General features: G+C 65.5%; 112 protein-coding genes (2 of these 112 cut by a window edge). 33 read left to right on the top strand and 79 right to left on the bottom strand.

From position 1 onward, the window contains the following. From CH276_RS17510 to CH276_RS17540, 7 genes are all read right to left on the bottom strand, one after another. Positions 1 to 932: the 5' portion of an alcohol dehydrogenase catalytic domain-containing protein gene (locus CH276_RS17510; protein ID WP_094631737.1), read on the bottom strand. The gene continues 175 nt to the left of window position 1, outside the view; the window shows 932 of its 1,107 coding nt (coding positions 1-932); the start codon lies at positions 930 to 932; its stop codon lies beyond the left edge, outside the window. An 83-nt stretch (positions 933 to 1,015) separates the two neighbouring features. Continuing rightward, complete coding sequence (locus CH276_RS17515) at positions 1,016 to 3,694, bottom strand: MGH1-like glycoside hydrolase domain-containing protein (RefSeq protein ID WP_254924383.1); 2,679 nt, start codon at positions 3,692 to 3,694, stop codon at positions 1,016 to 1,018. Between the two features lie 24 nt (positions 3,695 to 3,718). After that, complete coding sequence (locus tag CH276_RS17520; protein ID WP_094631738.1) at positions 3,719 to 5,641, bottom strand: putative nucleotidyltransferase substrate binding domain-containing protein; 1,923 nt, start codon at positions 5,639 to 5,641, stop codon at positions 3,719 to 3,721. Further along, complete coding sequence (locus tag CH276_RS17525; protein WP_094631739.1) at positions 5,631 to 7,178, bottom strand: GMC family oxidoreductase; 1,548 nt, start codon at positions 7,176 to 7,178, stop codon at positions 5,631 to 5,633. Before CH276_RS17525 ends, CH276_RS17520 begins: the two co-directional genes overlap by 11 nt. Before the next feature lie 12 nt (positions 7,179 to 7,190). Continuing rightward, positions 7,191 to 8,702, bottom strand: a complete 1,512-nt coding sequence (locus tag CH276_RS17530; protein WP_032397867.1) for an APC family permease — start codon at positions 8,700 to 8,702, stop codon at positions 7,191 to 7,193. A gap of 24 nt (positions 8,703 to 8,726) precedes the next feature. Further along, the gene (locus CH276_RS17535) at positions 8,727 to 10,253 is read right to left on the bottom strand and encodes an aldehyde dehydrogenase family protein (protein WP_045195472.1); all 1,527 of its coding nucleotides are present in this window, start codon (positions 10,251 to 10,253) and stop codon (positions 8,727 to 8,729) included. 50 nt (positions 10,254 to 10,303) lie between these two features. After that, on the bottom strand, positions 10,304 to 10,834 hold the full coding sequence (locus CH276_RS17540) for a DinB family protein (protein ID WP_045199857.1): 531 nt from the start codon (positions 10,832 to 10,834) through the stop codon (positions 10,304 to 10,306). A gap of 58 nt (positions 10,835 to 10,892) precedes the next feature. On the opposite strand from CH276_RS17540, the gene CH276_RS17545 reads away from it, so the two are divergent. Continuing rightward, positions 10,893 to 11,147, top strand: a complete 255-nt coding sequence (locus tag CH276_RS17545; protein WP_032398387.1) for a hypothetical protein — start codon at positions 10,893 to 10,895, stop codon at positions 11,145 to 11,147. Between the two features lie 125 nt (positions 11,148 to 11,272). Continuing rightward, positions 11,273 to 12,193 (top strand): YdcF family protein, encoded by a 921-nt coding sequence (locus CH276_RS17550; RefSeq protein ID WP_094631740.1) that lies wholly within the window; start codon positions 11,273 to 11,275, stop codon positions 12,191 to 12,193. On the opposite strand, the gene CH276_RS17555 is transcribed toward CH276_RS17550, so the two are convergent. Continuing rightward, positions 12,187 to 12,780, bottom strand: a complete 594-nt coding sequence (locus CH276_RS17555) for a TetR/AcrR family transcriptional regulator (RefSeq protein ID WP_094631741.1) — start codon at positions 12,778 to 12,780, stop codon at positions 12,187 to 12,189. The genes CH276_RS17550 and CH276_RS17555 overlap by 7 nt on opposite strands. Before the next feature lie 76 nt (positions 12,781 to 12,856). Between CH276_RS17555 and CH276_RS17560 the strand changes: the two genes are divergently transcribed. Continuing rightward, the gene (locus CH276_RS17560; RefSeq protein WP_094631742.1) at positions 12,857 to 13,336 is read left to right on the top strand and encodes a DUF4188 domain-containing protein; all 480 of its coding nucleotides are present in this window, start codon (positions 12,857 to 12,859) and stop codon (positions 13,334 to 13,336) included. 3 nt (positions 13,337 to 13,339) lie between these two features. On the opposite strand, the gene nuoN is transcribed toward CH276_RS17560, so the two are convergent. The 14 genes from nuoN to CH276_RS17630 all read right to left on the bottom strand — a co-directional run bounded on the left by nuoN (position 13,340) and on the right by CH276_RS17630 (position 28,800). After that, a complete protein-coding gene (gene nuoN, locus CH276_RS17565) occupies positions 13,340 to 14,902 on the bottom strand; it encodes an NADH-quinone oxidoreductase subunit NuoN (protein ID WP_094631743.1) in 1,563 nt (520 codons plus the stop codon). Then, positions 14,899 to 16,398 carry an NADH-quinone oxidoreductase subunit M gene (locus tag CH276_RS17570; protein ID WP_441344243.1) on the bottom strand — a complete coding sequence of 500 codons (1,500 nt, stop codon included), beginning with the start codon at positions 16,396 to 16,398 and terminating at the stop codon, positions 14,899 to 14,901. The genes nuoN and CH276_RS17570 overlap by 4 nt, the downstream gene beginning before the upstream one ends. Before the next feature lie 32 nt (positions 16,399 to 16,430). Then, positions 16,431 to 18,302 carry an NADH-quinone oxidoreductase subunit L gene (gene nuoL, locus CH276_RS17575; protein ID WP_176459296.1) on the bottom strand — a complete coding sequence of 624 codons (1,872 nt, stop codon included), beginning with the start codon at positions 18,300 to 18,302 and terminating at the stop codon, positions 16,431 to 16,433. Positions 18,303 to 18,315: 13 nt separating this feature from the next. Beyond that, positions 18,316 to 18,615 carry an NADH-quinone oxidoreductase subunit NuoK gene (gene nuoK / locus CH276_RS17580; RefSeq protein WP_032397862.1) on the bottom strand — a complete coding sequence of 100 codons (300 nt, stop codon included), beginning with the start codon at positions 18,613 to 18,615 and terminating at the stop codon, positions 18,316 to 18,318. Continuing rightward, positions 18,612 to 19,373 (bottom strand): NADH-quinone oxidoreductase subunit J, encoded by a 762-nt coding sequence (locus CH276_RS17585; RefSeq protein WP_094631745.1) that lies wholly within the window; start codon positions 19,371 to 19,373, stop codon positions 18,612 to 18,614. The genes nuoK and CH276_RS17585 overlap by 4 nt, the downstream gene beginning before the upstream one ends. After that, positions 19,370 to 19,927 carry an NADH-quinone oxidoreductase subunit NuoI gene (nuoI, locus tag CH276_RS17590; protein WP_094631746.1) on the bottom strand — a complete coding sequence of 186 codons (558 nt, stop codon included), beginning with the start codon at positions 19,925 to 19,927 and terminating at the stop codon, positions 19,370 to 19,372. Before nuoI ends, CH276_RS17585 begins: the two co-directional genes overlap by 4 nt. Continuing rightward, positions 19,920 to 21,200 carry an NADH-quinone oxidoreductase subunit NuoH gene (gene nuoH, locus CH276_RS17595; protein WP_094631823.1) on the bottom strand — a complete coding sequence of 427 codons (1,281 nt, stop codon included), beginning with the start codon at positions 21,198 to 21,200 and terminating at the stop codon, positions 19,920 to 19,922. The genes nuoI and nuoH overlap by 8 nt, the downstream gene beginning before the upstream one ends. 26 nt (positions 21,201 to 21,226) lie before the next feature. Continuing rightward, the gene (locus CH276_RS17600; protein WP_094631747.1) at positions 21,227 to 23,668 is read right to left on the bottom strand and encodes an NADH-quinone oxidoreductase subunit G; all 2,442 of its coding nucleotides are present in this window, start codon (positions 23,666 to 23,668) and stop codon (positions 21,227 to 21,229) included. Then, positions 23,665 to 24,966, bottom strand: coding sequence for an NADH-quinone oxidoreductase subunit NuoF (nuoF, locus tag CH276_RS17605; RefSeq protein WP_094631748.1), 1,302 nt, complete (start codon positions 24,964 to 24,966; stop codon positions 23,665 to 23,667). Before nuoF ends, CH276_RS17600 begins: the two co-directional genes overlap by 4 nt. A 1-nt stretch (position 24,967) precedes the next feature. Then, complete coding sequence (nuoE, locus tag CH276_RS17610) at positions 24,968 to 25,861, bottom strand: NADH-quinone oxidoreductase subunit NuoE (protein ID WP_094631749.1); 894 nt, start codon at positions 25,859 to 25,861, stop codon at positions 24,968 to 24,970. Further along, positions 25,858 to 27,156, bottom strand: a complete 1,299-nt coding sequence (gene nuoD / locus CH276_RS17615; RefSeq protein ID WP_032397857.1) for an NADH dehydrogenase (quinone) subunit D — start codon at positions 27,154 to 27,156, stop codon at positions 25,858 to 25,860. Before nuoD ends, nuoE begins: the two co-directional genes overlap by 4 nt. Continuing rightward, the gene (locus tag CH276_RS17620; RefSeq protein ID WP_094631750.1) at positions 27,156 to 27,818 is read right to left on the bottom strand and encodes an NADH-quinone oxidoreductase subunit C; all 663 of its coding nucleotides are present in this window, start codon (positions 27,816 to 27,818) and stop codon (positions 27,156 to 27,158) included. The genes nuoD and CH276_RS17620 overlap by 1 nt, the downstream gene beginning before the upstream one ends. After that, positions 27,815 to 28,369 carry a NuoB/complex I 20 kDa subunit family protein gene (locus CH276_RS17625; RefSeq protein ID WP_032397855.1) on the bottom strand — a complete coding sequence of 185 codons (555 nt, stop codon included), beginning with the start codon at positions 28,367 to 28,369 and terminating at the stop codon, positions 27,815 to 27,817. The genes CH276_RS17620 and CH276_RS17625 overlap by 4 nt, the downstream gene beginning before the upstream one ends. A 71-nt stretch (positions 28,370 to 28,440) precedes the next feature. After that, a complete protein-coding gene (locus CH276_RS17630) occupies positions 28,441 to 28,800 on the bottom strand; it encodes an NADH-quinone oxidoreductase subunit A (protein ID WP_032397854.1) in 360 nt (119 codons plus the stop codon). 274 nt (positions 28,801 to 29,074) lie between these two features. On the opposite strand from CH276_RS17630, the gene CH276_RS17635 reads away from it, so the two are divergent. Further along, complete coding sequence (locus tag CH276_RS17635) at positions 29,075 to 29,788, top strand: aquaporin (RefSeq protein ID WP_094631824.1); 714 nt, start codon at positions 29,075 to 29,077, stop codon at positions 29,786 to 29,788. Between the two features lies 1 nt (position 29,789). Here the strand turns inward: CH276_RS17635 and CH276_RS17640 are convergent, their stop codons facing one another. Together CH276_RS17640 and CH276_RS17645 are read right to left on the bottom strand one after the other, a co-directional pair. Next, on the bottom strand, positions 29,790 to 30,239 hold the full coding sequence (locus CH276_RS17640) for a hypothetical protein (protein WP_094631751.1): 450 nt from the start codon (positions 30,237 to 30,239) through the stop codon (positions 29,790 to 29,792). Between the two features lie 79 nt (positions 30,240 to 30,318). Beyond that, the gene (locus CH276_RS17645) at positions 30,319 to 30,963 is read right to left on the bottom strand and encodes an AMIN-like domain-containing (lipo)protein (protein WP_141214743.1); all 645 of its coding nucleotides are present in this window, start codon (positions 30,961 to 30,963) and stop codon (positions 30,319 to 30,321) included. A gap of 79 nt (positions 30,964 to 31,042) precedes the next feature. Between CH276_RS17645 and CH276_RS17650 the strand changes: the two genes are divergently transcribed. Then, on the top strand, positions 31,043 to 31,339 hold the full coding sequence (locus CH276_RS17650) for a hypothetical protein (RefSeq protein WP_230597004.1): 297 nt from the start codon (positions 31,043 to 31,045) through the stop codon (positions 31,337 to 31,339). A gap of 12 nt (positions 31,340 to 31,351) precedes the next feature. Here the strand turns inward: CH276_RS17650 and CH276_RS17655 are convergent, their stop codons facing one another. Continuing rightward, positions 31,352 to 31,783, bottom strand: coding sequence for a hypothetical protein (locus CH276_RS17655; protein WP_032397852.1), 432 nt, complete (start codon positions 31,781 to 31,783; stop codon positions 31,352 to 31,354). Positions 31,784 to 31,841: 58 nt separating this feature from the next. On the opposite strand from CH276_RS17655, the gene CH276_RS17660 reads away from it, so the two are divergent. Beyond that, positions 31,842 to 32,606, top strand: coding sequence for a 2-phosphosulfolactate phosphatase (locus tag CH276_RS17660; protein WP_094631754.1), 765 nt, complete (start codon positions 31,842 to 31,844; stop codon positions 32,604 to 32,606). A 96-nt stretch (positions 32,607 to 32,702) separates the two neighbouring features. Next, the gene (locus tag CH276_RS17665) at positions 32,703 to 33,446 is read left to right on the top strand and encodes a polyprenol monophosphomannose synthase (RefSeq protein WP_032398379.1); all 744 of its coding nucleotides are present in this window, start codon (positions 32,703 to 32,705) and stop codon (positions 33,444 to 33,446) included. A 9-nt stretch (positions 33,447 to 33,455) separates the two neighbouring features. Here CH276_RS17665 and CH276_RS17670 read toward each other — a convergent pair whose 3' ends face one another. Together CH276_RS17670 and CH276_RS17675 are read right to left on the bottom strand one after the other, a co-directional pair. Then, entirely contained in the window at positions 33,456 to 34,256 is an 801-nt protein-coding gene (locus tag CH276_RS17670; protein ID WP_094631755.1) for an SDR family oxidoreductase, read from the bottom strand. Continuing rightward, positions 34,253 to 34,927, bottom strand: coding sequence for a lysophospholipid acyltransferase family protein (locus CH276_RS17675; protein ID WP_094631756.1), 675 nt, complete (start codon positions 34,925 to 34,927; stop codon positions 34,253 to 34,255). Before CH276_RS17675 ends, CH276_RS17670 begins: the two co-directional genes overlap by 4 nt. A gap of 52 nt (positions 34,928 to 34,979) precedes the next feature. On the opposite strand from CH276_RS17675, the gene CH276_RS17680 reads away from it, so the two are divergent. Then, a complete protein-coding gene (locus CH276_RS17680; RefSeq protein WP_254924386.1) occupies positions 34,980 to 35,552 on the top strand; it encodes a TetR/AcrR family transcriptional regulator in 573 nt (190 codons plus the stop codon). On the opposite strand, the gene CH276_RS17685 is transcribed toward CH276_RS17680, so the two are convergent. The 4 genes from CH276_RS17685 to CH276_RS17700 form a co-directional block, all read right to left on the bottom strand. Then, positions 35,533 to 36,924 (bottom strand): M16 family metallopeptidase, encoded by a 1,392-nt coding sequence (locus CH276_RS17685; RefSeq protein WP_179272755.1) that lies wholly within the window; start codon positions 36,922 to 36,924, stop codon positions 35,533 to 35,535. The genes CH276_RS17680 and CH276_RS17685 overlap by 20 nt on opposite strands. Continuing rightward, the gene (locus CH276_RS17690; protein ID WP_045195505.1) at positions 36,887 to 39,148 is read right to left on the bottom strand and encodes a polyribonucleotide nucleotidyltransferase; all 2,262 of its coding nucleotides are present in this window, start codon (positions 39,146 to 39,148) and stop codon (positions 36,887 to 36,889) included. The genes CH276_RS17685 and CH276_RS17690 overlap by 38 nt, the downstream gene beginning before the upstream one ends. 393 nt (positions 39,149 to 39,541) lie before the next feature. Further along, positions 39,542 to 39,811: a 30S ribosomal protein S15 gene (gene rpsO, locus CH276_RS17695; protein WP_032397847.1), complete on the bottom strand. Its 270-nt coding sequence runs from the start codon at positions 39,809 to 39,811 to the stop codon at positions 39,542 to 39,544. A gap of 134 nt (positions 39,812 to 39,945) precedes the next feature. Further along, a complete protein-coding gene (locus tag CH276_RS17700) occupies positions 39,946 to 40,914 on the bottom strand; it encodes a bifunctional riboflavin kinase/FAD synthetase (protein ID WP_176459297.1) in 969 nt (322 codons plus the stop codon). 103 nt (positions 40,915 to 41,017) lie between these two features. Between CH276_RS17700 and CH276_RS17705 the strand changes: the two genes are divergently transcribed. Genes CH276_RS17705 through CH276_RS17720 form a run of 4 tightly spaced genes read left to right on the top strand, consistent with a single transcriptional unit; the run spans position 41,018 to position 44,434 of the window. Continuing rightward, positions 41,018 to 41,980, top strand: coding sequence for a metal ABC transporter substrate-binding protein (locus CH276_RS17705; protein WP_032397845.1), 963 nt, complete (start codon positions 41,018 to 41,020; stop codon positions 41,978 to 41,980). Further along, on the top strand, positions 41,977 to 42,804 hold the full coding sequence (locus CH276_RS17710) for a metal ABC transporter ATP-binding protein (RefSeq protein WP_045195510.1): 828 nt from the start codon (positions 41,977 to 41,979) through the stop codon (positions 42,802 to 42,804). The genes CH276_RS17705 and CH276_RS17710 overlap by 4 nt, the downstream gene beginning before the upstream one ends. Positions 42,805 to 42,807: 3 nt before the next feature. Next, a complete protein-coding gene (locus tag CH276_RS17715; protein ID WP_094631757.1) occupies positions 42,808 to 43,680 on the top strand; it encodes a metal ABC transporter permease in 873 nt (290 codons plus the stop codon). A 1-nt stretch (position 43,681) separates the two neighbouring features. Next, a complete protein-coding gene (locus tag CH276_RS17720) occupies positions 43,682 to 44,434 on the top strand; it encodes a metal-dependent transcriptional regulator (RefSeq protein ID WP_371828393.1) in 753 nt (250 codons plus the stop codon). A gap of 12 nt (positions 44,435 to 44,446) precedes the next feature. Here the strand turns inward: CH276_RS17720 and truB are convergent, their stop codons facing one another. The 3 genes from truB to CH276_RS17735 are packed head-to-tail and all read right to left on the bottom strand — an operon-like array spanning position 44,447 to position 47,000. Further along, positions 44,447 to 45,379: a tRNA pseudouridine(55) synthase TruB gene (gene truB / locus CH276_RS17725; RefSeq protein ID WP_094631827.1), complete on the bottom strand. Its 933-nt coding sequence runs from the start codon at positions 45,377 to 45,379 to the stop codon at positions 44,447 to 44,449. 35 nt (positions 45,380 to 45,414) lie between these two features. After that, positions 45,415 to 46,080: a 4'-phosphopantetheinyl transferase Npt gene (gene npt, locus CH276_RS17730; protein WP_094631758.1), complete on the bottom strand. Its 666-nt coding sequence runs from the start codon at positions 46,078 to 46,080 to the stop codon at positions 45,415 to 45,417. Further along, entirely contained in the window at positions 46,077 to 47,000 is a 924-nt protein-coding gene (locus CH276_RS17735) for a metallophosphoesterase family protein (RefSeq protein WP_032397841.1), read from the bottom strand. Before CH276_RS17735 ends, npt begins: the two co-directional genes overlap by 4 nt. A 242-nt stretch (positions 47,001 to 47,242) precedes the next feature. Here CH276_RS17735 and CH276_RS17740 point away from each other — a divergent pair, with 242 nt between their 5' ends. Genes CH276_RS17740 through CH276_RS17755 form a run of 4 tightly spaced genes read left to right on the top strand, consistent with a single transcriptional unit; the run spans position 47,243 to position 50,367 of the window. Further along, positions 47,243 to 47,641 carry a TOBE domain-containing protein gene (locus CH276_RS17740; RefSeq protein WP_032398374.1) on the top strand — a complete coding sequence of 133 codons (399 nt, stop codon included), beginning with the start codon at positions 47,243 to 47,245 and terminating at the stop codon, positions 47,639 to 47,641. Positions 47,642 to 47,651: 10 nt separating this feature from the next. Next, complete coding sequence (gene modA / locus CH276_RS17745; RefSeq protein ID WP_441344240.1) at positions 47,652 to 48,449, top strand: molybdate ABC transporter substrate-binding protein; 798 nt, start codon at positions 47,652 to 47,654, stop codon at positions 48,447 to 48,449. Next, a complete protein-coding gene (locus CH276_RS17750) occupies positions 48,446 to 49,276 on the top strand; it encodes an ABC transporter permease (protein ID WP_045195519.1) in 831 nt (276 codons plus the stop codon). The genes modA and CH276_RS17750 overlap by 4 nt, the downstream gene beginning before the upstream one ends. Then, positions 49,273 to 50,367: a sulfate/molybdate ABC transporter ATP-binding protein gene (locus CH276_RS17755; protein WP_094631759.1), complete on the top strand. Its 1,095-nt coding sequence runs from the start codon at positions 49,273 to 49,275 to the stop codon at positions 50,365 to 50,367. The genes CH276_RS17750 and CH276_RS17755 overlap by 4 nt, the downstream gene beginning before the upstream one ends. Positions 50,368 to 50,374: 7 nt before the next feature. On the opposite strand, the gene CH276_RS17760 is transcribed toward CH276_RS17755, so the two are convergent. The 8 genes from CH276_RS17760 to rimP form a co-directional block, all read right to left on the bottom strand. Further along, complete coding sequence (locus tag CH276_RS17760) at positions 50,375 to 51,703, bottom strand: MATE family efflux transporter (protein WP_094631760.1); 1,329 nt, start codon at positions 51,701 to 51,703, stop codon at positions 50,375 to 50,377. After that, positions 51,700 to 52,698: a DHH family phosphoesterase gene (locus CH276_RS17765; RefSeq protein WP_094631761.1), complete on the bottom strand. Its 999-nt coding sequence runs from the start codon at positions 52,696 to 52,698 to the stop codon at positions 51,700 to 51,702. The genes CH276_RS17760 and CH276_RS17765 overlap by 4 nt, the downstream gene beginning before the upstream one ends. Before the next feature lies 1 nt (position 52,699). Beyond that, positions 52,700 to 53,164, bottom strand: coding sequence for a 30S ribosome-binding factor RbfA (gene rbfA, locus CH276_RS17770; protein ID WP_032398371.1), 465 nt, complete (start codon positions 53,162 to 53,164; stop codon positions 52,700 to 52,702). Positions 53,165 to 53,265: 101 nt separating this feature from the next. Beyond that, on the bottom strand, positions 53,266 to 53,556 hold the full coding sequence (locus CH276_RS17775) for a DUF503 domain-containing protein (RefSeq protein WP_032397837.1): 291 nt from the start codon (positions 53,554 to 53,556) through the stop codon (positions 53,266 to 53,268). 154 nt (positions 53,557 to 53,710) lie between these two features. Then, complete coding sequence (gene infB / locus CH276_RS17780) at positions 53,711 to 56,617, bottom strand: translation initiation factor IF-2 (protein ID WP_032397836.1); 2,907 nt, start codon at positions 56,615 to 56,617, stop codon at positions 53,711 to 53,713. A gap of 97 nt (positions 56,618 to 56,714) precedes the next feature. Then, positions 56,715 to 57,050: a YlxR family protein gene (locus tag CH276_RS17785; RefSeq protein WP_373557300.1), complete on the bottom strand. Its 336-nt coding sequence runs from the start codon at positions 57,048 to 57,050 to the stop codon at positions 56,715 to 56,717. Positions 57,051 to 57,143: 93 nt separating this feature from the next. Further along, positions 57,144 to 58,151, bottom strand: coding sequence for a transcription termination factor NusA (gene nusA / locus CH276_RS17790; protein WP_032397835.1), 1,008 nt, complete (start codon positions 58,149 to 58,151; stop codon positions 57,144 to 57,146). Continuing rightward, entirely contained in the window at positions 58,148 to 58,723 is a 576-nt protein-coding gene (rimP, locus tag CH276_RS17795) for a ribosome maturation factor RimP (RefSeq protein WP_094631829.1), read from the bottom strand. Before rimP ends, nusA begins: the two co-directional genes overlap by 4 nt. Positions 58,724 to 58,891: 168 nt before the next feature. On the opposite strand from rimP, the gene CH276_RS17800 reads away from it, so the two are divergent. Together CH276_RS17800 and CH276_RS17805 are read left to right on the top strand one after the other, a co-directional pair. Then, positions 58,892 to 59,395: a hypothetical protein gene (locus tag CH276_RS17800; RefSeq protein ID WP_094631762.1), complete on the top strand. Its 504-nt coding sequence runs from the start codon at positions 58,892 to 58,894 to the stop codon at positions 59,393 to 59,395. Then, positions 59,392 to 59,832: a ferritin-like domain-containing protein gene (locus CH276_RS17805; RefSeq protein WP_032397833.1), complete on the top strand. Its 441-nt coding sequence runs from the start codon at positions 59,392 to 59,394 to the stop codon at positions 59,830 to 59,832. The genes CH276_RS17800 and CH276_RS17805 overlap by 4 nt, the downstream gene beginning before the upstream one ends. Here CH276_RS17805 and CH276_RS17810 read toward each other — a convergent pair. Beyond that, a complete protein-coding gene (locus CH276_RS17810) occupies positions 59,795 to 61,249 on the bottom strand; it encodes a DHA2 family efflux MFS transporter permease subunit (RefSeq protein WP_045195531.1) in 1,455 nt (484 codons plus the stop codon). The genes CH276_RS17805 and CH276_RS17810 overlap by 38 nt on opposite strands. Positions 61,250 to 61,332: 83 nt before the next feature. On the opposite strand from CH276_RS17810, the gene CH276_RS17815 reads away from it, so the two are divergent. Then, positions 61,333 to 61,947 carry a TetR/AcrR family transcriptional regulator gene (locus CH276_RS17815; protein ID WP_045195533.1) on the top strand — a complete coding sequence of 205 codons (615 nt, stop codon included), beginning with the start codon at positions 61,333 to 61,335 and terminating at the stop codon, positions 61,945 to 61,947. A 3-nt stretch (positions 61,948 to 61,950) separates the two neighbouring features. Here the strand turns inward: CH276_RS17815 and CH276_RS17820 are convergent, their stop codons facing one another. Both CH276_RS17820 and CH276_RS17825 read right to left on the bottom strand, forming a co-directional pair. After that, positions 61,951 to 63,675: an acyl-CoA dehydrogenase family protein gene (locus tag CH276_RS17820; RefSeq protein ID WP_094631763.1), complete on the bottom strand. Its 1,725-nt coding sequence runs from the start codon at positions 63,673 to 63,675 to the stop codon at positions 61,951 to 61,953. Positions 63,676 to 63,750: 75 nt separating this feature from the next. Next, positions 63,751 to 65,502, bottom strand: a complete 1,752-nt coding sequence (locus tag CH276_RS17825) for a proline--tRNA ligase (RefSeq protein WP_032397830.1) — start codon at positions 65,500 to 65,502, stop codon at positions 63,751 to 63,753. A 69-nt stretch (positions 65,503 to 65,571) separates the two neighbouring features. Here CH276_RS17825 and yaaA point away from each other — a divergent pair, with 69 nt between their 5' ends. Genes yaaA through mgtE form a run of 3 tightly spaced genes read left to right on the top strand, consistent with a single transcriptional unit; the run spans position 65,572 to position 68,912 of the window. Then, on the top strand, positions 65,572 to 66,315 hold the full coding sequence (yaaA, locus tag CH276_RS17830; RefSeq protein ID WP_094631764.1) for a peroxide stress protein YaaA: 744 nt from the start codon (positions 65,572 to 65,574) through the stop codon (positions 66,313 to 66,315). Next, complete coding sequence (locus tag CH276_RS17835; RefSeq protein WP_094631765.1) at positions 66,312 to 67,523, top strand: DUF2786 domain-containing protein; 1,212 nt, start codon at positions 66,312 to 66,314, stop codon at positions 67,521 to 67,523. Before yaaA ends, CH276_RS17835 begins: the two co-directional genes overlap by 4 nt. A gap of 42 nt (positions 67,524 to 67,565) precedes the next feature. Beyond that, positions 67,566 to 68,912, top strand: coding sequence for a magnesium transporter (gene mgtE, locus CH276_RS17840; RefSeq protein WP_094631766.1), 1,347 nt, complete (start codon positions 67,566 to 67,568; stop codon positions 68,910 to 68,912). A 13-nt stretch (positions 68,913 to 68,925) separates the two neighbouring features. On the opposite strand, the gene CH276_RS17845 is transcribed toward mgtE, so the two are convergent. The 11 genes from CH276_RS17845 to mqo form a co-directional block, all read right to left on the bottom strand. Beyond that, a complete protein-coding gene (locus tag CH276_RS17845) occupies positions 68,926 to 70,413 on the bottom strand; it encodes an MFS transporter (RefSeq protein ID WP_045195540.1) in 1,488 nt (495 codons plus the stop codon). 7 nt (positions 70,414 to 70,420) lie between these two features. After that, positions 70,421 to 71,656 (bottom strand): uroporphyrinogen-III C-methyltransferase, encoded by a 1,236-nt coding sequence (gene cobA / locus CH276_RS17850; RefSeq protein WP_441344241.1) that lies wholly within the window; start codon positions 71,654 to 71,656, stop codon positions 70,421 to 70,423. A gap of 11 nt (positions 71,657 to 71,667) precedes the next feature. After that, positions 71,668 to 73,350, bottom strand: a complete 1,683-nt coding sequence (locus CH276_RS17855) for an ATP-binding cassette domain-containing protein (protein ID WP_045195543.1) — start codon at positions 73,348 to 73,350, stop codon at positions 71,668 to 71,670. 53 nt (positions 73,351 to 73,403) lie between these two features. Then, a complete protein-coding gene (locus CH276_RS17860; RefSeq protein WP_176459299.1) occupies positions 73,404 to 75,071 on the bottom strand; it encodes a DUF7800 domain-containing protein in 1,668 nt (555 codons plus the stop codon). A gap of 57 nt (positions 75,072 to 75,128) precedes the next feature. Continuing rightward, a complete protein-coding gene (locus CH276_RS17865) occupies positions 75,129 to 76,145 on the bottom strand; it encodes a zinc-binding alcohol dehydrogenase family protein (RefSeq protein ID WP_094631769.1) in 1,017 nt (338 codons plus the stop codon). 2 nt (positions 76,146 to 76,147) lie between these two features. Beyond that, complete coding sequence (locus tag CH276_RS17870) at positions 76,148 to 76,534, bottom strand: cobalamin biosynthesis protein (protein WP_094631770.1); 387 nt, start codon at positions 76,532 to 76,534, stop codon at positions 76,148 to 76,150. A gap of 13 nt (positions 76,535 to 76,547) precedes the next feature. Then, entirely contained in the window at positions 76,548 to 77,978 is a 1,431-nt protein-coding gene (locus CH276_RS17875; RefSeq protein WP_176459300.1) for a cobyrinate a,c-diamide synthase, read from the bottom strand. Further along, on the bottom strand, positions 77,972 to 78,592 hold the full coding sequence (cobO, locus tag CH276_RS17880; protein WP_032397822.1) for a cob(I)yrinic acid a,c-diamide adenosyltransferase: 621 nt from the start codon (positions 78,590 to 78,592) through the stop codon (positions 77,972 to 77,974). The genes CH276_RS17875 and cobO overlap by 7 nt, the downstream gene beginning before the upstream one ends. Before the next feature lie 9 nt (positions 78,593 to 78,601). Further along, complete coding sequence (locus tag CH276_RS17885; RefSeq protein WP_176459301.1) at positions 78,602 to 80,551, bottom strand: magnesium chelatase subunit D family protein; 1,950 nt, start codon at positions 80,549 to 80,551, stop codon at positions 78,602 to 78,604. 276 nt (positions 80,552 to 80,827) lie between these two features. Continuing rightward, positions 80,828 to 81,304, bottom strand: a complete 477-nt coding sequence (locus tag CH276_RS17890) for a GNAT family N-acetyltransferase (protein ID WP_027496727.1) — start codon at positions 81,302 to 81,304, stop codon at positions 80,828 to 80,830. Positions 81,305 to 81,315: 11 nt separating this feature from the next. After that, the gene (mqo, locus tag CH276_RS17895; protein WP_254924389.1) at positions 81,316 to 82,884 is read right to left on the bottom strand and encodes a malate dehydrogenase (quinone); all 1,569 of its coding nucleotides are present in this window, start codon (positions 82,882 to 82,884) and stop codon (positions 81,316 to 81,318) included. 144 nt (positions 82,885 to 83,028) lie between these two features. On the opposite strand from mqo, the gene CH276_RS17900 reads away from it, so the two are divergent. Continuing rightward, complete coding sequence (locus CH276_RS17900; RefSeq protein WP_176459302.1) at positions 83,029 to 84,069, top strand: alpha/beta hydrolase; 1,041 nt, start codon at positions 83,029 to 83,031, stop codon at positions 84,067 to 84,069. After that, positions 84,066 to 85,451 (top strand): mycothione reductase, encoded by a 1,386-nt coding sequence (mtr, locus tag CH276_RS17905; RefSeq protein ID WP_094631772.1) that lies wholly within the window; start codon positions 84,066 to 84,068, stop codon positions 85,449 to 85,451. The genes CH276_RS17900 and mtr overlap by 4 nt, the downstream gene beginning before the upstream one ends. A 6-nt stretch (positions 85,452 to 85,457) precedes the next feature. On the opposite strand, the gene CH276_RS17910 is transcribed toward mtr, so the two are convergent. Then, the gene (locus CH276_RS17910) at positions 85,458 to 86,024 is read right to left on the bottom strand and encodes an alpha/beta fold hydrolase (RefSeq protein WP_094631834.1); all 567 of its coding nucleotides are present in this window, start codon (positions 86,022 to 86,024) and stop codon (positions 85,458 to 85,460) included. A gap of 106 nt (positions 86,025 to 86,130) precedes the next feature. Here CH276_RS17910 and CH276_RS17915 point away from each other — a divergent pair, with 106 nt between their 5' ends. Genes CH276_RS17915 through CH276_RS17925 form a run of 3 tightly spaced genes read left to right on the top strand, consistent with a single transcriptional unit; the run spans position 86,131 to position 88,105 of the window. Next, a complete protein-coding gene (locus CH276_RS17915; protein WP_045199880.1) occupies positions 86,131 to 86,493 on the top strand; it encodes a GntR family transcriptional regulator in 363 nt (120 codons plus the stop codon). Continuing rightward, a complete protein-coding gene (locus CH276_RS17920) occupies positions 86,490 to 87,413 on the top strand; it encodes an ABC transporter ATP-binding protein (protein ID WP_094631773.1) in 924 nt (307 codons plus the stop codon). The genes CH276_RS17915 and CH276_RS17920 overlap by 4 nt, the downstream gene beginning before the upstream one ends. Then, on the top strand, positions 87,410 to 88,105 hold the full coding sequence (locus tag CH276_RS17925; RefSeq protein ID WP_094631774.1) for an ABC transporter permease: 696 nt from the start codon (positions 87,410 to 87,412) through the stop codon (positions 88,103 to 88,105). Before CH276_RS17920 ends, CH276_RS17925 begins: the two co-directional genes overlap by 4 nt. Here the strand turns inward: CH276_RS17925 and CH276_RS17930 are convergent. Continuing rightward, positions 88,089 to 89,618 carry a cobyric acid synthase gene (locus CH276_RS17930; protein ID WP_094631775.1) on the bottom strand — a complete coding sequence of 510 codons (1,530 nt, stop codon included), beginning with the start codon at positions 89,616 to 89,618 and terminating at the stop codon, positions 88,089 to 88,091. The two genes, CH276_RS17925 and CH276_RS17930, sit on opposite strands and share 17 nt — an antisense overlap. 37 nt (positions 89,619 to 89,655) lie before the next feature. Next, positions 89,656 to 90,531 carry a type I methionyl aminopeptidase gene (gene map, locus CH276_RS17935; protein ID WP_045195561.1) on the bottom strand — a complete coding sequence of 292 codons (876 nt, stop codon included), beginning with the start codon at positions 90,529 to 90,531 and terminating at the stop codon, positions 89,656 to 89,658. 138 nt (positions 90,532 to 90,669) lie between these two features. Here map and CH276_RS17940 point away from each other — a divergent pair, with 138 nt between their 5' ends. Further along, positions 90,670 to 91,542, top strand: a complete 873-nt coding sequence (locus CH276_RS17940; protein ID WP_094631776.1) for a helix-turn-helix transcriptional regulator — start codon at positions 90,670 to 90,672, stop codon at positions 91,540 to 91,542. Positions 91,543 to 91,561: 19 nt separating this feature from the next. Here the strand turns inward: CH276_RS17940 and CH276_RS17945 are convergent, their stop codons facing one another. The 5 genes from CH276_RS17945 to dxr form a co-directional block, all read right to left on the bottom strand. After that, positions 91,562 to 93,325 (bottom strand): penicillin-binding transpeptidase domain-containing protein, encoded by a 1,764-nt coding sequence (locus tag CH276_RS17945; protein WP_094631835.1) that lies wholly within the window; start codon positions 93,323 to 93,325, stop codon positions 91,562 to 91,564. 133 nt (positions 93,326 to 93,458) lie between these two features. Then, positions 93,459 to 94,295 (bottom strand): GNAT family N-acetyltransferase, encoded by an 837-nt coding sequence (locus tag CH276_RS17950; protein ID WP_094631777.1) that lies wholly within the window; start codon positions 94,293 to 94,295, stop codon positions 93,459 to 93,461. Between the two features lie 120 nt (positions 94,296 to 94,415). Beyond that, positions 94,416 to 95,579: a flavodoxin-dependent (E)-4-hydroxy-3-methylbut-2-enyl-diphosphate synthase gene (gene ispG, locus CH276_RS17955; protein WP_176459303.1), complete on the bottom strand. Its 1,164-nt coding sequence runs from the start codon at positions 95,577 to 95,579 to the stop codon at positions 94,416 to 94,418. Between the two features lie 37 nt (positions 95,580 to 95,616). Then, on the bottom strand, positions 95,617 to 96,837 hold the full coding sequence (locus CH276_RS17960) for a M50 family metallopeptidase (protein WP_094631778.1): 1,221 nt from the start codon (positions 96,835 to 96,837) through the stop codon (positions 95,617 to 95,619). A gap of 6 nt (positions 96,838 to 96,843) precedes the next feature. Next, the gene (dxr, locus tag CH276_RS17965) at positions 96,844 to 98,106 is read right to left on the bottom strand and encodes a 1-deoxy-D-xylulose-5-phosphate reductoisomerase (RefSeq protein WP_441344242.1); all 1,263 of its coding nucleotides are present in this window, start codon (positions 98,104 to 98,106) and stop codon (positions 96,844 to 96,846) included. On the opposite strand from dxr, the gene CH276_RS17970 reads away from it, so the two are divergent. Next, on the top strand, positions 98,105 to 98,626 hold the full coding sequence (locus tag CH276_RS17970) for a DUF1990 family protein (protein WP_094631779.1): 522 nt from the start codon (positions 98,105 to 98,107) through the stop codon (positions 98,624 to 98,626). The genes dxr and CH276_RS17970 overlap by 2 nt on opposite strands. A 13-nt stretch (positions 98,627 to 98,639) precedes the next feature. On the opposite strand, the gene puuE is transcribed toward CH276_RS17970, so the two are convergent. Further along, positions 98,640 to 99,539: an allantoinase PuuE gene (puuE, locus tag CH276_RS17975; RefSeq protein WP_176459324.1), complete on the bottom strand. Its 900-nt coding sequence runs from the start codon at positions 99,537 to 99,539 to the stop codon at positions 98,640 to 98,642. A 217-nt stretch (positions 99,540 to 99,756) separates the two neighbouring features. Here puuE and CH276_RS17980 point away from each other — a divergent pair, with 217 nt between their 5' ends. Then, complete coding sequence (locus CH276_RS17980; protein WP_032397812.1) at positions 99,757 to 100,026, top strand: DUF2631 domain-containing protein; 270 nt, start codon at positions 99,757 to 99,759, stop codon at positions 100,024 to 100,026. Positions 100,027 to 100,034: 8 nt separating this feature from the next. Here CH276_RS17980 and rlmN read toward each other — a convergent pair whose 3' ends face one another. Then, positions 100,035 to 101,186: a 23S rRNA (adenine(2503)-C(2))-methyltransferase RlmN gene (gene rlmN / locus CH276_RS17985; RefSeq protein ID WP_045195572.1), complete on the bottom strand. Its 1,152-nt coding sequence runs from the start codon at positions 101,184 to 101,186 to the stop codon at positions 100,035 to 100,037. A gap of 127 nt (positions 101,187 to 101,313) precedes the next feature. Here rlmN and CH276_RS17990 point away from each other — a divergent pair, with 127 nt between their 5' ends. Together CH276_RS17990 and CH276_RS17995 are read left to right on the top strand one after the other, a co-directional pair. Next, positions 101,314 to 101,733, top strand: coding sequence for a LapA family protein (locus tag CH276_RS17990; RefSeq protein WP_032398357.1), 420 nt, complete (start codon positions 101,314 to 101,316; stop codon positions 101,731 to 101,733). Positions 101,734 to 101,839: 106 nt separating this feature from the next. Beyond that, on the top strand, positions 101,840 to 102,682 hold the full coding sequence (locus CH276_RS17995; RefSeq protein ID WP_094631780.1) for an HpcH/HpaI aldolase/citrate lyase family protein: 843 nt from the start codon (positions 101,840 to 101,842) through the stop codon (positions 102,680 to 102,682). A gap of 44 nt (positions 102,683 to 102,726) precedes the next feature. On the opposite strand, the gene CH276_RS18000 is transcribed toward CH276_RS17995, so the two are convergent. The 6 genes from CH276_RS18000 to rpsB all read right to left on the bottom strand — a co-directional run bounded on the left by CH276_RS18000 (position 102,727) and on the right by rpsB (position 107,810). Beyond that, positions 102,727 to 103,425, bottom strand: a complete 699-nt coding sequence (locus CH276_RS18000; RefSeq protein WP_254924407.1) for a class I SAM-dependent methyltransferase — start codon at positions 103,423 to 103,425, stop codon at positions 102,727 to 102,729. 38 nt (positions 103,426 to 103,463) lie between these two features. Continuing rightward, entirely contained in the window at positions 103,464 to 104,378 is a 915-nt protein-coding gene (locus CH276_RS18005) for a phosphatidate cytidylyltransferase (protein ID WP_094631782.1), read from the bottom strand. Between the two features lie 37 nt (positions 104,379 to 104,415). Continuing rightward, positions 104,416 to 104,973: a ribosome recycling factor gene (gene frr / locus CH276_RS18010; RefSeq protein ID WP_032397809.1), complete on the bottom strand. Its 558-nt coding sequence runs from the start codon at positions 104,971 to 104,973 to the stop codon at positions 104,416 to 104,418. Between the two features lie 55 nt (positions 104,974 to 105,028). Continuing rightward, positions 105,029 to 105,757, bottom strand: a complete 729-nt coding sequence (gene pyrH, locus CH276_RS18015) for a UMP kinase (protein ID WP_032397808.1) — start codon at positions 105,755 to 105,757, stop codon at positions 105,029 to 105,031. 177 nt (positions 105,758 to 105,934) lie between these two features. Then, the gene (gene tsf, locus CH276_RS18020) at positions 105,935 to 106,759 is read right to left on the bottom strand and encodes a translation elongation factor Ts (RefSeq protein WP_032397807.1); all 825 of its coding nucleotides are present in this window, start codon (positions 106,757 to 106,759) and stop codon (positions 105,935 to 105,937) included. Between the two features lie 160 nt (positions 106,760 to 106,919). Next, positions 106,920 to 107,810 (bottom strand): 30S ribosomal protein S2, encoded by an 891-nt coding sequence (rpsB, locus tag CH276_RS18025; protein WP_094631783.1) that lies wholly within the window; start codon positions 107,808 to 107,810, stop codon positions 106,920 to 106,922. A gap of 345 nt (positions 107,811 to 108,155) precedes the next feature. On the opposite strand from rpsB, the gene CH276_RS18030 reads away from it, so the two are divergent. Further along, positions 108,156 to 108,662: a M23 family metallopeptidase gene (locus CH276_RS18030; protein ID WP_094631784.1), complete on the top strand. Its 507-nt coding sequence runs from the start codon at positions 108,156 to 108,158 to the stop codon at positions 108,660 to 108,662. A 3-nt stretch (positions 108,663 to 108,665) separates the two neighbouring features. Here CH276_RS18030 and CH276_RS18035 read toward each other — a convergent pair whose 3' ends face one another. From CH276_RS18035 to CH276_RS18065, 7 genes are all read right to left on the bottom strand, one after another. Next, a complete protein-coding gene (locus CH276_RS18035; RefSeq protein WP_306436634.1) occupies positions 108,666 to 109,844 on the bottom strand; it encodes a MinD/ParA family ATP-binding protein in 1,179 nt (392 codons plus the stop codon). Positions 109,845 to 110,052: 208 nt separating this feature from the next. Then, the gene (locus CH276_RS18040; RefSeq protein WP_094631785.1) at positions 110,053 to 110,979 is read right to left on the bottom strand and encodes a tyrosine recombinase XerC; all 927 of its coding nucleotides are present in this window, start codon (positions 110,977 to 110,979) and stop codon (positions 110,053 to 110,055) included. A gap of 69 nt (positions 110,980 to 111,048) precedes the next feature. Beyond that, positions 111,049 to 111,831 carry a siderophore-interacting protein gene (locus CH276_RS18045; protein WP_032397803.1) on the bottom strand — a complete coding sequence of 261 codons (783 nt, stop codon included), beginning with the start codon at positions 111,829 to 111,831 and terminating at the stop codon, positions 111,049 to 111,051. 95 nt (positions 111,832 to 111,926) lie between these two features. Next, positions 111,927 to 113,048 (bottom strand): DNA-processing protein DprA, encoded by a 1,122-nt coding sequence (dprA, locus tag CH276_RS18050; protein ID WP_094631786.1) that lies wholly within the window; start codon positions 113,046 to 113,048, stop codon positions 111,927 to 111,929. Next, complete coding sequence (locus CH276_RS18055) at positions 113,045 to 114,550, bottom strand: YifB family Mg chelatase-like AAA ATPase (RefSeq protein ID WP_045195584.1); 1,506 nt, start codon at positions 114,548 to 114,550, stop codon at positions 113,045 to 113,047. The genes dprA and CH276_RS18055 overlap by 4 nt, the downstream gene beginning before the upstream one ends. Next, a complete protein-coding gene (locus tag CH276_RS18060) occupies positions 114,550 to 114,906 on the bottom strand; it encodes a YraN family protein (RefSeq protein WP_094631838.1) in 357 nt (118 codons plus the stop codon). Before CH276_RS18060 ends, CH276_RS18055 begins: the two co-directional genes overlap by 1 nt. A gap of 334 nt (positions 114,907 to 115,240) precedes the next feature. Further along, positions 115,241 to 115,343: the final stretch of a histone-like nucleoid-structuring protein Lsr2 gene (locus tag CH276_RS18065; protein ID WP_045195586.1), read on the bottom strand. 242 nt of this gene lie beyond the right edge of the window; only the last 103 of its 345 coding nucleotides appear in the window; the start codon falls outside the window, past its right edge; the stop codon is at positions 115,241 to 115,243.

The following is a 115,343-nucleotide window of genomic DNA, read 5'->3' on the forward strand; positions in this document are numbered from 1 at the left end:
TAGCTGCCGATGATCGTGCGCGCCTCGGCCACCAGGCCCAGCGGCGAGATGGACGAGCGGGCGTCGGGCGACGGGAGACCGACGGTGATGGTCTTGCCGCCGGGAGCCGTTGCAGCGACGGCAGTTTCGAAGGCTCGGGCGTTGCCTGCCGCCTCGATCACGATATCGGCCTTGATTCCCTTCTCGGCGAGCTCGGCCGGTGAATAGACCTGCGTTGCGCCCAGATCGGTTGCGGTGGAGAGCTTGTCCGGGACTCCGTCGACTCCGATCACCTCGCCTGCACCCAGCGATACGGCTGTCAGAACGGCGGCCATGCCGACTCCGCCGAGACCCACCACCATCACCGATTGACCGGGCTTCGGAGTTCCGGCGTTGAGCACCGCGCCACCGCCGGTCAGTACCGCACAACCGAGAACTGCGGCGATATCAGCCGGGATGTCGTCCTCGACCGGCACCACGGACTTTCGGCTCACCACCGCATGGGTGGCGAATCCGGAGACTCCGAGGTGGTGTTTGACCTCTTCCCCGTCACGGTGCAACTTGATGCCGCCGCCGAGCAGGGTCCCGGCATTGTTCGACGCGCTACCGGTGATGCACGGCATCTGACCGTCGGTGGCGCACCCGGCACACTCGCCGCAGCGCGGCAGGAACGTCATGACGACGCGGGTACCGATCGCGATGTCGTCGACGCCCGGTCCGACTTCCTCGACTCGGCCTGCGGCCTCGTGGCCGAGCAGCATCGGGACCGGACGAACTCGATTGCCGTCGACCACCGACAGGTCCGAGTGGCACAGCCCCGCGGCTTCGATTCTGATCAGCAGTTCGCCGTCGCCCGGCGAACCGAGCTCAAGGTCCGAGACGGTGATGGGATGCGAGTCCGCGAAGGGACGAGATCGGCCGATTTCTTCGAGTACTGCGCCGCGAATCTTCATCCCGCCAGACTATGCGGCTCCGCCGCATGTGCGTGGAACTTCGTAGCCCACTACGAAGTTCCACTCACATGGGCCGCAGGCCCTCAGAGCGGCAGACGCGGCCTGAGCAGGTGCGCCACCAGCGCTGTCCACCCGGTTTGGTGGGTTGCCCCGAGTCCCTCGCCGGTGTCTCCGTCGAAGTACTCGTTGAAACTGGGATGCTCGGACCACAACGGGTCGGCACTGGACTCGATGCGATCGCCGTCCGCGGGCCGCTTGCCGTCCACCGGCCGGAACAGTCCGGCGAGACCGTTGTCGATCAGATCGGCGGCGTCGGTGAGGGTGCGGTGGTTGCCCGAGCCGGTGGGGATCTCGATGGTGAACGAGTCGCCGTAGTACCGGCCGTACGCGCGCAGCTTGTCGGCAAGCAGTACGTTCACCGGGAACCACACCGGTCCACGCCAATTCGAGTTACCACCGAACATTCCGGTACGCGACTCCCCCGGCTCGTATTCGATGGACAGGCTTCGCCCGTCGACGTCGAAGGTCACCGGCTCGCGATACGAGGCCGACAGCGATCGAATTCCGAACTGCGACAGGAATTCCTCGGAATCGAACATCCGCGAGAGGATGCGCTTGAGACGCTCGGGCTGGACGAGCGTGAGCAGCATCCGCACCTCGCCGCCCTCACGCCGAGCCAGCAGTGGGCTGACCATCTCCGGCCGTCGACGCTGAACCCAACGCAGACGGGCGGTGAGGTCGGGGCATTCCTCCTCGACCCACGGCGGGATCTCGGTGGCCCCGAGGATGGGCAGCAGGCCGACCATCGATCGCACCCGCATCGGAACCGCATCGCCCTGAGGTTGGACGAGAACGTCGTAGAAGAAGCCGTCTTCCTCGTGCCAGAGCGAAATATGCTGCGAACCGAACGAATTGACGGCTTTCGCGATCGAGAGGAAGTGCGAGAAGAACTTGGTCGCGACGTCGTCCCAGGCGCTGTCGTGCCGCGCGAGCTCGAGTGCGATCTTGAACATCTGCTGGCAGTAGAACGCCATCCAACTGGTCGCGTCGGACTGCTCGAGTCGGAAGCCGGGAGGCAGTGGTGCAGATCGGTTGAACAGTCCGATGTTGTCCATGCCGAGGAATCCGCCCTCGAAGATGTTCGAGCCCTCGGAGTCCTTGCGGTTGACCCACCACGCGAAGTTGAGCAGCAGCTTGGTGAACACCCGCACCAGGAATTCGCGATCCCGGTAGCCGTCGATGCGATAGACGTGCCACGCCGCCCACGCGTGCACGGGTGGGTTGACATCACCGAACTCCCATTCGTACGCAGGCAGTTGACCGTTGGGGTGCATCGCCCATTCCCGGCACATGAGCACCAACTGTTCCTTGGCGAAATCGGCGTCCACGTGCGCCAACGGAATCGCGTGGAAGGCCAGGTCCCAGGCCGCGAACCACGGATACTCCCACTCGTCGGGCATCGAGATCACATCGGCCAATGCCAGGTGACGCCAGTGCGCGTTGCGCCCACCCGGGTCCTGCCGCGAGTCCGGTGCCGGAGCTCCGACCTTGTCGCCCTCGATCCACTCCTCGACGTCGTATCGATAGAGCTGCTTGGTCCACAACAGGCCGGCGTACGCGCGCCGTGCCACGTGCCGGTCGACATCGGTGAGATCGGCACCGATCACGGCACCGTAGAACTCGTCCGCCTCGACCTGGCGATCGACGTTGACGGCATCGAATCCGGCCCCGAACGTCTGCTCGTCCGGGCGGTTGGGCGAGAGCCGCAGCCTGACCGATTCCGTTGCACCCGGGGCGATGTCGTCGAAGCGATACCAGAACGCAGCCTTCGTTCCCGTCTGCTCGGGGTTGACCGCATCGAGTTCCCCGGCGACGACTCGGCGGCCGATGCCGTCCTTGGGGTAGGACGAGATGTTCTCCTGCCCCCACAGGGCTTCGGCATTGGTTTCGTTGTCGCAGAACAGAACTGCCGGCGTGCCTTCGGCACTGAGGTAGTACCGACCGAGAAATCCGTGATCGACGGCGATCGCTTCGAGTCCACCGGCCATCAGGTCCGGCGGGCTCAGCTGCGCCAGTGTTCCGCCCCGCTCGTCGCGTCCCCAGGACCAGGTGTTGCGCAACCACAGGTGCGGCAACAGGTCGACCGATGCCGCCTCGGGGCCGTGGTTGGTGATCGAGATGGTGATGCAGATGTCGTCGGGCGAGGCCTTGGCGTACGTGACCTGGACGTCGAAGAATCTGTTCTCGTCGAGGATGCCGGTGTCGGCCAGCTCGTACTCGCGGTCGTCACGTCCGCGTCGAGCGTTCTCTTCTCGCAGGTGGGCGTAGGGGTACTCCGCGTGCGGGTAGCGATAGAGCCACTGCATCCAACTGTGCGTCGGTGTTCCGTCGACGGCCCAGAAGTACTCCTTGACGTCTTCGCCGTGATTTCCTTCTTCGTTGGCCAGGCCGAACAGACGTTCCTTCAGGATCGGGTCCTTGCGGTTCCACAGAGCGAACGAGAAGTTGAGGAATCCGAAGCGGTCGCAGATTCCGCCGATCCCGTCCTCGCCCCAGCGGTAGGCCCGCTTGTGTGCCTGGTCGAACGGGAACGACGCCCAGGCGTTCCCGTCTTCGGAGTAGTCCTCGCGCACTGTGCCCCACTGTCGTCCCGCCAGATACGGACCCCACTGGCGCCACGGTCCGCTGACTCCGGGCGATTCGGCCAACCGATTGTGTTCGACGGTGGACGGGGTGGGAACGCTCACGGGATTGGTGGTCACGGCACACAGTCTGGTCGTTGGCGGTCATCGATGCACGCCGACGTTGGCCGCGAGGTAGCCGACGCGGCGTTGTACCGCGGCGATCTCGCGGATGCCGTCGGTCAGCAGGCTTCGTTCGAGCGGCGACAGATCGGCCATGATCAGCACGTCGCCGGGGCGGTGGCCCGCTGTGATCTGGTCGATCTGATGCGACAGTCGGAGCCGTTGCAGCAGCGCGAACACCTCGGACAGCGCAGTGACATCACGTTCGGAGAGCATGCCGTTACCCGACGCCGCCGCGAGTCGCGCCGGCGTTGAGGCCGAGGCCATGCCGACCGACAGCCCACCCCAGCGAGCGAGGTTGACGATGGGCGTCAGCGCGTGGGCCTTGAGATCGAACGTCCCGCCGCGCCGAGCCAGGACGTCGCGTAGCGATCGCAGCCGGGCGCGGCCGGCGAGCGCATCACGCAGCTGCAACCGCAGTGCGTCGGGGTGATCGACCAGCAGTCGGCGGTAGGCCTCGGGCACGGTGTGCAGTTCTCTCGGGCCCCACACCACTCTGCCGTCGATCATCAGCGAGGACATGATCAGGCCGGAGTCCTCTGCCGGATTGCCACGTTGGCCGAAGGGGTTGCTGAGCCAGTGCGCCGCGGCGCGTTCCCACTGACCGGCCGAGCGTGCGAATCGAGGTGAGCTCGCGACCGCGCCGTTGGTGTCCGACGGTAGCCCGGCACCGTCGAGGCTCTCGTGCACACGGGCGGCCAAGTCCATCAACGCCTCGTCGCGGGTTCTCTGCACCGCGTTCGCTTTCCCTCGGACCTCGGGGTCGGCGGTGGTGTCCGCCCAGCTCAGCGCACTGTCGACGTCCGAGGAGGGCATGGCTTCTCGACGCGCCACGCTGCCGAGAGTGATCCAGGCGAATCGGTCACGCGGCACGTCCGGACGTGCAGTCCATTCGATCTCGACGGCACGGCGGACGATGCTGTCCACCACGACGGAGAGGATCGCGCTGACCGCCATCGCATCGGTTCCGCCCTGGAACAGATCCACCACCAGTCGGGGCACGAGCCTGCCTGCGTCGGCGAGTTCGGCGGAGGTCGACGCCGACGCCACCGCTCGGCGCACCACGAAACTGCGTCGAGTCGAGGCAGCGTGCAGATCGGAATCCTCGACGACACCGAGAACCTCGCCCCGATCGGACACCACGGGCATGTGCCGCAGCCCCAGTTCGAGCATGTCCATCAGCACGGTGCCGGCCAGCCGGTCCGCCGTGACGGTCTCGGCGGGTGCCGTCATCACCTGCTCTATCGGAGTATCGACTCCAATCCCGGCGGCCACCACACGAATTCGGAGGTCTCGGTCGGTGAATATGCCATGGCGCGAGCCACGCAGCGGAACCAGAACGTACGAGCTGCCCTGATCGGTCATGTGCCGGACGGCGTCTCGAACGGTGGTGCCGACGGGTACGAACACCGCTGGGGCGGAAAGCAATTCACCGACGGTGCGGCCGGCGCTACCCTCGACCGGTCCCCCACGGTATGCAGACGACGAATTGACGGCATCGGCCAGGAACGCCAGACCGGTGGGCGTTGCGAACAACGGCCGAACCAGTGCACCGGGCAACTGCAGGACGACACTCGGTTCGAGTGCCCGCGCTCGGAATTCGACAGTTCCACCGGACAGCAGAGCCGAGAATCCGAAGACTCCACCTTCACCGATGGTGTCGATCGGCACCTCGGTGGGAGAGGTCGCGTCGGGGTGCATGATCACCACGCGCCCGGTATGCACCACCCATACGGTGTCGGTATCGGTCGAGACGTCCATCCGGCTAGGGTCCACAACCCATGCGCCACTGCCGTACTCGCGTTCGACGGCCGCCGCGGCCACCTCGGCCAGCACAGCCGGTGGCGCGCCCTGAAACGGTGGATGCGCGCCGAGGAAATCGGCCAGCTCCGATCTATCCGCCACGGATCAGGTCGGCGCATCTCTCCGCCATGGTCATCACCGTGATGTTGGGATTGACGTACGGCAGCTTCGGCATCGCCGACGCGTCGACCACGCGCAGGTGCGAGACTCCCTTGACTCGTAATTCCGGATCCAGCACGGCCATGGTGTCGTCCACCGAGCCCATCCGCGCCGTGCCCGCCGGGTGATAGACCGTGTTGTGGGTCTTGTGCACGTAGTCGAGCAGGTCGTCGTCGGTGACGGCCTCGGGCCCTGGGGCGAGTTCGCGCTCGATCCATTCCGAGAGTGGACCGTGCGCGGCGATGTCGCGCGCCAGCTTCAGTCCGGCCAGCATCACCGCGTCGTCGTGGCCGTCGGCATCGGTGAAGTAGCGCGGGTCCACTTTGGCACGGTCACGAAAATCTCTGCTGCGCAGACGAACAGTGCCGCGCGAGCGCCCCTGCGTCACGTTCGGAGTCAGGCAGAATCCGTTGTCGGTGGTCGGGTAGCCCCAGCGGAGGGTGTTCATGTCGAACGGCACACTGCCGTAATGCATCATCACGTCCGGGTAGTTCAGCGAGTCGTCGGTCTGCGCGAACACCCCGATCTCCCACCACTGCGAGGACGTGGTGACCATCGGCTTGCTCGCCTCCCAGAACACCAGACCTTCGACGTGGTCGTCGAGGTTCTCACCCACACCGGGAGAATCGACTCGCACCGTGATTCCCATCTCGCGCAGTTGGGCTGCCGGTCCGATTCCCGAGAGCATCAACAACTTCGGCGTGTCGATGGCCCCGGCGGTCACGATGACCTCGCGCCGTGCGGAGACGGTGTCGTAGCCCGTCAGGTCGGGGCGCTGGTATCGCACACCCGTCGCGGTCAGCGATTCGTCGATCAGAATCTCGCTGATCCAGCAGTCGGTGCGCACCTCGAGGTTCGGCCGTGAGCCGATGATCGGGTGCAGGTACGCATGCGAGGTCGACATGCGTGAGCCGTCTTCTCCCGCATTGATCTGAAACCAACCGGCACCGTTGAGTACAGGCGTTCCGCGGTTGAATGCGACCGTGGGAAGACCTATCCCGGCGGCCGATTCGAGTACTGCGGCACCGCACGGATCGTTCGGCGGCACGTCGCGGATTCGCACGGGGCCGTCGTGTCCGCGGCCCGTGTCGTTGTTCTCCACGCGCGCGACGTACGGCAGGATGTCCGACGCGCCCCACCCCGTCGCACCGGCCGCCGCCCAATCGTCGAGGGTTTCCGCAGGTGGGTGGAACGCGATGCAGGAGTTGTGCGAGGAGCAGCCACCGAGCACTTTCGCGCGCGCGTGCCGCATGAAGCTGTTGCCGCGCTCCTGCGGCTCGACGGGATAGTCCCAGTCGTAGCCGGAGTCGAGCAGGTGCATCCACTCCACCAGTTCGAGAATCGCCTTGTCGCCGACGTCGGTCGGCCCTGCTTCGACGAGGCAGACACTGACGGAGGGGTCCTCGCTCAGACGTGCCGCGAGGACGCACCCCGCCGTCCCGCCACCTGCGACGACGTAATCGAACTGGGTGTCTGTCACTGCACGCTCCTTCTAGTTGCCCGTGGAGGCATGTGATTTCAGAGTGCCGATGTGCTTGCGTCCCTTGACTGCGTACCACAGCAGGCCAACGCCGAGGATGCCGCCGATGTAGACGAATGCTCCGAACGTGTTGTACCAGGGGGTTCCGTACACGGCCTCGCGCGGCCACGCGAGGTTGATCGCCATTCCAGCGCCCCACACCACTGCCGCGATGTTGACCGGCAGGCCCCACCTGCCCATCGTGAAGTATCCGCCGGGCTTCAGATCTGCCGGCGGCCACTCACCCTTGACTCGTTTGACCAACAGTGGACCGGTGACCATCAGATAGGCGAGGTAGATCATGATGATCGCGATCGAGGTGAGGACCGTGAAGATCTGCGGCTGACCGATATTGACGACGAGAATGACGATGGCCAGCACGCCGATGGTCACCGCGGGCACCACCGGGGTCTGGGTCTTCGGATTCACCTTGGCCAGACTCTCGCCGAAGGGCAACGCGTTGTCTCGGGCCATGGCGAACGTGAGCCGGATCGCCGCGGTGTGCACTGCCAGTGAGCAGACGAAGACCGCGATGACGATGCAGATGAGGAAGACGGTGCCCAGCGGGCCCCACATCACCGATTCGACGATGGACTGCAGGCTGCCGTCGGGACTGCCGAGGGAAGGATCGTTCAGGTCCGGTGCGGCCATGACGGCGAACACCAGGATGGCTCCGCCGATGACGAACGAGGCGAGGATGGCGCGAAAGATCGCCTTGGGGGCCGTGCGCCGAGGTTCGACCGTCTCCTCGCCGAGCGAGCTCGCGGTGTCGAATCCGTACATCACGTAACCCGACGCCAGCGACGCGACCAGGAAGGCACCGAGGTAGCCGCCGCTCTCGCCGGCTCCGTAGCCGTTGGTCGAGAAGAACACCTCCGGCCCGCGAGTGATGTTGGCCGCGAGCAGGATCGCGATGAGAACGGCAGCGATGAGTTCGATGAACACGCCCGCACTGTTGATCATGGCCATCAGCCGGACTCCGAGCGCATTGATCGTGGTGGTGATCGCGATCAGAATCGCACCGAGCAGCACTGCGTTGGCCGCGAAGTCGGTGGCACCCGAGCCGTCACCGATGATCTGGAACCCACTCCAGATACGTGGCAGGTTCAACTGCAGAGCGAGAGCGACGGCAGACAGTGTCACGATCGATGCCGTGAGCATCAACCAGCCCGCCGACCAACCGACGATCCTGCGGCCCAACAGCTTCGCCCAGTTGTACACCGATCCCGCCACCGGATACTTCGCGGCCAACTCCATGAAGCACAGTGCCACGCAGAGTTGGCCGACGAACACTGCAGGCCACGACCACAGGTACGCCGGCCCGGCGGTGCCGAAACCGAAGTAGAAGAGCTGGAACGTGCCGGTGAGAATGGAGATGTAACTGACTCCCGCGGCGAAGCTGGCGAATTTCCCGAGACTTCGATCGAGTGACTCCTTGTAACCGAAGTCGTCCATTCCGCTCGAATTGTCGTTCAGTAGTGCCATGCGCCTGGCCTTTCCGATCTTTCGCTATCGGGTACCGAACCACCCCGCCGCGGTGGGTGAGGTGTTGTGCCAAATATGCTTTGCCTCTTGGTATTCGGACATTCCGGACGGTCCGAGCTCGCGTCCGTTGCCGGACTGTTTGAAGCCGCCCCATTCCGCGGCAGCGGTGTAGACACCGAAGTCGTTGAGCCACACCGTGCCATGGCGAAGCCCACGGACCATCCGTTCGCCTCGCGCGGCGTCCGATGTCCGAACTCCCGCGGCGAGACCGTAATTCGTATCGTTACCCAACAGGAGTGCTTCGGCCTCGGTGCCGAAGCGCTCCACAGTGAGTATGGGCCCGAATGTCTCCTCCTGCACGATATTCATGGACCGATTGCAGTGGTCGAAGATCGTCGGCAGAAAATAGCTACCCTTGTCCAGGGCCGGATCGTCCGGCTTCGTTCCGCCGATGACCAGCGTCGCGCCCTCCTCGACGCCGGTCGCCACGAAGGCTTCGATCTTCTCTCGCTGTGCCTGCGACACCAGTGGACCGGTCTCGCTCGCCGGGTCCATGCCCGGGCCGATGACGATGGTTTTCGCCCGTTCGGCCACCGCAGCGACGAAGCGGTCGGCGACCGATTCCTCGATGATGAGTCGAGTGCCTGCCGAACACACCTGACCCGAGTGCAGAAAAACTCCGGTCAGGACGTTGTCGACCGAGTCGGCGAACGCCTGTTCGTCGGCCACCGCATCGGCGAACACGATGTGTGGATTCTTGCCGCCGAGTTCGACGGCCACCTTGGTGACGTTCTCGGCCGCCGCGGCCAGGATGTGTCTGCCCGTCGCCAGTCCGCCGGTGAACGAGACGAAGTCGACGTCGCGGTTCCTGGTGAGCGCGTCCCCGAGAACCGCGCCGCTGCCCTGCAGCAGGTTGACCACACCGGCCGGTACTCCGGCTTCTTCCACCAGCTTGGTGAACGCGATGGTGGACAGCGGAGTCACCTCACTCGGCTTGAGCACCATGGTGCAGCCGGCTGCCAACGCGGGGGCGATCTTCCACGAGATCTGCAGCAGTGGGTAGTTCCACGGTGCGATCATGACGCAGACACCGATGGGCTCGTGCACCACACGGCTCAGGATTTCGGGTCGGTCGACGTCGATCAGACGATCGGCCTGCACCACAGCGAGATCGGCGTAGAAGCGAAAGACCGACGTCACGTCGTCGATGTCGATCTCGCTCTCGCCGTATGTCTTTCCGGTGTCGAGGGTCTCGATGCGCGCCAACGTCGCTTTGTCGCGTTGGAGCAGATCGGCGATGCGGTTCAGCAGATCGCGGCGCTCGGCCACCGTGACCGAGCGCCACGGTCCGTCGTCGAACGCCGCTCGCGCGGCTGCCACCGCCCGCAGAGCGTCGTCCGGCGTGGCCTCGTCCACCACGGCGACCGTGCTGCCGTCCGCTGGGTTCACGATGTCTCTGGTACCGCCGTCACCGGCCCCCTGCCACTGTCCGTCGATGTACAACGACGGGCGCAGCGAGGTCGGATCGAGTGCTGCATCGGAATCGGTCACCGAAACACCTTCTTTCGTAGGGGGTCGGGTGGTGTGTCTACGCTATGCCCTCAACGGCCGATGACTCCATCGATCTGTTCGCGGATGATGTCCGCGTGTCCGTTGTGCCGGGCATATTCACCGATCATGTGCACGTAGACCATCCGTAGCGACATCGGCCCACCGCGCGAGTCGACCAGATCGTCCAACGAGTGCCGGGCCGCGATCTCGTCCGAGGCACCGCACTCGGCGGAGAATCGCGCGAAGTCGGATTCGGCCCCGGACTCGGTCGCGCCCAGAAAGTCGGAGTCCTTACCGAACGCCGCGTCGTACATCGGAGCGAACGACATCGACTCCAGTCGCTCTCGGAACCAGATGCGTTCGACCTTCGCCAGATGACGCACGAGTCCGAGCAGGGAGAGCGTCGAGTGCGGAAACGGTCGCCGCGCCAACTGTTCGGCGTCGGCACCGGCGCAGATGTTGAGCAGTGTCGCTCGATGCCACTGCAGCATTCCTTCGAGAATCGGCCGCTCGTCGCCGACGAGCGGACCCGTGACCTGTTCGGGTGTGGGCGCTGTCCATGTCTTCCGCCGTTCGGTCATGCAGAGATTGTCGAACATGCGACGGCGCTGTGCAGCGCCGCGCATTACGGTGGGATTCATGACTATCGAAGATGTGGGCGGCAGACGAACGGTGACGGCGGACGAGCTTCTTCTCCTGGTGGGTGATCACCTGCTCATAGAAGAGGGTGTCGCGACCGGGTTCATCGAAAGCGCAGGCCAGGTCGCCGAGAACGTGGCGGTGACCGTGACCGACGGCGTCGACGGCACCACGACGACCGAGCGCGTTTTTCTTCCCGATGCCGAGGTGACCATCGAACCCGCCGATCGCGGACGCGCCCCGGTCACTTTGTGACGGAAGAAGTCCCTGCTCAGAAGTACATTCATGTAACTCGAACAACTCTGCTCACACCAGTCACACCGGCACCGAATTGAGCTAGGGTGGCGGAAACCCGTCACCGCTCGAAGAGGACGTCAGTAGTGCGACAAGGCCGAGTACGACCGACCGTTCGCGTTGCCGTGGTGTCCTGCGCCGCCGCGCTCGCTGTCGGGTTCGGCTCGATCTCGGCGGTTGCCGCGCCCGAGGCCTCGGCCCCGGCAACCGTCGCCGAAACGGTCCGTTCGGCCGACGCGGAGCGCTACAACGACGCGCAGAGTGCATTGGTGAAGGGGCGCTACGACGCCGGTTTCGCGGCACTCGATGCGCTCGCAACCGCTGCCCCGGACGACGCCAACGTGGCAGCTCTGCAGACGTTCTATGCCAACGCGACCGCCGATACCGCTGCTCTGACGGAGCACAGGACCCGCCTGCGCGGCCTGTCTCCAACCCTGGCCGATGCAGTCGATCGCGCCATCGCCATCATCGACGAAGCCGCCACGCAGACAATCGATTTCGCTCCGACCACCGACGGACCGCGTACCGCGATCGTGGTGCTCGGGCTGGGGCTGGAGGGTGACGGCAGCATGACAGACGAGTTGGTGGCACGTCTACGCTCGGCCGTCGCCGCGGCGGAGCGCTCCCCCGAGTCCCCCATCGTCGTCACCGGCGGGAACCCGCAGAGCGGTATCACCGAGGCCGAGGCCATGCACCGATGGCTCGTCGACGAAGGCATCGCGGCCGATCGCATTCACACCGAATCGACCGCGAATTCGACGGTGCAGAACGCACAGCGCACCACCGCACTGGCAGCCGAGATCGGCGTCGAGAATCTGGTGCTGGCAACGACTCCGAGCCACCTACGGCGCGCGATGTCGGACTTCGAGATCGCCGGATCCGACGTGATAGGCGCTGCGACCGTCGATGTCGACGATGTCCCGGACCTGCCCACACTCGCTCCGACGGCGCGGTTGGGTATGACCGTGGATGCGACCAAGATTCTCGGAATACCGCGCACCTACTGACGCGTCCACCCGCGCAGCACGCACTCCGCTCCCGCGTCGAACATCGCCCGACGAGTCTCGTCGTCGGCGGTCGAGGGCATTGCCAATTCGAGCGACACCAATCCGTGCACGATCGCCCAGAACGAGTGGCTGATCAACTCGACCGACGCCCCGGCCATGGTTCCCGCCGCGACGGCGCTCGACACGGCAGCGCGGAGCGGATCCATGGCCGCGTCCGCGCGATGCGCCTCGTCTGCAACATCGATCGAACCGAGCACTCCCCCGAACATCACCGCGTACAGATGCGGATTGGCCAGTGCCCAGGTGCGGTAGGCGACGGCGAGCTCGCGTAGGTCCACTTCGGGATCGCCGGTGACCGGAACCCGGCGCTGGGAGTCACCGAAACTCGCGAACGAGGTGGCGAACAGTGCCACGAGCAGCTCGGTACGTCCGCCGAACAGCGAATAGATCGCCGTTGTGGATGTGCCCTGTGCAGCGGCCAGTTTACGCAGCGACAACGAGTCGACGCCGTGGTGCGCAACGGTTTCCGCCGCGGCCTCCAGTAGCCGGGTCCGCAACTGCTCGTCGTGAATTCTGGGTCTCGCCACTTGCGGAACCTATCACAACGGTGTTTTATAACGGTGTCACATAATGCTTCACCCACCGAACAGACGGGAACACGTCATGCCACCCATCATCGACGGCCGACGGACGGTCGAATTCGAACGAGACACCGTCACGGTCTTCCTCATCGGAATGCGGATCAACAATCCGGTGGCCGTTCGCTCCTGGTTACCCGCGGTGCGCGCGATGCCGCGGATGCTCGGCCATCTCGAGCAGGATCCCGCTTCCGGGCTGCTCGGTTACCACTCGTGGCTGGGGCGCACCACCATGCTGGTCAGCTATTGGCGCACTGCCGAGGATCTGACGCGATTCGCCTCCGATCCCGACGCACCACATGCACCCGCCTGGCGTGCCTTCAATCGATCGGTGGCCGCAACCCGCCACGTCGGCGTGTGGCACGAAACCTATACCGCCACAGCACAGAACAGCGAGGCGATCTACGTCAACATGCCCGCGTTCGGCCTTGCGGGAGCAATCGGCGGACTACCGGTCGGTACCGGCTCGCACACGTGGAAGCAGCGAATGAAGTCCGCGAAGTAAGAGCTACAGGAAGTTCGCGGCACGCGCAGCGAGGTCGAGAACGGGCTGCGGAAAGACTCCGAGAGCGACGGTGACCACCACCGAGACCCCTATCGAGCACGACACCGACGCAGTCGGGCGCACGATCGTGGCGGTCGTCTCTCCCGGATCGGTGAAGAACATCAGCACGATCACCCGCACGTAGAAGAACGCCGCAATCGCGCTGCACACCACACCGACCACGACCAGCGCCGCTCCGCCTGCACCGGAGGCAGCACTGAACACCGCGAACTTGCCGATGAACCCACTGGTGAGTGGAATCCCGGCGAACGAGAGCAGAAACAACCCGAACACCGCCGCCACCAGCGGTGACCGACGGCCGATTCCCGCCCACCGATCGAGATCGCTCACCTCACCGCGTTCGTCGCGCGCCAACCCGATGATCGCGAACCCTCCGAGAGTGCTGAAGGCGTACGCCACCAGGTAGAACATCGTGGCCGACACACCGGCGTCACCCCCATCACCGGAATCACCCAGTGCCGTCACTCCCGTGAGGATGAATCCGGTGTGTGCAACGGACGAGTACGCCAGCATCCGTTTGACATCCGTCTGCGTCACCGCGACAACGGAACCCAGCACCATCGTCGCGATGGCGACCACCCACAGCATCGGTCGCCAACTCGAGTCGAGACCGGGCAGAGCCATTCCGAAGATGCGAAGAATCGCACCGAACGCCGCGACCTTGGTCACCGTGGCCATCAGCGCCGTCACCGGCGTCGGTGCACCCTGGTAGACGTCGGGAATCCACGAATGAAAGGGCACCGCGCCGACCTTGAACAGCAGACCCACTGCGAGCAAGGCGGTTCCGATCAGCGCGAGCGATCTGCCCGGACCGTCCACCGCGATGGCGTCGGCGATGCCGTCCAACCGAACGGTTCCGGCGTATCCGTACAGGAACGCGACTCCGAACAGGAAGAACGCGGACGAGAACGCGCCCAGCAGAAAGTATTTCAGAGCCGCTTCCTGTGAGAGCAGCCGCCGCCGTCGGGCGAGTCCACAGAGCAGATACAGCGGAAGCGACAGCACTTCCAGCGCCACGAACATCGTCAGCAGATCCGTGGACGCCGGGAACAGCAGCATCCCGCCGATCGCGAACATCGCCAGAGGAAATACCTCCGTCTGGGCGACGCCTGCATCGATGGCCTCCCTCTCCGCCACGCTGCCCGGAGTGGTCGATGCCTGTGGAGTGAACGAATCGATCCGGCGCTCGGCACCGACCCCGGTGACTGCAACGGTGCGCTCCGCCAGCAGTGCGACTGCCGGAATCGACACCAGCACAATGGTTCCCTGCAGGAAAAGGGTAGGGCCGTCGATCGCGACCGCCCCGTTCATCGCCGACGCCTCGGTTCCGGCCAGACCGAGGATCGCCGCCAGCGCTACCAGCAGTCCTGCGAGGGCAAGACCCAGATGCATGAGCCGACGGGCCCGCAGCGGCACGAACGCTTCGACGAGAACGCCGAGAACTGCGACCGAGAACACGATCAGCATCGGTGCCAGCAGACCGTACTGCACCTCGGGTGTGGTCATCGCTGACCTCCTGAACCGTCGACGATCGTGGATTGCACTGCCGGAGTGATGACATCGAGCGCCGGTTTCGGGTAGACGCCGAGCACGATCAGCAACGCGATCAACGGCACCACCACGGCCAGCTCGCGTCGGACGAGATCGGGAACCGCCCGGTTGTCTTCACGGACCGGCCCGGTCATGACGCGCTGGTAGAGCCACAGTACGTAGATCGCCGACAGCACGAGGGCTCCGGCGGCCACGATCGCAGCGACTCCGTATCGACCGAACGTGCCGATCAGCACCAGGAACTCGCTCACGAAGGGGGCGAGGCCGGGTAGAGAGAGCGTGGCAAGTCCCGAGATCAAGAACGTGCCGGCGAGCACCGGTGCCACCTTCTGCACACCGCCGTAGTCGGCTATCGCTCGTGACCCTCGACGCGAGACGAGGAAGCCCGCGATCAAGAACAGGGCGGCCGTGGAAATTCCGTGGTTGACCATGTACAGCGTGGCACCGGCCTGACTCTGACCGGTCATGGCGAAGATGCCGAGGATGATGAACCCGAAATGCGAAATAGACGTGTACGCAATCAGTCTCATCATGTCGGTCTGACCGATCGCCAGTATCGCGCCGTAGACTATGCCGATGACCGCAAGAGCGATGATCCACGGCGCGAACGTCTGCGACGAGCCAGGAAAGAGTTCGAGACAGAACCGCAGCATCGCGAACGTGCCGACCTTGTCCACCACCGACATCATCAAAACCGCAGTCGCGGGCGTGGACTGAACGGCGGCGTCGGGTAGCCACGAATGGAACGGCCACAACGGTGCCTTGATCGCGAAAGCGAACATGAAGCCGAGGAACAGCGCGTTCAGGACCATCGGGTCCACTCCGAGTCCGCCCGATGCCGCCGCGTCGGCGATCACGCGCAGATCGAATGTGCCGCCGTCGAACGGCCCGTCGGGTCTCGCGGTCACCACGTAGAGGCCGATGACGGCCGCCAGCATGACCAGACCGCCGAACAGGTTGTACAACAAGAACTTCACCGCGGCGCGCGTACGATGCTTGCCCCCGAAGCCGCCGATGAGGAAGTACATCGGAATCAACATCGCTTCGAAGAAGATGTAGAACAGCAACACGTCCAAGGCAAGGAACGAGACGACGACCATCGACTCGACCACCAGGATCAACGCCATGTACGTGTGCGACACCCGACGGGAGCCGTAGTGCGCGACGCGACTGCCGTCGTACCAGCCTGCGACGAGCAGCAACGGCGTGAGAACGGTGGTGAGCAACACCAGCACGAGGCCGATGCCGTCGAGGCCGAGGGTGTACCGCGCACCGAAAGCCGCTATCCACGAATGGTCCTCGACGAACTGGTACCGATCGCCACCGGAGTCGAACGACACTGCCAAGGCGACCGACACGGCCAAGGTCACGGCAGCGAAACCCACTGCGACACTGCGCGCGACGGTCGGACGAGCGGCGGGCACCAGGGCGACGACGACCGCGCCGAGCATCGGGAGCACCCAGAGAACGGTCAACCAGGGAGTCACAGAGCCACCACCATCAGTACCACGAGAACGGCTCCCGCGAACATCGCCAACGCATACGACCGCACGTATCCCGTCTGCAGCCGCCGGGACCGCGTCGATGCACCACCGATCGAGCTACCCACCCCGTCCACGACGGCGTCGATACCGTTGTCGGCGTGCACCAGTGCGCGCGTGAGGGTCTGTCCCGGACGCATGAATGCCGCCTCGTTGAAGGCGTCTCCGTAGAGATCGGCACGTGCGGCTCGGGTCACGGCCGACACGTCCTCGGGTGGCGTCGACGGAACCTCACCGACGATGTACTTGCGGTAGGCGACGGTCGCGCCGACCACAACGACCACCAGGACGGCGACGGTGACGACCCAAGCCGGAATCGCGTGCTCCTCGTGAGCCGATCCCACCACGGGCTCGAGCCATGTCTCGAGGCGACCGCCCACCGCGAGAATGGCACCCGACGCCACCGAGCCGACGGCCAACACGATCATCGGAGCGGTCATCGTCGCCGACGCCTCGTGCGGGTGTGCCTGCGCGGACCAGCGTTTCGGACCGAAGAACGTCAACAGCATCACCCGAGTCATGTAGAAGGCCGTCAGGCCTGCACCGAGCAACGTCACGCAGCCGAGAATCGGGCCTGCCACTCCCCCGGCGGCGAATGCGACCTCGATGATCGGATCCTTGGCGAAGAAGCCGGAGAACGGCGGCAGTCCGATGATGGCGAGATACCCCAGGCCGAACGTGACGAACGTGATCGGCATCGCGACGCGGAGTCCGCCGAACCGTCGCATGTCGGTCTCGTCGTTCATCGCATGCATCACCGATCCCGCGCCCAGGAACAAGCACGCTTTGAAGAAGCCGTGCGAGATCAACAGCACGATGGCGTAGGTGTACCCGGAGGGGCCGAGCCCGGCCGCGAGCACCATGTACCCGATCTGACTCATCGTCGACGCCGCGAGCGCTTTCTTGATGTCGTCCTTCGCACATCCGATGACGGCACCGAACAGCAAGGTAACCGCCCCCACGGTGACGGTGGCCGCGCGGGCGGCAGGCGACGCCTCGAACACCGGTCCCGAGCGCACGATGAGATACACCCCGGCCGTGACCATCGTGGCCGCGTGAATGAGTGCCGACACCGGTGTCGGACCCTCCATGGCATCACCGAGCCAGGACTGCAACGGCACCTGCGCCGACTTTCCACATGCCGCCAACAGCAGCATCAGCGCCATGGCGGTGGCCACGGATTCGCTCGCCCCGCCGATTCCGGCGAACACGTCGTCGTACTGCACGGAGCCGAAGTTGACGAACATGATCATCAGCGCAACCGCCAGGCCGATGTCGCCGACTCTGTTGACCACGAACGCTTTTCGGGCAGCCGACGCGGCCGACGGCTTGTGCTGCCAGAAGCCGATGAGCAGATACGACGCCAGACCGACACCCTCCCACCCCAGATAGAGACCGAGGAAGTTGTCGGCCAGAACCAGCAGCAGCATGGCTGCCAGAAACAGGTTGAGGTACGCGAAGAAGCGACGCCGCTCGGCGTCGTGACTCATGTAGCCGATGGAGTACACGTGAATGAGCGAACCGACCCCGGTGATCAGCAGGACGAAGCAGATCGACAATTGATCTGCGCGCAAGCCGAACTCGACCTGTAATTCGTCGACCGGAACCCACCGGAACAAGGTCTGGGTGAGGGCGCGGCCCGACTCGGCGCGACCGAGCATCGAGCCGAACACCACCGCGGCCACGACGAACGAGGACACTGCTGCCGCCGTCGCGACGAGGTGCCCCCAGCGGTCGGTACGCCTGCCACCGAGCAGCAGGAACGCCGCACCGAACGCAGGCAGAGCCGGAAGAAGCCACAGCATCGACATCATTTCTGCGCCCCCGTCAATTCTTCATCAGGGAGTTCTCGTCCATCGATATCGACCGACGGGATCGGAAGATGGCCATGATGATGGCCAGGCCCACCACCACCTCGGCGGCGGCGACCACCATGGTGAAGAACGCGAACAACTGGCCGTCGAGGTTGCCGTGCATGCGGGAGAAGGTGACGAACGCGAGATTGACTGCGTTGAGCATCAATTCGATGCACATGAACACGATGATGGCGTTGCGCCTGACGATGACGCCCGCCGCGCCTATCGCGAACAACAGAACGGACAGGTAGAGATAGTTCTCCGGATTCATCGTTCGTCACTCTCGACCCGCGGATCGGCGAACATGGCGTTGACGGAGGACTCGGATTCGGTTCCGTCGGGCAACAAGGCGCGGCGATCGACCCCGTTGTGCCTGGCATACACTCCCGGGCTCGGCAGCGGTGTCACCCTCGAGCCGTCGCGGAAGCGATCCTGCGCCATCTCTCGCTGACCCTTGACCGGCCCCAGAACCTCTCGGTGCGCCAGAATCATCGCTCCGATCGTGGCAGTGATCAGCAGTGCTCCGGTCAACTCGAACGCCCACACGTATTCGACGAAGATCAGCTCTGCCAGGCCCTCGACGTTTCCGGTCGAGTTGGCGGCGTCGAGACCGGCGAAGTCGAGCCGACCGGCACGGGCCGCGTCGCGCAGCAGTATCCCGATGATCAACAGTCCGAAGCCGATTCCGATGACGACGGCAGCGATGCGGTGGCCACGGAGAGTTTCGGTCAGCGACTCCGAGGTGTCGACCCCGACGAGCATCAGAACGAACAGGAACAGCATCATGACCGCGCCGGTGTAGACGACGATCTGCACGACACCGAGGAACAGCGCTCCCTGCGCCATGTAGAAGGTGGCCAGCACCACCATCGTGGCAGCGAGGAACAACGCCGAGTAGACGGCCTTGGTGCTCATCACCACCCCGAGTGCGCCGATGACGGCGACGACACCGAGGGTCCAGAACTGCACGGCCTCACCGGTGGACGTGGCATCGAGGGCGAGCTGCACCGCAGCTTCCGGTGCACTCATCGCACCGAACCACCATCGGGTTCGGCTGCGGACTCGGCTCCTGACTCGTGGCCGGTGACGGCTCCCCGGTAGTAGTCCTCGGACGTAAGGCCCGGCGCCATCGCGTGCGGCGGTGCGGTCATCTGCGGTTGCAGCGGGGCCAGCAGCGCGTCCTTCTCGTAGATCAGATCGGCTCTGTTGTCACCGGCGAGTTCGTACTCGTTGGTCATCGTCAGAGCCCGTGTGGGACAGGCCTCGACACACAGTCCGCACCCGATGCACCGCAGGTAGTTGATCTGATAGACCCCGCCGTAGCGCTCGCCCGGAGAGTACCTTTCGGTCTCGGTGTTGTCGGCTCCTTCGACGTAGATGGCGTCGGCCGGGCAGGCCCACGCGCAGAGCTCGCAGCCGATGCACTTCTCGAGACCGTCGGCGTACCGATTGAGCTGATGCCGCCCGTGGTAGCGAATCTCGGTGGGCTTCTTCTCCTCCGGATACAGCTCCGTCTCGGGCTTCTTGAACATCGTGGCGAAGGTGACCCCGAAACCTGCTATGGGACCGAGAAATTCAGGCATCGGCGTTCTCCTTCGGTGACCTGGCGGCGGATGAGCGCACACCGGCGTGCCGGCTCGGGAAATTCGAGCCCTGCTCGGGAATGGGAGGTATCGGGAATCCGCCTGCCAACGCATCGAACTCGACGACAGATGCAGGAGGCGGCACGTTCCGTTCCCGTGCATGCCTGCGCACCATCAGCAGCAGCGCACCCAGCACGGCCACCGCGAAGATCATCGACACTCCGAACGTGACCAGTGGTACGTCGTAGCGCTCGGCCCCGAGGACCCGAACCGTCGCGATCACCATCACCCAGACGAGGGCAACCGGAATGAGGATCTTCCAGCCGAAGTTCATGAACTGGTCGTAGCGCAGCCTCGGCAGCGTCGAACGCAGCCAGATGAACACGAACAGGAACACCCAGACCTTGAGGGTGAACCACAGCACGGGCCACCACCCCGAGTTGGCACCGCTCCACAGACTCAGCGGAATCGGAGACCGCCAGCCGCCGAGGAACAGCGTGGTCGCCAGTGCCGACACGGTGACCATGTTGATGTACTCGGCGAGCATGAACATGGCGAAACGAAGAGACGAGTACTCGGTGTGAAACCCGCCCACCAACTCACCCTCGGCCTCGGGCAGATCGAACGGAGCGCGGTTGGTTTCGCCGACCATCGCCGTCACGTACACCAGGAACGACGGCAGCAGCAGAAATACGTACCAGGTGTTCTGTTGCGCAGCAACGATTCCGGACGTCGACATGGTGCCCGCGTACAGGAAGACCGCCGCGAACGACAGGCCCATCGCGACCTCGTAGGAAATCACCTGCGCAGTCGAACGGAGCGCACCGAGCAGCGGGTACGTCGAGCCCGACGCCCACCCTGCCAACACGATCCCGTACACACCCACCGACGTGACCGCGAGGATGTACAGAACCCCGACCGGCAGGTCGGTCATCTGCAGTGGCGTCGTGGTACCGAACACCGACACCTCGGGCCCGAACGGAATCACCGCGAAGGCCATGAACGCGGGAACCACCGAAATGATCGGAGCCAGAACGTAAATCGGTTTGTCGACGCCGGTCGGAGTGATCCCCTCCTTCAGCGCCAGCTTGATCCCGTCCATCAACGACTGCAACAGGCCCCACGGCCCCACCCGGTTGGGACCGACCCGCATCTGCATCCACGCCATGATCTTGCGTTCGGCGTAGATCGCCACCAGCGGCGTGAGCACCAGGAACACGAAGACCGCCAAGGCCTTCCCGACAACCAACCACCACGGGTCGTTGCCGAACATCGACAGATCGGTCGGCGCGGCCACGATCACGACTGCTCACCCTCTGGTCGTTCCACAGAACCCCGACCGATGCGAACCACCGCGCCCGACTGCACACCGAGCGACCGGTACACCGCCGAACCGGACGAGTTCAGCGGCAGCCAGACCACGGTGTCGGGCAGGTCGGTGATCGTCAGCGGCAACGTGATCGAGCCCCGGTCCGTCGCGACGCTCACCGGGTCACCGGTCTCCGCTCCGATGGCCGAGGCCCTCGCCGCCGACAACCGAACGGTGGGCGGGCGACCGGTCGCGGCGAGATTGTCCTCACCGTCCTGCATCCGTCCCGCATCGAGGAGCATCCGCCACGTGGCCAGAATCGCCTCCCCGGGCCCGAGGGTCGGAACGTCCGCGCGGGACGCGATCCGGGCCACCGGGATGCGCGGGCCGTTCCACACACCGAGGCGAGTCAACTGAGCGCGTGCCGCCGCCGCGTCGGGCACGGCCAGTTCGACGCCCATCTGTGCGGCGATCGCATCGAGGACGCGTTGGTCCGGCATCAGTGCACCGGCACCGAGCGCAGTGTCGAACGCGCGCGGTCGTCCTTCCCAGTCGACGAAGGTTCCCGGCTTGTCGACCACCGGCGCCACCGGGAACACCACGTCGGCCCGCTCGGTGACCGCACTGCGGCGTAGCTCCAGGCTCACCACGAACGCCGATCGGTCCAGTGCATCGAGTGCACCCGCAGGGTCCGGTAGATCGTCGAGATCGATTCCGGCAGTGACCAGGACACGACTCGGTCCGGCGTCGGCCAGGATCGCCGCGGTGTCGCGGCCCACCTCCGCCGGCAACCCGGACACACCCCACACCGCGGCAACCTCGGCGCGCGCAGCCGCATCGGCCACAGGACGACCGCCGGGCAAGACGTTCGGCAGCGCCCCGGCGTCGAGGGCACCGCGTTCTCCAGCACGTCGCGGAATCCAGGCCAGGCGCGCCCCGGTGTCGTCCGCCAGTTTCGAAGCCGCCGACAGACCGCCGGGCACGCAGCCGAGCCGCTCGCCTACGAGCACGATCGCACCGGGCTCGCGAAGGAGGTGCGCAATGGATTCGGTCCCACGATCGCCGACGTGCAACGCATCGAGCCACGCCGGCTCGTCACCGGGAATCGACTGCAGCAGAACGCCGTCGAGCTTTCGTAGACCTCGGGTGGAGAACGGCGCGATCGACGCCACCACCACTGCGCTCGTGCGGTGCGCCTTGCGAAGCCTCAGGAACACCAGCGGCGATTCTTCCTCGGGCTCGAAGCCGACCAGCAACACCACCGGGGCCTGCTCGAGGTCGGTGTAGGTGACCCCCAACCCGGTCGCTGCAATTCGGCCGGCCAGGAAGTCGGCTTCTTCGGTGCTGTGGCTGCGATTGCGGAAGTCGACGTCGTTGGTGTGCAGCACTGTTCGAGCAAACTTGGCGTACGCGTAGGCGTCTTCGAGGGTCGACCTTCCGCCGATCAACACCGCCGCCCGGCCGACCGATGCGGCCAGCCCCGACGCCGCGGCGGCCAGCGCAGCCGACCACGACGTCTCGATCAACTCCCCTGATCCGTCCCGGATCATCGGCGCGGTGATGCGATCGGGTTCGGTGGCGTACTTGAACGCCCACCGTCCTTTGTCACAGTTCCATTCCTCGTTGACCTGCGGGTCGTCACCTGCCAGCCGGCGAAGGACCTTGCCGCGCCGATGGTCGGTTCGTTGAGCACAGCCGCCTGCGCAGTGCTCGCACACGCTCGGTGACGAGGTGAGATCGTAGGGACGCGCCCGGAACCGATATTCGGTGTTGGTCAGCGCACCCACCGGACAGATCTGGACGGTGTTGCCCGAGAAGTAGGAGTCGAACGGCTCGTTACCGAAGATCCCGACCTGTTGAATCGCACCGCGCTCGAGCAGGTCGATGGACGGGTCGCCGGCCACTTGTGCCGCGAACCGAGTGCAGCGCGCGCACAGGACGCACCGTTCCCGGTCCAGCAGGACCTCCGCCGACAGCGGAATCGGTTTGGGGTACGTGCGTTTGGTCTCGACGAATCTGGACTCTGCTCGACCCGCCGCCATCGCCTGGTTCTGCAGCGGGCACTCGCCGCCCTTGTCGCACACCGGGCAGTCCAGCGGATGATTGATCAGCAGCAGTTCCATGACGCCTCGCTGCGCCTTCTCCGCCGACTCCGATGTCACCTGAGTGCGCACGACCATGCCCTCGGCCACCGTGGTCGTGCAGGACGCCAACGGCTTGCGCTGCCCCTCGACGTCGACCAGACATTGACGGCACGCCCCCACCGGATCGAGCAGCGGGTGATCGCAGAAGCGCGGGATCTGCACACCCATCAGCTCGGCGGCGCGAATCACCAACGTGCCCTTGGGAACGCTGATCTCGTGGTCGTCGATGGTCAGTGTCACCATCTCCACGTGGGTCACCGCGGAACGACCATGTGCAGCTGCGGTCATGACGTCAGCTCCTCTGCCATCAGAGTCGATCGGTGTGGATCGAAGGGACATCCCTGTTCGGTGACATGTCGGATGTATTCCTCGCGGAAGTACTTCAGCGAGGACACGATGGGGCTCGCAGCTCCGTCTCCCAACGCGCAGAACGACTTTCCGGCGATGCCGTCAGCGATGTCGAGCAGTGTCGTCAGGTCCGCTTCGGTGCCGGTTCCACTGTCGAGGCGGCGCAGTATCTGCACCAGCCAATAGGTTCCTTCTCTGCACGGCGTGCATTTGCCGCAGGATTCGTGTGCGTAGAACTCCGTCCAGCGCAGTACCGCTCGCACCACGCACGTCGTGTCGTCGAAGATCTGCAATGCCTTGGTACCCAACATCGATCCGGCGGCGCCGACGCCTTCGTAGTCGAGTGGCACGTCGAGGTGGTCGCCGGTGAACATCGGTGTCGACGAACCTCCCGGTGTCCAGAATTTCAACTCGTGACCTGGCCGGATGCCGCCCGCGTAGTCCAGCAGTTCCCGCAGGGTGATACCCAGCGGAGCCTCGTACTGGCCGGGACGACACACGTGACCGGAGATCGAGTAGAGGGTGAATCCGGGTGACTTCTCGCTGCCCATCGACCGGAACCACTCGATTCCGTTGCGCAGGATCACCGGAACGCTGGCTATCGATTCGACATTGTTGACCACCGTCGGGCGTGCGTACAGGCCTGCGACCGCGGGGAACGGTGGACGCAGCCGGGGTTGTCCGCGCCGACCCTCCAACGAGTCGAGCAGAGCCGTCTCCTCGCCGCAGATGTACGCGCCTGCACCGGCATGGATCACCAGCTCGAGCTCGAATCCCGTTCCGAGAACGTCCTTGCCCAGGTAGCCGGCCGCGTATGCCTCGGCGACCGCGGCATGCAGTCTGCGCAACACCGGTACCACTTCGCCGCGGACGTACACGAATGCATGCGATGCCCGAATGGCGTACGCCGCGATGATGATTCCTTCGATCAGCGTGTGCGGGCTCGCCATCAGCAGCGGCATGTCCTTGCAGGTGCCCGGCTCCGATTCGTCGGCGTTGACCACGAGGTAGTGAACTTTCCCGTCACCCTGTGGAATGAAGCTCCACTTCGTTCCGGTCGGGAATCCCGCACCGCCACGGCCGCGCAGACCGGATTCCTTGACCAAGGCGATGAGATCGTCGGGGTCCATGGACAGGGCTTTCTCCAGCCCTCGATATCCGTCGTGACTGCGGTAGGTGTCGAGGGTCCACGAGTTCTTCTCGTCCCAGAATTCGCTCAGCACCGGCGTCAGGGCCATGTCACTTCCCCTTCGTCGACAAATCGGTTTCGGTGGTGTTCGGCTGCGGTGGAACGGTCGCCGACGGAGCCGGAGCGGGTTTCTCGCGCACGGTCTCCGCCACGGCTTCGGCACCGAGATCGGGATGATCGTCCGGCGAGCCGGCGGCCGCCCGGGGAGCCGACATCGAGTGCTCTCGGGCGTACCGGAGGCCGGCGAGGGTGGCTTCGCCTGCGCTGCCGGAGGATTCGAGTGCCCCGGGCCGGTCGTCGGCGAACCCGGCGAGAATTCGCTCGGTCTCGCGGAACGTGCACAGCGGCGCGCCGCGAGTCGGGGTCACCTGCTCACCGGAGCGAAGCGCGTCGACCAGTTCCCGCGCCGACGCCGGAGTTCTGTTGTCGAAGAATTCCCAGTTGACCATCATCACCGGCGCGAAGTCGCACGCGGCATTGCACTCGATGTGCTCGAGGGTGATGGCACCGTCGGCCGTGGTCCCGCCGTGATCGATGTCGAGGTGGTCCCGCAGGGCGTCCATGATGGCGTCGCCGCCCATGACGGCACACAGGGTGTTGGTGCACACTCCGACGCGATAGTTGCCGGTGGGCTCGCGGCGATACATCGAGTAGAACGTCGCGACCGCGGTCACCTCTGCTCCGGTGAGATCGAGTACGTCCGAGCAGAATTCGATTCCGGCCGGCGTGAGGTATCCGTCCTCGGATTGCACCAGGTGCAGCAACGGCAGCAACGCGGATCGGGTCTGAGGATAGCGGGCGAGGACGATGTCGGCGTCGGCGCGCAGGCGGGCCAGGACGTCGTCGGGATAGGATTCGCGTGCGTCGGGGCCGACCAGTTGTACGGCTTCCTCGGGGCGGGCTCCGAGTTGGACGAGTACCGGCTCCGAGCGTGGCGTGGTCATCGGTCCACCCCGCCCATCACCGGGTCGATACTGGCCACGGCAGCGATGACGTCGGAGATCATGCCGCCCTCGCACATCGCGGCAACCGCCTGCAGGTTGGTGAACGAGGGGTCTCTGAAATGCACTCGGTACGGCCGAGTGCCGCCGTCGCTGACGATGTGCACGCCCAGTTCGCCTCGCGGCGATTCCACGGTGGACAGCACTTGGCCCGCCGGCACTCGCATTCCCTCGGTCACCAGTTTGAAGTGGTGGATCAACGACTCCATCGAGGTGTCCATGATGGTGCGCACGTGGTCCTGAGAATTGCCGAGACCGTCGGGTCCGGAGACCAGTTCTGCCGGCCAGGCGATCTTCTTGTCGTCGATGACCACCGGTCCGGGTCGCAGCCGATCGAGAGTCTGCTCGACGATCTTGAGCGATTCCTTCATCTCTTCCACGCGAATCAGATAGCGCCCGTAGCAGTCGCATCCGGTGTCGGTGACGACATCGAACTCGTAGTTCTCGTACCCGCAGTAGGGATCGGACCGGCGCAGATCGTAGGGAAGCCCGGTCGAGCGAAGCACCGGACCGGTGACGCCGAGGGCCATGCACCCCGTCAGGTCCAGGTAGCCGACGTTCTCGGTTCTGGCCTTCCAGATCGGGTTGTCGTTGAGCATGAGTTCGAGGTCGCGTAGACGGCCGGGAAGAACCCGCAGTAGCTCGCGGACCTTGGCGATCGCATCGGCGGGCAGATCCTGAGACAAGCCCCCGGGACGGATGTAGGCGTGGTTCATCCGAAGTCCGGTGATGGCCTCGAAGACGTCGAGTATCAGTTCGCGTTCCCGGAAGCCGAACAGCATCGCCGTCACGGCACCCAATTCCATTCCGCCCGTGGCCAACGCCACGAGGTGCGAGGAAATCCGATTGAGCTCCATCAGCATCACCCGGACCACCGTCGCGCGCTCGGGAATGTCGTCGGTGATGTCGAGTAGCTTCTCCACCCCGAGGCAGTACGCGGTCTCGTTGAAGAAGGGCGAGAGATAGTCCATCCGAGTGACGAACGTGACGCCCTGGGTCCAGTTACGATACTCGAGGTTCTTCTCGATACCGGTGTGCAGGTAGCCGATTCCGCACCGGGCCTCGGTGACGGTCTCGCCTTCGATCTCGAGTATCAACCGCAGCACACCATGGGTGGACGGGTGTTGCGGACCCATGTTGACCACGATGCGTTCCGTGGTCGACCCGCGGGCCAGCTCGACCACGTCGTCCCAGTCCTGACCCGACACCGCATAGATGGTTTCGTCCGTTGCGCTCATCAGTTGTACGACCTGCGCTCGTTGGGAGGCGCAACCCGAGCGCCCTTGTACTCGATGGGAATTCCGCCCAGGGGATAGTCCTTGCGTTGGGGGTGGCCGACCCAATCGTCGGGCATCTCGATCCGCGTCAGGGCGGGATGACCGTCGAAGACGATGCCGAAGAAGTCGTAGACCTCGCGTTCGTGCCAATCGTTGGTCGGATACACCGCGCAGAGCGAGGGCGTGTGCGGATCTGCATCGGGCACAGCCACTTCGAGTCGCACACGGCGTCCGTGGGTGATGGAGACCAGATGGTAGACCACGCGCAATTCCCGGCCGACATGATCCGGGTAGTGCACGCCCGATGCCCCCGTGCACAATTCGAATCTCAGTTCCCCGTCGTCACGGAGAGCACGGGCGACAGCGGGTACGTGCTCCCGCGAGAGATGCAGCGTCAGTTCGTCGCGGAAGATCACCACACGTTCGACGGCGTCCTCGAACGGTACGGCTGCGTTCCCGGCGTCGAGAACAGCGGCCAAGCGATCGACCAGGGCGTCGAAGTAGCTGCCGTAGGGTCGGAGCGCGGTATCGACCGACGCCACCGGCGGCTGCAACCGGCCGTAGCCGGACGTGTCGCCGCTCCCCCGGACACCGAACATCCCGCGGGCTCCGTGCGTCGTCATCGCAGCAGCCCCTTCAAGTCGATGGTCGGGGTGGACGCCAACGCTGCAGCCTCGGCGGCCGCGCGCACCTGCTCACGATTGACACCGAGCGGCATCTCCTGAATCTTCTTGTGCAGCTCCAGGATTGCGTTGAGCAGCATCTCGGGCCGGGGCGGGCAACCGGGCAGGTAGATGTCGACGGGGACGATATGATCGACACCCTGAACCACCGCGTAGTTGTTGAACATTCCGCCCGAGGACGCGCAGACACCCATGGCGAGGACCCATTTCGGCTCCGCCATCTGGTCGTACACCTGCCGCAGTACGGGCCCCATCTTCTGGCTGACACGCCCCGCCACGATCATCAGGTCCGCTTGACGCGGAGACGCACGGAACGCTTCCATGCCGAATCGCGCGAGATCGAACCGACCGGAGGTGGTGGCCATCATCTCGATCGCACAGCACGCGAGACCGAAGGTCGCGGGCCACAACGAACCCTTACGGGCGTAGCCCGCCAACCCCTCGACGGTGGTCAGCAGAAATCCGCTGGGTAGCTTCTCTTCGAGTCCCATCGATCACGCTCTTTCGCATCCGCTTGAGGTGAGAACAGTGCATCGTGCCGCCGCCGATCAGCGTTCGGTCGTCAGTCCCATCCGAGTCCGCCTCGCCGCCACTCGTAGACGTAGGCCACCGACACGTTGACGACGAACAGTGCCATGGCAACCAGTCCGAAAGCACCCAGGACGTCGAGGTGCACGGCCCACGGATAGAGGAAGACGATCTCGATGTCGAAAATGATGAACAGCATCGCGGTCAGGTAGAACTTCACCGGAAATCGTTGGCCCGTAGGCGCATGCATCGTGGGCTCGATGCCGCACTCGTACGCGTCGAACTTCGCTCGGTTGTACCGCGCCGGACCCACCATGGTTCCGACCATCACCGAGAACACCGCGAACACGACCGCAATGGCACCGAGAACGAGGATCGGAACGTAGGCGTTCATCCCGGCATCTGCTCCCTCGATCGACTACCGCGCCGGCGCGGAGTAAATGCGACGGCCGTACCAATGTGACCTGAAACACACGATATGGGTTCGGTGTCGATCTCGCGGGATTTCGAGGACTCCAGTTTCGTAATCCGTTGACACGCATGGGGCACCCGATCTCGACAGTGTGACTCAGATCACTACCCGGCCCCATGCGATCCGGTCGGACGTCAACGACAAACCTCCCGACGATCCCGGCCGAACGAGGCCGCGGCATGAAACAGGAGGAATGATGAAATCGATTTCCGTCTCGGCACTCGCCGCCGAGGGATTGGGAACTGCCCTGCTCGTGATCTTCGGAGTCGGCACCGCCGTCATCGCGGGCGACACTGTCGGCACCCCGGGCATCGCCCTGGCGTTCGGGCTCACACTGCTCGCCCTCGTCTACGCGATCGGGCCTGTCTCGGGATGCCACATCAACCCGGCCGTGACGATCGGAGCCCTGATAGCTCGCGCCATCACCCCGGTCAAAGCTGCGTTCTACATCGCTGCGCAGGCCGTGGGTGCAGTGATCGGCGCGCTGATCGTACTGTTCGTGGCGTCCGGCCGCCCCGGATACGACATGTCGTCGGACGGTCTGGGCACCAACGGTTTCGGCAGCTCGTCACCCGGAGGATACGGGCTGGCGTCGGTGGCGGTGTTCGAGACGATCGCGACCGGCCTGCTCGTCCTGGTCGTACTGGCCACGACCGCTCCCACCGTTCACCCCGTCGTGGCGGCCGGCATCCCGATCGGCCTCACCCTGACCGTGGTTCACCTGCTGGGCATCGGCATCGACTCGACCTCGGTCAACCCTGCTCGGTCCCTCGGCCCGGCCCTCGTCTCCGGCGGACCGGCCCTGTCACAGCTGTGGGTGTTCGTGGTGTTCCCGTTGCTCGGAGCAGTCATCGCCGGTTCGATCCACCGGTTCGTGCTGACGGTCCCCGCATCGGAGAAGACGGTCTGATCTACCGCGGTCGAGAGACCCGGGCACCGACGCGTGCCGAGCGTTGCCCCAGCAGATCGACCACCGCACGCCCGAGCCGAATCGGATCCAACGGGTGCGGTACTGCAGCCTCGGCGCGCGACCATTCGGCCAACCACGCGTCGTCCGGACGTCCGATGAGCACCAACACCGGTGGGCAATCGACGATCTCGTCCTTCAGCTGCTTCGCCAGACCCAGACCGCCGACGGGTGAGGACTCGCCGTCGAGAATCGCCAACGCGACACCGCCTGCATCCATGTGCTCGATGACTACGGCAGCCGTGGCGATGTCGACGTACTCGATGTCACCGAGTGCGGGATCCGGTCGAGTTCCCACCGCAGACCGCACCTGGGCACGGGTAGCGGCATTGCTGCTGTACACGAGCACGCGCAGACGACCGGATGAACTCTCTTCCACTGTGGCGTCGGACACACCGCGATGCTACCGCGCTGTCCCCGCGAATCAGCCCGAAACCGCTACGGCCGACATGCATTCGACGCTGCGAGTCCGGTCAGGACTCGACGGTGACGATCACCCCGGCAGGTTCTTCGGTGGTCGTCACCGTGAACTCGGGTCGATCGGCCGCAACACCGACGAAGGCCTGCGAGATTCCACCGGGATCGGCCAGAAAATCGACCGAGACAACAGCGGAACCCTCACGTCCTCGGACACGTTCGGGCCCGGTATACGGAGAGAACGTGCCGTCGGAGTCCGTCGATGTACCGGACAGATCCACCTGCAACACCGATCTTCCCGGCACTGCCAGCGGTTCACTCGTGGCGTAGCGGACGGCTTCGTCGACATACCGCACCGTGTAGGAGACAGGGCCGTTGCCCGCCAACCGGAATTCGACAGTCGACGACCCCTCGAACACCACGTCGGTGACACCGACCGGCGACGCGCTCGGGAACCGCGCGCCATCGAGGCTCGGGGGTAGCTCTATCACCACGGGCGGCGGCGCTTCGACGGTCGGCGCGGGATCGGTCACGGGATCACCGACCACCAACGATCCCGTGACCGTCACGTAGTTCGTGCCGGCCGAGACCTCGTCGACCGGGCCGCTGCCGTCCTCGCCGGCACAGCCCGCGAGAAGACCGAGCGCCAGCGATCCGACGACCCAGAGCGCGAGTGGAGACCTGCGGTGGCCGTCGTACATCGCCATACCGTACTGAAGAAACCGATCGGTTCGGTAGTGCTGTCCCGACGCAAATCGGTCACGATTGCACCGTCCTGCGATGCTGCTAGCGTCGGAGGGTATGGAGCCCAAGAGCTATTCGTCCGGTGAGCGTGTGTTCGGTCCGCCCAACGGGACTTTCGACGCGGACTGGGCTGCCACCGCACTGCGCTCGAACCGCCCCGAGTTGGACCATCCCACATCGGTGCGCTTGGTGGAACGGGCCTGGGAGCTACTCCGAACGCAGGGCCTGCGCGGAGAACCGCTGGCAGCTGCACTGGACCTCGAGCCCGGTCTCGCAACTGCGGTGTCCGCCGTCGCCACCGAGACCGCCGAGCTGTACCTGGACCCTCGGTAGTTTCCGAGTCTCTCAGCGCGCACCGAACTGCTCGACGGCGAAGCCGGCCACGAGCACCGCTGTTCCTCCGATTTCGCCGACGATCAACGACACCATGAACAGATGCGTCCCCGGGACGGGATCGACGAACTGGTTCTCGGTGTCCCGACGAAACCCGTGCACGGTGTAGCTCACGACGGCAGCGACAAAGAACAACAGCACCACCGATGCGGCGATCAGATCCACCGGCACCGACCACGCGCTGAACTGCGCCAGCACAGCGAGTACCAGAGCGGCGAACGAGTACATCAACGCTGCCCGATGGGCGATGTCGACGTACCGGTGGGCAGTGCCGTCCGGAGACGTCGACATCTGGTGGTACTTGACGACACCCAACCCCAGTGCCCACAGCAGCAGCAGACCGGCCACGAGGACGATCACCTTGGTGTCCAGTTCCAACTGCATGTTTCTCCCCCACTACATCCCGCGCCGAAGGTATCACCGGACTTGCTACCTTTCGGCAATGCCGGCCGACCCCGAACTGTCCCAGAACGCGTACGGACTCCGCTTCGACTGGGGTCTGCGCGGTGCCGATGCCTGTGTCGACGGCGCCGACATCGCCGTCGTCGTGGATGTCCTGTCGTTCACGACCACTCTCACGGTCGCTGTGGACGCGGGTATCGACGTCATCCCCAGTCGGTGGCGCGACGACCGGGCCACCGAGTTGGCCGAGCAGTTCGACGCGGCCCTCGCCGTGGGGCGGTCGGCCGCCTCACCGGGCCGGATCAGCTTGTGCCCGGCCACCGTACGGGCCGCGCCGGCACCGGCTCGGCTGGTGTTGCCGTCACCGAACGGGTCCACCATTGCCCACGATCTCGCGAGCACGGCCCCGCTGTGTGTTGGAGCGTCGCTGAGAAACGCGTCCGCAGTGGGGCAGTGGATACGGGCCGGAAACAGCAGTGCGGTGACAGCGGTCATAGCGGCCGGAGAACGATGGCCGGACGGATCGCTCCGCCCCGCCGTCGAGGACCTGTGGGGGGCCGGTGCAGTCATCGCCGCCCTGCTCGACGCCGGAGCACCCGATGCCTCCCCCGAGGCGAGAACAGCCGCTGCCGCGTGGCGAGCCGTCATGCACGACGTAGGCTCCGAGCTGCGGCAATGCGCCTCGGGTCGCGAATTGGCCGGGATGAGACACCCGGAAGACGTCGACATCGCAGCCGAGGTCGATTCGAGTTCCTGCGTTCCGATTCTGCGCGACGGAGTATTCGTCGACGCGGCTCGGTCGTGAGTCGACGGGCGATCGACACGACCCACGATGCCGACCCGACACGGCCGATCGTGTCCGATATTTGGATCGGACACCCGAATCACGGATCATACGGTGGTGAGTACGGAACGAGTCGCCCCCAAGACCACCGTCGTTGTACCGACGTACAACGAACGTGAGAACCTCCCCAAGCTCGTCGAGCTGCTGGCCGGGTTACAGGTGGAAGGGCTCGGTGTGTTGGTGGTCGACGACAATTCGCCGGACGGCACCGGCGAGGTCGCCGACAAATTGGCCATCGACGGACCCATCGACGTCAGCGTTCTGCACCGCACCGAGAAGAACGGGCTCGGCCGCGCATACGTCGCAGGCATGACGAGAGCGCTCGACGAAGGTGCGGACATCGTCATTCAGATGGACGCCGATCTCTCGCACCCCACCGAGGTGATTCCGGCGATGATCGACAAACTCAACACCAGCGACGCGGCCGTGGTGCTCGGATCGCGATACGTACCGGGCGGAGCGGTCGCTGCCGATTGGCCCTGGCATCGCAAGGCCCTGTCCGCATGGGCGAATTTCTACGTGAACACGATCCTGCGCCTCGGAGTCAAGGATGCGACCGCGGGATTCAAGGCGTGGCACGCGCGCACCCTGCGCACCATCGATGTCGCCTCGGTCGAGAGCAACGGGTACGCGTTCCAGGTGGAGATGAACTATCGAACCGTCAAACACGGCCTCACTCTCGCCGAAGTGCCGATCACGTTCGAGGAGCGCAGCGAGGGCGAATCCAAGATGAGCCTGTCGGTGCAGCTCGAGTCGGCATTGGTGCCCTGGAAGTTGTTGCTGGGCAAGAAGAAACTCTGACCCCACACGTCAAGGCGTGAAGCGTCGGAATCCGCCTTCGGCCCCGATCACCTGACCGGTGATCGAGCCCGAATCGGGCGAGAGCAGCATCGCCACGACGGCCGCGGCCTCGTCGGGAGAGTTCCACCGACCGCGCGGCATGTGGCGTGAAACGAACTCGTCCAGATCCGCACTGGCCCAGCCGGTATCGGTCGGACCCGGATTGATCGTGTTGACGGTGATGCCTCGCTCGATCACCGAATCGGCCAGCGTAGAGGTGATCGACGCAATGGCACCCTTGCTCACTGCGTAGGGAATTTCGGTCGGCATGGGCCCTTCGTTCTGCCCGGAGGTGAACAGTACGACGCGACCACCGTCGGGATGATCCACGTAGCGCCGCACGAATTCCTGAACCAGGAGCAAAGACGCTCGCACGTTCACCGCCCAGGTCAGGTCGAGCGACTCCGCCGTCATCGAATCCAGATCACCCACCTGCGACCGCGCATGGTTGACCACCAGAGAATCGATCGCACCGAGCCTGGATTCGGCCGCGTCGAACAGGGCTGCCGGTGCCGCGGGATCGACGAAATCGATGTCGAGGTGGCCGAGCCTGTCGTCGGCGATCGACAACTCGGCCAACACCTTCCTCGCTCCCGGTGTGCCTGCTCCCCACGGCTCGGTGGCGTCGTAGCCGTCGCACGAGTGCGCGAAGACGCGGGTGGTCTCGTCCTGCAGCAGACGGTGGGTGACAGCGAAGCCGATTCCCTGCCGCCGGCCTACGCCGGTGACGAGGACTGTTCTGCCTCGTGCCGACACGTCCGAGTTTCTCATGCCGCTTCCTTGACCGACGCGGCGTACACATCGACGTATTCTTGCCCCGACAGGTTCGCCAGCGCCGCCATCACCTCATCGGTGACCGCTCGCAGAATGGCCTTGCTGTTCTCTCCCCCTGCGTATCTCGTGAAATCCAATGGTTCGCCGACGACCATGCGCACCTTTCCCGGACGCCACATTCTCGAGCCGACCGGATTGACGGCGAGCGTTCCGTGCATCACCAACGGTACGACGGGGGCACCTGTTTCGATCGCGACGCGCGCCAGGCCGGTCTTGCCCGTGTACAGCCGTCCGTCGGGCGATCGAGTTCCCTCCGGGTACACCGCCCATACCTTCCCTTGTCGCAGAATACTTTTCGCCGCCGCGAGCGCCGGTGCCGACGCGTCGGCACCGCGTCGATCGACCGGAACCTGACCCGTCGCGCTGTAGAACCACCGAAGCGCCGCCCCCTTGATTCCCCGGCCCGTGAAGTACTCGCTCTTGGCGATGAAGGTGACGCGGCGACGCACCAGGAGGACGAGGAAGAAGGAGTCGACGACCGTGAGGTGGTTGCCCGCGATGATCACCGGACCCGAGGTCGGTAGATTCTGCGTCCCGGACACTCTCGGTCGACCGAGAATGCGCAGAATCGGCCCGATCAACACGTATTCGAACAGCAGGTACCACACGTCGGATCCTCTCGGCTGGACAGCGTCGACACCGAGAGTAGACAATGTCTACGTGCCGGACAACCTCAGGACTCGACTGGTGAACGCGGGTGTTCGCCTGCTCGAAAGCGAGGGACAGGGCGCGCTGACCATCAGAGCGGTCACCCGCGAAGCGGGCGTATCGCACGGCGCACCGAGACGGTACTTTCCGACGTTGAGCGCACTTGCCGCGGCGGTGGCTCGAGTCGGTCTGGTCGACCTGGGGCTGGCGCTGAACTCGGCGGCCCAACAAGCCGTTTCACCCCGCGAGTCACTGGATGCGATGGCACATACCTACGTGCAGTTCGCTGCGCAGCGCCCGGCGATGTTCGCACTCATCTTCAGGCACGACCTGCTCGAGGGCTCGGGCGAGAACCTGCGGCTGGCGTCGCGGCCGGTGTTCGACGCGTTGATCGACGCGGTCGAAGCCGTTGCGCCGGAGAATCCACAGTTCACAGCCCTGCGACTGTGGACCTCCGTGCACGGAATAGCGGCGCTCCACTCCACCCGTGCGCTGGAGCCGATCACCGACGTTTCGGCGGTGACGGAGTTGACCCGCCGCGCAGTGCGCGACGTGATCGCCGACGCTACCGAACGAGGGACCTGACCGACGCAGGCAGCTGGCGAACGTTCTTGTAGGGGCCGACCACCGCGGCACCGAAAGGACGCTCGAGCAACACGGCTGCAACCTCGCGCACCTCGTCGTTGCCGACGCTGTCGATCCGCGCCAACGTGTCGGTGATGTCGCGGTGATTACCGTAGTTCAGTTCACTACGACCGATCCGGTTCATCCGAGAGCCCGAATCTTCGAGGCCCAGAACCAATCCGCCTCTCAACGAACCCTTGGCCCGCGCGCACTCCGCGTCGGTGATGCCCTCGGAGGCGACCTTGGCCAGCACTTCCCTGATCACCGTCGTCACTTCGCCCAAGTTCTCCGGCTGGCAACCCGCATAGACGGAGAAGGCGCCACTGTCGGCGAACGTGTCCACCGACGAGTACACCGAATACGCCAGACCGCGCTCTTCTCTGATCTCCTGAAAGAGACGAGAACTGAGCCCGCCGCCCACGGCCGAGTTCAGCACGGACAACGCCCAGCGGTGCCCCTCGTGTCGACCGAACGCCCGTACACCCAGGCACAGGTGGGCCTGTTCACTGTCACGAGTGGTCAGGCTCAACGTGGGTGCGCTACGCAATCGCGCTGTACCGGAACGTCTTTCGGCCGGCCTCAGGCCCTTGTCCAGATGACCGGAGAACGCTCGGCGCACGAGCGAGACGATCTGCTTGTGATCGACGTTGCCCGCAACCGCAACGACCATGCGCTGCGGGGTGTATCGACGAACGTGGAACGAGTGCAGTTGCGCACGCGTCATCGACTCGATGGATTCGACGGAGCCGATGATCGGGCGTCCGATCGGATGATCGCCGAACATGGCTTCCAGGAAGGCATCTCCCAGCAGATCCTCCGGATCGTCGTCGCGCATGGAGATCTCTTCGAGGACCACCTGACGCTCGACGTCCACATCGGCCGATCGGCACCGACCACGCAGCACCACATCGCTGACGAGATCGATGGCGAGCGCCACGTCCTCGTCGAGCACGTGCGCATAGAAGCAAGTGCTCTCCTTCGAGGTGAACGCGTTCAGCTCGCCCCCGACGCCGTCCATCACCTGGGCGATTTCGAGCGCACTACGCGTAGGAGTCGACTTGAACAGCAAGTGTTCGAGGAAATGTGCCGCACCGGCAACACTGGGCTGTTCGTCTCGTGAGCCGACCCCGACCCACACACCGACCGAAGCCGAGCGAACGCCGGGCACGAACTCGGTGACGACCCGAAGACCACCGGGCAGAGTCGTCCGTTGCACACCCGTATCGATGGTGATGCTCTCTGGAACGGCCGAACGGTACGTCCCGAGGGGACGTACCGTTCGACTCGATTGCTTCTTACTCAGCGCTGACCTCGGCGGGTGCCTCGGAAGCATCGGCGGGAGCAGCCGCGTTGTCGTCCTCGACGGGAACGAGGCTGATCTTGCCGCGGTTGTCGATGTCGGCGATCTCGACGCGCAACTTGGATCCGACGCTGACGACGTCCTCGACCTTGTTGATGCGCTTGCCGTTGCCGAGCTTGGAGATGTGCACCAGTCCGTCGCGGCCCGGGAGCAGCGAGACGAATGCGCCGAAAGCCGTTGTCTTGACAACGGTTCCGAGGAATCGCTCGCCGACCTTCGGCAGCTGCGGGTTGGCGATGGCGTTGATCATGTCGATCGCGGCCTGTGCGGACGGGCCGTCCGCTGCACCGACGTAGACAGTGCCGTCATCTTCGATGGAGATGTTGGCACCGGTCTGCTCGGTGATGGAGTTGATCATCTTGCCCTTGGGCCCGATGACCTCACCGATCTTGTCGACGGGCACCTTGATCGCGGTGACGCGAGGTGCGTACGGGCTCATCTCGTCCGGGGTGTCGATGGCCTCTGCCATGACCTCGAGGATCGTCGTGCGAGCATCCTTGGCCTGCGACAGCGCGCCGGCGAGCACCTTGGAGGGGATGCCGTCGAGCTTGGTGTCGAGCTGCAGAGCCGTGACGAAGTCCTTTGTTCCGGCGACCTTGAAGTCCATGTCACCGAACGCGTCCTCGGCACCGAGAATGTCGGTGAGTGCGACGTAGCGAGTCTCGCCGTCGACCTCGTCGGACACGAGGCCCATCGCGATACCGGCGACCGGGGCACGCAGCGGCACACCGGCATTGAGCAGCGACAGAGTCGATGCGCAGACCGAGCCCATCGAGGTCGAGCCGTTGGAGCTCAGCGCCTCGGAGACCTGACGGATGGCGTACGGGAACTCCGCCTGGCTGGGCAGCACCGGCAGCAGAGCGCGCTCGGCGAGTGCGCCGTGCCCGATCTCGCGACGCTTCGGCGAACCGACGCGGCCGGTCTCACCGGTGGAGTACGGCGGGAAGTTGTAATGGTGCATGTAGCGCTTGGACGTCTCGGGCCCGAGCGAGTCGACCTGCTGCGCCATCTTGACCATGTCGAGGGTGGTGACGCCCAGGATCTGGGTCTCCCCGCGCTCGAACAGGGCCGATCCGTGGGTACGCGGGATGATCGCGACCTCGGCGGAGAGCGAGCGGATGTCGGTGATGCCGCGACCGTCGATGCGGAAGTGATCGGTGAGGATGCGCTGGCGAACCGACTTCTTGGTCAGTGCGCGGAACGCCGCACCGATTTCCTTCTCGCGACCGGCGAAGCTGTCTCCGACCGACGTCAGGACCTGAGCCTTGACCTCGTCGAGCTTGTTCTCACGCTCGGCCTTGCCGGCAATGGTCAGCGCCTCGTTCAGCGGGATCTTGGCGGCGTTCTCCACGGCCTCGAAGACGTCGGACTGGTACGCCGGGAAGACCGGGTAGTCGCCGGTGGGCTTGGCTGCCTTGGCGGCGAGCTCCTGCTGCGCGGTGCACAGCGCGGCGATGAAGGGCTTCGATGCCTCGAGGCCCTCGGCGACGACGGTCTCGTTGGGGGCGGTGGCACCACCCTCGATGAGCTCGATGACGTTCTCGGTGGCCTCGGCTTCGACCATCATGATCGCGACGTCTGCGTCGGCACCGGAGCCGGAGACGATGCGGCCGGCGACGACCATGTTGAACACGGCCTTCTCGAGCTGCTCGTTGGTGGGGAACGCAACCCACTGCTTGTCGATCAGTGCGACGCGAACGCCGCCGATCGGGCCGGAGAACGGCAGTCCGGCGATCTGTGTCGAGGCCGATGCCGCGTTGATCGCGACGACGTCGTACAGATCGGCCGGGTTGAGGCTCATGACCGTGATGACGACCTGGATCTCGTTGCGCAGTCCGTCGACGAACGTCGGACGCAGCGGCCGGTCGATCAGGCGGCAGGTGAGGATGGCATCGGTGGACGGACGTCCCTCGCGGCGGAAGAACGATCCGGGGATGCGGCCCGCGGCGTACATGCGCTCTTCGACGTCGACCGTCAGCGGGAAGAAATCGAATCCCTCACGGGGGTGCTTACCTGCAGTCGTTGCCGACAGCAGCATGGTGTCCTCGTCGAGGTACGCGGCGACTGCGCCTGCGGCCTGCTGTGCGAGGCGGCCGGTCTCGAAGCGGATGGTCCGCTTGCCGAACGTGCCGTTGTCGATGATCGCAGTTGCTTCGTAGACGCCTTCTTCGACGTCCAATGTTGTGGTTTCCGACATGTGTTCTGTTCTCGTCCTCTCGTCTTTGCCGTGCCCGCGTGGACACACCACGAGCCCTCCTGGCTGCGGCGGCATACCTGTGCCGTCCATCTCCGAGCTTCTCTCGGGACGCGGCTACGCGGAGGCGGCCATCGATCGAAGCCCACCGGATCTCGTATCCGAAAGGCCACTACCGAAGACCGTCACCACGGCGTGACAGGCATACACGGCGGTGTGCGGATGCCGTGCATCCGCTTTCTCGTGCTGGTCGAACTGTTTCTTGCGGTACAAACACAGATAGCCAACGAGGAACAGTCTAAGCACTGCCTCGTTGGCTACTGCACTATTGCTGCGAGTCGGGTGCGCACCGGCGCGTCGAACGGTGCATCGGTGACATCCTCGCGTCTCCGAAGACTATCGACGCAGACCCAGACGCTCGATGAGCGAACGGTAGCGGGTGACGTCGACCTTCGCGATGTACTTGAGCAGACGACGACGACGTCCGACCAGCAGCAGCAGGCCGCGGCGGGAGTGGTGGTCGTGCTTGTGCGTCTTGAGGTGCTCGGTCAAGTCGACGATGCGCTTGGTGAGCATTGCAACCTGCGCCTCGGGCGAGCCCGTGTCGGTGGGGTGCAAGCCGTACTCGCCGAGAACGGCCTTCTTCTGTTCGGTGGTCAATGCCACTGGTACTACTCCTGATCAATGACGTCCGCGTGAAAGGAAGCAACGCGCCCCGATCGAACGACCGAGGTCGACACGACGGGATCGAAGCCGGTACAGCCGCCACGGACCGCAGCGTGCACCGAGGGGACAGCCTATCAGGCCGTGCTAGCCGCCAGGATCGAGCGGGCACGCTCGGCGTCGCGGCCCATTTCCTCCACGAGAGCTTCCATCGAGTCGAACTTCTCCATGCCCCGCAGTCGGTCGACGAAGTCGACTGCCACATGTTGCCCGTACAGGTCGGCCTCGCCGTCGAGTACGAATGCCTCGACGGTTCTGGTGCGCCCCGAGAACGTGGGATTGGTGCCCACGGACACCGCCGCAGGGTGCCGCTCCCCCGGAGTGACCGTCCCCATGATCGGGCCGGGCCCGAGCACGGTGAACCACGCCGCGTAGACGCCGTCCGCGGGGATGGCCGAGTACATGGGTGGCGCGACATTGGCTGTGGGATAACCCATCTGACGACCCCGGCCGTCGCCGTGCACGACGACACCCTCCACGCGATGCGGCCGTCCGAGCGCGGCGGCGGCTGCGGCGACGTCTCCGGCATCCACGCACGATCTGATGTACGTGGAGGAGAACGTCACGGCATGCTCGGCGAGCAGGTTGACTCCGTCGACCGCGAATCCCGATCGTTCGCCGATCTTCCGGAGCATCGGCACCGTGCCGAGCGCCTTCTTGCCGTAGGTGAAGTTCTCGCCGACGACGACCTCGGCAACGTGGAGTCGTTCGATCAGAATCTCGTGCACGTACCGCTCGGGGGTGAGTTTCATCAGCTCGGGCGTGAACGGCATCACACAGAACACGTCGATTCCCAGTTCCTCGGCGAGTTCGGCTCGTCTCGTCAGGGTCGTCAACTGCGCGGGATGACTTCCCGGCCGCACGACCTCCATCGGGTGCGGATCGAATGTCATGAGCACGCTGGGAACGCCGCGCTTCTTCGCAGCGCCCACCGCTCGCTCGATCAGCTGTGCGTGCCCGCGGTGAACGCCGTCGAAGACGCCGATCGTGAGCACGCATCTGCCCCAGTCGGCAGGTACATCGTCGAGACCTCGCCATCTCTGCACACCGCGAAGCCTACGGCCCGACGGCCGCTCGGTCACTCTCGGACAGGCGTGTCGCGCGCGGTTGCTATGGACAAAAAGGTATTCCCACGGTAAATATTTCGGGGTGCCTAACTTATTTCTTCGCCAGCGTGGATTTCACGCCGGACGGATTCTTGCGAGCTGGGCCGTGGTTGGACTACTGGTAGCAGCGTCGACGGGCTGCGCCCGCGCCGTCGGAGAGGACGATCCGACTGTGCTCGACGACGACAGACCCTTGGTTCTGACGACCTTCACCGTCCTCGCCGACATGGCCGCCAATGTGGCCGGCGACCACCTTCGAGTGGAATCGATCACAAAAGCCGGTGCCGAGATCCACGGCTACGAGCCGACACCGGGAGACCTACGCACCGCGGAGCAGGCCGAGTTGATCCTGGACAACGGACTCGGGCTGGAGGCCTGGTTCGAGAAATTCGTCGAGCGCATCCCCGCACCGCATGCCGTGGTGAGTGCGAACGTGGATCCGATCTACATCCGCGACGACGCGTACGCGGGCAAAGCGAACCCCCACGCGTGGATGTCCCCCGTCGTGGCCGAGACGTACGTCGAGAACATCGCCGACGCGTTCGTTGCGCTCGACCCCGCCAACACCGACGACTACCGCGCGAACGCAGCGGCGTACGTCGAGCAACTCCGCCGGGTCGGTGCCGAGCTGGACGCCGATCTCTCCGGACTGCCCGCTCGTCAACGTGCGCTGGTCACCTGTGAGGGCGCATTCGGGTATCTGGCTCGTGACTTCGATCTGCAGGAGGCGTACCTGTGGCCGGTCAACGCCGAGCAGGAAGGCACACCGAAACAGGTGGTCCGCACCATCGATTTCGTTCGCGACAACGACGTACCCGCCGTGTTCTGCGAGTCGACCGTCTCGGACAAGGCGCAGCTGCAGGTCGCCGAGGACACCGGCGCTCGGTTCGGCGGACAGCTCTACGTCGATTCACTGAGCGATGCGGCCGGCCCCGTCCCCACGTACCTGGACCTACTGCGCTACGACGCACGGTTGATCGCCGACGCACTGGTGGGAGAACGATGAGCGAGCACACTGGGGCCCCGAATCTCAGGGCCCCGCACGAGAACGAGGCAGCGCTGGCGGTGGACACCGTCAATGTCCGATACCGCGACGTCGTGGCGCTCACCGATGCCAGTCTGACGCTCGCACCGGGCCGGGTGTGCGGGTTGGTCGGCATGAACGGATCGGGCAAGTCGACGCTGTTCAAGGCCGTCATGGGAGTGGTCAAGCCGAACTCCGGATCGATCACCGTGTTCGGCGGCGACCCGGCTCGGGCGCGCAAGGCAGGAACGGTGAGCTACGTACCCCAGGCCGAATCCGTCGACTGGACGTTCCCGATCAGCGTGCGCGACGTGGTGATGATGGGCCGATACGGGAAGCAGAATTTTCTTCGCACTCCCCGAGCAGCCGATCGACGGGCGGTCGACGAGGCTCTCGAGCGCGTCGATCTGGCCGAACTCGCGAGCCGACAGATCGGTCAGCTCTCCGGCGGTCAACGCAAGCGTGCGTTCGTCGCCCGCGCCATCGCCCAGGAGGCGTCGTTGCTGTTGCTCGACGAGCCCTTCGCCGGCGTGGACAAGAAGACCGAAGCCACCATCACCCGGCTGCTCCGCGAACTCGCCGCACACGGCGCCTCGGTTCTCGTGTCGACACACGATCTCCATGCTCTGCCGGATCTGTGCGACGAGGCGATTCTGCTGCAGCAACGGGTGCTGATGCACGGCAGTCCCGCCGAGGTACTGCGTCCGGAGAACCTGGCGCTGGCCTTCGGCATCGACCCGTCGAAGGTCGACCAACTCGGTGCAGGCAATCGAACCCAGGCCACCCCGACCACGGAAGCGAGCTGAACCGTGTATCTCGTCGATTTTCTCGTCGAACCACTCGAATACACCTTCATGCAGCGGGCCCTCCTGGTGACCGTGACCGCCTCGATCGTGTGCGCGGTGCTGAGCTGCTGGCTCGTTCTCATCGGGTGGTCGCTGATGGGCGACGCCGTCTCGCACGCCGTGCTGCCCGGCGTCGCATTGTCGTATCTGCTCGGTGCACCGTTCGCGATCGGCGCTCTTCTGTTCGCCCTCATCGCGGTCGGTGCCATCGGGGTCGTGCGCAACACCACCATCGTCAAGGAGGACGCCGCCATCGGCGTCGTCTTCACCACCTTGTTCGCGCTCGGTGTCGTCCTGATCTCCAAGTTTCCGAGCCAGATCGACCTCAACCACATCCTGTTCGGCAATCTGCTCGGCGTCTCGCAGGCGGACATGATCCAGGTGTTCGTACTCGGCGGCATCGCGTTGGCCGTCATGATCGTCAAGCGTCGGGACTTCACTCTCTTCGCCTTCGACCGCACCCAGGCCCGCGCCGTCGGCATCAATCCGACGGTGATCTCGGCTGTGATGCTGACCCTGCTGGCTTTGACGACGGTGGTGGCACTTCAGGCCGTCGGCGTGATTCTCGTGGTGGCGATGCTCATCACCCCAGGTGCGTCGGCGTATCTGCTCACGCACAGCTTCGGCCGCATGCTGGTATTGGCACCGCTTGTTTCGGTGGGTTGCGCGCTGGTGGGGATCTACGCCAGCTTCTATCTCGACGTGTCCTCCGGTGGCAGCGTCGTGCTCACTCAGGGGTTGGTCTTCGTCCTTGCCTACCTCTTCAGCCCCTCACAGGGCATCGTCGTCCGCGCCGTGCGCCGACGCGGACAGGTACCGGTGGCTCCGGCCGGGTGAGATGTCTTTTTCCATTGGATTGCCTAAGCTCGGCGACGTGGCGCAACGAAAAGACGATCCCGCACCGGCCGACGAGGGCGTCCAGCTGTCCGCGGTTGCGCAGGATTACCTCAAGGTCATCTGGACGGCCAGTGAGTGGAGCGAGGACTCCGTCAGCACCAAGATGCTCTCCGAGCGCATCGGCGTTTCCGCATCGACGGTGTCCGAGGCGATTCGCAAGCTCGCCGACCAGGGCATGGTCGACCACGCCCGCTACGGAGCCATCTCGTTGACGGAGAAGGGCCGCCTGGCTGCCATCGGCATGGTGCGTCGGCACCGTCTGATCGAGACCTATCTGGTCCGCGAACTGGGGTACGGCTGGGACGAAGTGCACGACGAGGCAGAGATTCTCGAACATGCAGTCTCGGATCTGATGATGGATCGAATCGACGCCAAACTGGGTCACCCCGAACGGGACCCGCACGGTGACCCGATTCCGTCGGTGGACGGTGCGATCGAGACTCCGTCCGCGACTCGCCTGAGCGAGTACCTCGACGGACAATCCGGCCGAGTCGCCAGAATTTCCGACTCCGACCCGGCCATGCTCCGCTACTTCGATTCCGTCGGCATCACGCTGGACCTGCCGATCACGGTGGTCGAACGACGTGACTACGCCGGCACCGTCGCCATCGAGCTCGCCCGCACCGACGCCACCGATTCGATCGACCTCGGCCACCGCGCCGCCGAAGCGATCTGGATGGTTCCGGCGAACTGACGTCGGTTCGCTTCAGTGTCCGCGCAAGGTCGCGGGCCGGACCACCATGACCGAACTGGCGCGCTTGCCCTTCTCCTGAAGCAGAGCGATGGTGTGACCCGTGGGATCGACCGCCGCGTACACCCCGTCGATTCCGACCGGATCCAGCCACCTTCCCTGGCTCAACGACTCCGCCTCACCCGCGTCGATCTGCCGGTGCGGAAAGGCCGTTCGCGCCGCCTGGTCGATGTCCAGGCTCACGGCCGGGTTCTCGGCCAGCTCTTCGAGCGTCCGCGCATGGTCGAGGGTGAAGGGTCCGACGCGAGTGCGACGCAGCACGGTCAGGTGGCCGCCGACGCCGAGTGCAGCGCCGAGATCGCGCGCCAGGGCACGCACATAGGTCCCGGACGTGCAGTCCACCTCGACATCGAGGTCGACGAATGCCGATTCGTTGTCCACGACATCGCGCCTAAAGGTCACGTCGAATCGGGTGACGCTGACCTTGCGGGCGGCGAGGGTGAACTCCTCACCTGCGCGGGACAGTTTGTGGGCGCGTTGCCCGTCGACCTTGATGGCGCTGACGCTCGCAGGCACCTGCTCGATGTCGCCCGTCAGGGCGGCGATCGCGGCCTGGATCTCGGAGTCGGAGACGTGCACGGCCGAGACATCGGCCAGCAGGTCGCCCTCGGCGTCGTCGGTCGTCGTGCTCCGGCCGAGCCGGATGGTCGCGGTGTAGGACTTGGTGGTCAGCGAGAGCAATCCCAGCATCTTGGTCGCACGCTCCACGCCGAGCACCAGCACGCCCGTCGCCATGGGGTCCAGAGTCCCCGCGTGGCCGACCTTCCTGGTGCGCAACAGTTTTCGACACGACGCCACCACGTCGTGGCTCGTCACACCCGGCCCCTTGTCGACCACCAAGAGGCCGGCACCGACGAGACCGGACGAAATCTTTTCACGGGCACTCACGAGAGAGCATTGTGCCAGGCCCGCGAATCCGGCCGTCACATCACCGAGATCGCCGTCATCACCAGACCGCCGGCCACCATCCAGCGACCGTCGAACGCCGACAGAGGCGGGCCGGAGACGGTGTCGCCCGGCACCAACAACTCGGAATGGAACGTTCCCGAGAGGTCGTCGCCGGAGCCGGTTCGCTCGAAGGTGATGTGCGCGTCCTCGAAACCGAGCCACCGTCCGGTCAACGGCTCCCAGGCCTTGTACGTCGCTTCCTTGGCACAGAACAACACTCGGTCCCAGTGGATGTCCTCACGACCGGCCGCCTCCAGCCACTCCCGCTCGGCCGGCAGGCTCACCGCCTCGAGCACGCCGTCGGGCAAGGGGCCGTGCGGCTCGGCGTCGATCCCCACCGACCGCACCTGCATCGAATAGGCCAGCACCGCGCCGCGATAACCGTCGCAGTGGGTCAAGGATCCGACCACACCCTTCGGCCACTGCGGTGCACCGGACTTGCCGCGCATGATCGGCGCGGGCTCCACGCCCAACTTCTCCATCGCCACCCGAGCACAGTGTCGAGCCGAGGTGAACTCACGCTTGCGCTTGTCCACCGCCTTGGCCACCAGCGGAGCTTCGAGCGGATGCGGCGTCAAACCCGGTGGGTCCGCGAACAATTCGGCCGAGACGACGCCGTTGGGAAGTATCGATTCGATCACTTGCCTGCCCTCATCTTTTCTACCTCTGCCTCCATCTCGGGCGTCACCGTGAAGTGTCCGCCCCACTTGTTCAACGCACCCGGCGGATACTCGGGGACCGGAAGAATCTGGCGCAGAACGTTCTTCGGCAGGCCGCGGCGCTGCCATTCGCGCGGGTAACCCACCGACACCTCCTCGAAGCGAACGCCGTCGTAGTAGGTCGTCCGCGGGATGTGCAGGTGTCCGTACACCGAGCAGATCGCGTTGTACCGCGTGTGCCAATCCGCCGTCAGAGTGGACCCGCACCACAGCGCGAACTCCGGGTAGAACAGCACCTCGGTGGGCTGCCGGACCATCGGGAAGTGGTTGATCAACACGGTCGGAACGGATGTGTCCAACGCATCGAGACGCTCCCGGGTGGCGTCGATCCGCGCGTGGCACCAGGCATCTCGCGTCGCGTACGGCTGCGAGGACAGCAGGAATTCGTCGGTGGCGACCACGTTCTTCTCTCGCGCGATCGCCAGGCCGTGCTCCTTGTCGCGCGCTCCCTGGGGCAAGAACGTGTAGTCGTAGAGCAGGAACATCGGCACGATCGTCGCCGGGCCGCCTTCACCCTCCCAACGCAGGTACGGATCCTCCGGGGTGACGACGTCGATCTCGCGGCACAGGTTGACCAGGTACTCGTAGCGGGCGGCGCCGTGGATCTGGACAGGATCTTTCACCGTCGTCCACAGCTCGTGATTTCCGGGAACCCAGATGACCTTCGCGAAACGGCTACGGAGCAGCTCGAGCGCCCACTTGATGTCGTCGGTCTTCTCCGACACGTCGCCGGCAACGATCAGCCAGTCGTCGGGAGATTCGGGAAAGATGTCTTCGGTCACGGGTCGGTTACCCCGATGTCCGACGTGAATGTCGCTCACTGCCCACAGCTTCGCTGCCACTGAAAATTCCTTCCGATGCGCTCGGCCGCCGGCGTCGAATCGCCAGAACCGTCCGAGAACGTACCAACGTCCAATACTCCATGCAGATTCCGCGCAGTGTCCGGGCGGGGTGACGCGGCGATTCGGTCGACGACCGAACGGTGTTGCTCACCGACACCGAGATCGAGTCGAAAGACCCGCAGATTCGGGTATATGGTGCCTCTCATGACTTGTTTGCGGACGTTTTCTGGGATTGCACCCCGATGACAGTGCCCCCGGTCCGCGTTCGTGACGCCGCAGCCCTCCTCGGTGTCAGTGACGACACCGTGCGCAGATGGATCGACAGCGGAGCGCTGCCCGCGCTCGAGGACGAGACCGGACGCAAGGTCATCGCCGGTCGCGACCTCGCGGACTACGCACGCGAACATGCCGTTCCTCCGCCCGAGATCTCGTCGGGTGGCAGCTCCGCCCGCAACCGGCTCGTGGGTTTGGTCACCGAGGTCGTCTCGGACGCGGTGATGAGCGAGGTGAGCATGCAGTGCGGGCCGTTCACGATCGTGTCGCTGATGAGCACCCGATCGGTTCGCGAACTGGGGCTCGAGCCCGGCAAGGTCACCGTCGCTGTCGTCAAGGCGACCACCGTCATCGTCGAGACACCGTAGAACGCAGGAGATGTTCGTGAAGACAATGCGCCAGGTATCCGCCCTCGTGGTTACAGCCACCCTGATGCTCGTCGGATGCAGCTCGCAGTCCGATTCGACAACGCCCGATGCGGCCTTGGACGCCCACGCAGTCGGAGGCGAGATCACGGTCTTCGCCGCAGCATCGCTTCGCGCGACGTTCACCGATCTCGGTACCCGCTTCGAGGCCGAACACCCCGGAACCTCGGTGGAGTTCAGTTTCGCGGGTTCGTCCGATCTGGCCGCACAGCTGATCTCCGGCGCGCCCGCCGACGTCTTCGCCTCCGCGGATACGAAGAACATGACCGCGACGGTCGACGAGAATCTGGTGGCCGGCAGTCCCGTCGACTTCGCGTCCAACACTCTGACCATCGTGACCGCCCCCGGAAACCCGAACCGCATAGCCTCGTTCGCCGATCTGGCGAACCCCGATGTTCTGACCGTGATCTGCGCGCCCCAGGTGCCCTGCGGTGCGGCGACGGCCGCGGTCGAGACCGCAACCGGCACGCTCGTCCCGGCCGTAAGCGAGGAATCCTCGGTCACCGACGTACTGGGCAAGGTTACCTCGGGGCAGGCCGATGCCGGACTGGTCTACGTCACCGACGCCGCCGGAGCAGGCGCAGCCGTGACCACGGTGCCCTTCGAGGAGTCGAGCGAGGCCGTCAACACCTACCCGATCGCGACACTGCGGGGTTGCGGCAACCCCGACACAGCGCGCGCATTCACCGAGTTCGTCACCGGACCCGTCGGCCGAGACGTGCTCGGTCGAGCCGGTTTCGCGGCGCCGTGACCGCCAGAGCCGTCGACGGCGGGCAACCATCGGCAGGACGCCGTCCGACCGTCGGGGTACCGCCGTGGATATTCGCACCGGCCGCCGTGGGCGCCCTGCTCGTCGTGTTGCCGTTGGCCGCGATGTTCACCCGAATCGACTGGTCGAATTTTCTCGGTCTCGTCACCTCCGAATCCGCCGTCGCAGCACTGGTTCTGAGCCTGAAGACAGCGACGGCCAGCACCGCAGTGTGCGTGCTTCTGGGCGTGCCGATGGCAATCGTGCTCTCGCGCAGCTCGATTCGAGGGCTGTCGATCCTTCGCTCTCTCGTCGTCCTGCCCTTGGTTCTTCCCCCGGTGGTCGGCGGCATCGCGCTGCTCTACACCTTCGGACGCCAAGGCCTGTTGGGCGAGCACCTCGAAGCCTTCGGTATTCGAATAGCGTTCACCACCTCGGCCGTCGTGTTGGCGCAGGTGTTCGTGTCGCTCCCCTTCCTCGTCGTCGGCGTCGAGGGTGCCCTCCGTACGGCCGGCGACCGATACGACGTGGTGGCTGCCACCCTCGGTGCCACCCCCACGACCGTCCTACGGCGGGTCACCGTTCCACTGATTCTTCCCGGACTGATGTCCGGAACAGTCCTCGCCTTCGCCCGCGCACTCGGAGAATTCGGCGCGACGTTGACCTTCGCCGGTTCTCTCGAAGGCGTGACCAGGACGCTGCCGCTGGAAATCTACCTGCAGCGCGAGAGCGACCCCGATGCCGCGGTGGCGCTGTCGCTGGTGCTGATTCTCGTCGCGGCACTCGTTGTCGTCACCGCACGCGGCACCCGATCGTCGGGAACGCTGTGAGTTCACTACACCTGAGGGCCACCCTCGGTATCCGCGGCATCGATCTCGAACTCGATGCCCGCGAGGGCGAGACGGTGGCTGTTCTGGGGCCGAACGGGGCGGGCAAATCGACACTGCTGCAACTCGTCTCGGGCGTGGTGGCACCCGACCACGGAATCGTCCGACTGGGCGAGGACGTGTTGACCGACACCGCCTCGAACACCGCCGTGCCGATTCATGCGCGAGGCGTTGCGACCCTCGCTCAGGAAGCTCTGCTGTTTCCTCACATGGACGCTCGCACGAACGTGGCCTTCGCACCACGCAGCGCCGGCGCGGACCGCGCCACCGCGCGAACCGTCGCCGATACCTGGCTCGACGCCGTCGGAGCCTCCCACCTGGCCGATCGCCGCCCTGCGCAGTTGTCCGGCGGCCAGGCCCAACGTATCGCCATCGCGCGCGCTCTCGCGGCCGATCCACACCTGCTGCTGCTCGACGAACCCCTGGCGGCACTGGATGTCGACACGGCACCGGGCATTCGGCGCGTGCTGCGCACGGTGTTGCGCGAGAGCGGCCGCACGGCCTTGATCGTGACCCACGACCTGCTCGACGTCGTTGCACTCGCCGATTCCGTCGCAGTCGTCGACGGCGGGCGCGTCGTCGAGAGAGGCTCGGTCACCGAGGTCCTCACTGCCCCTCGCAGCGAATTCGGTGCCCGCATCGCCGGGGTGAACCTGATCTCGGGACGGGCCGTCGACGCCGACGACTCGACGTCCCTGACCACCGACTGGGGAGTGACGGTGCACGGCTCCGGGCGGCACGCCACCGACACTCCACTGGTAGCGGTGTTCTCCCCCGCCGCTGTGTCGGTACACCCGACACCACCGCATGCAAGCCCCCGCAACGTGTTCGAGGTGGTGATCGAGGAGATGGAGGTGCAGGGCTCCGGCATTCGTGTTCGGTCACGTCCGCAACCCGACGGTTCCCCCGGCATGGCCGCCGACATCACCCCGGCTGCGGTATCGGATCTCGGGCTCGAGCCCGGCCGCAGCGTGTTCTTCGTCGTCAAGAGCCACGAGGTGGCGTTACACCCCGCGTTGCCGTCGCAGCCCTGACCGACGGTCAGTGGCGTAGTTGGCGGTCGCTGCCGACGACCAACCACTTACCGGACAGCGCCCGTCCCGCGACGGCGAGCATGCGTAGCCCGACGAAGACGCCGAGCCCGGTCCAGATCCCGACCAACCCCCAGTCGAACACCAGAGCCGACCAGATGAACGGTAGAAAGCCCACGACGGCGCACGCCATGGTCGCGTTCCGCAGAAACGCAGCATCGCCACTGCCGAGCAGCACTCCGTCCAGCGCGAACACCACGCCCGCAACGGGAATGATCGCCACGAAGATCCACCAGATCGCATGCATCTCGTCGATGACCGATGCGTCGGTGGTGAACAACTCCGGGACGAACGAGCGTCCGACCGCGAACACGCCTGCGAGGACGACCGCGAAGACCGTCGACCATGCGGTCAGCCGCCACGCGAGTGCGCGCGCGTCGTCGGTCCTGCTCGCGCCGAGGGCTGCACCCACCAGGGTCTGAGCGGCGATCGCCAAGGAATCGAGCATCAGCGACACCAGGTTCCACATGTGCAGGACCACCTGATTGGCGGCGACCGACGCCGCACCGAAGCGCGACGCGACCGCAGCGGCAGACAGGAAGCAGGCTTGGAACGCCAGGCTGCGCACGATCAGGTCGCGTCCCAACACCAGCTGCGCGCGCATCACCGACCAGCGCGGGCGCAACTCGGTGCTCGCTCGCACGACTGCGAACACGAACAGCGCACCGGCGAGGCCCTGCCCGATCACGTTGGCCACGGCCGATCCCACCAGCTCCAGACGCGGGAATCCGAGCAGCCCATGAACCAGCAGTGGGCACAGAACTGCCGACACACCGAAGCCGAACACGACGAAACGCAGTGGGGTCACCGTGTTCTGGACTCCGCGCATCCATCCGTTTCCGGCCAGAGACACCAGGATGAACGGCACACCCAGCAGAGCCACCCGTAGCCACGCGAGAGCCTCGGCGGCGATGTCGCCACCTCCGGTGAGTACCGACACCACGGGCTCTGCCGCGAGTTGCATCACCGCGACGATGGCGATACCGATCGCGAAGGCCAACCAGGTTGCCTGCACACCCTCGCCGACAGCATCACGTTCGCGACCGGCACCGTGCATACGAGCCGCGCGCGCGGTCGTGCCGTAGGACAGAAAGGTCAGCTGGGTGCTGACCTGGGCCAGCACGAGCCCGCCGATCGCCAGGCCCGCGAGGGCCAAGGCACCCAGCCTGCCGATCACGGCTGCGTCGAACAACAGGTAGAGAGGTTCGGCGGCGAGGACGCCGAGGGAGGGCAGCGACAGGCCGAGAATCTTTCGAGCGGTGACCGGAGTGGAGCTCACGACGTGGACAAGGCTCCGCGCAGCGCTTCGATCACGTCGGACAATTCGCCGGTCGCGGTGTAGCCGGCTGCATTCCGGTGCCCGCCGCCGCCGAGTTCGCACGCCACAGCCGAGACGTCGACCTCGGTCTTCGAGCGCAGGGAAACCACCCAGATCGAGCCGAAGTCCTGCTGCTTGAGCACGGCGGCCACCTCGGCTTCGGAGGTGGTGCGCACGATGTCGATCACGCTCTCGATCTCCTCGGAGCGCAACCCGGCCGAATCCTCGCTGCGAATCACGGCGTACACCAGCCCGCGTCCGTCGACGGCATCGGGAATCAGCGAGGCCGAACCCAGGACCGAACCGAGCATCGGGAGCCACTCGAACGGATGGGTGTCGAGCAGTTTGCGAGCGATGTGGGCGCCGTCGATGCCCGTCGCCAGCAGTCGTTCGGCCAGCAGGTGCGACCCGGGACGAACCCACCGGAACGAACCGGTGTCGGTGACCAGGCCCGCGAACAGCAGGTGAGCCAGATCTGCGTCGATCTCCACACCCCACTGGTCCAACATCCGCGCGATCACAGCGGTGGTCGACTCCGCGGAGGCATCCACCACGTTGACCGTTCCGAATCGGGTGTTGCTGCGGTGATGATCGATCACGAGGCTCGCCGACGCGGAATCGAGCCGAGCGCCCAGCGAACCCAGCCGGCCACGACTTCCGGCGTCGACGGTGATTACCAGGTCGACGGTGTCCGTGACCTTGTCGGCGTCGACGAGAAGGTGCCTTCCCGGCAGCTCGTCCATCGACTCGGGCAGAGACGACGGAGCTGCGAACGCCACCTGGACCCTCGCACCGCGACGTTCGAGTACCGAACCGAGCGCGAGCCCACTGCCGATCGTGTCTGCATCGGGCTGAACGTGACACAGCACGGTCACCGAGGATGCACGTTCGAGCATCTCGATCGCCCGGGTCAGATCCTCGTCGGTCTCCGACACCGACCCCGAACCATCGGCCATGTCAGTCGGCTTCGGCGGGCTCGACGTCTGCAGGCTCGCGCGGGGCTTTGTATGGGTCGGGGTCGCCTGCGGGCTTGGCGTTCGCACGGGCGCGGGCCAGTTCCTCGTCGGCCACTCGGGCGCGTTCGAGAAGGTCTTCCATGTGGCGTGCGGTGTCGGGCACCGTGTCGGTCACGAACGTCAACGTCGGCGTGTACCGCACACCCGTTCCTGCCCCGACCTTCGAGCGCAGGACGCCCTTGGCCTTCTCGAGTCCTGCTGCGGCAGCCTGCAGGTCGGGCGGAGTATCGAGGTCTTCACCCATGACGGTGTAGTACACCGTTGCGTCGTGCAGGTCGGCGGTCACCTTGGTATCGGTGATGGTCACGAACGCCAGCCGGGGATCCTTGATCTCGTGATCGATCGCCGTCGCAACGATGGCGGCGATTCGCTTGGACAACTTTCGAGCCCTGGCCTGATCCACCACGACAATCACACTCCTCTTTCATGGCCGGACGTCGATTCTCGCGACGTACCGACGGTTGTGCACTCCACCTCTGCCGGACAGTGCTCGGCACAGGCACCGGATCAATCCTCGGGTCCGAAGATTCTCCGGCGTACCGCCAACAGTTCCAGATCGTTGCGTTCGGCGACATGCCGTTCGCACTCGTCCAGTTTGTCGTGCAGTAGATCTACATCGGTACCGGCTGCAGCGACCCCCAGCAGGGACCGCCGAATACGTTCTCGCTCACCGGTTTCGGCCGCCGACACTCCCAGCCGTTGGAGATCACCGAGGACCGGTTCCACCATCGACCTTTTCTCGGCGAGCGAACGCACGTCCCCCAACAACACGTCCAACTCCAAAGCACCCAGATACACGCTGACGTCCTTCGATCAGCTTCGACGACAAAGCCGGTGGTGGTACAGCTGTCGTACCACCACCGGCTCGAAAGTCGGAGCGCAGTGTCACTCCCCTGGCTTCACCACCGAGCCGACGCGACCGGATGCGGAGCCGAACGGCTCCGCATCGGTTCTAGTCGCGCGGCTTTTCACGGAGTTCGTACGCCTCGATGACATCGCCCACCTTGATGTCGGAGTACGTCACCGTCAAACCACACTCGTATCCCTCACGAACCTCCGTCGCGTCGTCCTTCTCGCGGCGGAGCGAGGAGATCGTGACGGTTTCCGCGACAACTGCACTGTCTCGGATGAGCCGCGCCTTTGCGTTGCGACGGATCGTACCGGAGGTGACGAGGCAACCGGCGATGTTTCCGACCTTGGAGGAACGGAACAGCGCGCGAATCTCGGCCTGCCCGAGGGCGACCTCCTCGTACACCGGCTTGAGCATGCCCTTGAGGGCCTTCTCGATCTCGTCGATGGCCTGGTAGATCACCGAGTAGTACCGGATGTCGACGCCTTCGCGGTTGGCCAGCTCGGTGGCCTTGCCCTCCGCTCGAACGTTGAAGCCGATGATGATCGCGTTGGATGCCGACGCCAGGTTGACGTTGGTCTCCGTGACGCCACCGACACCGCGGTCGATGACGCGCAGCTCCACCTCGTCGTCGATCTCGATACCGAGCAGCGCCTCTTCGAGTGCTTCCACGGTTCCCGAGTTGTCGCCCTTGAGGATCAAGTTCAGCTGCGAGGTCTCCTTCAGAGCTGCATCGAGATCGTCGAGGCTGATGCGCTTGCGGCTCTTGGCAGCCAACGCATTGCGCTTGCGCGCATTTCGACGGTCGGCGATCTGACGGGCGATCCGATCCTCGTCGACGACCAACAGGTTGTCGCCTGCACCGGGCACCGACGTGAAGCCGATGACCTGCACCGGACGGGACGGCATCGCTTCGGTGACGTCCTCGCCGTGCTCGTCGACCATTCGACGAACGCGTCCGTACGCGTCGCCTGCGACGATCGAGTCACCGACCCGGAGCGTTCCGCGAGCGATGAGCACGGTCGCGACGGGGCCACGACCACGGTCGAGGTGCGCCTCGATGGCGACACCCTGCGCGTCCATGTCCGGGTTGGCACGCAGATCGAGCGACGCGTCGGCCGTCAGCAGCACCGCTTCGAGGAGGGCATCGATGTTGGTGCCCTGCTTGGCGGAGATGTCGACGAACATCGTCTCGCCGCCGTATTCCTCGGCGACCAGACCGTATTCGGTGAGCTGCTGCCGGATCTTGTCCGGGTTCGCGCCTTCCTTGTCGATCTTGTTCACCGCGACCACGATCGGCACGTCGGCCGCCTGGGCGTGGTTGATGGCCTCCACCGTCTGCGGCATGACGCCGTCGTCGGCTGCGACCACGAGGATCGCGAGGTCGGTGGCCTTGGCACCACGGGCACGCATGGCCGTGAAGGCCTCGTGACCGGGGGTGTCGATGAACGTCACGAGACGCTCGTTGCCCTCGAGCTCGGTCAGCACCTGGTACGCACCGATGTGCTGCGTGATTCCGCCTGCCTCGCCTTCGCGCACCGTGGTGTTACGAATCGAGTCGAGCAGTCGCGTCTTACCGTGATCGACGTGGCCCATGACGGTGACGACCGGGGGACGCTGTTCCAGGTCTTCCTCGCCGCCGGCATCCTCGCCGTAGGTGAGGTCGAACGAGTCGAGCAGCTCACGATCCTCGTCCTCCGGGCTGACGACCTGAACGACGTAGTTCATCTCGCCGCCGAGAAGCTCCAGCGTCTCGTCGTTGACGGACTGCGTCGCGGTGACCATCTCGCCGAGGTTGAACAGGGCCTGCACGAGTGCGGCCGGGTTCGCGTCGATCTTGTCCGCGAAGTCCGACAGCGATGCGCCGCGGGCGAGACGGATGGTCTCACCGTTGCCGCGGGGCAGCCTGACGCCGCCGACTGCGGGAGCCTGCATGCTCTCGTACTCGGCGCGTTTCGCCCGCTTCGACTTGCGGCCACGACGAACTGCTCCGCCGGGACGACCGAATGCACCTGCTGCTGCGCCGCGCTGACCGGGGCGTCCACCGCCGCCGGGACGACCGCGGAAACCACCTGCGGGAGCGCCGCCTGCGGGGGCACCACCGGGAGCACCGGGAGCGCCGCCGCCGCGGTAACCACCGCCACCACCGCCGCCGCCGGGACGTCCGCCCGGAGCGCCACCGGGACGACCGGGACGACCTGCTGCGGGACCGGGACGTGCCGAACGGGTCGGCATGGCACCGGGGTTGGGGCGAGGAGGCATCGAGCCCGGGCTCGGGCGAGGTCCGGCCTGGCCCGGTGCGGGACGGGGCCCACCCTGGCCGGGAGCCGGACGAGTGCCACCGGACGGTGTTGCGGGACGGGGTCCACCCTGTCCGGGAGCCGGCCGTCCGCCACCGGGGCGCGGAGCACCGGGTGCGGGACGGGGAGCCGGTCGCTCCACGGGAGCCGAGGAGTACGGGTTGTTACCGACACGCGGAGCCTTGGGGCCGGGCTTGGGGCCGGGACCTGCTGGCTTGGGAGCTGCCGGGGCCGGTGCAGCGTCGCTGGTCGCAGCCGACGCGGCCGGAGCCTGCTCGACCGGAGCGGCGGGCGCTGCGGGCGAAGGGGTCGGCGCTGCCGGGGCCGGAGCCGGTGCGGCTGCCGGAGTTGCGGGCGCAGCGGGAGCTGCCTCCGCCGGAGCTTGCGCTGCGGGTGCTTCCGGCTCTGCCGGACGGGGTGCCGGCTTGGGGCCGGGACGGGGTCCGCCCGGTTTCGCTGCGCCCGGCTTCGCGGTGCTGCCTGCAGCGCGATCGGCCGCTGCGCGACCGTTCGGTGCAGCTGCGGCGGGTGCGGACGCGTCTGCACCGTCGGACGGGAAGGATTCACGAAGTCGACGTGCCACTGGGGCTTCGACTGTGGATGATGCGGACTTGACGAACTCGCCCTGCTCTTTGAGCCGTGCGAGTAGTTCCTTACTGGTGACACCGAGTTCTTTTGCCAACTCGTGCACGCGGGCCTTGCCTGCCACTGCTCTCCTCACTGAGAGGCCGAGCGAGGCTTGGTGCCCGCACGACCTCGGGTTATCTCCGATGGACGTTCATCGTTGGTGCTTCACGGTGTGCTCATCAGTGCTGTTGCCTGTTCTTGTCGACGGGTGTTGCTCTTGTCGTGTTCTCGGCCTGCAGCTGCTCGTACTCGTCGAGCACGACTGTCACTGCGGACGAGTCCACATTTCCCGATATCCGAAACGCACGTCCGAAGACTCGGCGTCGTTCCGCATTGTGCAGGCATTCTCGGCTGTAGTGCAACCACGCACCACGGCCGGACATCGAATGCCGGACGTCGGGGACGAGAGCGAATTCGTGCGAACCAGCTTCTCGAACCACGATCCTCAACAGATCGGCGGCCGGCAGTCGCTCCCTGCACCCGATGCATGTACGAATCGGCCGGCTTGTCACCACCGGATACTCGCGTTCATGCCTCTGGGACGAGAGGTCGTTACCGAACCATCGACCACTCTACCGCTGTATTGCCCCGAACTCCGCATTCCGGCCCTATGCGCTGGTCGTCTCGGGTGCCGCCGCATCGCTGCGGATGTCGATGCGCCAGCCGGTCAGTCGAGCGGCCAGTCGAGCGTTCTGCCCTTCCTTGCCGATGGCCAGAGAAAGCTGATACTCGGGCACCACGACCCGGGCCGCGCGAGCAACCGCGTCGACGACGGTCACAGAGACAACCTTCGACGGGGACAGTGCATTCCCGACGAACGTGGCCGGATCCTCGTCGAAGTCGATGATGTCGATCTTCTCGCCGGCAAGTTCGCTCATCACGTTGCGCACGCGCTGCCCCATCGGCCCGATGCACGCGCCTTTGGCGTTGAGACCGGACACGGTGGAGGCAACGGCGATCTTCGAGCGGTGCCCCGACTCGCGGGCCACTGCGACGATGTCGACCGAACCGTCGGCGATCTCGGGCACCTCGAGGGCGAACAGCTTGCGCACCAGATTCGGATGGGTGCGCGACAACGTGATCTGCGGACCCCGATTACCTCGGGCGACTCCGACGACGTAGCACTTGATGCGTTCGCCGTGCTCGTAGCTTTCACCCGGCACCTGCTCGGCGGGCGGCAGGAGGCCGTCGGCTCCGTTGGCGTCACTGCCGATGCGGACGATGACGGTGCCCTTGGCGTTGGCGCGCGTGTCGCGCTGGATGACGCCGTTGACGATCTCGCCCTCGTGTGTGGCGTACTCACCGAACGACCGCTCGTGCTCGGCGTCGCGCAGGCGCTGCAGGATGACCTGACGCGCCGTGGTCGCCGCGATGCGTCCGAAGCCTTCCGGGGTGTCGTCCCACTCGGAGATCACATTGCCGTCGGCGTCGATTTCCTTGGCCATCACTCGAACGGAACCGGTCTTGCGATCGACGTCGATCCACGCGTTGGACTGGTGCCCCTCGGTGTGCCGGTAGGCCGTCAGCAACGCGGTCTGAATCGTCGAGATCACCATCTCGATCGGAATTCCCTTGTCCGCCTCGATGGCACGCAATGCGGCAATGTCGATATTCACTTGTCCGACCCTTCTTCCGGTGCTTCCACGTCCACGATCTCATCGGTGTTCGCGGGTGACGGCCGACCTCCGACCACACCACCCGCCAGGTCCATCTCTTCGACACTCGGCCGCGAGAACTCCACCTGTACAACAGCTTTCACTACATCGGACAGTGCAACGGAGCGAGTCGCCAGCACACCCTTCTCCTTGGTCACCACGGTGACCGAATCACCGTCGAGCACGCCGACGCGACCGTCGAACTTGCCGTCGCCGAGCTCGATACGCACCTTGCGTCCGCGGGCCCGACGCCAATGCCGAGCCTCGGTCAGCGGGCGGTCGATTCCAGGGGTGGTGACTTCCAGGGTGTACGGGGCTTCCCCGAAATCGGTCACGGCATCGAAGGCGTCCGAGATCTCGCGGCTCAGTTCCGGGAGCGCGTCGAGGTCGATTCCCTCTTCGCGATCGACCATGATCCGGACTGCACTGTGTTTTCCTGCGGCGACGACGTTCACGTCTTCGAGGTCGTAACCCCGTTCCCGAACGAGGTCGGCGAGCAGTTCGACAACCCTTTCCTTGGACGGAACAGGCATGTCGCGAACTCCTCGTGTGTAGTTGTGGGCGATCCGGCGTGCGGCAGCCGGACTGCGTTTGGTGAACCAACAGCCTACCGCCCCGCAGGCACTGCTCGTGACCACGATCGGTCGACGCGACACACGGGCACGGCGCGTGCCGGCGCTGCGGTCTGGCACGATATCGGAGTGCCATCGCCGACCGTCCCCTTCGCGCTCAGTCGCCGCGGGTTGTTCCGACTCGCCGGTGCCGCCGTACTGTCGGCGACCACCGTTTCCACGATGGTGGCCTGCGGCAGAGAAGAGATCTCCGGTCCTGCCCTCGATACCCTGACCGCGCAGTTACGCGCAGCCCGAGCCGATGCCGCCGATGCGACCGCGGCCGCGGCCGTGATCGCCGACTACGCGGCCGCACTCGGAATCGTTGCGGCGCAGCGGACCGAACACGCCGATGCGCTCGACACCGAGATCGCCCGCGCCACCGGCACCTCGACCGACACGTCGTCGGTCACGGCCACCACCACACCGGCTCCCACGACGCCGCCGCCCGACCTGGCCGCCGTACGGGAGATGTTGACTGCGTCCGCTCGCAGCGCAGCGGATGCGGCTCGCAACGAAAGTGGTTACCGGGCAGGCCTTCTCGGATCGATCAGCGCCTCGTGCACCGTCTCGGCCCTGGTGGTTCTGGCATGAGCGATCTCGGTCCGGAACAGCAAGGCCTGGTCGATGCCCTGCACGCGGAGTACGCGGCGGTGTTCGCCTACGGCGTCGTCGCGGCGTTCTCCAACCCGACGCGCGCCGAACTGGTGGCGTCGAACACTGCCGCTCACCGCGCGCGCCGAGACGCGACCATCGATGCGCTCCAGGCGGCGAGCGTCACTGTGCCACTGCCCGACCCGGCGTACGCGTCCCCGTTCCCGGTGACCGACGCGATCTCGGCTGCGCAGTTGGCCGCGCAGGCGGAGATCGACACGAGCATCGCGTGGCGTTCGTCGATCGAACGCAGCCGGTCGGGAGCGACCCGCGACATGGCAGTGCAGGCACTGACCGACGCCGCGGTTCGCCTCGCGACGTGGCAGCAGATTCTGGGCGTCAGTCCGTCGTCGACGGCATTTCCCGGCCAACCGTGATCGCGCCTGCCGGTCCGGCGGAACGTCCCGGCATGAACAGCGCCGCCACGAGTCCGATCGCCACTGCCCCTGCACCGACCAGCAGTGCCGGTGCCAGGGCGTCGGTGTAACCGGTGGGCGTCAGTGATCCACCCGCTCCGATGAACACCGCAGTCAGCACCGCGATGCCGAGCGCGATACCCACCTCCCGCACGGTGGAGTTCGCGCTGCTCGCGGTGGCGTGATCGTCGTCCTTCATATCGCGCAGCACCGCCGTGGCGGACGGAGCGAACGTCAGTCCCATGCCCACTCCGGCCATCAGCAACGCCGGGACCATCGCCGGGTACTCGGTATCGGGTCCCAGAATCAGCGCCATCCACACGAGCGAGACCGACTGCAGCGCCAGGCCGCCGACCAGTAGTCCGCGCAGCCCGACGCGCTCGGCGAGCAGACCGGCGATCGGCGCGACCACCATCGGTGCGGCAGTCCACGGCAGGGTGCGTAGTCCGGCCTGGAACGGCGTGTAGTTCATGACGATCTGCAGGTACTGCGCGAGGAGGAACACCGCGCCGAACATGCCGAGCGAGAACATGATTCCGATGATGTTGGCGATGGTGAAGCTGCGCGAACGGAACAGGGCAAGGGGCAGCACCGAGTATCGGGTGCGCGAGGCACGCAGGACGAAGGCCACGAGCAGTACCGCCGAGCCGATGAAGCCGGCGAGCACCGTCGCCGACGCCCACCCGTCGTCGTTGCCGTGCACCACCGCCCAGATCAGGAGGAAGACTCCGCCGCCCGAGAGGACCACGCCGAGCAGATCGAGCGGTCGGCTGCGCCCTGCGGTTTCCTTCAGCGCGATGTACGCCAGCGGTATTGCGACGAGTGCCACCGGTACGTTGATCCAGAAGATCGCCTGCCATGAGATCCCGTCGACGACGGCTCCGCCGACCACCGGCCCCAGTGCGACGCCGAGGCCGGAGACTCCTCCCCAGATACCGATTGCCATCGCACGCTTGCCCACCGGCACGACCGCGGCGAGCAGGGCCAGGGACAAGGGCATGATCGCGGCAGCACCGATTCCTTGTACTGCGCGTGCCGCGATGAGCATCGCTGGAGTCGTGGCGAGCGCGCTGGCAACGGAGGCGGCGGTGAAGACGGCGATTCCGCCGAGGAACACCGCGCGTCTGCCCCATCGGTCACCGAGCGTCGCCGCTGTGAGCATGAACGTCGCGAAGCTGAGGGTGTACGCGTTGAGGAACCACTGCAGTTGTCCGACAGAGGCGTTCAGATCCTGCTGGATGACCGGGAGTGCACTGGTCATCACGAGATTGTCGAGCGTTGCCATGAACATCGGCAGGGATGCTGCGACGATGCCGAGCCACACCGGAACGTTCCGAGTGGCCGGTTGCACTGCAGGCGGAGAGGTTGTGGCGGTCATGGTGGACGTCCCGTCTTGGAGCTTGTAAGCATCGAATGATTACTTAATCCAGACCGTAAGTTATCGACTGATAACCTGTCAACATGTCCGACGCCTCGATCGCCAAGCCCAGAGCCACCCGGATGGACGCGGCCGACCGCCGCGAACTCGTCCTCGACGCCGCGACACAGGCGTTCGCACGCGGGGGTTACGCCGGAACGAGTACCGACGCAGTGGCGAAACTGGCCGGCGTATCGCAGCCGTACGTGGTCCGTATGTTCGGAACCAAGGTCGAATTGTTCCGGCTCGTGTTCCAACGCTCCATCGACGGCATCATGACGGCGTTCGACCGAGTCCTGGCTTCGGGCCCCCTCGACCCGGCCGACGACCGGACCTGGGCCGACCTCGGGGGTGCCTACGCCGACCTGGTGGCCGATCGCGACCTGTTGATGGTCATGATGCACGGGTTCGGCGCAGGGGCGGTACCCGAGATCGGCCGGCAGGCCCGAGAAGGAATGGGCGCGATCTACAGCCAGATCCGCAACGGAACGGGCTGTTCGGAAGATCAGGCACGCGCGTTCATCGCGCACGGAATGCTGCTCAACGTCCTGATGTCGATGCAGGCACCGGAGCATCCCGAGGACAGCGCTGGACTGCACGAGATGACGATGTGCGCGTTCGGGACGAAGCTCGTTCCGACCGATCCCGGAGCGCTGTGACGATCAGGGACGCATCTCGTACCGACCGTCGTACGAGACGACCTCGTTCCAGACCGTCTCGAAACGGCCTTCGTCGACCACCGGCTTGCGAATCGCATCCAGAGCCCACTGTTGTTGTGCAGCAGTCGACGACGGCTTCCCGTACAGCGCGACGGCGTAACCGGAGAAGTCCCTGATCTGGAAATCGAAGATCTGGTCCATCATCTCGGTCGAGATCTCGTCGGCCTGCTCGAGCAGAAGGTGACCGTAGACGACGAGCGAGAACAGGTGGCCGACCACGAGCAGGAAGTCGAGGTCCTTCTGCTGCGCTTCGTCGGGCGCGCACTCGGCGAGAAACGCCCTGAACGCCTGCGCCTGCTCGTAGAACCGTCCGACATTGGGGATACCGGAGTGCTTCCGGTACACCGGATTCCAGTCGTGGAACCGCACCGAACTCGCACCCCTTGCCGGGCCCTGAGCGAAGAAGAAGCTGTCGTCCACCGGCTCGGTCCGAGTGCCGACATCGGGGTAGTCGGTGGGCGAGAACATGTAGGCAGGCATGAACTTGAGCATCAGGGCGACGTTGACGTGCACGGTGCCCTCGAGTTTGGGAAGTGTTCCGATCAACTGGGCTGCCTCACGGAAGTAGGTGTTCTTCTCGTACCCCTTGGCCGCGATGACGTCGTGCAACAGACGGACGACCGTTTCGCCCTCCGAGGTGACCTTGGCCTTGGTCATCGGATTGAACAGGAGGTAGCGCCGATCCTCGGCTCCCGCGCCGCGGAAGTAGTCCAGCGCCCGAGCACTGAACAGCTTCATGGCGATCAGACGCGAGTAGCCGTCGACGAATGCGCTGCGCACGTGCGGGAAGTCGGTGACGCGATTGCCGTACAGAATTCGGTTGTTCGCGTGCGTGATCGCCTCGTAGAACGCGTGCTCGCAGATGCCGATGGAGCCGGTGCAGAGGTTGAATTTGCCGACGTTGACCGTGTTCAGCGCGGCCGAGAACGCATCGGAACCGGTGTGCAGGATGTCCTGCTGCCGGACGGGGTAGTTCTCGAGCGCGAACGTGCTGACGTACATCTGCCCGTGGACGACGCTCTCGCGAAGCCGGTAGGCCGGATGCGAGCTGTCGGCCACGAAGAACACGTACGAATCGGGTCCGTCCACGTCGGTGCGTCGGCCGAACACCGAGACCATGCCCGCAACGTTGCCGTTTCCGATGTAGTACTTCTCCCCCGACGCGGTGAACTCGAGCTCGGAATCCTCGGACGCGGGCGTCAACAGCATGTCCGTGGAGTAGACATCGGCTCCGTGTGCGCGCTCGGACAGTCCGAACGCCATCACCCCGCCGCGGTCCAGCTCGCGTGCGGCGCGGCGTTTGGCGTCGTCGTTGGCACTCATCCAGATGGGGCCCAGACCCAGCACGGTGACCTGCCAGGTGTACCAGTAGGCCAGTCCGTAGAACCCGAGAACCTCGCTCAGGGCAGCGTTGCGTGCAGCGTCCCACCGCGTGTTCGGCGATCCCTCCGCGTACGCGGCGGGCGTGGAGAAGGTCGCGAACAGCTTCTTCTCGGCGACGAATTCGAGAAAGTCGGCCGGCCAGACGCTGTCCAGATCGTCGGCCAGGAGTCTGCCCTTGCCGCGACTTTCGAACCACTCGATCAGTGCGCGCAGTTGTCGGCGAGATTCCTCGTCCAGTTCGGCCGGACCGAACGTTGTCGGATCGAACAGCGAATACTGAGCCACGGTGTGACCTCTCCTAGTCGGTGACCCGAAGCTACCAGCGGGTAACCGACCGCGCAGAAAGATCGCGAGACTGTCCTACGGCGTGCGCCGCACGGCCTCGACGATCCCCTCGACCGCCGAGTCGATGTCGAGTTCGCGACTCTCACCGGTGAAGCGATCACGGATCTCGACCTTGCCGTCGGCCCAACCCCGGCCGAGAACGACCACCAGCGGAACACCGATCAGTTCCGAGTCCTTGAACTTCACTCCGGGCGAGGCCTTGCGATCGTCGAACAGCACCTCGATGCCCTGGGAATCGAGTTGGGTCGCAATGGATTCCGCACCCGCTCGCGCAGCGTCGTCCTTGTTCGCGATCACCAGGTGGACATCGGCAGGTGCAACCTCCGACGGCCACCGCAGACCCTTGTCGTCGTGCATCTGCTCGGCGATCACGGCGACCAGACGCGAGACGCCGACGCCGTAGGAACCCTGAGTCAGGCGAACCGGCTTGCCGGTCTCACCGAGGACGTCGACAGAGAACGCATCGGTGTACTTGTAGCCGAGCTGGAAGATGTGTCCGATCTCGATTCCGCGAGCACTGACGAGCGGTCCACGACCGTCGGGAGACATGTCGCCGTCACGCACCTCGGCTGCTTCGATGGTGCCGTCGGGAACGAAATCGCGACCGGCGACGAGGTTGACCACGTGCTTGCCCTTGACGTCCGCGCCGGTGATCCACGACGTGCCGTCGACCACCCGGGGATCGACGAGGTACCGAACTCCGTTGGCCTGCAAGGCACGAGGCCCGATGTACCCCTTGACGAGGAACGGATTGGCCGCGAAGTCCGCGTCGGTGAGCAGAGCGAATTCGGCAGGCTCGAGTGACGCTTCGAGGCGCTTCTCGTCCACCTCGCGGTCACCGGGCAGGCCGATGGCGAGCAGTTCCCACTCCCCTTCGGCGCCCCGCACCTTGAGCAGGATGTTCTTGAGTGTGTCCGCGCCGGTGACGGTGCGTCCGAGATCTGCGGAGTTGGCCCACTCCACCAGGGTCGCGATGGTGGGGGTGTCGCCGGTCTCGTGATCGACGGCAGCGGGCTGCCCTTCGATCGGCAGCGGCGCAGGTGCCGGCGTGGTGACGGCCTCGACATTGGCCGCGTATCCCGACTCGATGCAGCGCACGTAGGTGTCCTCACCGATGTCGCTCTCGGCCAGGAATTCCTCGGAGGCGCTGCCTCCCATGGCACCGGACGTCGCGGCGACGATGACGTAGCTGACCCCGAGGCGGGCGAAGATGCGCTGGTACGCCTCACGGTGGGCGGCGTAGGACTTCTTCAGTCCGTCCTCGTCCATGTCGAAGGAGTACGAGTCCTTCATCACGAACTCGCGGCCACGCAGAATGCCGGCGCGGGGACGCTCTTCGTCGCGGTACTTGGTCTGAATCTGGTAGAGCGTGACCGGCAGGTCCTTGTACGAGTTGTACTCGGCCTTGACCGTCAGCGCGAACAGTTCCTCGTGCGTGGGGCCGAGCAGCATGTCGTTGCCCTTGCGATCCTGCAACCGGAACAGGGCGTCGCCGTATTCGGTCCACCGATTGGTGGTCTCGTACGGCTCGCGCGGCAGCAGTGCGGGCAGGGATATCTCCTGCGCACCGATGGCGTTCATCTCCTCGCGCACGACACGCTCGACCTGCCGAAGCACCCGCAGACCCAGCGGCAACCAGGAGTAGACGCCCGGCGCGATACGGCGGACGTAACCGGCGCGGACCAACAACTTGTGACTGTCGACCTCGGCGTCGGCCGGGTCGTCGCGAAGGGTACGAAGGAACAACTGCGAAAGACGGGTGATCACAGGTTGTCAGACTAGTCGCTCACGCAGTGCCTGTGAGCAGGCGGCCGTGCAGTGAGTAGCCTCGAGCCCGTGCTGATTCTGCTGCCTCCCTCCGAGACGAAGTCCGACGGCGGTTCCGGAGCACCCCTCGATCTGGACCGCCTGTCGTTGCCCTCGCTGACGCCGCTTCGCCGAAAGCTCGCCGACGCGCTGGTGGAACTGTCCAGCGACGTCGACGCATCGATCACGGCGCTCGGCCTCGGCCCCACTCAGGTCGACGAGATCGAACGCAACGCCCGGTTGTGGACCTCACCCACCACCCCTGCGCTGCAGCGGTACACCGGCGTGCTCTACGACGCCCTCGACGCGGCGTCGTTCACCCGTGCCGGTCGGGCCAGAGCGAACGCGAGGCTGTGGATCGGCTCGGCACTGTTCGGGGCCGTCCGTGCCTCCGATCCGATTCCGTCCTACCGTCTCTCCGGTGGCTCGACCGTTCCGAATTTCGGAACGCTGCGATCACATTGGAAGCCCGAACTCTCCGATGCCATCGACGCCGAGGACGAGGGGATCGTCGTCGACCTGCGATCGGGCACCTATCAGCAACTCGGTCCCGTCCCGGGCGCGATCACCGCAACGGTGCTCACCGAGAAGCCCGACGGCAGCCGATCGGTGGTGAGCCACTTCAACAAGCATCACAAGGGTCTGCTGGCACGCGCATTGACCCTGACCACCGCCGAGCCGAAGGACGTGAAAGCTGTTGCGCGCGTTGCATCCAAGGCCGGCCTTCGGGTCGAAGTGGCGTCGAGCACCGAATTGATCGTGCTCACCGAATGAACGACATTCCGGGACTGCTCCGCCTCGGTGCCGACGCATCGGTCGGCAAGACCAGGAGCCAGCGCGTCGCCGACGACGTCGCGGATCGGCTGGTGTCGATGGACGCGACCGAACTCGGCTCTCGGGCGCTGACGAACATGATCGAGGCGATGTACGAAAACGGCTGGCAGCCCATGGATCTGGTGCATGTCGTGCGGCGTCAGCACACGGTGGCCGTCGCCGATCTCGCTGCCGCGGTGCTGCTGCATCAGGCCGACCTCACCGACGCCGATGCACGGGCCCCGCAGGACTGGGTGGATCAGATGTCCACGATCTGTGAGCAGTTCCCCAAGGTTGCGGCGCGGGTGGAGGCCACGCCCGATTTCCTGACCGCGTACCTGGCCTCCTCGGGTAAGTCCGATTACATCGCAGCCAGTGATCAGTGGCTCGACGTGCTCACCCTGCTCGGCCGATGGCAGACGCTGCCCCGGTGGCCTCGACTCGGCCCCAAGCCGTCCCAATGGCCGCGCACTCGTCCCACGGTGACCGGTGTCGCCGGTACCGACTCACCGAACACCAAGATGCTGAGCAAGATTCGCGGACTGCTGGCCAAGGCCGACGCCACGGATTTCGAGGAGGAGGCCGAGACACTGACGGCCAAGGCGCAGGAGTTGATGACGCGCTACTCCATCGACACCATGTTGCTCTCTCAGGGCCACATCGACATTCACGGCCGACGGGTACATGTCGACGGCCCCCATGCGCCCGCCAAGGCGCAACTCCTGCACGTCGTCGCAACCGCCAACCGCGTCAAGGCGATCTGGGATCCGGAGTTCGCCGTCGCAACCCTGGTCGGGGCTCCGGTGGACGTGGAACAGACCGAGTTGCTGTTCACCTCGCTGCTGGTTCAGGCAACGCGCGCCCTCGGGCATTCACCGCAGGCGAAGAAGCGCAGGAAAGCCGGATCGGCGGCGTTCGGCAAGGCGTTTCTGTACGCCTATGCCGTCCGCATCGGAGACCGCCTCACCGATGCCGACGCGCTCGCACTCGAAGAGGCTCGTCACGAATCAGGTGATCTGCTACCGATTCTCGCCGCGCAGACCGTCGCCGTCGAAGCCGAGTTCGATCGACTGTTCCCGACGGCGAAGCCGATGCGCGGCCCCCGCCTGGACGCCGAGGGCTGGGATTCGGGGCAGGCTGCGGCGGATCGAGCGGACCTCTCGCGCTGAGGTGTTCGAGTCCACCGCTCGTACGCAAGGCAAAATGGTTCCGTGCCCGAAACTCTCGACGACATCATGACCCGTACGTCCGATCTGCTGACCGACCGCGACATGGCCGCCCTGTCCACTCTGATGGCCGAGCTGTCGACCACCGATGCGGTGCGCATGCTCGAGCGGGTCGACTCGTCTCGACGAGCGGTGTTGTTTCGTCTGCTGCCGAAGGACGAAGCGGTCACGGTCTTCGAGCGGTTCGACGCCACCGTTCGCGGCGAGTTGTTCGAGAGTCTTCGCAGTGACGATGTGATCGCTCTGTTCGAGGATCTCGACCCCGACGACCGTGTCGAACTGCTCGACGAACTCCCCTCCAACGTGGCACATCGACTGTTGGTTGGCCTGTCTCCCGACGAGCGCGCGCTCACCGCCCCCATGCTGGGGTACGAGCGCGGGTCGGTCGGTCGCCGCATGAGCCCGGAGTTCGTTCGGCTGCGCAGTGCCGCGACCACTGCCGACGCACTCGATGCCGTGCGACGCACCGGCTCGGACGCCGAGTCGGTGTACCTGTTACCGATCACCGACGATCACCGAACTCTGCTGGGGGTGGTGACCCTCGCCGATCTGGCGACTGCGGCACCGACCACTCCCGTCGGGGAGCTGTACTCGGATCATCCGGTGGTCAAGGCCGATTCGTCGGCGGAGGAAGCCGCCCGACTGTGCTTCGAGCACCGCAGTCCTGCAGTGGTCGTGGTCGATTCCGAGCAACGGCTGATCGGCATTCTCACACTCGAGCAGTCGTCACGAATCCTGGAAGAAGCCGAGGACGAGGATGCTGCCCGCGCCGGCGGCTCGGAGCCGCTGCGCAGACCGTATCTGTCGACGCCTGTGCTGTCCATCGTTCGCTCCCGCGTGGTGTGGTTGCTGGTGCTGGCCCTGTCGGCGATCCTCACGGTGCAGGTGCTCGAGATCTTCGAGCACGCGCTCGCCGCCGTCGTCACTCTCGCGCTGTTCATTCCGCTGCTGACCGGAACCGGCGGCAACACCGGCTCGCAGGCCGCGACCACCGTCACGCGGGCACTCGCGCTCGGTGACGTGCGACCGCGAGACATAGCCGCGGTGCTGTTTCGCGAGATTCGGGTCGGAGCGACGATGGGTGCGATGCTCGGCACCCTCGGCTTCGTGATCGCAGGACTCGTCTACGACTGGCACCTCGGGCTCGTCATCGGTACGACGCTGTTGTCGATCTGCACACTCGCAGCCACTGTCGGCGGAGCGATGCCGCTGATCGCCAGGAAGATCGGTGTCGACCCGGCGGTCTTCTCGACACCCTTCATCTCCACCTTCTGCGACGCGACGGGATTGATCGTCTACTTCCTCATCGCCAAGGCCGTCCTCGGCGTGTGATCGGCGCTGCTCGTTACCCCTTCTGGGCGTTTTCCTGAGCGGCCTGGGCCTGTGCGACCTGCTGCGGGGTGAAACGAATGAACACCGCAGCGATTCCCGCGACCACGGCGCAGACGGCGCAGCAGAACAGCGCGAACATGTAGCCCGAGCTCAACGCATCGAGCTGGGTGTCGTTCATCAGCGTCGCCGGTCCGGAAATGCCGCCCAACGACAGGGTGCGGGAGGTCACCAGCGCGCCGATCACGGCCAGCGCCAAGGGCCCGCCGAGGGTCTGAGCAACCAGGGCGATGGCGGTCAAGGGGCCGATCTCGGTGGGGCTCACTCCGGCGATGGCGCACAGCGGGAGCGGCACGACCGTCAGGCCGACGCCGAATCCGATGCCGATGACGGGGAAGAACAGTCCGGGGAAGTACGACGAGTCCGCGTTCATGGTCGCAACCGACACCATCAGCCAACCGACCATGATGACGGCGCCGCTCAGAATCAGCCACCGTGGGGCGATGCGCGTCACCAGCTGCGAGGCCAGGAATGCGGCGGCACCGAGGCCGAAGGCGAACGGCACGAACGCCAGGCCCGCGTGCAACGGGCTGTATCCCAGGATGTCCTGAACGAACAGTGCCACGTACGCGGCGAGGCAGAACATCACCCCACCGGCGAAGAAGATGGCCACGAACGTTGCCACGCGGTCTCGGCTGCCGAACAGCGAGAACGGAAGCAGTGGGTTGTCGGCGCGTCGCTCGACCATCAGGAACAACCCGAGGAACAGCAGGCCGGCGAGCAGCGAGACGATGACGATCGGGTTGGTCCAGCCCAGTTCGGTGCCCTCGCTCAGAGCCAACACGACGCCGGTGCAGCCGAGCGTCGCCAGAATCGCTCCCGGCACATCGAGCGGTAGCCTCGCCCCCACCGTCTCCTGCAGCGACACGACTGCGAGCACCACGATGACGACACCGATAGGCACGTTGATCAGGAAGATCCACCGCCACGACACCTCGGTCAACGCACCGCCGATGATCAGCCCGGCGATGGAGCCGACACCGGTCATGGCCGCGTAGATCGCGATGGCCTGATTTCGAACCGGGCCCGGCGCGAACGTGGTCGCCACCAACGCGAACGCCGTGGGCGACGCCACCGCGGCTCCGACGCCTTGGAGCGCACGAGCCGCTACCAGCGTCGCCTCGTTGACCGCGAGCCCGCACAGCAGGGAGGCGACGGTGAACAGTACGACGCCGGCCAGGAACATCTTCTTGCGGCCGAAGGCGTCGCCGAGTCTGCCGCCCAGGAGCATCAGCCCGCCGAAGGCGAGGGCGTACGAGGTGAGCACCCAGTTGCGTCCGGCATCGGAGAGACCCAGATCGGCCTGCAACGGTGCCAGAGCGAGATTGGCGACGGTGCCGTCGAGCACCACCATCAACTGCAGGCCGCTCAGGACGATGATCGCCAACCCGAACGCGCGGGTCGTCACCGGGTACTTGACCTCGGTGCTGGAGGTATCGGGCATCGATGATTCAGGCACGGGCGTTCACGTTACCGGCGTGTACAGAGAAACCGGCAACGGTTCCGATGACCACGATGGCCGGAGGCCTGATCTCCGCGTCGCGAACAGCATCGGCGACGGTGCTCAGAGTGGCGCGCACTTCGCGCTGGGTGCGCATGGTGCCTTCCTGAACGACGATCACCGGGGTGTCGGACGGCCGACCACCGGCGATGAGAACGTCGGCGAACAGACCGATGCGTTCGACGGCCATCAGCAGCACGATGGTGCCCTTGAGCTTGGCCAGCGCATTCCAGTCCACGAGCGAATCGGGGTGGTCGGGTGCCACGTGGCCGCTGACGACGACGAACTCGTGGGTGACGGCGCGGTGCGTCACCGGTATCCCGGCGGACGAGGGTACCGAGATGGCGCTGGTGATTCCGGGCACCACCGTGACCGGGATTCCCTCGGCGGCGAGCGCTTCGAGTTCTTCGTATCCCCGACCGAACACGTAGGGGTCGCCGCCCTTGAGCCGGACGACGAACTTGCCTGCCTTCGCTCCGTCGATCAGCGCCTGGTTGATGGCCTGCTGCGCCATCGCGCGGCCGTACGGAATCTTCGAGGCGTCGATGACCTCCACGTGCGGACCCAATTCGGCGAGCAGCTCGGGCGGTGCGAGCCGATCGGCCACCACGACGTCGGCGTAGGCGAGCAACCTGCGGCCGCGGACGGTGATGAGGTCCGGATCGCCCGGTCCCCCACCCACCAGTGCCACGCCGGTCAACGGCGCATGCGCAGAATCGGCGACCACACCGGACTGCAGAGCGTCGATCACGGCATTGCGCACCGCGGCCGATCGACGGTGCTCACCGCCGGCGAGGACACCGAGGGTCAGCCCGTCCCATTCGGCCGACGCCGGGGTGACGGCGGTGCCGTCCTTGGCGATATCGGCTCTCACACAGAAGATCCTCGACGCGGTCGCCTCGGCGACGATCGCGATGTTGGTCTCGGCCTCGTCGGTGCAGGCGACGGCGTACCAGGCGTCGGCGAGGTCGCCCTCTCGATAGTCACGCAACTCCATCGTCACCTGTCCGAAGGTCGCCATCGCCTCGACTGCCGGTGTGGCCTCGCGCGTGATGACGTGCACCACGGCACCACAGGAGATGAGCAGTGGCAATCGACGCTGCGCGACGGTGCCGCCACCGACCACGACGACGCGTCGACCTTCCAGATTGAGGCCGACCAGATAGGGAGAGTCAGTCGCGTTCACGAGAGGAAACGCTACCGCGCGCGCTGCACCCGCTTCTCGTCCCATACGGGCTCATCGGATTCGTAGGCCTGACCGGTGCTGCCGAACACGAGGAATCGGTCGAAGCTGCGGGCGAACCACCGGTCGTGCGTCACGGCGATCACGGTGCCGTCGAACGCGGCGATCGCGTCTTCGAGTGCATCGGCAGACATGAGGTCGAGGTTGTCGGTCGGCTCGTCCAGCAGCAACAGGGTGGCACCGGACAGTTCGAGCAGCAGAATCTGCACGCGCGCCTGTTGGCCGCCGGAGAGGTTGTCGTAGGACTGCTCGGCGGCTCGGGCCAGACCGTAGCGGTCCAATGCCCGTCCTGCGGCCTCGCGGCCCATACCGTCACGATGTTCGTTGCCCATGTGCAAGATGTCGAGCAGCGTGTTGCCCGCGAGATCCGGACGAGTGTGGGTCTGCGCGAACAGACCGGGCCGGACGCGAGCGCCGAGCACCGCGGTGCCGGTGTGCGGAACCGGATCGAGTGCCAGTTCCTGAACCGGCTCGTGCTCCTTCTCGGGATCGGTGCCACCGTTGGCCAGCAACCTGAGGAAATGCGATTTACCGGAACCGTTGGAGCCCAACACCGCAACGCGGTCGCCGTACCAGATCTCGGTGTCGAAGGGCTTCATCAGTCCGGTCAGTTCCAGCGCCGTACACACCAACGCGCGCTTGGCTGTTCGGCCGCCACGCAGCCGAACGGTGACGTGCTGCTTCAGCGGCACCGCCTCGGGCGGCCCGGCCTCCTCGAACTTGGCCAACCGAGTCTGCGACGCGTGGTAGCGAGCAGCGACGCCGTCGTTGAACTTGGCCTTCTCTCGCAGGCGCAGCACCAGCGCCCGAAGTTTGACCAGTTCCTCGTCCCACCGCCGTCGTAGTTCGTCGAGCCGAGCATTCCGGTCCTCACGCGCGGCGTGATAGGTCGCGAACCCGCCGCCGTGCACCCACGAGGTGGCCCCGCTGACGCCCGGTTCCAGCGTCACGATCCGGTTCGCGGCGTTGGCGATGAGTTCCCGGTCGTGGCTGATGAACAGGACGGACTTGTCGGAGTCGCGGATGGTCGCTTCGAGCCAGCGCTTGCCCGGCACATCGAGGTAGTTGTCCGGCTCGTCGAGAAGGAGCAGATTGTCCGAGCCGGCGAACAGAGCCTCGAGCACGAGACGCTTCTGCTCGCCGCCACTGAGGGTCGACGCAGCGCGCCACTTCGCGCGGTCGAACGGCATTCCGAGTGCAGCAGTGGTGACCTTGTCCCAGAACGGTTCGAGGTCGTAACCGCCGACGTCACCCCAATCCGAGAGGGCCTGCGCGTATTTCATCTGGGTCTTCTCGTCGTCGACCTCGATCATCGTGTTCTCGGCGGCGTCGAGGGCCGCAGCGGCCGTCTGCACCGCCGGCGACGCAACCGACAGCAGCAGATCACGAACGGTCGAGTCGTCTCGCAGCTGACCGACGAATTGCCGCATCACCCCGAGCGAGCCCGAGCTCGACACCGATCCTTCGTCGGGGGTCTCGTCCCCCGCGATGATCCGCGTCAGTGTCGTCTTGCCGGTTCCGTTGGGACCGATCAACGCCGTCTTGGCACCGTCGCCGACGCGAAACCCGACACCGTTGAGCAGCTGCCGTCCGTCGGGCAGGAAGTAGACGATGTCGTTCAGTTCGAGGTGGGCCACAACGAACCAGCCAACCTCATCGGCCCGGCGATGGCCAATCGTTTACTCGTCCGCTAGGCGAGGGCCAGGACCGACGTCTCGGTGAGCACCTGTTTGCCCGCATCGTCGACGTGCGCGTGGTGCACCCGCAACCGAGCCGAGTCGCCGTGCAGGGTCAGCAACATGACACCGTTGTCGAACCAGGGGCCCGCCTCGGCCTCCCACTCGACACCGGACGGGCCCACGTGTGCCGCCCGCGCCAGCTTCGACAGAATGCGGGCAGCGGGACGTTTGATGGCCAGCTTGTTGACGGCGCGAATCGGCAGATCGAGCGGATTGCGGAACGGCGACATGGTCAGCTGATACGTGGCCGGTACCTCGCGCCCGCCGACCCCGAAGTCCGCGTTCGCCACGTACGAGCAGTGCACGTCGCCCGAGAGCCACATGATCGAGGCGGGTGTGTTCTCGCCGCGAGAGAGCTCACGCGTCAACGCCGCCATGTCGTTGAAGGAGTTGGTGAAGGCCGCCCAGTGTTCGAGGTCGAGGCCGATCCGCATCTTCTCGGCAACCTTCGCCGACACCGAGCCCCAACTGCCCTGTGCCACGGCCTCGTTCCACTGTTCGAGGTAGTGCAGGGCGGGCAGCATGAGGTAGGGCAACGACGACCCGAACAGCAGATGTCGCGGGGTCTTCTCGAGTGCGCGCTCGCGTACCCACGCCCACTCCTTCTCGTCGACCATCTCTCTGTTGTTCGGATCCAGATTCCGCGAGCACCGCGAGTCGATCATGATCAGCCGCGTGTCGCCGAAATCTCGGTAGAAGCTCCATCGTCCGGTCTCGGGCCTGCGGTCGACACGTAACGCGAAGTCGGCCAACAGCTTCTCACGCTCGGCGTCGGTGTCGGCAGACCGAACTGCGGCGTACATCTCGTCCTGCGCCAGCTCCTTGGGCGAGAGGTTGCCCAGGTGCTGGTACACCCAGTACGACGAGTACGCGCCGACCACACGATCGTTCCACCACGGCCGTGTCACGATGTCCCGACGCCAGGAGGCCGACGAGTTCCAGTCGTCGCGCAGATCGTGGTCGTCGAGGATCATGCACGACGGGATGCTCGCCATCAGAGTCCGTACCGGCTCGAGTCCCCACGATTCCCGGTACAGCCAGGAGTACTCCTCGAAATCGCAGATCTCGTTCTCCGCGTCGGTACCGATGGCGCTCTGCGGTCCCTCGCCCGAGCTTCGGCGCGCCTGGAGTCGTTCGACGATCTCCGGGGACGGGTCGTCGGCGTAGACCTGGTCACCGAGGAGCAGCAGCGCCTGCGGCCATCGACTCGGATCCTGCTCGATCAGCGCGTTGCCCAGCCCGGCCAAGGCGTCGGCCCCGATCTGCTTCAAGGACTCGTCGCTGTAGTTGTCACCGCGCCGACACGAGCCGAAGGCCAACGTGACGGGTCCCTCGGCGTCGACGGTGTGGATGGCAGCCGTCCGACCTTCCGGGGGCCACACGCGACGCTCGTCGACGAACACCTCGTAGTTCACGGTTGCGTTGGCCGGCAGTCCTTCGAGCGGTACCAGCGCGTAGTGGTGGCCGTGCACTCCCCACGTTCGTTCGGAACCCCGGACGCCGGCGTCGGTGACCACGGAAACCGTCGACGATTCGGCCATCTCGAACCACAGGGTCGCCGTCTCGGTGCCGACGTACCGGACGATCGGGCCGAGCAGGACGATGCTGTCGGAAGTCATTGGATCCACATTGCCTGCGTCGGCCCGCTTTCGCCAGTCGGTGGCGCGGATCGGTCCTCAGGAACGGGCCGCGACCACGACCTTTCCCCGTACGTGTCCGGTCTCGAGCAACCGGTGTGCTTCGCGGAGCTGCTCGGCGTCGATCGGAGAGAGGACCGTCGTCGCGGTCGTACGCACCGAACCCGCATCGACGAGTTCGGCCACCCTGGTCAGTAGCTCGTGCTGACGAATCAGATCCGCAGTCTCGTGCATCGGGCGAGCGAACATGAATTCCCAGTGCCAGGAGATCGCCTTCGTCTTCAGCGGGAGAACGTCGAGTGTCTCGGGATCGTCGATCGCCACTATCTGTCCGAACGGCGTCAACAGGTCTGCATAGATCTCGACCTGGCCGGCGGAATGTGCAGTGAACACGTAGTCGATGCCGTCCGGTGCCACTCGGCGTACTTCGTCGCGAAGATCGCGGTGGTGATCGACCACCTCGGCTGCTCCGAGAGAACGAACCCACTCCACCGCGTCCTCACCCGCTGCCGTCGCGATCGCGCGCACACCAGGAACCAGGGTCCGAAGTAGTTGCAGCACAACAGATCCCACACCTCCGGTGGCACCGACCATCAGCAAGGTTCCGGTGGTCTCGGCAGTGATGCGGAGCTTGTCGAACAGTCCTTCCCATGCGGTGATCACGGTCAGCGGTAACGCCGCGGCCTGTGCGAAATCGAGGGTCGTCGGTTTCTTCGCCACGATGCGTTCGTCCACCGCATGGAACTGCGAGTCGGTCCCGGGTCGGCCGATGTCTCCCGCGTAGTAGACCTCGTCCCCCGGCGCGAACATGGTGACGTCGGCACCGACAGCGCGCACCACACCAGCGGCGTCGAACCCGAGCACCTTCGGCTCGCCCTGTGGATCGTTGCCGGCCCGGACCTTGACATCGACCGGGTTCACCGACACGGCTCGCACCTCGACCAGCAGGTCTCGCGGCCGCACGGCGGGCACGTCGACGACCACATCGGTGAGGCTGGCGGGGTCGTCGATCGGAAGCGAGCGGGTGTAGGCAACGGCTGTCATCGTCTCGGTCATACCTACAGGATGGCCCGAACCCCCGGTCCACCGTCAAGGCAGAGCTCGACCACGGCAACGGTGACACCGGCCGAACCGAACCTGGGCACCGTCAACTTCGTCGAACCGCCGGCCAGCAATGCCGCCGCCTCGGCGACGCTGGCACTTCCGACGGCACGGAGCACCCGAACCGATGTCGTCGGCGTGACGACGGTCGACAGTTCCCTCGCCGAGTAGGTCACTCCCCGAACCCCCATGCTCGACGCCACCGCCGCCACCAGTTCTGCTTTCCGGTCGATCGAGGCGATGGCCTCGACACGCCAGTCCGGTTGCAGCACCGTGGCGATCGCGGCCACGACGGCGGCGGAGCCGACGCCGGCTCGGGCACCGATTCCGACGACCACCCGCATCTCGCGACCTCTCTTACACGCGCGCGTAATCGACGGCGGCCGAGACGAATCGGGTGATCGACTCGGAATTGCCTGCGGCGTGGGTGTGCAGATACGACGCGTGGACGCCGCCCTGCACGAAGCCCTCGCGCACTGCAGTTCTGCCGTCGGGGTTCTGCCTGTGCCAGCCCCAGGCGGCCGGCACCGCCTCGCGCACGTCCCTGGATCGGTTCGTTCCTGCAGGCTCCACTCCCACGACGAGCTTCGTGCGATGGAACTCGTGGCCGGTGACGCGGGTACCGGCGTCGAACAGTGTCGACGATTCGAGGGCAACCGCGTCGCGGTATCCCAGAGTGAGGGTGTTCCCGAATTCCGCGTCCACATCGACGACCCCGGCCATGGCATGACCGTCCAATCGCCTTGCCAGATACAGCAATCCGGCGCATTCCGCGTGGATCGGTAATCCCTGGGCCGCCGCGGCTCGAATGTCGGCGAGCAACACCTCGTTCGCCGACAGTGCGGCTGCGTGTTCCTCCGGGAATCCGCCGGGAAGTACGACTCCTGCTGTGCCGGTGGGCAATCCGTCACGCAACGGGTCGAACACGGCCACATCGGCCCCGGCCGCGCGGAGCAGTTCGACGTGTTCGGTGTAGCCGAAGGTGAATGCCGGTCCACCCGCCACCGCTATCACGGGCGATCCCTCGCAGGTGCGTACCTCGTCCTCCGGGGACCACTGCGGCGCGGTCACCGACGATCGAGCCAGTGCGCTCACTGCCTCGATGTCGACGAATCGGGAGACCAGGGCGCTCATCGCGTCCACGGCATCGGTTGCGGCACCACCGTGTTCGACCGCGGTGATCAGCCCCAGGTGCCGTGACGGGACGACCAGTTCGCTCATGCGCGGCAGCGCGCCGAGTACCGGAACACCCACCCGTTCGCACGCTTGACGCAGCACGTCCTCGTGCCGCTGACTGCCGACGCGATTGAGAATCACACCGCCGATGCGGACGCTGGCGTCGAACGTCGAGAACCCGTGCAGCACAGCGGCGAGCGACTGACTGTGCCCGCGGGCGTCCACCACCAGGATCACCGGCGCACCGAGCATCGCGGCCACCCGTGCGGTCGATCCCTCGGCAGACGCCTCCCCCGGGCCGCTCATGTCGATCTTGCCGTCGAACAGTCCCATGACGCCTTCGACGACCGCGATGTCGCAGCCTCGACTGCCGTGTCGGAACAAGGGTCCGATGCGGTCGGCACCGACCATCACGGCGTCGAGGTTGCGGCCGGGGAGCCCGGCGGCGAGCGAGTGATAACCGGGGTCGATGTAGTCCGGCCCCACCTTGAACGGGGCGACGGTGCGGCCGGCGCTGCGCAGCGCACCCATCAGCCCGGTCGCCACCGTCGTCTTCCCGCTGCCCGACGCGGGGGCCGCAATGACCACGGCGGGGCACGACGCGCTCACCATTCGATGCCTCGCTGCCCCTTGCGTCCCGCGTCCATAGGGTGCTTGACCTTTGCCATCTCGGTCACGAGATCCGCGGCCTCGATCAGCTCATGGGGCGCATCCCGTCCGGTGATGACGACGTGTTGGTTGCCCGGTCGATGGGTCAGAACCTCGACCACCTCCGCGACATCGACCCAACCCCACTTGAGCGGGTAGGTGAACTCGTCCAACACGTAGAAGCGGTGTGACTCCTGCTCGATCCGCCGGGCGATCTCCCGCCAACCCTCTGCTGCCGCCTCGGCGTGGTCGACGTCGCTGCCCTTCTTGCGGGTCCACGACCACCCCTCGCCCATCTTGTGCCATTCGACGGCTCCGCCGACCCCGGTGCTCTCGTGCAGATCGCCGAGTGTGCGAAACGCCGCTTCCTCCCCGACCTTCCACTTGGCGCTCTTGACGAACTGGAACACTCCGACGTCGAATCCTTGATTCCAGGCCCGCAACGCCATCCCGAATGCGGCCGTCGATTTGCCCTTGCCCGGTCCGGTGTGCACCGCGAGCACGGGCAGATTGCGGCGCTGACGCGTCGTGAGGCCGTCCTGCGGAACGGTTCCGGGAGCCGGTACACCCTGAGGCATCGCGTACTCCTACGCCGCTGCGCGAACGACAGCGGCGACCTGCTCGGCCGACAGGTCCGCGAGGGCCACGTAGCCACCGCCGAGGCACGCCGCGAAATCGGCAGCGAGTCCGAGGCGGACCATTCCCGATTCACAGTCCACCACGACGGAGGCGATCTTGTCCGACGCGATGCGCCGGGCGGCAATGCGGGCCCGGCCGACCGGATCGGTACCGCCGGTGGCCCGTCCGTCGGTGAGCGCGACCAGCAGAGCGCGGCGCAGCGGATCTCGAACACGCTCTCGCAGAACGAGTTCACGCGCTTGCAGAAATCCCTGCGCCAGTGGCGACCTACCGCCGGTCTTCATCTTCCGCAATCGAGTGACGGCCACGTCCACCGACGACGTCGGTGGCAGTACGGTCTCGGCTTGCGTGCCGCGCACGGTGATCACGGCAACCTTGTCGCGGCGCTGATACGCATCGCGCAGCAGCGACAGCACCGCACCGGTCACCGCGGAGAGCCGATCTCGCGCAGCCATCGATCCCGAGGCGTCGACGACGAAGACGATCAGGTTGCCTTCACGCCCCTCCTTGATCGCGCCCCGCAGGTCCGCGGGCTCGAGCTTCAACCGGCCGGCGGTGCGGCCGCGTACGACCTGCTGCTCGGCCGCGGCGAAGAGGGTGCCCACCAGGTGCAGACCTCTGCCTGGCTCGACAGTGGGCCGTACCGACCGTCCGTGCGAGGACCGCGACCGCGACCGTCGGCCGGGCGCGCCCTCGCCCACTCCTGGAACCTCGAGCAACCGCGCTCTGAACTGTGCTCCCGGCGTGCCCGCCTGCTTCTCGCTGCCGGCACCCGAGGACGGCGGTGGTTGCTTCGACTCGTCGCGTGAATCGGAGGACTCGGAGTCGGAGGACTGGGACTGGGACTGGGACTGGGACCCATCGTCGGGGGCCTCGGGCTCGGGCGCTCCCCCGCCGTCGGGATCGGGCTCCGGGTCGGGTTGTTGCTCGGCCTGTTCCGCAGCGTCGCGCATGGCGTCGTCCAACTGCTTGTCGTCGATTCCCGGCTCGTCGAAGGGGTCGCGCCGACGCCGGTGCGGCAGAGCCAGTTCGGCGGCGATTCGCACGTCCTCCTCGGCCACCTCGCTCGCTCCTCGCCAGGCGGCGTGCGCGGACGCGGTACGTGCCAGCACCAGATCGGCGCGCATACCGTCGACGTCGAAGGAGGCACACAGCGCGGCGATACGACGAAGTTCCTTGTCGCTCAACACCACATCGTCGAGAATCTTCCGGGCGGCCAGAATCTGCTCGGCCACGGCGATGTCGTCGTTGCGGAATTCTGCGGCGAACGCGTGCGGATCACGCTCGTAATTCATCCGGCGGCGGACGACGTTCATGCGGACGTCCACGTCCCGTGATGCCGTCACCTCAACTGCCAGACCGAACCGGTCGAGCAGCTGCGGGCGCAGCTCACCCTCCTCGGGATTCATCGTGCCGACGAGTACGAATTGTGCAGGGTGAGAATGAGATACACCGTCACGCTCGACGTGCACCCGGCCCATCGCGGCCGCGTCCAGCAGCACGTCGACCAGATGATCGTGCAGCAGGTTCACTTCGTCGACGTAGAGAACACCACGGTGCGCGGCCGCGAGGAGACCGGGTTGAAATGCACGTTCGCCGTCGCGCAGAACCTTCTCGAGGTCGATGGACCCCACCACTCGGTCCTCGGTTGCCCCCACTGGAAGTTCGACGAGTTTCGCCGGGCGCGAGCCGTCCTCGTCGTCCACGGCGGGCAGTAGGGTCGCGAGCGCGCGCACCACCGTCGATTTCGCGGTGCCCTTTTCTCCTCGAACCAGTACGCCGCCGATACCGGGGTGTACGGCGCACAGAATCAGCGACAACCTCAGCTGATCCTGACCGACGATCGCACTGAACGGATATCCCGGTTCGGGAACACTCCCATTTCGCTGCACAGCCAATTCCCTTCGTGCCCGGAGTTCCGCGCCGGACGTTCGGTCGAGATACACGAAGCCGGGCGGCGATCTGGCTGACAGGGGAATCTTCCGATCGAAGAGTCTCCTGAACACAGTGGCGGGACCGCGCCTGATTGACACAGGACTTCTCCGCGACCGACTTCGAACGGAACACTACCGCCGAACGAACGAATGCCACACACGGTGTGGACCGGGTGTGGCATTCGTTCCGGGAGTGGAGCCTGCGGAATGACCCCACTGGTAATCGAGTACTACAGGAGGTCAGGCCTCGCTCCAGGCGGTGCCGCCGCCCCGGCGCATCGGGGTGTGCGGGATGCCGTCCTCTAGAACTTCCTCGCCGTCGGGTAGGAACCCGTGCTTGGCGTACATGTCGACGAGGTAGCTCTGCGCGTTGATCCGGCACGGCGCAGAGCCGACCTCGGCAAGCGCCGCGCGCAGAATTCGCGTGGTGTGGCCCTGTCCCCTGGCGGAGCGTTGCGTGCAGAGCCGGCCGATACGGAACGCCTTCTCGCCGTCGTCGTGCTCCTCGAGCAGGCGAAGGGTGCACACCACTTCGCCGTCCCGTTCGAGCCAGAAGTGTCGCGTCTCGGTCAGTAGGTCACGCCCGTCCAACTCCGGGTAAGCGCATGCCTGCTCGACCACGAACACCTCGACACGCAGCTTCAACAGGTCGTACAACGTGCTGTTGGACAGGTCTAGTGCCCATGATCGTTTGAGAGCTGCTGCTTGCGTATTCATACCTTTTGCTATCACACACCCGAGGGCTGTGCGAGCTCACGAGCATTTTCCAGTTCCAGCGTCTTCGACGTCCAGGCCCAGACCTCGTCGAACAGGGAGCTGTTCTGCGCCAGCTTGACCCCGAGCGAGGGAACCATCTCCTTGAGCTTGGGCTGCCATGCGTCGTACTTGTCGCCGAAGCACCGCTGCAGCACGTCCAGCATGGCCGGAACGGCGGTGGATGCGCCGGGCGATGCACCGAGCAGTCCCGCGATCGTGCCGTCCGCAGCGTTGACCACGGCCGTGCCGAACTCGAGTACGCCGCCGCGACCCTTCTTGCGGATCACCTGCACGCGCTGACCCGCGGTGACGAGCTCCCAGTTCTCGCCGAGCACCGAGGGTGCGAACTCGCGCAGCGTCTCGACACGATCCGCCTGCGACTGAGCCAGCTCACTGACCAGGTACTTGACGAGTCCGAGTTCGGTCACGCCGACTCCGAGCATCGACATCAGGTTGCCGGGCTTGACCGAGCCGGGCAGGTCGGTGATCTTGCCCTGCTTGAGGAATTTGGGCGACCAACCGGCGTACGGGCCGAACAGCAGACCCTGCTGGCCGTTGATCACGCGGGTGTCGAGGTGCGGCACCGACATCGGCGGAGCGCCGACCGACGCCTTGCCGTACACCTTGGCCGAGTGCTGCTCGATCAGTGCCGGATCGGTGCATCGCAACCACTCGCCGCTGACCGGGAAGCCGCCGAATCCCTTGATCTCCGCGATCCCGGACTTCTGCAGCAGGTGCAGTGCGCCGCCGCCTGCGCCGACGAACACGAACTTGGCGTTGACGGTCTTCTTCGCCCCGGTGCGCTGGTTGGCGACATTGACGTCCCAGGTGCCGTCGGACTGCTTGGTGATGTTGCGCACATCGTGCCCGAAGTGCACGGTGCCGCCCGCGGACGACAGGTAGTTGAGCAGCTGCTTGGTCAGCGCACCGAAGTCGACGTCGGTGCCTTCCTGGCTCCAGTTCAACGCCACCGGGTCGGAGAAGTCACGGCCCTTGGCCATCAACGGCAGTCGCGCGGAGAACTCGTCCTTGGAGTCGATGTACTCCATGCCTGCGAACAGTGGGTTGCCCACGAGCGCCTCGTACCGCGCTCGGAGGTACTTCACGTTCTCTTCCCCGTGCACGAAGCTCACGTGCGGAATGGGGTTGATGAAGTTCTTGGCGTCGGAGAGAACACCGGTTTCGATACCGTGTGCCCAGAACTGACGCGACACCTGGAACTGCTCGTTGACGTTGAGCGCCTTGGCGATATCGACGCTGCCGTCCTTGTTCTGCGGCGTGTAGTTCAGCTCGCACAGGGCCGAGTGGCCGGTGCCCGCGTTGTTCCACGCATCGCTGCTCTCGGCTGCGGCCGCGTCGAGCCGCTCGTAGACGTCGATCGACCAGTTCGGCTCGAGCTGACGGAGCAGCGCACCGAGGGTGGCGCTCATGATTCCGGCACCGACCAGAACGACGTCGGTCTTGATCCGCTTACCCTGCTCATCTTTGGACACTGGAGAATCGACTTCCTTGTCTGTCGAGATCTCGGCCGGTGGCGGCATCGACCGAAGAACTCTGTTGTAGAGGGGCTACTCACCCGGTGCGGTCAGGTTACTAGCTGGGCCTACCCCATCGGACACCACGTCAACCCGGTCTCGATTGTGCTCCTCGGACGCCGCTCGCGGCGCCCACTACAGTTGTGATCTGTGACTACCTGGGTGCCCGATGTCCTCGGCGACGGCTACGAACAGACGACCATTCCACTCGGTGACGATCCGGACGGCGAGGGGCAGGTCGAGGCCACTCTCGTGCGGTATCAACCGTCGGGTGCCACGAACGTCGAGCGCGCGGTGATCTACGTCCACGGATTCACCGACTACTTCTTCCAGCGACACATCGCCGAACACTTCGCCGCGATGGGCTACGCCTTCTACGCGCTGGACCTACGCAAGTGCGGACGGTCGCGCCGTGAGGGTCAGACCGCGCACTTCGTGACCGATCTGGCGATGTACGACGCCGAGCTCGACGAGGCTCTCGCCCTGGTCCGCGCCGAACGCGCCGATGCCCCGGTGCTGCTCATGGCGCACTCGACGGGCGGACTCGTACTGCCGCTCTGGCTCAACCGCCTCAACCGCCGAGAAGGCGGGTCGGCCGGCCTCGGCCTGTCGGGCGTCGTGCTCAACAGCCCCTGGTTCGATCTGCAGGGTCCACCGGCGATACGCAGCGTCGGCACCGCAGCGATCGACGTGATCGGACGGTTCCGAGCCAAGGCGCAGGTGCCGGGCAGCGGCCTGGACACCTACGGACTCTCGCTCGCCGCCTCCGAGAACGGCGAATGGGACTACGACCTCGACTGGAAACCGCTCGCGGGCTTCCCCATCACCTTCGGCTGGATCCGCGCTGTCCGCCACGGTCACGCCGAACTGCATCGCGGCCTCGATATCGGCATTCCGTCGCTCATCCTGCGCTCGAAGGTGACGCACTTCTCACGCCGGTACAGCTCCGCGGTCGACGCCGCAGACGCCGTCCTCGACGTCCGCCAGATCGCCCGCTGGGCCGGCTGCCTGGGCGACCGCACCACCATCGTCCCCATCGAGGGAGCCCGCCACGACGTGTTCCTGTCCACCGAGGAGCCGCGCGCGCGGGCCTTCGAGGAAATGGACGAGTGGATCGAGTGGTTGCATCGAAGCGAGGGCACCGACCACGCGTCGGGCAAGGACCACACCGAGAGCGGGCACATCTCATGACCGAGCATTTCGACGTCGCGATCATCGGCTCCGGATCGGGCAACTCCATCGCCGATTCGCGCTTCGAGGACAAGAAGATCGCACTTCTGGAAGAGAACTCGACATTCGGCGGCACCTGCCTCAACGTCGGCTGCATCCCGACGAAGATGTTCGTCTACGCCGCCGAAGTCGCCCGTACGGTGCGTGATTCGTCCAAATACGGTGTCGACGCGCGTGTCGACGCGGTGCGCTGGCCGGACATCGTCGACCGCGTCTTCGGCCGCATCGACCCCATCTCGGAGGGCGGCAAGCGCTACCGCGCCGAAGGCAGCCCCAACGTCACATTGTTCGAGGGCCACGCGAGGTTCGTGGGCCCCCGCACGATCGACACCGGCACCGGCACCGTCATCACGGCAGACCAGGTCGTCATCGCGGCCGGATCCCGGCCGGTGGTGCCGCAGTCCATCGCCGATTCGGGTGTCAGCTATCACACCAACAGCGATGTGATGCGGCTGCCGGAGCTTCCCGAGCATCTGGTGATTCTCGGATCCGGTTACATCGCAGCGGAATTCGCGCACGTGTTCTCCGCGCTCGGCTCGAAGGTGTCGATCGTCGCCCGCAAGGACACCTTGTTACGCGCACTGGACGCCGACATCTCCAAGCGGTTCACCGAATTGGCCCGCGCCAAATGGGACGTCCATCTCGACTCCGGTGAGACCCGTGCCGTCACCGAGGGCGCCCTGCACGGCGTCGAATTGGCCGACGGCACCAAGGTTCTCGGGGACGCGTTCCTGGTGGCCGTGGGCCGCGAGCCGAACGGCGATCGGCTGGATCTGGACACGGCGGGCATCGACATGGACGACGAGGGCCGCATCGTGGTGGACGAGTTCGGCCGCACCACCGCCGAGGGCGTGTTCGCGCTCGGCGACGTCTCCTCGCCCTACCAGCTCAAGCATGTGGCCAACCAGGAAGCACGAGTGGTCCAGCACAACCTGCTGCACGACGCATGGAACGGTGACACCGCCGCGCTGCGCACCAACGACCACCGTTTCGTTCCCGCGGCGGTGTTCACCGATCCGCAGATCGCCGAGGTGGGCATGACCGAGGAACAAGCCCGTGACGCCGGCCTGGACATCACGGTCAAGGTCCAGAACTACGGCGACGTCGCCTACGGCTGGGCGATGGAAGACAGCGAAGGTCTGTGCAAGATCATCGCCGAGAAGGGCACCGGGAAGATCCTCGGCGCGCACATCATCGGCGCTCAGGCCCCGACCCTGATTCAGCCCATCATTCAGGCGATGAGCTTCGGCCTGTCCGCCCAGGACATGGCGCGCGGTCAGTACTGGATTCACCCCGGCCTGCCCGAGGTGGTCGAGAACGCTCTGCTGGGACTCGACCTGTAGTTCCGGTCACCACGGGCTGGTACGCAGCACGATTTCCGTTGCCAGCGCGGCCGGCTCGTCGGCGACGACATTCGCGGCACCGTCGAGTTGAACCACGCGGAAGTCCGAGTAGACGAACCGGCCGCTCGCGTCGGCGGATGCGCGGCCCAGTGAGGACCCGACGACCAGTGTCGTCGGCAACTCGACCGGGGGGCAGTCCGCGGCGCGTACGGTGCCCTGCTCGTCGGCGATCGCGGGGTGGCAACGGTTCACCGCGATCAGACTGGCGAAGCGCCCGAAAGTCTTGGCAGCCAACGTCCAAGCCGACTCCGCACCCGCGCCGCTGCCGACGAGATGCACCCACGACAGCTTCAGCTCGTCGAGAACAGTCAGGATCGCATCGTCGCTGATGCCGTCGATGCTTTCCAGCGCAACGGTTTTCAGATCCGAATTGTGCAGCCGTTCACTGACGGCGTCGTACACATCCACTGGATCGCCTGCATCGGGAAGCAAGAGAACGGCGTGCCTGCTGTCCGGGCCTGCGACCCGAACCGAACATTGCCCACCCGCAGCACTCACATGCGTGAACTCCATGGAGACGACGGTACTGCCTCTTGCGCCGACCACACATCGGTTCTATGGTTAGTTACATGAGTAATGAACCAGCGAGGCGACCAACCTCGACGCATCGGCGGTGGTTCTGATGGACGAGGGCAGGCCCATCTTTCTGCAGATCGCCGAGATCGTAGAGAACTCCATCATCGACGGCTCACTGGCAGAGGAAGAGCAGGTTCCCTCGACCAACGAACTGGCCGCATTCCATCGAATCAACCCGGCCACCGCAGGTAAGGGACTTGCCAAGCTCGTCGCCGACGGCGTCGTCTACAAGAAACGAGGAATCGGAATGTTCGTCACCACCGGGGCTCGCGACGCTCTTCGATTCCGTCGCCGCGACCTCTTCGCTCGCCAGTACATCGACCCGCTCGTCACCGAGGCGCGCAAGCTCGGCATGACCGTCGACGAACTCAAGACAATGCTCGACAACTGGGAGGCAGCGCGATGAGCATCCATGAATTCGATTCGATCGGCGACGATGGCCGCGTGATCGCGAAGGCCACCCACCTCACGAAGAAGTTCGGATCGTTCACCGCTGTCGACGACGTGAGCTTCGAGATCGAACAGAACAAGATCTACGGCTTTCTCGGCCGCAACGGCGCAGGCAAGACCACCGTCATGCAGATGATGACCGCGCAGATGCGCCAGAGCGCGGGCGAGGTCTCGATATTCGGGCAACATCCGTGGGAGAACCCGATTGCACTGGGTCACGTGTGCTTCGTCAAGGAGAGCCAGAAGTACCCCGACGATCTGAAGGTCAAGCACGCCGTTGCGCATGCCTCGCAGATTCTTCCCTACTGGGACAATGACTTCGCCGCCGACTTGCTGCGCGATTTCGACCTGCCCCTCGGCCGCAAGATCAAGAAGCTCTCCCGCGGAATGACCTCGGCGCTCGGCATCGTCATCGGACTCGCGTCACGGGCACCACTTACCTTCTTCGACGAGCCCTACTTGGGACTGGACGCGGTATCGCGACACCTGTTCTACGACAGACTGCTTGCCGATTACGCCGAACGCCCCAGGACCGTCGTTCTGTCCACCCACCTCATCGACGAGGTCAGCGATCTGATCGAACACGTGATTCTCATCGACAAGGGCAAGATCCTGCTCGACGCGGACTCGGACGATCTACGCGAGAGCGCCTTCGAGATCACCGGACCGACGCGCGCCGTCGACTCCTTCGCCTCGGGCCATCGCACTCTGCGTCGCACGGCACTCGGCGCCAGCGCTCGGGCCACGATCGACGGCCGACTGACCGACCGGCAGAAATCGGACGGTGCTGCAGTAGGGCTCACCATCGAACCGGTCCCGTTGCAGCAGTTGATCATCGAACGCACCACCGCCGAACCCGAGGAGGCAGTGTCATGAAACGAATACTGAACGTCGCTCGAATCCACAACACGTCCTGGGCAACGACATTCGTGTGGCCGATGGCGGTTCTCGCGATCGCCTTCGTGATCACCTTCGGCATATTTCTGGTCATCCCGACCACAGACTCCGAATACAACTTCACCGGTAGCGTCTTCTCGATCTATGGATTCGCCATGGCGTTCTACATCACCGCGATCACTCAGTGCTTTCCCTATGCCCTGGGTCTGAGCGTCACCCGCCGCGAATTCCTCACCGCCACAGCGTTGGTAGGTGTGTGCCAGTCGATTGCATTCGGCACGATCATCTACGTGCTGTCCTTGATCGAAGCAGCCACGGATGGATTCGGCCTGAAACTGCGAATGTTCGGCATCGCTCGGTACGCGACCGACAATCCGTTGGTGCAGTGGGCCGCACTCGTTACCGTCATGCTGCTCCTCGGCGGCATCGGTGCATTCATCGGCGTCGTGTATCGACGGTTCCGCACGAACGGGTTGTTCACCCTCGGACTCGGAGCGCTCGTAGTCTTCGGCGGCGGATCTGTACTCGTGACCTGGCAACGGTGGTGGCCGAACATCGGCACCTTCTTCACCGACACCCCACGTATTCTTCTTCTGGTCGTGATCCCCTTGATCATCACCGCAGTGCTGTCGGTGGCCAGCTGGTTCGGTCTTCTCAAAGCAACTGCGTGACAATCTTTTTCGTCGCAGGATCGACACCGTGCTCGATGAGGTCGAGCACGGCATCGACGTCGAGGTTGTCTTCCACCAGATCCGCCAGCAGGTCCAACTGCTGCTCACGCAACGCAGCGACCGATGTAGCGGGCGCCACCACGAAGCCGGAACGGCCCGATTTCCCTGCCACCCAGGTGAGGAACGAACGCCGGAAGTCGTCGGACTCGAGCAGGCCGTGCCAGTGGGTTCCCACGACAGTCCCGCGCACACTGCCCTCCGGGGTGCCCGACGCAGTAGCAAGAAGCGCATCGTCGCCGTTCCGCACAACCCGACCGTGGTGAATTTCGTAGCCCGACGCGCAATTCGAGCCGTACTGTTTCGATCGCCCCGTCACCTGCGCGAGCACTTTGTCGCTCGCGAACTCGACCGAGAGATCGAGCAGACCGAGCCCCTGGACAGAACCGGCTCCGGATTCGACGGTGTCGTCGATCGTCCGACCCAGCATCTGATACCCACCGCAGATCCCCAGAACCGGTAGTCCCGCGGCCCCGCGTGCCGCGATCGCATCGGCAAGACCGCTGCGCCGCAGCCACTCGAGATCCGACACGGTGGACTTGCTGCCCGGAACGACCACCAGATCCACGTCCTCGAGCCGGGACGGCTCGGTGACCCAGTGCACGGACACCCCGGGCTCGCAGGCCAACGCCTCGACATCGGTGGTGTTGGAGATTCTCGGCAGACGCACCGCCGCAACGCGCAACCACTGCGAGCCGTGCGGTGGACGCGGCCGCCCCACCGGAGCATCGGGGACGGTTCCGAGCGAATCCTCGGCGTCCATCCACAAGCCGTCGGCGAACGGGACGACACCGTACGTCGGCCGACCCGTCAACGCGCGCAACTGGTCGAGACCGGGTGCCAGCAGAGCTGGGTCGCCCCGGAACTTGTTGATCACGAACCCGGCGACGAGCGCCTGATCCTGCGGAGACAGTACGGCCACGGTGCCGAACAGATGGGCCAGCACTCCCCCACGATCGATATCCCCCACCACGATCACCGGAAGGGACGCAGCCGTCGCCAACCCCATGTTGGCCAAATCCGTGGCGCGCAGATTGATCTCGGCGGGCGAGCCAGCGCCCTCGCAGATCACCACATCGAAGTCCGAACGCAGAGAGGCCAATTCGTCCGCCACCACCGCGCGCAAAGACTGCCGATGCTCGATGTAGTTGCTTGCACTCACCTGCGCCACGGCCCGCCCCCGCACCACCAACTGCGATGTCCGGTCACTCCCCGGTTTCAGCAACACCGGATTGAAACGCACACTCGGCTCCAGGCCACAGGCTGCCGCCTGCATCGCCTGGGCTCGACCGATCTCGCCGCCGTCGAGCGTGACCACCGAATTGTTGGACATGTTCTGCGCCTTGAACGGAGCCACCCGCACACCCCGACGCGCCAACATTCGGCAGAGCCCGGCGACCAGCACACTCTTGCCCGCGTCGGACGTCGTCCCGGCGACCAACAGAGCGCCTTTCACAGCGCTACCAGATCTCGATTCGCTACGCAGGCTCCGCTCACGGCAGTGTCAGGATCTCGCTACCCGTCTCGGTCACCACGAGCGTGTGCTCGAACTGCGCGGTCCACTTCTTGTCGTGCGTGACCACCGTCCAGCCGTCGTCCCACATCTCGGCGTTGATCGTGCCCAGGTTGATCATCGGTTCGATCGTGAACGTCATTCCCGGTTCGATGACGGTGTCCACCGACGGCTGGTCGTAGTGCAGCACGACCAGACCGTTGTGGAAGGTGGTACCGATACCGTGGCCGGTGAAGTCCTCCACCACGCCGTAGCCGAACCGGTGCGCATACGACTCGATGACGCGGCCGATCACGTTCAGCGCGCGACCGGGCTTGACGGCCTTGATGGCCCGCATGGTGGCCTCGTGGGTGCGTTCGACCAGCAGTCGGGCCTCCTCGGAGACGTTGCCCGCCAAGAAGGTTGCGTTGGTGTCGCCGTGGACGCCGTCGATGTACGCGGTGACGTCGATGTTGACGATGTCGCCGTCCTGGATCACCGTCGAATCCGGAATGCCGTGGCAGATGACCTCGTTGAGTGAGGTGCAGCAGGACTTCGGAAAACCCTTGTAGCCCAATGTGGACGGGTATGCGCCGTGATCGATCATGTACTGGTGGGCAATGCGGTCCAGCTCGTCGGTGGTGACGCCCGGTGCCACTGCCCGGCCCGCTTCCTGCAGCGCCCTGGCCGCGATCTTCGACGCCACCCGCATCTTCTCGATGACCTCGGGGGTCTGAACCCAGGGCTCGCTGCCCTCGGCCACGGTCGACTTCCACGCGTATTCGGGGCGCTCGATCGACTTGGGCACCGCGAGGACGGGCGAGACGACGCCTGGTACGAGTGGCTGACGGGGCTTGCTCTCGGCGGTCACAGACATGGACCCAAGAGTAGTCGGCTCGCACTCTGCCGCGGACCGCAGCGCAGTGCCCGTACCAGTCGAAACAGCACATGCCGGTGCAGATATGATCTGGATCACGTTCGTCGCTCGTGCAGTCGACACGAGAAAGGAAGCCCCGTGGTCCATTCGAATTTGTTGCGGCCCCGCGACGGTGATGCCCTGCGCGCGGAGCTGCGCCAGGTGGCAGCAACGTCCGAGGTACCCGTCGTGTTCGGCGGCGAGGTCTCCTCGGAGACCCTGTACCTGAGTGAATTCCACGGAACCAGAACCCGAGGCCTGGACGGACTCGCCATCCCACCCAGATCCGGCCTCGGCGGTCGAGTCATGGAACAGCGCAGGCCCGCGGCCGTCAGCGATTACGGCGCATCGATGTCGATCACCCACCACTTCGATCGACCCGTGCTCGGCGAGGGCCTCAAATCGATACTGGCGGTACCGGTGGTCGTGGCCGGAGTCGCGCGAATAGTGATGTACGCGGCGCTGCGCGAACGCGGTCCCCTCGGAGATCGTGTCGGCGACATCATGACCACCGCCGCCAGGCGTCTCGGCCAGGAGATCTCCGTGCGGGACGAGGTCGACCGCAGGATCCGGCTGCTGGCGACCATCCGCTCGCCGCTCGACTCGGATGTCTCGCGGACCGCCGAGCTGCGCAGTGTCCACGAGGAACTGTCCGATCTCGCCCGGTCGGTCGGTGACGCAGCGATCCGGCGCAGACTCGACGCAGTGGCAGCTCGCGTGGCCGCGTCGTTCGGACAGAACACGCCCGACGACCCACGAGCCCAGGAGGTGTCGCAGACGTTGACGCCACGCGAGATCGACGTCATCTCGCAAGTTGCCCTGGGCTGCACCAACGTCGAGGTCGCTGCGCGCCTGTCGATCGGTGCCGAGACGGTCAAGTCGTACCTGCGCAGTGTGATGCGCAAAACCGATTCGCACACCCGATACGAAGCCGTGGTGGCGTGCCGTCGACTCGGCGTTCTGCCTTCCTGATCCGAACGCCGCAGCGTCGTCAGTACCCGGGTGGAAGTTGCTCGAACATCTCTCGGGTCACCGCGACCGCGTTGTCCGAGCTGCCGCCGCGCACCACGAGGGTGGCGAAGGCGATATCGCCGCGGTAACCGACGAACCACGAGTGCGAACCGCCGTCGACCTCTGCTTCGCCGGTCTTTCCGTAGACCTCGCCCTGGTCTGCGATGCGTTCGGCCGTACCGCTGGTGACCACCGACCGCATCATCCCGCGCAATCCGTCGACCATCGCCGGTTCGATCGGCGGATGATCTCCGGTGATCACGGTGTCGCGTCCGACCAGGAGGTTCGGCACCGGCGTCGAACCGTGAGCCACCGTCGCGGCGGCCAGGGCCATACCGAACGTCGACACGACCACCCTGCCCTGACCGAAGCCGTCCTCGGTGCGCTGAACCAGTTCTTCGGCCGGTGGCACCGAACCGGAGTCGGTCGGCAATCCGACGACGTCGTAATCCGGGCCGACGCCGAATTGAGAGGCCGCGACGGTCAGCGCATCGGGTGTCATCTCGCTGGCCAGCTTGGCGAACGAGGTGTTGCACGATCGAGTGAAGGCGGTACTCATCGTCACGTCACCCAGTGAGAACTCGTTGTAGTTGGGCACACTGCGCTCACCGATCACGATGCGCCCCGGACACGGGACGGTGCTGCCCGGAGTCGCGAGTCCGCTCGCGATGGCGGCACCGGCGGTGATGATCTTGAACGTCGATCCGGGTGGGTACAGGCCGGCCGACGCCACCGGCCCGTCCCGATCGGCAGCCGGGTTCTGTGCCACCGCCAGGATGGCACCGGTGGACGGCTGGATGACCACCGTCATCGCCTGCTCGGTGCGCGCATTCACCGCTCGCTGTGCCGCGACCTGAATGTTGCGATCGAGACTGATCGAGAACGACGGCGAGGGCTCCGGCGGGGTGTCGGTGAGGACATCGATGTCGACGCCGTTGCGGTTCGTGGTCACCACGCTCCACCCCGCCTTGCCGTCGACCTCGTCGATGACGGCCTTCTTGACCTGGCCCACCAGGTCCGGCGCGAACGTGGGGTCGGTGGACACCAGATCCGATTCGTCGGACGCGGTGACTCCGGGGATCTCGGTCAGTGCGGCCGAAATCGGCTGGTAGTCACTGTCTCGAAGCAAAACCACCGGGTAGTCGCCGTCGACCGAGGTGGCGGATTCGACGATCGACTGCGCAGTGATGGACGCATCGAAAGGCGTCAGCAGCGTCGACAGCGCCGTTGCCGAGGCGACCACGTTGTTCGCATCCGCTGCATCGAATTTGATTCGGTGCACCACCCCCGGCACCAGCACGTCGGTCCCGGAGCGTTCGTTGACCCGAGCCCGCGGAGCCGCCGTGGACCGCAAGGACATCGTCTGAGTGTCGCCGAGCTTGGGATGGATGTCCGACGCCGTCCAGCGCACCACCCACTCACCTTCGCTGCGGCCCATGTTCAGCTGACCGTCGTACGTCCACACGCGATCCCTCGGCAGCTGCCACGTGTAGGTGTAGCCGACCGTGGCCGTGTCGCCGTCGACCTGTACCGACGTCGTCTCGGCGTCGAGCGCCTCGGCCTGGAGGTTGGTCCACGCCTCGGTCAGTGCCGTCGCCGCTGCGTCGGGCTTGTCGGTATCGGCAGCCGCGGCGGCGATGTCGTTGGCCTCGAACGCGGCGAGAAATGCCTGGGCGGCCGGCTCCGGGCCGTCGGGCTTGGGGGTACATCCGGTGAGGGCGGCGGCAACGACGGCTGCAACCATCGACACCGCTCCGACTCGATACCGCACTTCGGTTGCACCACGTGATCTCATTGCGCCCCATCGTAATAGGGCGCTGCCTTCGGCCGCGGCAACGAATCGCGGTTCGCCACGACCCGATCGAGCGACGTCGGAGTCAGTCGAGGAGGACCGTCGTGAAGGTCGCCACCTGGGTCAGGCCGATCTTCGCGTATGCGCGCCGGGCGACGTAGTTGAAACTGTTGACGTACAGGCTCGCGGTGCGGCCCTGGCGGACCACCGAGTTCACCACCGCTGCGGTACCGGACGCGCCGAGGCCGTGCCCGCGCCGATCGGGATGAACCCACACCCCCTGGATCTGACCCACCGTCGCCGACTGCGATCCGATCTCGGCCTTGAACACCACCCGACCGTCCTCGAATCGAGCCCACGCACGCTGCGCGGCAATGAGACTCGAGATCCGTCGCCGGTATCCACGGCCGCCGTCGTTCTGTCTCGGGTCGACGCCCACTTCCTCGATGAACATCGCCACTGCCGCACTCAGATACACGTCCAGTTCCTCGGGACGAACGAGGCGTACGTGCGGATCGGGCGTGATGGACGATCGAACCGACGTGGCCAGCAACGGCTGCTCACCGCGAACCTCACGGGCCGGGCCCCAGTCGGTCTCGAGCATCTCCCACAACGGCAATGTCAGTTCGGCTCGACCGACCAGTGACGAACACAGCCGCGGGCCGCGGCACGCGCGATCGGCGAACGAGCGCAGATCGTCGCCGGATCCGAGCAGAGGAACCAGGTTGGCACCGTAGAAACACAACGACTCGTCCGGTCCACCTCGGCTCCACATCTCACCGTGGAACGACCTCGGATCCAGGCCGGATTCCTGCACCCGAGCGGCAACCATGCAGGTGGCGACCGGGTCGGCGTCGAGCACCCGCAGGACGTGCGCAACATCCCGATTACCGAGAGGCTTCGCACCGAGGAGCTTGAGCACCTACCGACCTCCTGACCACCTACCGCATACACACCGACCGAGCGTGTACCGAATCATTCCAGAGAACCCGTTCCGCCGGTGGCAGAGCGGCAAACCGGACACCGAACCGGTCGAACCCGCTCAGCTGACGGTCACGACCGGTGCGCCACCGTCTGCAGTCTCATCCTTGTCGAATTCCTCGGCGATGCGCATTGCTTCCTCGATCAAGGTCTCGACGATCTGCGCCTCGGGCACGGTCTTGATGACCTTGCCCTTGACGAAGATCTGGCCCTTGCCGTTGCCCGACGCCACGCCGAGGTCGGCATCGCGCGCCTCTCCCGGACCGTTGACGACGCAGCCCATCACGGCGACGCGCAGCGGAATCTCCATGCCCTCCAGGCCTGCGGTGACCTCGTCGGCAAGGGTGTACACGTCCACCTGTGCCCGCCCACACGACGGGCAGGAGACGATTTCGAGCTTGCGAGGACGCAGGTTGAGCGACTGCAGAATCTGGTTGCCCACCTTGATCTCCTCGGCGGGCGGTGCCGACAGGGAGACGCGGATGGTGTCGCCGATTCCCCTGGACAGCAGGGCACCGAACGCCACCGAGGATTTGATGGTGCCCTGGAACGCCGGCCCGGCCTCGGTCACGCCGAGATGCAGCGGGTAGTCACACTGTGCAGCGAGCTGCTCGTAGGCAGCGACCATGACGACAGGGTCGTTGTGCTTGACGGAGATCTTGATGTCCCCGAATCCGTGTTCCTCGAACAGGCCCGCCTCCCACAGCGCGGACTCCACGAGCGCCTCCGGCGTCGCCTTGCCGTACTTCTTCATCAGCCGAGGGTCCAGCGATCCGGCGTTGACGCCGATACGGATCGGAATGTTCGCGTCACCGGCCGCCTTCGCGACCTCCTTGACGCGGCCGTCGAATTCCTTGATGTTTCCCGGGTTGACGCGCACCGCGGCGCAACCGGCGTCGATCGCCGCGAAGATGTACTTGGGCTGGAAGTGGATGTCGGCGATCACCGGGATCTGACTCTTCCTGGCGATGATCGACAGCGCGTCCGCGTCCTCCTGTGTGGGGCATGCCACACGGACGATGTCGCAGCCGGACGCCGTCAGCTCTGCGATCTGCTGCAGCGTGGCGTTGATGTCGTGGGTCTTGGTGGTGCACATCGACTGCACCGAGATGGGGCTGTCGCTTCCCACTCCCACCGACCCGACCTGGAGCTGCCTGGTCTTTCGACGCGGCGCGAGTACTGGAACCGGCGGTGCCGGCATTCCCAATCCGACTGACACGGACACAGTGGCCTTCTTTCCTAGCTACGACTGTCGAGTCTACTTAGAACAATTGAATCGGGTTGACGATGTCCGCCGTGAGTGTCAACAAGGAGAACCCGATGAAAACGACGATCACCACGTAGGTGACCGGCATGAGCTTCATGTAGTCCACCGGCGCACCGTCGGGCAGGCCGCGACGGTTGCGGAAGATGTTGCGGATCCGCTCGTAGACGGTCACCGCGATATGGCCACCGTCGAGCGGAAGCAACGGCACGATGTTGAACGCTCCGAGGAAGAAGTTCAACGACGCGAGCAGTCCGACGAACGTCGCCCAGTTGTTCGTCTCGGCAGCCTGACCGCCGATGACACTGGCACCGACGACGCTCATCGGAGTGTCCAGTCCACGCTCGCCGCCGAAGATCGACTCCCACAGGGCCTCCACCTTCGTCGGCAGCTGCACGAGAGCCTTACCGGTCTGGACGAAGATCTCTCCGGTGAAGGCGAACGTCTCGGGGACTGCCTCGATCGGGTTGTATCGAATGGGTGGAGGGGCGATCGTGGAGCCACTGACCCCGACCGCGCCGACCGTCGTCGACTCCTTGGCTCCGGTATCCGGGTCGGTGACGTAACGCTGCACCTCGGTCACGGGAATCGTCAGGTCGACCGACGCTCCGTTCCGCTCGACCGTCAGATCGACCGATCCCGACGACGCCTGCACGGCCTCGACGACCTCGGACCAGTACTGCGCCGGTACACCGTTCACCGCGGTGACCACGTCGCCCGTGCGGAGCCCCGCTTGCTGAGCCGGGCTGGCTCCCGAGCACGGCGCGAGTTCCCCGTCCTCGGACTGTGTCGGCGCGATACACACGACGTCACTGACCCGAACGGTCGGCGGCGTCACCCGATCCGGCGTGCCCCATCCGAGTACCAGGGCGTACACCAACACGATGCCGAGCACGAAGTTCATCGCGATACCGCCGACCATCACGACGATGCGCTTCCACGTCTTCTGGCGGTACATCGCCCGCTCGACCTCGTCCGGTGCGAGCTCGTCGATCGCCGTCATTCCGGCGATGTCACAGAATCCGCCGGCGGGGATCGCCTTGAGCCCGTACTCGGTCTCGCCGCGTCGGAAGGAGAAGATCTTGGGGCCGAAGCCGATGTAGTAGCGGCGGACCTTCATGCCGAGCGCTTTCGCGGTCCACATGTGTCCCGCCTCGTGCAGCGCGATCGACACACCGATGCCGACGGCGAACAGCACCACACCCAGAGCGAACAGCATGTGAGTCTAGAGGCCCTTCTGTTTCAGAAGCTCACGCGCGTGTGCGCGAGCCCAGGAATCCGCTGCGAGGACGTCGTCCACGGTAGTCGGCACCGCCGACCAGTCCCCGCCGCCGTCGTTCAGAACCGACCGCACCGTGTGCACGATCTCGGGGAATTCGATGCGACCGGACAGGAATGCGTCGGCGGCGATCTCGTTGGACGCGTTGTACACCGCAGTCATGCACCCGCCCATGATTCCGGCCTCGCGGGCCAGCTGTACGGCGGGGAAGACTCGATCGTCGAGTGGCTCGAAGTCCCAGGAGAACGCTGCAGTGAAATCGAGTGCGCGCGCGACGTCGGGCACTCGATCCGGCCATCCGAGCGCCAACCCGATCGGCAGCTTCATGTCCGGCGGGCTGGCCTGCGCGATGGTGGATCCGTCCACGAACGTGACCATCGAATGGACGATGGATTGCCGATGCACCGTGACGTCGATCTTCTCGTAGGGCACCCCGAACAGCAGATGCGCCTCGATCAGCTCGAGGCCCTTGTTGACGAGAGTTGCCGAGTTCAACGTGTTCATCGGGCCCATCGACCAGGTGGGATGAGCTGCGGCCTGAGCAGGGGTCACCGACTTCAGTTCCGCTTCGCTCCAGCCCCGGAACGGTCCACCCGATGCGGTGAGGATCAGGCGATCCACTTCGCTCCGGTGGCCACTGCGCAGGCACTGCGCCAGCGCCGAATGCTCCGAGTCCACCGGAACGATCTGACCCGGCGCGGCGGCAGCGAGTACGAGTTCGCCGCCTGCCACCAGCGATTCCTTGTTGGCCAACGCCAGCCGAGCGCCGGTCTTCAGCGCCGCCAACGTCGGTTCGAGACCGAGCGAGCCCACCAACGCGTTGAGCACCACGTCGGCCTGCGTCGACTCGACGAGCTCGGTCACCGCACCGGGCCCACTCAGTACCCCGGGGAAGTCGAGCTCGGCGGCAGCGGCGGGGTCGGCCACAGCGACACGTCGAACACCGGTCTCGGCGATCTGACGGCGAAGGAGGGCGATGTTTCCGCCGCCCGCCGCAAGACCGACGACGACGAAACGGTCGGGGTCGGCGGCGATGACGTCGAGCGCTTGGGTTCCGATCGAGCCGGTGCTCCCCAACAGCAACACACGAATCGGCTCGGCACGATCCGAGGAGGTCGTTCGCTCACGATGGTCTGGCACCGGTCCATTGTTGCCTACCGAGGCTGAGAAACCCCTATGCGTCGCCGTAGCTGGCACGCTGGAGGGCATGGACGTCTCGAAGTATCGCGCGGCACCGTTCAACTACGCCGATGTGGGGGCGACGAGCGGCAGGCTCCCGGCCGGCTACCACCACGTCGAGACGTCACGGGTCATCGGATCCGGAGTCGAGGACTTCGTGGCCGCGGCCGACGCGCTGATGCGCTGGGACATGCATCGCGGCACCGGACTGAAGGTTCACTCCAGCGTCGACCACGCCGTCCCCGACGCGGTGGTCGTCCTCGCGCTCGGACCCGTCCGCATCCCGTGCCGGGTCGTCTACGTCATCGACGAAGCCAACCGCCAGGGTTTCGCGTACGGCACACTCGACGGCCATCCCGAATCCGGTGAGGAGCTGTTCCACGTCGACTACTCCCCCGAGGACGGGACGGTCTCCGCGCACATCACCGCGTTCTCGAACCCGGGCCGCTGGTACACCAGGCTCGGCGGACCGGTGGGCAGGCGGGTCCAGGCCCTGTTCACCGACCGCTACCTGAGTGCGTTGGAAACGCAGTGTCGGTCGCCGCACTGACCCGAGACCTCGATCAGGACACGGGTGGGTGTACCGCGCGCCAGTGCTCGGCGATGTCTATTCGTTTTGCGACCCATACTTTCTCGTGGGACTGAACGTGGTCGAGGAAACGTTCGAGGGCGGCGATGCGCGCCGGCCTGCCGACCAGCCTGCAGTGCAGTCCGACCGAGAGCATCTTGGGACTGCCGTTCTCCCCCTCGGCGTAGAGCACGTCGAACGCGTCCCGCAGATGCGCGTAGAACTCGTCCCCGGTCGAGAAGCCGCCCGGCGAGGCGAACCTCATGTCGTTGGTGTCGAGGGTGTACGGCACCACCAGATGATCGACCACGTCCGAGCCGCGAGTCACCTTCTCCCAGTAGGGAAGATCGTCGGCGTAGGAATCCGAGTCGTACACGAATCCGCCGTGCTCGACCACGAGCGACCGGGTGTTCGGAGAGTCACGACCGGTGTACCACCCGAGGGGGGCCGATCCGGTGAGGCCCCGGAGGATGGCCACGGCCTCGGCCATGTGCTCGCGCTCGACGTTCGCGTCGATCTGCTGGTAAGACAGCCACCGCAGTCCGTGACAGGCGATCTCGTGGCCCAGTTCGGCCAGGGCGGCAACCACTTCCGGGTTTCGTTCCATGGCCTTCGCAACGGCGAAGACCGTCAGGGGTAGGTCTCTTTTCTCGAACGCCCGCAGCACTCGCCACACGCCTGCCCTCGAGCCGTACTCGTACAGCGATTCCATGCTCATGTGGCGATTCGGAAAGGCTTGTGCCCCGATCATTTCCGACAGGAACGTCTCGGACTTGGTGTCACCGTCGAGGACGTTGTTCTCCGCACCTTCCTCGTAGTTGAGGACGAACTGGACGGCGATGTTGGCCTGACCCGGCCACTGCGCATGCGGCGGCGTGCGGCCGTACCCCACCATGTCTCGTGGGTAGCTCAGCGGAAACTGGGTCAACGGATGCGGAAGGCGCTCGGACGTCACCGCCGCAGTCTCTCACCGAACTCGGCAGTCTCGCCGAGTGAGCGCACAACCCTGATGGCTACGACGGACGGTCGTATGCCAATATTGTCCGAACGCGGCAGGCTCGACGCCTCGTGAAGAGCGACTTCGAGAATTCATGACCCGAGAGGACCGACCGGTGGCAAATACCGAACTGGAATCCGCTTCGTACGACCCGGTCGTCGATACCCGCAACGAGGTGCCGGACGTGCCGTCCGCCGAGTGGGGTTGGAGTGGTGAGTCGAACCGCGCGATGCGCGTGGCCGCCCTCGTCGTCGCCGCGTTCCTGCTGTTCATGATGATCGGAAACCACACCGGCAAGGTCGAGGACCTGTGGCTGATCGGCTTCGCTGCGACGCTGGTAGGGCTCGTCGTGCGAGATGTGATCGTCCGCCGCAAGCCCCGCTAGCAACCGATTCAGTTCTCGGCTGCCAGCTGACCGCACGCCGCGGCGATTTCCTGACCGCGGGTGTCGCGGACGGTGCACGAAACACCCTGGGCAATCACCCGTCGAACGAATTCTCGCTCCACCGGCTTCGGGCTGGCGTCCCACTCGCTGCCCGGAGTCGGATTCAGTGGGATCAGGTTCACGTGGACCCGGGATCCGAGTGCCTTGTGCAGCTTCTTTCCCAGCATGTCGGCCCGCCACGGCTGATCGTTGACGTCCCTGATCATCGCGTACTCGATGGACACCCGTCGTCCCGTCTGGTCGGCGTAATACCGCGCTGCGGACAGCACCTCGGCAACCGACCAACGGTTGTTGACGGGAACCAACGTGTCGCGGAGTTCGTCGTCGGGTGTGTGCAGCGATACCGCCAACGTCACCGACAGCCCTTCGTCGGCCAGCTTCCGAATCGCCGGTGCCAGGCCGACCGTCGACACCGTCACCGAGCGCTGCGAGAGGCCGAGCCCGTCGGGTGCAGGCGAGACGATCTTGCGCACCGCGGCGACGACCCTCTTGTAGTTGGCCAGGGGCTCGCCCATCCCCATGAAGACCACGTTCGACAGACGACCCTCCCCACCGGGGACAACACCGTCGCGCATGTCCGCGGCCGCCGACCGCACCTGGTCCACGATCTCGGCCGTCGACAGGTTCCGGGTCAGACCGGCCTGACCGGTGGCACAGAACGGGCAGGCCATTCCGCAACCGGCCTGGCTCGAGATGCACAGCGTCGCGCGGTCCGGGTAACGCATGAGGACGCTCTCGAGCAGAGTGCCGTCGTTGGCTTTCCACAGGGTCTTGCGGGTGTCACCGTCGTCACACGCCAGATGTTTGATCGCCGTGAGCAAGGTCGGAAAGAGGTCGGCTCCGACCTTCTCTCGCGCCTCGGCGGGAAGATCCGTCATCTTCGTCGTGTCGGCTTCGAGCCGGCCGTAGTAGTGCCGAGCCAATTGATCGGCACGGAACGCAGGCAGGCCGAGTGCCTTCACGGCCTCGCGCAATCCCTCTCTGTCCAGATCGGCGAGGTGGCGCGACGGCATACCGCGACGTGGGGCGGTGAAGACCAAGGGGAGATTCGGCCTCTTCTGCTCGGTCGATGTGTTCGTTGCGTCGGCGGCCTCACTCATACCTCCATTGTCCACCCGTTTGCCTCGCAGTCCTATTCGCGCCGGTTTCCGTCCGTTACCCGATGGGTATCGAGGTCGTGGCCGGATGCGCGTGCATTCGGCCTTCACGTGCGGAAGGATCATCGACATGGCCACCAGAGCTGACGACAGTCACGAGACATCGCTGGACAAATCAGGCGCGGTTCATCCCGGCGACCACAGCGCCTCGGGTGACCTCGCGCCCATCACGACGCCGGATTCGGACGGTCGTTCGGCACCGGATCCGGAGTTCGCCCCGGAGCCCCAGGCAAGCACTTCGACCGACGTCGCTCACACCCGCACCGCTGCGCTGTGGACCGGCCTGGTGGTCGGAGCCGTTGTCCTGGTCGTTCTGCTCGTCTTCATCGTGCAGAATCTCGACTCCGTCACCGTCCAGATCTTCGCCTGGCAGCTCGATCTGCCACTGGGCATCAGCATGCTGCTCGCAGCGATCGCAGGCGCACTGGTGATGGCGATGGTCGGCGGAGCGCGAATCCTTCAGGTCAGACGCGCAGCGAAGAAGAAGTAGCGGCACGGACCGTGAACACTATGCACAGAAGGTGGCGCTGATCGACTGAATCGATCAGGATTTCGGGTGCCCCACTTCACTCGAGGAGCATGACGTGACAACTTTCATGGAGACACCCGTGGCATCCGGCGTTGCCCCCGACCGCGCACGGTCCTGGCTGCTCGTACCGGCCACCAAGCCCGAAACCTTCGGCGACGCCGTCGCGTCGGGAGTCGACGCAGTCATCCTCGACATCGAAGACGCAGTCGCTCCGGCCAAGAAGCCGGCCGCGCGCGAGGCCGTCGTTCGATGGCTCGGTGAAGGTAACTCGGCGTGGGTCCGCATCAACGACGCCACGACCTCGTACTGGGCCGACGATCTCGCCGCGTTGTCCGGCCTGCCCGGACTGGTCGGAGTCATGCTCGCGAAGACCGAGAGTGGTGGCCAGGTCGAGGCCACAGCTGCTCGCCTGGCACCCGGCACCCCGATCCTGGCACTGGTGGAGTCGGCGATGGGCCTCGAAGCCGCCACGGAGATCGCCCGCGCGGATTCGACGTTCCGACTCGCATTCGGTAGCGGGGACTTCCGCCGCGACACCGGCATGAGCGACGACCCCCTGGCGATGGCGTACCCGCGTTCGCGCCTGGTCGTCTCCTCACGCGCAGCGCGCATTCCGGGACCGATCGACGGACCGACGCTGACGGCCAACGACAGCATCCTCGGACGCGATGCCGCACTGACCCTGTCCATGGGCATGACGGGCAAGTTGTGCATGCATTCGGAGCAGGCTGCCATCGTCAACCGCGAGCTCGCCCCGTCACCGACGGATGTGTCGTGGGCCCGTGACGTCATCGATGCCCTCGGTGCCGACGGAGCGCACGTCAAGGACGGAAGCGACCTTCCGCGTCTGGCGAAAGCACTCAAGATCAACGAGTTGGCCGAGATCTTCGGGATCTCCGCCACCTCCTGACAACGCCCGCGGTCGAGGTGCTTCGGCCGAATCCGACCGGCTCGCTACCGCACCTCGATTCCGGTCGGCTTGTATCGGACGTGCACTCGATACCGCACGTCGAACGAGACACCGTCCACCGACTTCACCGCATCGCGCGCAACGCGTGGCCCGAACTCGATTCCCAGCACGTCGCGCAGCATGCGTCGATTCGGAAACGTCCACCTCGTGTCGACGCGGGTGAGCGCAAAACCCTGTGCCTCGAAGAACGCCTCGACCGTCGACGGGTCGTAGTGCGGTAGATCCGCCCGCATCCAGTCCCCGTACGGCGAAGCGGTCGCGTCCAGATCCACCACGACCAACGCTCCGCCCGGCCGGAGTACTCGCATGGCGTCGACGATTCCCGGCCCACAGCCCGGTCCGAAGAAGTACGCGGTGCGCGCATGGACGACGTCCACGGTGCCGTCGCCGATCGGGAGGGAATCCGCCCGCGCAGTCTTCACCTCGACGTTCGGGAGGCCCGCGACTCGCCTTCTCGCCGCGTCGGCCAGTGGTTCGTGCGGCTCGATGCCCAGTACTCGTTCGGCGTCGGCCGCGAACACCGGAAGATGAAAGCCGCTTCCGCAGCCGACATCGACGACCGTCCTCGCTGTCCAGTCCGCTACCGACCTGATCGCATCGAACACAGCACCGTCGACGTCCTGAGCGCGGTTCTCCGCCTCGTACAGGTGCGGCCAATTCCAGATGTTCGGGCTGGGAATCACCCCGGTGACATCACTGCGCACGCCGGACAGCAGTCCGCTCAGAGGAGCACGGTGAACACGAGCCATGCCACGAAAGCCGAGGGCAGCAGCGAATCGAGCCTGTCCATGATGCCGCCGTGGCCGGGCAGCAGCGTGCCCATGTCCTTGATGCGAAGATCACGCTTGACCTGCGACTCGATCAGATCGCCCAACGTGCCGGTCACCACGAGCACCAGACCGAGAAGGATGCCGATCAGCGAGTTGGCCTCGAGAATGAGCGTGACGGTCAGCAGACATCCGATGATGCAGAAGATGAGAGACCCGACGAGCCCTTCCCAAGACTTCTTCGGGCTGATGGCCGGTGCCATCGGGTGCTTGCCGAACAACACACCGGCGATGTAACCGCCGACATCCGAACAGACGACACCGATCACGAACACCAGGATGCGTCCTGCGCCGTTGTCCTGCAGCACCATCAGAACGGCGAACGAGGCCAGGAGCGGCAGCCAACAGGCCACCAGGACGGTCACGGAGAGTTCTTCGAGGTAGTTCTTCGGGGCTGTGCCGAATCCTTGGCGCAGCAGCAGCCACACCATGCAGACCACGACGGTTCCGACCGCGGCACTGAGTACGCCGACCGCCCCGAACGGCCAGCCCAGCCAGATCATGGCCTGACCGCCGAGAATCAGTGGGATGCGCGGAACCAGCACACCGCCCTCACGCAGGCGCTTGGACACCTCGTACGTCGCGACGGCCAACGCAACCGCAACGACACCGATCCACACCAGCGGGACGAACACGAGCACGAGAATCAACCCGATACCCAAACTGCCGCCGACGCCGATCGCGGCAGGCAGATTACGGCCGGCTTTCCCGGCGGACTTCGCTGCGGCGACACCGGACGAGGCTGCGGGCGTACCGCTGCCCTCCTGCCGATCCGGTCCCACCACTGTCGTCATCTCCTCGAAATTCATCGTCGTCCGTCGTGAAAAAGCAGCTGTCGAGGTCGAGTCAGACCTCCATCAGCTCGCCCTCTTTGCGCTTGACGAGTTCGTCGACGGAGGCGGTGTACTTCGCAGTGGTCTTGTCCAGATCGTTCTCGGCGCGGACGACCTCGTCCTCGCCTGCCTCGCCGTCCTTCTGGATCCGCTTGAGCTCTTCCATCGTCTTTCGGCGGACGTTGCGAATCGACACCTTTGCGTCCTCGCCCTTGCCCTTGGCCTGCTTGACGAATTCGCGACGACGTTCCTCGGTGAGCTGCGGAACTCCGATCCGAATGAGGTTGCCGTCGTTGGTGGGATTGACGCCGAGGTCCGAGTTGCGAATAGCGGTCTCGATCGGTCCGAGCTGACTGGACTCGTACGGCTTGATGACCACCAGGCGCGCTTCGGGAACGCTGATACTGGCCAGCTGAGTGATCGGCGTCGGAGCACCGTAGTACTCGATGACGATGCGAGAGAACATTCCGGGGTTGGCACGTCCGGTGCGAATCGAGGACAGATCGTCACGCGCAACCGATACGGCCTTTTCCATCTTCTCTTCGGCATCGAAGAGAGCTTCGTCAATCACGATCTGTCCTCCATCGTCTTCGTCTTCGATTCGCTCGCGTCACCGTCGGCAACGATCACGACGTGACCAGCGTGCCGATCTTCTCACCGGACACAGCGCGAGCAATATTTCCCTGAATCAGCAAATTGAACACCAGCATCGGCATCTGATTGTCCATGCACAGACTGAAGGCCGTCGCGTCGGCAACCTTGAGTCCCTGTTCGATGGCCTCGCGATGCGTGATGGTGTCGAACATCGTCGCATCGGGATCGAGGCGCGGATCGGCCGAGTACACGCCGTCGACTGCCTTGGCCATCAACAACACCTCGGCACCGATTTCCAGGGCACGCTGCGCAGCGGTGGTGTCGGTGGAGAAGTACGGCATGCCCATGCCGGCTCCGAAGATCACCACGCGCCCCTTCTCCAGGTGCCGTCGCGCGCGAAGCGGAAGGTACGGCTCGGCGACCTGACCCATCGTGATCGCCGTCTGCACCCTGGTGGCGACGCCCTGCTTCTCCAGAAAGTCCTGCAGCGCAAGACAATTCATGACGGTACCGAGCATGCCCATATAGTCCGAGCGAGACCGGTCCATGCCGCGCTGCTGCAGTTCCGCACCACGGAAGAAATTGCCACCACCGATCACCACGGCGACCTGAACCCCGGTGGCCACCACCTCGGCGATCTGTTCGGCAACGTTGTTCACGACATCCGGATCGAGACCGACCTGGCCGCCTCCGAACATCTCCCCACCCAGTTTGAGCATCACGCGGCGGAACCCGGGACGGTCAGGGGCCGGATCGGTCATAGCTCTCCTCGGTACTCGTCGAACACTACGGTTTCCTCTTGGATCATCCTGCCCTATCGAGGCCCGGGCGATGGACAGGGCTCCTGCATGCACACCCACCTGCCCCGCGCACGAGCGATGCCGCCCACTCGATGGAATCGAATGAACGGCATCGCCTCGACCGAACCGGTACGCAGACTAGCTGGCACCGACCTCGAACCGTGAGAAGCGCGTGATGGTCACGCCGGCCTCGTCGAGAATGGCCTTGACGGTCTTGTTGCCGTCCTGCACCGACTTCTGCTCGGTGAGAACGACGTCCTTGAAGAATCCGTTGACGCGACCTTCGACGATCTTCGGCAGTGCCTGCTCCGGCTTGCCTTCTTCGCGAGCGGTCTCCTCGGCGATGCGACGCTCGGCGGCAACGAGATCCTCGGGGACCTCGTCGCGCGTGACGTACTTGGCCTTGAGGGCCGCGATCTGCATCGCGGCGGCACGCGCAGCATCGCCCGCGGCATCGCCATCACCGGTGTACTCGACCAGCACGCCGACGGCAGGCGGCAGGTCCGCGCTGCGCTTGTGCAGGTACGTCGCGGTGTTGCCGTCGTAGGACACGACGCGGCGCAGTTCGAGCTTCTCGCCGATCTTGGCCGACAGCTCGTTCAGAGCCGTTTCGACGGTCTTGCCGTTCAGGTCGAGCGCCTTGAGGGCGTCGACGTCGGCAGGCTTGCCTGCTGCAGCCGTCGACGCGACGGACGCGGCGAACGTCTGGAACTCGTCGTTCTTGGCCACGAAGTCGGTTTCGGAGTTGATCTCCACGAGCACTCCACCCTCGGCGACGACGAGGCCTTCGGCGGTGTTGCGCTCGGCGCGCTTGCCGACGTCCTTGGCACCCTTGATACGCAGGTACTCGACGGCCTTGTCGTAGTCGCCGTCGTTCTCGGCGAGCGCGTTCTTGCAGTCCATCATTCCGGAGCCGGTGAGCTCACGGAGCCGCTTGACGTCGGCGGCAGTGTAGTTCGCCATCGTGGGCGAGCCTCCTCAAAAGTCTGGGTACGGGCGTTGACGAAAAATGCTGTTCTCAGGGCGTGATCGACGAGCTCGCAACTGAGCCGGACCGATCACAACCCTGACATACCGAAGCGGCCCCGGCCCACCCCTGAGGGTGAACCGGGACCGAATTCGATCAAGCCTGAGCGGCCGGTGCTTCTTCTGCAGCCGGTGCTTCTTCTGCTGCCGGTGCGTCGGCGGCCGGAGCCTCTGCTGCCGGGGCCTCCGCTGCGGGAGCGTCGGCTGCCGGTGAAGCCTGTGCGAGCTGCTCGAGCTCCCACTCGGCGAGGGGCTCGCCTGCGCCGACCTCGGGCTTGGCGTCGGACGCGGTGTTCTGACCCGCGCGGGCCTGCACACCCTCGGCCACTGCGGATGCAACGACCTTGGTCAGCAGCGCTGCGGAACGAATGGCGTCGTCGTTGCCCGGGATCGGGTAGTCGACCACGTCGGGATCGCAGTTGGTGTCGAGGATCGCGATGACCGGGATCTTCAGCTTGCGCGCCTCGCCGACGGCGATGTGCTCCTTGTTGGTGTCGACGATCCAGATGGCCGAGGGAACCTTGGCCATGTCCCGGATACCACCGAGGGTGCGGTCCAGCTTGGTCATCTCACGCGTGAGCATGAGGATTTCCTTCTTGGTGCGACCCTCGAAGCCACCGGTCTGCTCCATGGCCTCGAGCTCCTTGAGGCGGAGCAGACGCTTGTGGACCGTCTGGAAGTTGGTGAGCATGCCACCGAGCCAGCGCTGGTTCACGTAGGGCATACCCACGCGAGTTGCTTCAGCGGCGATGGACTCCTGCGCCTGCTTCTTGGTACCGACGAACAGAACCGTGCCACCGTGGGCGACGGTCTCCTTGACGAACTCGTAGGCCTTGTCGATGAAGGTCAGAGTCTGCTGCAAGTCGATGATGTAGATGCCGTTGCGGTCGGTGAAGATGAATCGCTTCATCTTCGGGTTCCAGCGACGGGTCTGGTGTCCGAAGTGTGTGCCGCTGTCGAGCAGCTGCTTCATTGTTACTACAGCCATGGCTGAAGAACTCTCTTTCGATGGTGCGGTTGACGCAGAGTGTCGGTGACCTCTGCCCTGGCGGCCGCTGAAGTTGCCGGACCCGACATCACGAAGATCTCGGGACCGCCGACAACCGGTTCTCGTATCGTCGATTCTGCGCAAGGCAGACGATGCGATGGAAGCGGACGCGCGAAGTCGACCCGTGCACGCACAGGCCGCAGTACGAGTGTAGACCTGCCATCGCCCCCGTCATAACCAGGCCCGTCTGTCAAGAGTTTCCGAGACCTGTGGACAAAGAAATCCCTTGTCCACAAATCTCCTCCACGGTCGTTCGGTCGGCCCGATCCAGGAGATGGTCGACGGGTGAACGTCTGCCTCCCGCGCCGCACTTTCGCGGTGTGCCTCGCGACCGCGGTTGCACTCTCGACGCCGGTCGCATCGGCACAGCAGGGCGCATTCGCCTGGCCGCTGCAGCCGAGGCCGCAGGTCGTCACCCCCTTCGACCGCCCGGAACAGAATTGGCTGCCCGGCCATCGCGGTGTCGACCTCGCCGCACCGGAAGGCCGATCGGTACTGGCCGTCGCCGACGGCACCGTGGTGTTCGCCGGGTCGGTCGCGGGAAAGCCCGTCGTATCGGTGGACCATCCGGGCGGACTGAGATCGACGTACGAACCGGTGGTGGCCTCGGTTGCCGCCGGCGCGCGTGTTCGGCGAGGGACCGTGCTGGGTTCGTTGGCGTCGGGGCACGAGAGCTGTCCGTCGACGTGTCTGCACTGGGGCGTCAGACGTGGCCGCGAGTATCTCGATCCCACGGCGTTGGTGCGCGTGAGTCCGATCAGGTTGAAACCGCTCGACGAGGACGGCAGATGATCGTCAGCGCTGTGGGCCGGAGTGTCTGCCGGACGCCGCGGGAAAGTCGTCGGCCACCATGGCAGCGAGTTCGACGAACGCGCTTCGAGTCTGGGGACGCAACTGGTCCAGATCGACCACGGCTCCCTCTGCGAGGTGTTCGTCGAACGGAACCACCAGCACGGCGCGACAGCGCTCGAGGAAGTGCTGCTGCAACAAGTTCATGTCCACCGCCGACGAACCCGGGCGAACCGAGCTGATCACCACCACGGTGCGCTCGACCAGATGGCCGTAGCCGTGCAGCTCCAGCCAGTCCAGCGTCGCGGCAGCACTGCGAGCACCGTCGACCGCAGGCGAGCTGACCAGAACCAGCGCGTTCGCCAGTTGCAGCACCCCGTTCATCGCCGAGTGCATGATCCCGGTACCGCAATCGGTCAGGATCAGGTTGTAGTACACCTGCAGCATGTCGATGACGGCGCGGTAGTCCTGCTCGCCGAACATCTCCGACGCGGCGGGGTCGCGTTCGCCGGCCAACACCTCGAGTCGACTCGGTGCCTGCGAGGTGTGCTCGCGGATGTCGGAGTAGCGACGAATGTGCGGTGCCGCGGCCAGCAGATCTCGCACGGTCGACGACGTCTGACGCGGAACTCGCTCCCCCAGAGTGCCGAAGTCGGGATTTGCGTCGACAGCGATGACGCAATCTCCGCGCAGGGACGCGAAAGTCGAGCCGAGGCCCAGCGTGGTCGTTGTCTTGCCGACACCACCCTTGAGCGAGAGGAACGCGATCCGGTAGTCGCCGAGCACCGGCTGCCGAATGCGTTCGACCTGGTTTCGGTACCGCTCTTCGGCCGTCGATTCTCCGGGGCTGATGACCCCGCCGGTGAGCCGGTGCACCCCGCGCCGCCAGCCCGAGCTCGACGCTCGCTTGGGGCGCTTGAGCAACGAATCCGCGCCCAGCTCCTGACTGTTGGGGCGGTAGGCGTTGGGCGCTCCCGACCACGGTTGCGGCGACCATCGATCGGGCTGCGTTCGCGCATCCTCGGTGTACGGCGGTGCCGGCAGATACCGGTCCGGCTGCACCGGAGGTGGCCCGGGCTCGAGCGGCACGGGAGGGTTGTACCGCGGCGGCAGGGGCTGCCGGTCGCCCGAGTCGGGTGTCTGCCACGGTGGTGGCTGCCGAGGAGTCGAGCGAGGTGCGGACATCGAATCCGACGATACGGGCCTGTCGCCGGTGTCGCGTGCGTCGTCCGACCGACCGTCGGGACTCCGTCGGTCGGCGGAAGAGCCGTTACGGACATGCATGGACCACGTCTCCGAAGTACCTTGCGGTCGGTCGCGGTCCACGGTCCCCCGTATTCGGTGTCGTCAGTCGGACACGACGCTACCAAACGTTGTGCCGCCGACGCTCGGCTCAGGCTCGGGGATGCGCCTGATCGTGCACGGCCCGCAACCGTTCGACCGACACGTGAGTGTAGATCTGGGTGGTCGCCAACGACGCGTGACCGAGCAGCTCCTGCACCACTCTCAGATCGGCTCCTCCCTCGAGGAGGTGAGTTGCCGCTGTGTGACGTAGGCCGTGCGGACCGAGGCTGGGACCACCGGGGACGGTCTCGAGTACCGCGTGCACCGCCGTTCTGGCCTGCCGTTGATCGAGCCGTCCACCTCGACGTCCCAGCAGCAGGGCCGCACCGGATCGATCACAGACCAGTTCGGGTCTGCCGCTGACCAGCCAGTTCTCGATTGCATGTGCCGCCGGCGCACCGAACGGAGCCGAGCGTTCCTTGTTGCCCTTGCCGATGACGCGAATCAGGCGGCGATCGGTGTCCACGTCGTCGACGTCGAGTCCGCACAGCTCCCCCACCCGCACCCCGGTCGCGTACAGCAGTTCCACGATGGCCCTGTCCCTCAGCGCGATGGGATCGAGCTCCGCGGCACCCGATTCGGCAGCGGCCAAGGCCTGCGCCGCCTGGCTGTGGCGAAGAACACCGGGCAATGTGCGATGACCGGCCGGGCCGGCCAGGCGTTCCGCCGGCGCTGCTGTCACCGCTCCCACCCGCTCGAGCCACTTCCCGAAGGTCCTCGCCGACGAGGTTCGCCTCGCCATCGACGTTCTGGCCGAGCCGGCTGCAGAGTGCGTGGCCAACCACGAACGCACCGCGCGGAGGTCGAGGTCGGCGATGCTCGCATCCGGAGAGGACTCCGCGAAGTGCGCGAGCAAGGAACGCGCATCGGAGACGTAGGCCCGGATGGTGTGCTCCGATCGCTCTCGACTGAGTCGCAGGTGCTCGGCGAATTCCTCGACGTGAATCTCGAGGTGCGGCGGCAGCGAATCGGTCATCGACTCAGCTTGAGCGCCGGCAGGCCGGGCGACAACCGGACACGCCGTCGGAGGTGGTTCGTCGTGGGATCAGGCGTCGACTGCGGATTCGGCCTGTGCGAGTTCGCGCTTCCACACTCGGAACGTCTCCTCGGTTCGGCCGCGACGCCAGTAACCCGAGATCGAGGCCCATTCGGCACCGACCCCCCGCTCCTTGCGGATGTAGGGCCGGATGTTGTGCATGACGGCCTGCGCTTCTCCGTGCACGAAGACCTGCGCCTGCCCGGGCAGCCATTCCGTTTCCTTCACCGCTGCGATCAACGGCGCATTGTCTCCGGCCCGGTCGTCTCCGACCTCGTTCGAGGACGCACCTCGGTGGACCCAGGTCACATCCACGACGGCGAGCGTCTCCATGTAGATCTCGTCGTGCCGGTCGGCAACTTCGATGAAAACCTTGGCGACGGCGTCTTCCGGAAGCGCTTCGACGGCAGCCGAGATCGCCGGAATCGCCGATTCGTCGCCGGCGAACAGGTGCCAGTCCGCGTCGGGGCGCGGGGCGTACCCGCCGGACGGGCCGTAGAACGACATCTCGTCTCCCGGCTTCGCCCGAGTGGCCCACGGCCCGGCGACTCCTTCGTCGCCGTGCACCACGAAATCGATGGCGATTTCCCGCGCGCCGGTGTCGACCGACCGAACGGTGTACGTGCGCATGATCGGTTCGTCGTCGGTCCCGAAGAACAACTTGACGTAGGCGTCGGTCTCGTCGATTGCATCGAAATCGTCGAAGTTGGCCCCACCCAGGTAGACCCGGTGCATGTGCGGGGTGAGCGCTTCGGTGCGCAGGACGGACAGGGTGGTTTTCTTGCGTGGCACTTCGGACCCCTCTTCGAGCGAACGACGCCGATACCCGATGCATCGACTAAGCATTACCTAACACCCTACCGTTCGGGCTCGAGGTCGTGGTGCGCTCATCCACGCACCACGCGGAACCATCCGGTCTCGTCGCTGGCCACGAATCCGTCCATCTCCAGTACAGGCAGGGATGCACGCACCTTGCTCAGCGGCACACCGGAGTGCTCGGACAACTCTCGACTCGACAACGATCCGGTCGCCGGCAACGCGTCGTAGATCAACAGGGCAGTGTCCGAGAGCGCATCGGTCTCGCGAAAGAGCTCGGGCCGAGACTCCTCGGGCGACCCGAGTACGCCCGCCTCGGCGACCACGTCGTGAGAGCTCGACACGAGCACGGCCTCGCCCTCTCGGATCATGCGATGACAACCCGTCGAGGTGGGTGAGGTGACCGGACCGGGTACCGCGAGCACCGGACGGCCCAGTTTGGCTGCCCACGCCGCCGTGTTGCGTGCACCGCTGCGCCACCCGGCCTCGACGACCACCACAGCCGATCCGAGTGCCGCGACGAGCCTGTTGCGAGCGAGGAAGCGATGCTTCGCCGGGGTCGTGCCCGGCGCATACTCGCTGAGAACCAGTCCGTGAGCAGCGATCTGCCGCAACAGCCGCGAATGGCCCGCTGGATACGCACGATCGACGCCACAGGCGAGTACCGCCATCGTCGTTCCCTCGACTCCGAGGGCCGCTCGATGTGCCGCAGCATCGATGCCGAAAGCCGCTCCCGAGATGACGGTCCAGCCGTCGAGCGCCAGATCGGACGATATCTCCGCCGTCACATGATCACCGTAGGGACTCGATGCGCGTGTCCCCACGATGGACACCGATCGCTCGGTGATCGTCGCGACCGGACGAGTTCCCAGCGCCCACAATGCAATCGGTGGACAGGTGTCCACCCCTGCGGTCATACCCGGTCCGTCGAATCCGAGGAAGCGCCACGCCGGCCACTCGTCGTCGTCCGGGGTGATCAATCGGCCTCCGAGCGCAGCGATGTGATCGAGGTCTGCTGCCGCGGTGTCGAGGTGTGCGCGAACCGCGAGCCGCTCCCCCAGCCCACCGGCCCGCACCGCTGCTGCCGTCGATTCGGGACCGTGAGCTGCAGCATGATCGACCACCGGTCGATGCGGGCCCTGCGCCACGCGGGAGAGATACGCCCAGGCCAGTCGTCGCGAGTCGTGTGTCATGCCACTCCCCTGTCCCTGAAGTCCAACGCGGCTCCTACCTCGTCGGCACCGGGGACCGCGCCGCCGGCGAGATCGTTCAGCGTCCACGCCACCCGAATGGCTCGGTCTGCGCCGCGCGCGGTGAGCGATCCGTTGCGCAACGCCCGCTCGACCGGAGCGAGTGTCGAGCGCGCCAATCGAAATCGTTGGCGCAGAGCGGGTCCCGGCACCTCCGCATTGGTCCTCCACCCGAACTCCCGCCACCGCTCCGCAGCGGCGTCCCTGGCCCCGGTCACGCGTGCGCGTATCTCGCTCGTACCCTCCCCCACGTCGTCGACCAGTGCGCCCGTCGCCACACCCATCATCTGAATGCGCAGATCGACACGGTCGAGCAACGGCCCGGACAGCTTGCCGAGATACTTGCGCCGCGCTATTGGCGGGCAGACACAGTCCACTTGTCGCGCCGGCGCACACGGGCACGGATTGGCTGCGAGAACCAACTGAAATCTGGCCGGGTACCTGGCAACACCGTCACGGCGAGCAATGCGAATCTCACCGTCCTCCAACGGAGTACGCAATGCCTCTAGTACTCGAACGCTCATCTCGGCGCACTCGTCCAGGAACAGGACTCCCCGATGTGCTCGGCTGACCGCTCCCGGTTTGGCCATTCCGGTTCCGCCCCCGACCAAGGCACTCACCGAGGTCGAATGATGTGGCGCGATGAACGGCGGCGACGTGATCAGAGGCCGCGCCGTGGTCAACAGACCCGCCACCGAGTGAATGGCGGTCACTTCGAGCGCTTCCGATTCGGTCAGCGGCGGGAGAATTCCCGGAAGCCGTTGCGCGAGCATCGTTTTTCCTATTCCCGGCGGCCCGGTCAGCATGATGTGATGCGCGCCCGCAGCGGCGACTTCCAGGGCCCATCGCGCATCGGCCTGTCCGGCGACATCACTGAGATCCGGGTAGGCCTGCTCGTGCCATTCGGTCGGGACGGGCGACTCGAGGGCCTGCTCACCACGAAGCCACGCCACCACGTCCCCGAGCGAACCCGCACCCAGCACCTCGATTCCGTCCACCAGACCCGCCTCGGGTAGGCACTGCAGCGGAACGACCACCCGCTGCCACCCCGCACTCTTGACCGCGAGCACCCCGGGCAGGACCCCGCGAACTGCGCGCAGCCTGCCATCGAGTGCCAACTCACCCAGAAATACGGTGTCGGACAGGCATCCGCGCGGAATCGCCTTCGCGGCATCGAGAACCGACAACGCGAGGGCAAGGTCGTACACCGATCCGCCCTTGGGCAACGTCGCGGGTGACAGCGCGAGAATCACCCGACTGTCCGGCCAGGTGCCACCCGAATTCTTCACGGCGGCTTTCACGCGATCACGCGATTCGTTGAGAGCAGTGTCGGGCAACCCGACCAGATGCGTACCGGGCAGGCCCTGCCCGATATCTGCTTCGATTTCCACCAGCACACCGTCGACCCCGTTGACCGCCACCGAATGCGCTCTCCCGAGCGGCATCAGAATGCCGACCGAACGTGCGTGACGACCGGTTGGTCGTGCGGACCGACCACTATCGCGATCACGTCGAAGCGGATCTGCACCCACGGTCCCTGCTGCAGAGAAAGCCACCGCAGCGCGAGCCCTCTGATCCGCGTCCGTTTCGCGTACGTCACCGCTTCGGCGGGCGTTCCGTATCCGATTCCCGATCGGGTCTTCACTTCGACGAACACCACTGTCTCGCCCTCGCGCGCAATGATGTCGAGTTCACCGGTTCGATGCCGCCAGTTCCGCTCGACCACATCCAGGCCGATGTCCTCGAGATAGCGCACCGCGAGTTCCTCACCGCGCGCACCGAGTTCCTGGTTGGTTGCCATGTCCGCCATTCCTCCACTCTCCGACCGCGCAATGCGGTCGATTCGGTCGTCTCGACGGTGGCACGACCCGGAAGAGCAATAGCGAAGAAAGCGCAGGTGGACGATTGCCCTGTGGACAACTGTTCGGCTGGGGAACAACGGTCCGATCATCAGCGGCGATTTGCCCACTGTGTCGGACGGCCGTGCTAGGGCTCGAGCACGGCCGAGAACAGACCCGACAAGCAAAAAGCTCCGTCCGGATTCGGACGGAGCTGATGCGGTGTATCGGTACGACGGCGAAAGTACCGATACGAAAACGGTGCCGAGACCTCGCGCCTCGGTTCGAGAAGGACGGTCAGTGAGCAGCCTCGTAGGCCGCCTGTACATCCTGGCTGATGCGGCCACGGGCACTGACCTCGTGGCCGTTCTCGCGCGCCCACGCTCGAATGTCCTGCAGA

This window comes from Rhodococcus sp. 06-470-2 (assembly GCF_002258235.1).
Taxonomy (GTDB): domain Bacteria; phylum Actinomycetota; class Actinomycetes; order Mycobacteriales; family Mycobacteriaceae; genus Rhodococcoides.

Excerpts from the sequence above, each read along its gene's own strand:
- CH276_RS17920 (WP_094631773.1), top strand. The coding sequence starts at position 86,490 with ATGAGCATCCATGAATTCGATTCGATCGGCGACGATGGCCGCGTGATC.
- nuoN (WP_094631743.1), bottom strand. The coding sequence starts at position 14,902 with ATGACCACACCCGAGGTGCAGTACGGTCTGCTGGCACCGATGCTGATC.
- CH276_RS17530 (WP_032397867.1), bottom strand. The coding sequence starts at position 8,702 with ATGGCACTACTGAACGACAATTCGAGCGGAATGGACGACTTCGGTTAC.
- dprA (WP_094631786.1), bottom strand. The coding sequence starts at position 113,048 with ATGACACACGACTCGCGACGACTGGCCTGGGCGTATCTCTCCCGCGTG.
- CH276_RS17600 (WP_094631747.1), bottom strand. The coding sequence starts at position 23,668 with ATGACCGCAGCTGCACATGGTCGTTCCGCGGTGACCCACGTGGAGATG.
- mqo (WP_254924389.1), bottom strand. The coding sequence starts at position 82,884 with ATGCCGCCACCGGCCGAGATCTCGACAGACAAGGAAGTCGATTCTCCA.
- CH276_RS17670 (WP_094631755.1), bottom strand. The coding sequence starts at position 34,256 with ATGAGAAACTCGGACGTGTCGGCACGAGGCAGAACAGTCCTCGTCACC.
- dxr (WP_441344242.1), bottom strand. The coding sequence starts at position 98,106 with ATGCCCTCCAGCGTGCCAGCTACGGCGACGCATAGGGGTTTCTCAGCC.
- pyrH (WP_032397808.1), bottom strand. The coding sequence starts at position 105,757 with ATGACCGATCCGGCCCCTGACCGTCCCGGGTTCCGCCGCGTGATGCTC.
- CH276_RS17835 (WP_094631765.1), top strand. The coding sequence starts at position 66,312 with ATGAACGACATTCCGGGACTGCTCCGCCTCGGTGCCGACGCATCGGTC.
- CH276_RS17945 (WP_094631835.1), bottom strand. The coding sequence starts at position 93,325 with ATGGTTGCAGCCGTCGTTGCCGCCGCCCTCACCGGATGTACCCCCAAG.
- cobO (WP_032397822.1), bottom strand. The coding sequence starts at position 78,592 with ATGCCTCAGGGTGTACCGGCTCCCGGAACCGTTCCGCAGGACGGCCTC.
- puuE (WP_176459324.1), bottom strand. The coding sequence starts at position 99,539 with ATGGTGGGGTACGGCCGCACGCCGCCGCATGCGCAGTGGCCGGGTCAG.
- nuoE (WP_094631749.1), bottom strand. The coding sequence starts at position 25,861 with ATGACCACGCCACGCTCGGAGCCGGTACTCGTCCAACTCGGAGCCCGC.
- CH276_RS17560 (WP_094631742.1), top strand. The coding sequence starts at position 12,857 with ATGCCACCCATCATCGACGGCCGACGGACGGTCGAATTCGAACGAGAC.
- CH276_RS18035 (WP_306436634.1), bottom strand. The coding sequence starts at position 109,844 with ATGTCCGCACCTCGCTCGACTCCTCGGCAGCCACCACCGTGGCAGACA.
- modA (WP_441344240.1), top strand. The coding sequence starts at position 47,652 with ATGTTCGTGAAGACAATGCGCCAGGTATCCGCCCTCGTGGTTACAGCC.
- CH276_RS17570 (WP_441344243.1), bottom strand. The coding sequence starts at position 16,398 with ATGCTCGGCGCGGTCGTCGTCGCCCTGGTGCCCGCCGCTCGTCCGACC.
- CH276_RS17630 (WP_032397854.1), bottom strand. The coding sequence starts at position 28,800 with ATGAACGCCTACGTTCCGATCCTCGTTCTCGGTGCCATTGCGGTCGTG.
- CH276_RS17810 (WP_045195531.1), bottom strand. The coding sequence starts at position 61,249 with ATGACCGCCACAACCTCTCCGCCTGCAGTGCAACCGGCCACTCGGAAC.
- CH276_RS18060 (WP_094631838.1), bottom strand. The coding sequence starts at position 114,906 with ATGGCAACCAACCAGGAACTCGGTGCGCGCGGTGAGGAACTCGCGGTG.
- CH276_RS17635 (WP_094631824.1), top strand. The coding sequence starts at position 29,075 with ATGAAATCGATTTCCGTCTCGGCACTCGCCGCCGAGGGATTGGGAACT.
- nuoL (WP_176459296.1), bottom strand. The coding sequence starts at position 18,302 with ATGATGTCGATGCTGTGGCTTCTTCCGGCTCTGCCTGCGTTCGGTGCG.
- CH276_RS17765 (WP_094631761.1), bottom strand. The coding sequence starts at position 52,698 with ATGGCCGATGGTTCGGGGTCGGTGTCGGAGACCGACGAGGATCTGACC.
- nuoH (WP_094631823.1), bottom strand. The coding sequence starts at position 21,200 with ATGTTCGGCAACGACCCGTGGTGGTTGGTTGTCGGGAAGGCCTTGGCG.
- CH276_RS17685 (WP_179272755.1), bottom strand. The coding sequence starts at position 36,924 with ATGCTTCCGAGGCACCCGCCGAGGTCAGCGCTGAGTAAGAAGCAATCG.
- CH276_RS18055 (WP_045195584.1), bottom strand. The coding sequence starts at position 114,550 with ATGCCGCTCGGGAGAGCGCATTCGGTGGCGGTCAACGGGGTCGACGGT.
- CH276_RS17865 (WP_094631769.1), bottom strand. The coding sequence starts at position 76,145 with ATGACCGAGACGATGACAGCCGTTGCCTACACCCGCTCGCTTCCGATC.
- CH276_RS17925 (WP_094631774.1), top strand. The coding sequence starts at position 87,410 with ATGAAACGAATACTGAACGTCGCTCGAATCCACAACACGTCCTGGGCA.
- CH276_RS17875 (WP_176459300.1), bottom strand. The coding sequence starts at position 77,978 with ATGGTGAGCGCGTCGTGCCCCGCCGTGGTCATTGCGGCCCCCGCGTCG.
- CH276_RS17645 (WP_141214743.1), bottom strand. The coding sequence starts at position 30,963 with ATGTACGACGGCCACCGCAGGTCTCCACTCGCGCTCTGGGTCGTCGGA.
- rlmN (WP_045195572.1), bottom strand. The coding sequence starts at position 101,186 with ATGAGTGAGGCCGCCGACGCAACGAACACATCGACCGAGCAGAAGAGG.
- nuoI (WP_094631746.1), bottom strand. The coding sequence starts at position 19,927 with ATGCCTGAATTTCTCGGTCCCATAGCAGGTTTCGGGGTCACCTTCGCC.
- CH276_RS17815 (WP_045195533.1), top strand. The coding sequence starts at position 61,333 with ATGTCCGACGCCTCGATCGCCAAGCCCAGAGCCACCCGGATGGACGCG.
- CH276_RS17970 (WP_094631779.1), top strand. The coding sequence starts at position 98,105 with ATGGACGTCTCGAAGTATCGCGCGGCACCGTTCAACTACGCCGATGTG.
- CH276_RS17740 (WP_032398374.1), top strand. The coding sequence starts at position 47,243 with ATGACAGTGCCCCCGGTCCGCGTTCGTGACGCCGCAGCCCTCCTCGGT.
- CH276_RS17845 (WP_045195540.1), bottom strand. The coding sequence starts at position 70,413 with ATGCCCGATACCTCCAGCACCGAGGTCAAGTACCCGGTGACGACCCGC.
- CH276_RS17870 (WP_094631770.1), bottom strand. The coding sequence starts at position 76,534 with ATGCGGGTGGTCGTCGGAATCGGTGCCCGAGCCGGCGTCGGCTCCGCC.
- CH276_RS17990 (WP_032398357.1), top strand. The coding sequence starts at position 101,314 with ATGGCCACCAGAGCTGACGACAGTCACGAGACATCGCTGGACAAATCA.
- map (WP_045195561.1), bottom strand. The coding sequence starts at position 90,531 with ATGTCTGTGACCGCCGAGAGCAAGCCCCGTCAGCCACTCGTACCAGGC.
- CH276_RS17910 (WP_094631834.1), bottom strand. The coding sequence starts at position 86,024 with ATGGAGTTCACGCATGTGAGTGCTGCGGGTGGGCAATGTTCGGTTCGG.
- CH276_RS17655 (WP_032397852.1), bottom strand. The coding sequence starts at position 31,783 with ATGCAGTTGGAACTGGACACCAAGGTGATCGTCCTCGTGGCCGGTCTG.
- CH276_RS17720 (WP_371828393.1), top strand. The coding sequence starts at position 43,682 with ATGTCTTTTTCCATTGGATTGCCTAAGCTCGGCGACGTGGCGCAACGA.
- CH276_RS17650 (WP_230597004.1), top strand. The coding sequence starts at position 31,043 with ATGCTGCTAGCGTCGGAGGGTATGGAGCCCAAGAGCTATTCGTCCGGT.
- CH276_RS17545 (WP_032398387.1), top strand. The coding sequence starts at position 10,893 with ATGACTATCGAAGATGTGGGCGGCAGACGAACGGTGACGGCGGACGAG.
- nuoD (WP_032397857.1), bottom strand. The coding sequence starts at position 27,156 with ATGAGCGCAACGGACGAAACCATCTATGCGGTGTCGGGTCAGGACTGG.
- CH276_RS17540 (WP_045199857.1), bottom strand. The coding sequence starts at position 10,834 with ATGACCGAACGGCGGAAGACATGGACAGCGCCCACACCCGAACAGGTC.
- CH276_RS17960 (WP_094631778.1), bottom strand. The coding sequence starts at position 96,837 with ATGCTGTTCGCTCTGGGTGTGGTGCTGTTCGCCGTCGGCATCGGTGTG.
- mtr (WP_094631772.1), top strand. The coding sequence starts at position 84,066 with ATGACCGAGCATTTCGACGTCGCGATCATCGGCTCCGGATCGGGCAAC.
- CH276_RS17805 (WP_032397833.1), top strand. The coding sequence starts at position 59,392 with ATGAGCGATCTCGGTCCGGAACAGCAAGGCCTGGTCGATGCCCTGCAC.
- nuoK (WP_032397862.1), bottom strand. The coding sequence starts at position 18,615 with ATGAATCCGGAGAACTATCTCTACCTGTCCGTTCTGTTGTTCGCGATA.
- CH276_RS17690 (WP_045195505.1), bottom strand. The coding sequence starts at position 39,148 with ATGTCGGAAACCACAACATTGGACGTCGAAGAAGGCGTCTACGAAGCA.
- CH276_RS17625 (WP_032397855.1), bottom strand. The coding sequence starts at position 28,369 with ATGGGACTCGAAGAGAAGCTACCCAGCGGATTTCTGCTGACCACCGTC.
- rimP (WP_094631829.1), bottom strand. The coding sequence starts at position 58,723 with ATGCCTGTTCCGTCCAAGGAAAGGGTTGTCGAACTGCTCGCCGACCTC.
- nuoF (WP_094631748.1), bottom strand. The coding sequence starts at position 24,966 with ATGGCCCTGACGCCGGTGCTGAGCGAATTCTGGGACGAGAAGAACTCG.
- CH276_RS17585 (WP_094631745.1), bottom strand. The coding sequence starts at position 19,373 with ATGAGTGCACCGGAAGCTGCGGTGCAGCTCGCCCTCGATGCCACGTCC.
- CH276_RS17710 (WP_045195510.1), top strand. The coding sequence starts at position 41,977 with ATGAGCGAGCACACTGGGGCCCCGAATCTCAGGGCCCCGCACGAGAAC.
- CH276_RS18005 (WP_094631782.1), bottom strand. The coding sequence starts at position 104,378 with ATGAATTTCGAGGAGATGACGACAGTGGTGGGACCGGATCGGCAGGAG.
- CH276_RS18040 (WP_094631785.1), bottom strand. The coding sequence starts at position 110,979 with ATGACCGATTCGCTGCCGCCGCACCTCGAGATTCACGTCGAGGAATTC.
- CH276_RS17620 (WP_094631750.1), bottom strand. The coding sequence starts at position 27,818 with ATGACGACGCACGGAGCCCGCGGGATGTTCGGTGTCCGGGGGAGCGGC.
- CH276_RS17995 (WP_094631780.1), top strand. The coding sequence starts at position 101,840 with ATGGAGACACCCGTGGCATCCGGCGTTGCCCCCGACCGCGCACGGTCC.
- CH276_RS17660 (WP_094631754.1), top strand. The coding sequence starts at position 31,842 with ATGCCGGCCGACCCCGAACTGTCCCAGAACGCGTACGGACTCCGCTTC.
- CH276_RS17890 (WP_027496727.1), bottom strand. The coding sequence starts at position 81,304 with ATGAATACGCAAGCAGCAGCTCTCAAACGATCATGGGCACTAGACCTG.
- tsf (WP_032397807.1), bottom strand. The coding sequence starts at position 106,759 with ATGGCGAACTACACTGCCGCCGACGTCAAGCGGCTCCGTGAGCTCACC.
- CH276_RS17860 (WP_176459299.1), bottom strand. The coding sequence starts at position 75,071 with ATGACTTCCGACAGCATCGTCCTGCTCGGCCCGATCGTCCGGTACGTC.
- rpsB (WP_094631783.1), bottom strand. The coding sequence starts at position 107,810 with ATGGCTGTAGTAACAATGAAGCAGCTGCTCGACAGCGGCACACACTTC.